Genomic DNA, 95279 nt, shown 5'->3' with positions numbered 1-95279 from the left:
GGGCCGCACAGAGTGGTGCGGCCCGGCGGACCTCCCCGGCTCCAGGAGCGGGGCGAACTCGTGGATCACCGCGTCCGTCGGCTCACCGGCCTTGACGTGTGCGATGCCCCGTCTGCCCGAGCCCGCTCTGCCGGTCTCGGCCATCCCCGACGTTCCGGTACGCCGGTCGCCTCTCGTCCCCCGCGTCCGCGGCTGGGCCGTCCAGCCGATCGAAGGGCTGTGGTCCCTGAAACCCGCCGCGTGCGGCTGAGCTCAGCTGAAGTCCGGGCTGCTGGTGCGCGTACGCTTGATCTCGAAGAAGCCCGGCGTGGAAGCCACGGCGAGCACTCCGTCCCACAGCCGAGCGGCCTCCTCCCCCTTGGGCGCGGGATTCACCACAGGTCCGAAGAACGCGACCGGCTCGCTGCCCGCCTCGGGACCGGGAACGGCGATGATCGGGCTGCCGACGTCCTGGCCGACCAGGGTGATACCCCTGCGGTGAGAGGCCCGCAGCTCGGCGTCGTACCGATCTCCGTCGCCGGCGTCGGCCAGGTCCAAGGGCAATCCGGCGTCCCGCAGAGCAGCTTCCAGCGTCGCCCTGTCCTTGGGCTGCTGCCGCACGTGGTAACGGGTGCCGAGAGCGGTGTACAGAGGTTCGAGCACCTCGGGACCGTGACTGAGGCTCGCCGCGGTCAGAACCCGCACCGGCGCCCATGCCTCGCCCATCAGTACCCGGATGCGCTCAGGCAGTTCGTCCAGGCGGTTCTCGTTCAGGACGGACAGGCTCATGACGTGCCAGGACACCTCGACCGGCCGGCTCTTGGCCACTTCCAGCATCCAGCGAGACGTCAGCCAGGTCCACGGACACACGGGATCGAACCAGAAGTCCACGGTGGTGGGCGATACGGGCGAAGGTGCTGCTGCGCTCACGGGACTCTCCAAGGGTCGTTACGACGCGGTCGTCGACCGAGCTCGGGACGGGGGACTAGGTACCTCACCACCACAACCGATAGACGACCGGTCGCCTTGGCGGGAACGCGTTGCGCCGGGACCGCACCTCGACGCCCCGGCCGTCCGGTGGACCTCCTGACCTCCTCAATGCAGGAAGCCTTCGTAGCGGTGTTGCTCGATCTGGCTGCTGATCTGCTTCACGGTCTCCAGCCCGACGCTCACGATGATCAGGATGCTGGTGCCGGTGAGCTGGTTGGAGCTGCCGAAGTTGCCGAGCGCCACCGTCGGGACCAGCGCGATCAGTCCCAGGTAGATCGATCCGGGCCATGTGAGCCTGTTGAGGACGTACCCCAAGTACTGCGCAGTGGCCCGACCGGCGCGGATTCCCGGTACAAACCCTCCGGCCTGCTTGATGTTGCCCGAGATCTCTTCCGCGTTGAACGTGATCGCCACGTAGAAGAACGCGAAGAAGACGACCAGAAGGAAGTAGGCCACTACATAGTAGGGATGGTTACCTTTGGTGAAGTTGTTCGTGATCCACGTCGACCAGCCCGCACCCGATCCGGCGAACTGCGCGACCAGAGGGGGAATGTAGAGGAGTGACGAAGCGAAGATGACCGGGACCACACCAGCCTGATTGATCTTCAGCGGGATATAAGTGGCCGTACCTCCGTACGCCTTGCGGCCGATCATCCGTTTCGCATATTGAACGGGAATGCGGCGCTGCCCCTGCTCCACAAAGACGACCAGGCCCACCATGACCAACCCGACCAGCAGAACGATGCCGAAAGCCAGCCACCCGTCAGCAATCGTGCTTTCCTGCTTCACCGCCCAGATCGCACCCGGAAGCGTGGAGGCGATGGAGATGAAGATGAGCATGGACATTCCATTGCCGACCCCGTGCTCGGTGATCAGTTCTCCGAACCACATGACGCACGCCGTTCCGGCCGTGATCGTGACGACCATGACCAGGGTGACGAAAACGGAAGCGTCCGGCACGATGCTCGAGGCTTCCCTGCAACTGGGGAACAGGGCACCACTGCGCGCGGTCGCGACGAGTCCCGTCCCCTGCAGAACCGCGAGCACCACCGTGAGATAGCGACTGTACTGCGTGATCTTCGCTTGTCCGGACGACCCTTCCTTCTTCAGCGCCTCCAGCCGCGGGATCACCACCGTAAGCAGCTGAAGAATGATACTCGCCGTGATGTACGGAAGAATTCCCAGTGCAAATACTGTGATCTGTAGGAGCGCTCCGCCACTGAACAGGTTGACCAGCCCAAGAATTCCGCCCCCCTCCGACACGGAGTCCACGCACGTCTGGACCTTCTCGTAGTCCACGCCTGGAAGCGGCACATGTGCACCGAGCCGGTACAGCACGATGATGCCAAGGGTGAAGATCAATTTCTTGCGCAAGTCAGGGGTCGTGAACACATGGGTCAACGCGTTCAGCACGATGCTTCCTCTACAGCGGTGCCAGGCATGGGGTATATGACGGGGCACGGCGGCGCGCGGCACGAAAGGTCACGGCACACGGGCACTCACCGGCGGCCCGACACGTGGGGCCTAACGCCCACTCACGGCCTTCGGCGCCCAGGCTGCACGAGCCTGGCGGCAGTGCGGGGCGACAGGCCCTGGCGAGTCCACCACCAGTAACTCTGCGGCATCCGCGCTGGCCGGTATCTGACTCCCTGGTGTGCCCCGTGCCCTCACGGACTGGGGCTGTGCGCGGTGGGAGAGGCTTCGGGGCGCAAGCGTCTATCCGACCGCTGTGCGGCGGCAAGGTCGTAAGTGGCCACAGCCGCGCATCGGTCGGATCGATCACGCCACGCAACCGACCGCAGAAGTCCATAGGCCCGAACCGTACGGACCACGGTCCTGCCGGAACGACTACACGCCGATCAGGTCCCCCGGAACGAGCAAGGCCCGCGGGGGCATCCGACGGGACAGCACCGCTCGGCAGGATCGGGATCCCGCGCGATCCGGACCGGACGGGCAGAGGCACGGCTACCCGCTCCGGGAACGCCGTTTCGCGTATGGACGCCGTTGCTCACCAACCCCCCAGGTGTGCCGGGTGCCTCCCCTCCACGGATGCCGGGGCGGCCTGGCACTCGTATTCCGGTCGGAAACCTGACATGTCGTCCCCCCGCTGACGTATGTCACTGCGGCGCGCACCAGAACAACGTTTCCGCCATTCAACAAGCGGCTGGTGATCGCGGTGCGACCCTTCGAACACGTGCGGGCCGGCGCTGCGGCCGAGGCGATCGGCGAAGCGGGGGCCGACGGCTCCGCGGCCATACCGCGACGCGTCATGGCTCACTGACGCCCCGCCGCCATCTGTCCTGGGCGCCCCGGCACATCAGAGACACATTTCGACGGCGAGACATGCAGATCGGATCACCGACCCTCCGCTGAAAACGTGTTTCATGGCCGAGAGCACGGCGCATCACCGCCTTGACCGGTGACGCTCGCGTGTGGAACAGTCGGGAGCAATGCAGCGCCCAGGACCCTGGAAGTTTCATCGGGAGCGCCTGCGCCTCAACGGGAAACCGGATGAAGGAGTTTGCACATGATCAACAGGCGTACTTTCAGCAAGGCCGTGGGCCTCGGCACCGGCGCGGCCGCGGTCTCCCTCGCCGGGTTCCAGGCCAACGCGAAGGCTTCGACCGGCCCCTGGAGGAGCGGCGAGGCACCGGCTCCGACGGTGCCCGCGGTGACCCCGGGGACGCACACCTCCTTCGACCGGATCAAGCAGGTCAGGGCCGGAGTGCTGGACGTCGGCTACGCCGAGGCGGGCCCGGTGCACGGCCCTGTCGTCATCTGCCTGCACGGCTGGCCCTACGACATCCACAGCTTCGTCGACGTCGCTCCCCTGCTGGCGGCGCAGGGGTACCGAGTCATCGTGCCGTTCCTGCGTGGTCACGGCACGACTCGCTTCCTGTCCTCCCGCACGGTCCGCAACGCCCAGCAGTCGGCCGTCGCCCTCGACGTCATCGCCCTGATGGACGCTCTCAAGATCGAGCAGGCGCTGCTCGCCGGATTCGACTGGGGCTCGCGCACCGCCGACATCATCGCGGCGCTGTGGCCCGAGCGGGTCAAGGGGCTGGTGTCGGTGGGCGGTTACATCATCACCAATGTCGAGGCCCAGAAGCAGCCCCTCCCGCCCAAGGCGGAATACGCCTGGTGGTACCAGTACTACTTCGCGACCGAGCGGGGCCGGCTCGCGATGGAGAACAAGACGAGCCGGCATGACCTGTGCCGCCTGGTCTGGGACACCGTCTCCCCCACCTGGGACTTCGACGACGCCACCTTCGAGCGCACCGCCGCCGCGTTCGAGAACCCCGACTACGCGGCGATCGTTGTTCACAACTACCGCTGGCGGCTCGGTCTGGCCGACGGCGAGGGACGGTACGAGCGCTACGAGCGGAAGCTCGCCACCCGTCCCGTCATCGAGGTGCCTACCATCACCCTCGACGCTGAGCGCGACCCGTTCACCGCACCCGGCGACGGCGTCTCATATCGCGACCGGTTCACGGGCAAGTACGCCCACCGAACGCTGACCGGCATCGGTCACAACCTGCCGCAGGAAGCTCCCACCGCCTTCGCACAGGCGGTCGTCGACGTTGACCACCTCTGAGGCGTCGCGCATGTGGCTCCCTCCCGCAGTACTCACACGACACAACTGACCGCTGTGAGCCACGCCGCGGACCGGAGCAAGGGTGAGCGGATGCTCGCCTGGCTGCCGGTGCCGGCCGTGGTGATCGACGGCCTTCCGGCCGGCCTGGAGCACGCGCAGTGGGACGGCAGAGGTGCCTACCCGACGGATCCGTCCCGCGTCGCGTTCTCCCCTCCCCCGTACACCACGGACACGGCGGAGTTTCCTCGGCCTCCACCGCACATGTCACGGCTCCGGGTGCTTGGGGCGATCAGCGCCGGCGTGGACAACCTCTCCCCATGTGCGTTCGGGGGCGCTCCTCTGCAACGCGCCGCCCGCGCCTCACAGCAGGACGGTGAGCCGCCGCAGCGTCTGGGCCGTGGGCTCCTGAACGGCCTGGCGGTACGCGGTGCCCGCCCACAGATGCATGAGTGCCTGGTCGCCCGCCGCGGTGGCCGCCTTGCGGAGCGGGGCGGTGAGGTGGTGCACGGCCGGATAGCCGGCCGGCGCCAAGGACTCGTAGCGGTCGATGAAGGCGTTGCGCAGCCCGCGGGCCGGCCGTCCCGTGAAGGCACGGGTCAGCACGGTGGTGTCGAACGCCGGATCCGCCAAGGCCCGCTGGTGAGGGGCGGAGGCACCACTCTCGTCCGTGCGCAGCAGGAGCGTGCCGACCATGGTGGCCTCCGCCCCCGCGTGGAGCGCGGCCGCCACGTCGGCGGGCGTCCCGATGCCTCCGGCGGCGACGAGCGGCAGGGTGACCGTGCTCCGGATGTGTGCGACCAAGTCAGGCAGAGAGACGGAGGCGAGCGGGCGGTCGGGAGTGAGCGTGGCCGAGTGACCGCCGGCCGCCGGCCCTTGCACGACCAACCCGTCCACGCCGGCCTGCGCCGCTTGGCGGGCCTCCTCAGCCGTGGTGACGCTCTGCAGGACCGTGGTGCCCGCTCGCCGAAGGGCCGCGACGACTGCGGGGTCGGGGATTCCGAACGTGAACGAAACCCACGGGACCGGCGATCCGACGAGAACGTCGATCTTGGCAGCCCATTCGTCGTCGTCCTCCCTCGGCGCGCTGTCGGACAGGCCCAGCCCGTAGCGATCGGCCTCGGCCTGCACCGTGCGGGCATACCGACTGTAGGCATCGGCCGAGACGGGAACGGGATTGGGTGCGAACACGTTGACGCCGAAGGGGACGCCCTCCGCCCGAACGGTTCGCATCTGCTCGGCGAGAAGCTGCGCCGGCTTGTATCCGGCGGCCAGGAAACCCATGCTGCCCGCACGCGCGGCCGCTACGACCAGCTCAGGAGTGGTTCCCCCGCCTGCCATGGGTGCCGCGAGAACCGGGAGTTCTACGCCAAGGTCGGACAGCAGTCGGCTCATGCCTGGTATCTCCTCCGCGTGCACGGGCGACAGCGAGTGCTCTCGCCGTCATCTGACGCCGAAGCGACCTCACCGGCGTCACGGACGCCGGATCCCGCTCACGGTGACAGCGTATGACGCTAGGCATGGAAGGCCGGTCTTGTGAAATGCCGACTAGGCTGCGGCTATGCACGACGGGCATGGATGCGCAGAGGAGTGAGGGGCGTGGAGGTCGAGATCCGCCACCTCCGGGCCTTCACCGCAGTGGCGCGGTGCCGGTCCTTCTCCCGTGCCGCCCAGGAACTGTTGATCACTCAGCCGGCCCTGAGCCGCACGGTCGCTCAGCTGGAAGCGGCGCTGGGCGTCCGCCTGCTCGAGCGGACGTCCCGCCGAGTCGAACCGACCGACGCCGGCAAGGAGTTCCTGCAACAGGCGGAACAAGTCCTCGCCTCCTTCGACCACGCCCTCACCACAGCGCGCCAACGGGCCATTCTGCGACTCGGTTTCAGCTGGCTGCTGCCGGCCCCCTGGGCGCAGCGGACCATCAAGAGCTTCGAGGAGACCACCGGCGCTTCCGTCACACTCAGCCGCACCGACGATCCGCTGCAAGCCCTGCACGAGCGCACCGTCGACATCGCCGTGGTCCGCGGTGACGCGGCCAGTCCTCAGCCCCTTCGCACCGTCTGGCTGTACGACGAGACACGCTTCGCCGTCTGCGCCCGGGAGAGTCCGCTGGCCGACCGCGACCACCTGGACTGGGGCGAGGTGCGACACTGGCGCTTGGTCGTGAACTCCGTCAGTGGCACCACCGGCCCCTGGTCCTGGCCCGAGGAATCACGACCGGAAGACATCGTCGAGACCTCGAACTACGACGAGTGGGTGGAAACGGTGGCCGCGAACCGCGGCATCGGCATCGTCCCCGAGACCGCCAGACACCGCTCCCCCCACCCCGCCCTCCGCTTCATCGCGCTCACCAACGCCCCGCCGGTCCCCGTGCGACTGGTCTACCTACCGGACGGCCCCCGCATCCTCATCCGCAGGTTCGTCGACGCTTCCCTGGAGGCGGCCGGCAGTTGAGCACGGGATCCGTGGCCACACCCGGCACTCATGCGCGACCGGCATCCATGCGGATCCCGAGGCATTTCATTTGCCGACCGGAAGTGATTAGCGTGGGCATGAACATCAGTGATCACCAGCTCCAGCGAGGATGGGCATGGCAAAGACAGGACTGCCCCGCCAGGAATGCGCAGTGACGGTGCTCGGAGGCCCGACGGCCGTCATCGACCTGGCGGGCCTGCGTATCGTCAGTGATCCGACCTTCGATGCGCCCGGCCCACAGGGCTACCTCACCAAGACGATCGGACCGGTCTTCGACGAGCAGTCCGTCGGCCCCGTGGACCTGGTGCTCGTCAGCCATGACCTCCACCCGGACAACCTGGACGGGCGCGGGCGCGCGTTCGCGACGTCCGCGCCCTTGCTTCTCACCGGCCCTCTCGCCGCCGCTCGGCTCGGAGCACCTGCCGTAGGCCTGGCACCCTGGACGACCCACACCGTGCGGCGCCGGGACGGCGAGGGCGACCTGACCGTTCTCGCCGTTCCGGCGGTCCACGGCCCGGAGGACGGCGAACGGGACGCGGACGGCAACGTCAACTGCGAGGTCACCGGGTTCGTCCTGTCCGGCGAGGGACTCCCCACCCTCTATGTCAGCGGTGACAACGCGTCCATCCGGACCGTGGCGGAGGTGTCCCGCCGCGTCCCGGACATCGGTGTGGCGCTTCTGCACGCCGGCGCGGCGCGCGTGCCGGCGAAGTTCGAGGGGCGTCCGCTGTCCATGGACAGTGGACGGACCGCGGCGGCGGCGACCGTTCTGGGGGCGGACATCGTGGTCCCCGCCCACTACGACGGTTGGACCCACTTCTCGGAGGGCCGGGCCGAGCTCGAACTGGCCTTCCACGAGGCGGGTCTGTCCTCACTCCTGCACGCGCCGGCGCACGGATCCTGGGTACGTCTGGGCTCCTGACGCAGCTGTGCTGTGGGGAATTCGCCCAGGACATGCAGGCCAACCTATTTGACATGTCAATTATTTTTCTTCTTTACTTTACTCGCGTCAGGATTCGGCCCGTCTTCGCGCTCGGCATGCGTCACCTTTCCGCCCGTCCTCCGAATGAGACCCGCGATGACCTCAAGAAGTTTTTCACCCGCGAGTGAGCAGGTGACACCGCCCGGGCCGAGCATGTTCGCCGGCGTGCCCGGCGGTCCGCACCGGCGCGGGCATCTGGCCCGATGCGGCGAGCGGGCGGACCACGAGGCCGCATGGCTGGACCGACCACGCGGTGGCCCGGGAGACCGTCCTCTCCCGCCGAGGGCCGGCACCGGCCCTTCCCTCCGGGTGTTGTCCGATCAGTGCCGAGGAACGGCGACTGCTCCATGGACGCCGAAGTGCACTACTCGTTCTCGGCACCGTACGGGCCGTGCGCGGGGGCACTGAGCGCAACCTGGGTCCTCCCAAGCGGTTGGCACTGCTCTCGCTACTGGTGCTCCGGGCGCCCGGCCCGGTCTCCTTTCGCGATGCATGGACGTCTCTGGGACGACGAGCCACCGGTCAGCGCCGTCAACATCATCCACTGGCACGGTCCGCCGACGGATATCGTCTCCTCGTCGACACGTCGACGTCCGTCCGGTGGTGGCGGACGGCACATACGTGGCTCAGCATCCGGTGTTCACCTCGGTCGGACACGAATTCGTCGCGACGGCCAAGGAGGCGGCCGATGTCGCCCTGACCTCGGCCCCGGCATCGACGGAGGAGGTGTCGACCGCCCTGCGACGTGCGGTGGAGGGGCACCCTTTCAACGAGGCGCTGCACTCCGCACCGATGCCGCCGACTGGATCGGAGCCGTCAGAACGCGACTGAAGTGCATGCTGGAGATTTCCCCACGCGAGTGAGTGCCAGCCCTGCTGTCCGCAAGCAGCCTCGGTCCGGAATGCGTTGTGCAGCTTGCGCCGCGCGTTGTGATGCCGGGACTTGACGGTCCCCGCGGGGACTCCCAGGATCGCCGGCGTCTCGTTGATCGTACGGTCGCAGAGGTAGATGTGAACCAGGACCGCCCTGTGCTCCGGAGGCAGTCGGCGAAGCGAGGGCTGGGTCACCATGGCATGGTGCACCGGCTCCAGGCACTCGCCCGCTGACGGGTCGTTGTAGGTGGCGCCGATGACTTCCTTGGGGGCATGTGGTGGTCGGCCCGGTGGAAAACCTCCGGGCGGTCCGCGCTCAGGGTCGTCCGGCCAGAGCCTCTGCCGTCAGGCCGGTGACGACGAGGCAATGGCCCCCGGTGACGAGCCGGCGTGCTCACGACCGCGTCCGCACGCAGGCAGCCATCACACCTACAGACCGCATAACCCGCAAAAGGTGCGAAGAGTTATATCTTTGAGCTTGCGGGCTATGGGGAGGGCTCGAATGCACCGGGGTGGGAATACGAAAGCGCGCGGGCATTCGTCATTGGCTTCGCCGGTGTCCAGCCACGAGACGATCCTGCTGACTGCCCGCCTGGCGACCCGCAAACCTACGTCGGGTGAGAGCAGGCTTCTACTCAGACCTGGCGACATGGGTACCATGCGCCACATCATCCATATGAGGGAGTGAACGGTTGTGACCAGCCAATCAACCGCCACGCTCCGAACGCGGTACATCGAGCAGGCCGCGTCGGACCTGGAGACGAACCGACATCAGCAGGAGGAACTGTCCGGGGCCCTCCAGCGGTTGAAGCAGGAGGAGGCACTTCTGGTGGACATCCTGTCCCTCGCCGAGCGCTATGAGGGCCTGCCAGACTCGTCGGACCTGCCCGTGCAAAAACGGGCTGAGCCCACACGCACCCGGAGCGAACAACCTGCGCCACTGACGTCGGAGGTACCGCCGCGGCGCTTGGCACACGCGAGGGGCGGGCGTTCCAGGAAGGCTGTGGCAGAGACCGGCGCGAAGGGGAAGTCGCGTCAGCCTATGCTCGGGGAGATCCTCACGGAGCTGCTGGGCAGCCACGAGGAACCGCGGCTGGCCAAAGAGCTGCGGGATGAGCTCATGTCCAAGCACCCCGATCGGTCACCGACTCCGCAGGTCGTCCGGAACACATTGGAGTCCCTCGTCGCCAAGGGGCGAGTCCAGCGTCACAAGCAACAGCGTTCAGTGATGTACACCCTGGCGGGCGCCGCGGAGAACGTCACCTCCCCCGACGACGCCGGCGGAGCGGACAGCTAGGCGCTGTCCGATGTGACCCGACGACCGGACCGGCTCTGGGGAGCGGCAAAGCGTACGGTGAGCATGGCCACCTGCCCGCTCGCGGCTCGCCGGGTCACATACGCCTCTTGCACGACGGCACACGTATCGACTTCTTCTTAGAACAATGGCCCTCGAAAGCAATGCATGTTTTCCGGTCAATCGATTGGAATTCCCTTTCCTATTTCCAGGCAGACGCGAGCACGGTACAAGAACGCAATCGGCCGTCGTCCGAGAGCGAGCGCGCCGCTTAGACTGTGCCCATGGCGGACGCGACGACGATCGTTCCCCTCAGCCCCGACGAGGAGACGTTCCTCCGGGCTCTGGGCAAAGTGGTCGCCCTCTTGCCCCGAGTTGTCGATGCGGACATGCTCGAGGAGCTTCCGACTTCCGGTACCGAGTACACGGTCCTGGTACATCTCTCCGAGGTCCCGCACAACTAGATGCGTATGAGCGTTGGCCAACATGTGCGGTCTTTCGCTGAGTGGGATGACTCGGGCCGTGAACCGTCTGGAATCGCAGTCGCTCGTCACACGGCATCGCGGCAGCCAGTCGGCCGCTCTCGCGCGTACCCGGCCACGGGGAGAGACCGTCGTCCGACGCGGAGGCGGCGTGGTCGTCGACATCACCTCCGAAGCCGGCCTCATCGCCGGCTCGCCGCCTCATCGTCGCCCACACCGCCGCCAACGCGGCGGCATCGGAATGACCCGCCAACTCGCCCTCGGAGGCGCCCCCCACCACATCCGTGCCGTCACCATCAGCCCCGGCCCCGTCCTCACCCCGGCCAGCGACGGCGACCTCGGCGACAACCAGGCAGCAGGCGACGCCATCACCAGCAATCAAGGCGCTGATCGGCACGGGGGAAGGGGGCCGATGACGCAGCGTCGAGTGATCAGCAGGCGCGAACACACCCCATCCGTCGCCATGCGCCCGAGAGGCGGACCCGCCGAAACGGCGATAGTTTCCCCGTGGGCGCGATGCCTTCCAGATCTGTGGAACCGGTACCCGAGCGCGACCACCTGCGGATCTGGTCCGCCCGTCGTGCCGCTGCCACACGGGCTCCACTGATGCAAGACGACTGGTCGTCTAATTCTCAGACCGGTCGGCTGGACCAGCCGCATCGCTTTCTCGAAGGAGCATCATGACCAACACGGGGCAGAAGGTCGCCATCATCACCGGTGCGTCCCAGGGCATCGGCGCAGGGCTCGTCGAAGCCTACCGTGCACACGGGTGGGCCGTTGTGGCCACTTCGCGAGCCATCGCCGAATCGCAGGACGCCGACGTCCTCACCATTCAGGGCGACATCGCGGACCGGGCCACCGCCGAGCGGGTCGTCGCTGCCGGCGTGGACCGGTTCGGCCGCGTCGACACGCTCGTCAACAACGCGGGCATCTTCATCTCCAAGGGGTTCACCGACTTCACCGAGGACGACTACGACGTGGTGCTCGGCGTCAATGTCGCCGGATTCTTCCGCATCTCGCAGCTCGCGATCGAGCAGATGCTGCGGCAGGGGGGTGGTCACATCGTGCAGATCACAACCAGCCTGGTCGAGCACCCCAACTCCAACGTGCCCTCCGTGCTCGCTTCGCTGTCCAAGGGTGGCCTGCAGGCGGCGACGAAGGCCCTGGCCATCGAGTACGCGTCCAGGAACATCCGCTCGAACGCGGTGGCCCTGGGCACGATCAAGACCCCCATGCACCCGGAGGAGCACCACGAGACGCTCGCGGGACTGCACCCGATGGGTCGTATGGGCGAGATCAGCGACATCACCGACGCGGTGATCTACCTGGAGAACGCCCCCTTCGTCACCGGTGTGATCCTGCCGGTCGACGGTGGCCAGACGGCAGGCCACTGACCACGCGTCCAGCGTCGGACGCGTCTGCTGGTGGTCTCGCGCCAGGCACCCCGGGCGAGCGGCTCGTCCGCGTCGGTGAACGACGGTCGGAGCCCCTCGCCACCTTGCTGAGCGCTGGGGCGGGGCTGCCTTCCCTACGATGCGATGACCGGGTACCGACACTCGCGGCCGTGCGGTCCCACGCCGGCGGCTCCAGCGGCCGTGGCTCCCCCGCCGGACCCCGGGGCCGACACGGACGTCGGCCCCGGGGTCCGGCGGGTAGGACGGATGCCGGGAAGGACGCTCAGATCCGTGGCGTCCTGCACGTCCTGCGCGGTACCGGAGGGATGGCCGCGCACCTCCCGGCCAGGCCGTCGTCAAGATCCATGTCTTGGGGGCGCACCCGGATCGCGGCCTCCGCGCAGCAGCGTCGTACGCCGACTGCGACACCTTGAGCCGCGCCCCCGGTCAGACGCACACGTGCTTGCCTCGTTTTCGGCCGGGCCGGTGGTCACCGTCGGCACTGGAACCCACCAGTGGCCCCCTCGACCGCGGAGGCTGGGCTGCCTGCCGACACGCGTGCGTCACCTGCGCCGACTCGGCGAGGGCCGCCGCTCCGGGGCTGACGGGATCAGGGAAGCAGTGTACGGACGGCCGTCCTGTGGAGGACCTTCTCGGCGCGGTCCCACGTCCAGCCATTCTCCACCACCAGCGCGTGCCAGCCGAGAGGACCGAACCAGTACCAGAGAAGGTCGGCCGTCTCCCCCACCGAGCAGGAGGGCGACGGCTCCAGCGAGTGCAGGTGACGGGCGACGGCACGCAAGGCGTCGCGGTACGCCGCGGTGGCACGCTCCCAAAGAGCCTCGCCGTCCTCGTGGACCGGGAGTGCTTTACGGATGGCTTCGTGCACGACGAACTGGCTCGCGTTGCCCACCCGCGTCCCTCGGGCCAGTGCCCCGAGGACCGCCTCCGGCGTCCGGATGGCGAGCATGTCGTCAGTGGCCTTGCGGTAGCCCGACGCCGACACGCCCTGGTCGACGATCCGGTACAGGATGTCGCTCTTGCTCCCGACACTGGCAAACACGGTCTTGGGTGCCACCCCGGCGGCTGAGGCGATGTCGGCGACGGCCACACGCCCGTAGCCGCGCTCGGCGAACAGTGCCGTCGCGTGGCTGAGGATCAGCTCACGCGTGCGGGCCGCGCCCTCCGCGCGCAGCGGGGACACATAAGGGCGTTTGGGCGACATGAACCGATGCTAACACCATGAATTGATTAGGTATGCTGTTACTCGAATCCAAGCGCGGAAACCCATACCCGGTACCGGGGGGACCACGGGGACCGGCCCGCGCCCTCTCGACGCCCGCAGCGCGGATCGCGTCGCCGACGAAAGGCTTGACCATGGGAATGGACGCTGCAGAGCTGGGTCGTGGCCTCTTCCGCATCCTCGAGACGGGCGACCGCGCGCTCGCCGCGGACGTGGTGCACGGAGACTTCCGCAACCGCGAGGCCGCCGTGTCACCGGATGCCTGCTCGATTCCGGGGCCCGCCGGAGTGCTGGCTTCGGGGGCCTGGATGCGATCCGCCTTCAGTGACCTGCGTTTCGCCGTCACCGACGTCGCCCACGACGGCGACCAGGTCTGGGTGCGACTGCGCATGCAGGGCCGCCACACGGGACCCTTCGTCCGGTTCCGTGACGGCGCCCTCGACCAGGCCGTGCCGCCCACCGGGCGCGAGATCGACTTCGAGCAGATCCATGTGCTCGGTCTCCGCGACGGCAAGGTGATCTCGCACGAAGCGGTCCGCGACGACATCACGATGCTGGGGCAGTTGGGCGTGTTCCCGCCGGAGCCGGCCGGCATGCTGCGCATGGTCGCGTGGCGGTTGACCGGGCGAGCCAAGCGCGCCGCGCAGCTCGTGACGACCCAAGCGGCCGAAGCGGCAGCCCAGGCGTAGACGGCCCCGCCACCACCCGGACCCCGTCACCACCACGCGCCGCCACCGCCCACTGCCCGCCCACCAAGAAAAGTTCGGACCCACACCGAAAGCCGGGACGGACAAATCGACGACACCAACAAGAACTAGGCAGCCATCACCGTCGAGGCCCGGGATACGGGGCTGAGTTGGACGTTCATCGAGGCCGGCCAGGGGCGGCCCGGGCCGGCGCCGTGCCAGGGCACGGCCAGACCGCTGACCTCCGCCAGCACTTCCACGGAGCTCAGCCAATCCCCGTGGTCGACCGCCACGGAAGCGACGATCAGCTCGTCGACCCGCGCGGCAGCCGTGAAGCGGTCCAGGTAATCCCTCACCTCGGCCGGGGTTCCGACGGCGGCGCACCTCATCTCCTGCTCGACCTGCTGAAGCACCTGCTGCCCGGACGGCGTCTCCGGGGCCGTCGCCGCCGTCGGTGGCGGAACGACCACTCCGACACGGCCGAGCAACTGGATCGCCCGGCGGCGCTTCGCGGCCTGGAAGTGCTCCTCGGTCTCCGCCGTGGGTCCGCGGCGACGACGTTCACGCCGGCGATGACATGGGGTCGACCAGCTGAGCGGAAGGCCGGAAGTCACGCCGGTACAGCGCCACGGCGTCCTCGACTCCGACCGCGCACCAGGACGGTCGGTCCGGTGCCGTCCGACGTCATGTAGGCGATGTCTTGACCGGCTGTGCTGACCCGTTCCCTTGTGAGCGCTCTGCCTGCTCGGTACATCGCCCGGAGGCTGGCACATGTTTCTGCCCCGCAACGGTGACGCGCTTGAACCCCGCTTACGTGTATGTGTGATGCGTGACACTTGGTTCAACTATGAACTGACCCACAGGAGCAGTTATATTTGCTTCGCACAGCAATTAAACGTCGCTGAGAACGGCATGCTCCCGTGCGGGCGCTCAGCCTCCCCCTACACCTGGAAGGAAATCCACGTGTCTTCCACCGTGACCGACAGCCAGCCCGCCCACTCCCGGACCGAAAGCGACCTCGATGTGGCGGGCTCCGGTCGGCATCGTGGCCGACGGGCAGAGGGAGACCTGTGGACCCCCGGCATCGAGGCCGTGGGTCGCGGCCGGCACCGCAGGGCCACACACGTCGTGGCGGTCTGGCCGGCCCCGGCACCGGGCAATCCCGACAGCGAGCCGGCCCGACAGCTCGTCTGGAGTTGACACGCGGACCGCCCTCGTGGAACCGCCTCACCCGCCCCGGCATACGCCTCAGGGCCCCCTGCCGACGGCCGCCGCGCCGCGGCACAGCCCGGCCCCGCCGATCAGCAGCCTTCCGACAGCACCGGGAGAGCTGAACGAACGATCCACACAACAGACAGGACGTGCACGATGCAATTCGGGATCTTCGGCGTGGGGGACATCGCACGCGACCCGGTGTCCGGGCGGACGCCCACGGAACGCGCACGGATCAAGGCAGTCGTGGAGTACGCGAAGCTGGCCGAGGACGTGGGCCTGGACGTCTTCGCCATGGGCGAGCACCACAACCCGCCCTTCGTCCCTTCCTCCCCCACCACGCTCCTCGGCTACATCGCGGCTCGCACCGAGCGGATCCTGCTGTCCACCTCGACGACGCTGATCACCACCAACGACCCGGTGAAGATCGCCGAGGACTACGCGACGCTCCAGCACCTCGCCGACGGCCGGGTCGACCTGATGATGGGCCGGGGCAACACCGGACCGGTGTACCCCTGGTTCGGCAAGGACATCCGCGACGGCATCCCGCTCGCGGTGGAGAACTACGCCCTGCTGCGCCGGCTGTGGCGCGAGGAAGTCGTCGACTGGGAGGGCAAGTTCCGTACGCCGCTGCAGGGTTTCACCGCCACCCCGCGCCCGCTGGAGGGTGTTCCCCCGTTCGTCTGGCACGCCTCCATCCGCAGCCCGGAAATCGCCGAGCAGGCCGCCTACTACGGTGACGGCTTCTTCCACAACAACCTGTTCTGGCCGAAGGAGCACGTCCGGCGCCTGGTCGAGCTCTATCGAAGCCGCTTCGAGCACTACGGTCACGGCAGGGCCGACGAGGGCATCGTCGGACTGGCCGCGCACATATTCATCCGGCCGAACTCCCAGGACGCCGTGCGCGAGTTCCGTCCCTATTTCGCCAACTCCCTGTACGGCGGCGGCCCGTCCCTTGAGGACACCATGGCGCAGACCGCGGTGATCGCGGGCAGCCCGCAGGAGCTGGTCGAGCGCGTGCTCACCTACCGCGAGCACGCTGCGGGAGATTACCAACGACAGCTGTTCGTAGTGGACGGTATCGGCGTCCCCCACAAGACCGTACTCGAGCAGATCGAGCTACTGGGCGAGATCGTGCCGGTGCTCCGCAAGGAGTTCGCCCAGCACCGCCCGGCACACGTCCCCGACGCCCCCACGCACGCCTCGCTGAGCGCCGCGAGCCAGCAGCGGGCGGCGTCCGAGGAGGGCCGGCGATGAAGCGCTCCGTCACCGTCGTCTCGGCGGGGCTGCGGCTGCCCTCGTCCACCCGGATGCTGGCCGACCGGCTCGCGGACGCCACACGGCGGGATCTGGAGCGGCAGGGGGCCCAGATCGACGTCGATGTAGTGGAGGTGCGCGACCACGCGCACGACCTGGTCAGCCACCTGACGACGGGCTACCCGTCGGACGGACTCCGGCGAGCGTCCGAGACGGTCGCCAAGGCGGACGGACTGATCGCCGTCACTCCGACCTTCACCGCCTCGTACAGCGGGCTGTTCAAGATGTTCTTCGACTCCCTCGACGACACCGCCCTGGTGGGCAAGCCGGTACTGATCGCCGCCACTGGCGGCACCGGACGGCACTCCCTGGTCCTGGAACACGCGCTGCGCCCGATGTTCGCCTACCTGCGCGCCGTGGTCGTTCCCACCGCCGTGTTCGCCGCCACGCAGGAATGGGGCGGCGGCGACTCCCAGGAGCCGCTCGCGCGGCGGATCGAGCGGGCGGCCGACGAACTCGCCGGTGAGGTGCGGCGCCGTGAGTCCCCGGAAATCCGGGACCCCTACTGCGACCCCGTGCCGTTCGAACAGCTGTTGGAAGGCCGGTGAGGTGCCGCCACGGGTGAGGCCGCCCTGAACCCGCGGACGCGGAGCCCGCTGCGAGATGTCTCACGGTCCGGCACGAGCCACTGTTAGACAGATCTGTCTACGATGAGTGTTCCAAGCCTGCCGACCGGGAAGTGACCGCATGAGCTCCGCATCCCCGACACCTCAGTCCGTCTCGTTGAGCACGTCCGGAAAGCGGTCGCCCGCACATGCGGCCCCGCGACGCGGGCGGCTCGGACCCACCGCCTCCATAGGCGTGCTGGCCTCGATCCTCGTCTCGCTGCTGGCCGCGTCGAGTGCGCCGACCCCGCTCTACGCGATCTACCAGGAGCGTTGGGGCTTCTCCCCCATCACCGTCACCGTCGTCTTCGGCGTCTACGCGGTGGCCGTACTGCTCTCACTCCTGGTCTTCGGGAAGATCTCGGACCATGTGGGCCGACGGCCCGTGCTGCTGGTCGCCCTGCTCGGCCAGGCGCTGGCGATGGTGGTGTTCGTCCAGGCCGGCGGTGTGAACGCGCTGCTCGCCGCCCGCGTCCTCCAGGGGGTCAGCACCGGCGCCGCGGTCGGTGCCCTCGGCGCCGGCATGCTCGACATCGATGCGCGTCGGGGCGGCTTCCTGAACTCCCTCGCGCCAACCTTGGGCACCGCGGGCGGCGCCATGGTCTCCGGACTGCTCGTGCAGTACCTGCCGGCCCCCACCCGTCTGGTCTACCTCGTGCTGCTGGGGGTGTTCGTGCTGCAGGCGCTGGCGGTGCTCACCATGGGGGAGACCGTCTCCCGCAAGTGGGGTGCGCTGGCCAGCATGGCTCCCGAGCTCAAGCTGCCTAAGGCGGCACGTCCGTCGGTGGCCATCGCCGCGCCGGTGATGTTCGCGGTGTGGGCACTGACCGGCCTGTACGCCGCGCTGGGGCCGGCCATCATCCGAACCCTGGTCCACTCCGACTCCGTGGTGTGGGGCGGGCTGCCCCTGTTCGTGCTCGCCACCGCCGCCGGACTGGCCGTGGTGCTGCTGCGCGGGACGGCGACGCGCAAGGTCATGTTCATCGGCATCGGCTCGCTGATCGTCGGCGTGCTGATCACCCTGGCATCCGTGGCCTCGGGCGGTGGGCCCCTCGCCGTGACCACGTTCTTCGTGGGCGCGGCGATCTCGGGCTTCGGCTTCGGCGGCGGCTTCCAGGGCGGAATCAGGCTGGTCGTCCCGCTGGTCGAGCCGCACGAGCGGGCGGGAGTGCTGTCCCTGCTGTACGTCGTCTGCTACGTGGGCCTGGGTGTTCCGGCCGTGATCGGCGGGTTCCTGGTGGTGCACGGCGGCGGCCTGGTGCCGACCGCCCGGGAGTACGGCGGGGCCGTCGTTCTGCTGGCCCTGGTGGCACTGGCCGGGCTGCTGCGCAGCGGTCGCCGCGTCGAGCACGTCGCCGTGGTCCGGCCGGCCGACCTCCCCGCCCAATCGGCACCCGCCGCGGAGACGGCACGGCGATGACCTCTCCGCGAGGCGTTACACTAGACAGTTCTGTCTGACCGAGGTGACGAGATGACGACCAGCAGCAACGGGACCAGGACTCCGGCCCGGGAACGCCTGCTCCAGGCGGCCAATGAGCTCTTCTACGGCGAGGGCGTGCAGACCGTCGGCATCGACCGGGTCATCGAGCACGCCGGGGTGGCCAAGGCGTCCCTGTACAACACCTTCGGAAGCAAGGAAGGCCTCGTCTGCGCCTACCTGGAGTACCGTCACGAGCGCAGCCGCGAGCGGATCACCCGGACCCTGACCCGCTTCCGCTCACCGCGTGAACAACTGCTCGGTGTCTTCGACGCACAGGGCGAGGCGTTCACCGAGCCCGCCTACAACGGCTGCGCATTCGTACGGGCCACCGCCGAGGCGCCCGAGGACAGTTCGGTGCGCCGAGCCGCCGAGAAGTACCGCGCCTGGGTCCTCGGACTGTTCACCGAACTGGCCGCCGCTTCCGGCTACGCCGAGCCGGAGGAACTGGCCCGCCGGCTGCACCTGCTGTACGACGGCGCGGAACAGGCGGCACGGATGGACCGCGACCCGTCGGCCGCCACGACCGCCCGCAGCGCCGCGGCCGACCTCCTCGACGCGGCGCCTCTGGCGGAGACCGCGCGCCAGGTGCATTGATCACGAGCGTGGTTGACGCCGGCCGACACGGTGGGCGGCCCCGAGCACGGTGATGCCGCCGTTCGTACGGTGGCACCGGTCGAGCACGGCGGCGGCAAACGTGCCGGCCGCCAGGGCCGCGCGGCGGGGGCATGTGCCGGGCCATCAGGTCCTGCGGCTCGGAGAAGTCATGAAGGGACATAGGGTAAATACATGGATACTGTGTCCCCTTTCAGCGTGGAACAGCGCTCTGCGTCGTACTGGCGGGTGACCTTCGACTCTCCCCCGATCAATCTCGTGACCTTCGAAACCTTCGCGGCGCTCGGAGAGCTCGTCGATCGGATGGATGCCGACGACGACGTGAAAGTGGTGGTCTTCGACAGCGCGGATCCGGACTTCTTCCTCGCGCACTTCGATCTGCTACCACCGAAGCAGCCCTACACGGGACCCACATGGCTGGACGTCGCCGCGCGCATGGCCCGTTCGCGAGTGCTCACCATCGCCTCGGTTCGGGGACGGGCGCGAGGAGTGGGCAACGAGTTCCTCCTGGCCTGCGACATGCGGTTCGCCAGCAAGGAGAAGGCCGTCCTGGGTCAACCGGAGGTCGGGGCGGGGATCACCCCAGGCGGTGGAGCCACCGAACGGCTCCCGCGGCTGGTAGGACGAGCACGCGCCCTGGAGATCATCACGGGAGCCGACGACTTCGACGCTGAGACGGCCGAGCGGTACGGCTGGATCAACCGGGCGCTGCCCGACACCGAACTGGACGCTCACGTGGAGCGCGTCGCCACGCGCATCGCCTCCTTCGACCGGCAGCCACTGGCCGAGGTGAAGGCCCTCGTCAACCGGTCCACCCTGCCGTCCACGGCCGACCTGACGGCTGGTCAGGACAGCTTTCGCGCCTCACTGGCCTGGCCTCAGGCGCAGGAACGGATCCGTCAGTTGTTCCAGCGGGGCATGCAGCAGCGAGGCGAACTCGAATATCGCCTCGGAGAGCACATCGCCGGAAGGTGGCGGTGAGGATCGCTCGCGGCCGGTAACCGGCGTCTCCGCACGGATCCCTCGTCCGACGCAGAGGCCACGTCATCGGCGACGCGGCCTCCCAGTCGGCCCCGTCGCCGGCGCAACGCACCCGCGTGGCCGCATCTCCACGAAGGTGGACGGCAGACCGACCGGAGTACCGGCCGCCGCGGCGGTCCGTGCCGCCGCGGTCGCGGAGCGCAGTCAGTGGCCATATCCACTCCGCCGTCGACGGGGATGACGGCCCCGGTGAAGCAGGACGCCCCGACGAAGGCGACGGCCACGGCGATCTCCTCCGGCGAAGTCGTCGCCGTCGCGTCGGGCCGCGACGGTCTGCCTGCCCCAGCTCGATGCCTCGCGCCGCAGTGGCCCGCCCGGCGGCGCGGGTTCCCGGGGCAGAACGTGGGGGCCGATGGCCGTGACGACCACCTCACCGCCGAGACGACGGACTGCTTGCGCCATCTCCACGCCCACGGGTCCGGCGCCGAGCACGAGCAGCCGCCGTTGATGCCCTCATGGCGTTCGCCTGGCCGTTGGCCGGCGGGGTCCGGGCGGCCGCACCGGCGTGGGCCCCGCACGTATGCGCACAGCGCGGCGTCCGGAGCACCGCTCAGTCCCGGTCTCTCAGTTCTGGGGAATGGCCAGGTTCAGGGCCACCGTCTTGCCCAGACCGTTGGGATAGCTCGTCCATTCGTCGACCAAGGCCTCCACGATCAGCATGCCGCGGCCGTGTTCGGCTTCGGGAGCCTCCTCCTCGGTCAGCGACAGCGACGAGGGGATGGGCGGGTTCGTGTCGGAGTCCCGCACTTCCATCCGTAGATGGTCTTCGAAGGCCCGCAGACGCAGGTCCACGTCGCTTCCGGCGTGGATGAGCGCATTGGTCACGATCTCGGAAGCCGCCAGCTCCACGACATCCGACATTTCCTGTAGGCCCCATGAGCCGAGCTGGTCGTGCACGAAAGCGCGGGCCGCCTTGACACCCCGCAGGTCGCGTCGCTGGATGTGCAGTCCGGCCACCCGGGGCTCGTCCTGGTGCCGCGCTCCCTCATATCGAGCCAGCAGCAGGGCGGCGTCGTCACGGCGCTGCTGTGGTGTGCTGACCTCGGAGACGATCCTGTCGGCCAGGTCCTCGAGGTCGTCGCCGGATCCGAGCAGCTCCCGAGCGCAGGTCTCCGGGCTCGCCGACCGTGAGGCGACCAGACCATTGGTGTACAGCATCAGGATCGAACCGGACTCGAGAGTGTGTTCCCGGCCCTCATAGGGTTGGATCATGGGCACCCCCAGGGGCACGTTGGCCGGTGCGTCAAGAGCCACGATGGTCCCGTCGCGTCGCCGGACCAGAGGAGCGGGATGGCCGGCCAAGGCCACCTCCGCAGTGCCACCCAGCGTGTCCAGCGCCACGACGCAGCAGGTCACCGTCAGGGCGGTGCCCAGGCATGCGAGTACCCTTCCGGTCCGGTCGATCATCGCCGTGGGGTGATGGCCCTCCATCGCATAGGACGCCATCGCGGTGCGCACCTGTCCCATGACGGCGGCGCTCTCCACCGCGTGACCCTCCACATCGCCGATGACCAGCACCGCGCGGTCATCCGCGATCTTGAACACGTCGTACCAGTCGCCCCCCACCTTGGAGGTGACATCAGCCGGTCGGTAGCGCGCCGTGGTGACCAATCGTGACAGGTCCGGCAGTCGTCGCGGCAACAGGAACCGCTGCAGAAGCTGGGCCGCCTCGCGTTGCTCGGCGCTCAGTTCGACGCGTTCCACGGCCGCCCCCAGCAGCCCTGCCATCATTCCGAGCAGCACCCGCTCCTCGGACGGGAACCGGCGGGGGCCGGAGAAGGCCAGACAGCAGACGGCGACGACCCGACTGCGGTCGGCGAAGGGCAGATCGACGAACTGCCCGTCCCCCCTGAGTGGCAGGTACGCCTCGGTTCGGGTCTCACCGGAGGACACCGTGCCGAGGAGCGAGGTCCGGTCCTCGGTGAGGTACAGCGGTCGCCCGTGGAACGCGGCGGCCGCCGGTGTCTGGTCGTCCACCCCGGCACCATGGAGAGTGCGCGCCAGCTCCATGGAGTCACCGCTGTGCCCCAGCACCCACAGGCGGCCCTCGCGAGCCGCGACCAGCACGAGCGCTTCGGCGCGCAGCGACGACATGACGCAGTACTGGGCCGCCGCCACGACGTCGTCCATCGTCGTGGCTCGGTTGAGCAGTTCCGCCAGACGCCGCAGCGGGAACATCATGCTCGTTCCGGAGGAACCCGGAACGTCGCGCACACCCCAACCGGGTGTGCACACGCTCGTATCCACCTCCTCCTCCGGAGGGACCAGCATCGGCACCGGCCCCGCCGCCACGCTGACGCCGTGCTCCACGAGACCAGCCAGGGCTTCGGCCAGCTGACTCCCGATGCCCTCGAGCGTCAGCATCTCCGCGGGCTGGAAGGCGCCGCCGGTATCCACACGCAACACGGTGAGAGAGCCAAAGCGCCGGTCACCCGCGGCGATGGGCGCCGAGAGGGCGGCGTACGGATAGGGCAGCACGTGCTTTTGGTCCCGGCCGGCGGGATCCGGATCGACCAGCACGGCCGCCTTGCCCGTGGCCCACGCACGTGCCGTGGCGGACGGCACGTCGAGCGCCATCCGACCGGGAAACGTGAAGAACGAGGGCGCACTCCCGTCGGCCAGCGCCAGCCGGAGAGCGCCTTCGTGCTCGTCCACGAGGTAGGCCGCCGCCGCCACGGCGTTCAGCCGCCGCCTCGCTTCACGAGCGGCACAGTGCAGGGCCTCTGCCAGGTTCGAGCCGTGGACGACGCGGGGACCGCTGCTGCGATGCCGATCTCTTCCTGGTGTACTGCTCCTCACGAGAGGGCTCCCTCCAGCGCAGCGTGGTGCTGGGCGTCGCTAGCGGTCGGTCGCATTCACGGTGTGACTATTCTTCGGTGAGGAGGTCTTCGGCGCGAGCCCGGCGGATCGCCTGTCTGGTCATCTCCGGTCCGGGGCTCCGAGGGCCCCGGCAGGACGACCGCGCCGCGAGGCCAAGCGGTTGTGCTGGAGAGTCGTCCTCGATAGGAGTGCGACCCTCCCGAGGTCCAGTAAACACCTTCCTCGACCCGCCAAACGGCGATTCCGCGGTGACGCTCGTGTCTCGCGTCGGAGCTCTTTCCGGCCCGTTACCGGGGTATGGCCGTCATCGTCGGCAGTACCGTGTGCACCCGGTGATCGTCCTACTGGGGCGCCGAGGCGCCGTGGCCGGCTGCGACATGGATCGCCGGCCGCGGCGCCGCACCCGTCGGTTCGTCACCCTTGCCCGGTGTCCTGTCCTGCGTCTCGGCTCACCCGCCTCAAACGACCCGACCATGGTCTACCCACGTATCGACCTTCGGACGATTCGGCCAGTGAGCGGCGTGCCTGGCATCGAGGTCGTCAAGCGGCGTCCTCCGCGTCGTGCCCCGCACGGCAGCACGGGCAGACCCTCCACGGTGGCACGGGCCGGACGGGCGGCCTTGGCCCCGGTGACGGCGGGGTCCATGGCCCATGGAGACCGGAGGGTCACCACGGCCCATTCCGCAGCCTCGAATCGCATGGCTATCTCTCCCGCGAATGTGTGTAGTCGACGGCGTCATCCCGCGGTGGCCGATGCCGCGGACCGCCGGACGCCACGACGGCGGACCTGTTGGACCGCCCTCGGCGGCGTGCCCGGATCCGCAGGACGACGAGGACCGGAACGATCGCGGCGGCGAGAGCCGCGACGCCGACCAGCCCGGCCTTGTGCAGCAGATCGATCGCGGCCGGGCCGGCGAAGTAGCCGACCACGACCGTGCCGACGCCCCAGACCAGGGACGCGGCGGTGCTGTAGAGGACGAAGCGCCGGTACGGCATGCCCGACGAGCCGGCGACGTAGGGCAGGAACGTGCGGGCGAAGCCGATGAACTTGCCCGTGAAGACGGCCGCCCCGCTGTGGTGGGCGAAAAAGGCCCATGTCCGTCCGTCACGGTGCTGACTCGGGATCCTGTGCGTCCAGCGATGGCGGGGGCGCCGCGCGCACCGGCGGCCCAGGGCGTAGCCGAGGTTGTCACCGGTGACGGCGCCCGCGACAACGACGGCCGAGAGCGACGCGGCGTTCAGATCGCCATGGCCGGCGACTGCCGCCGCCAGCAGAACGGCCGTCTCCCCCGGCACCAGCAGTCCGACGAAGGCGCTGGTCTCGGCGGCGGTCAGGGCGAACACCACGGCGTAGGACCACCATCCGGCCGCCTCGATGGCGGCGTCGAGGTGCACGGCCGTCAGCCCGCCTGCCGCGAGGGCACGGGGCGCGGGGCGGGGACTCGGACCGGCGTCCGAGTCCGGGAGGAGACCACCCGCCCCTGCGGATCCCAGGCGTCCAGGAGCTGGCGGCGCCACGCCTGTTGTCCCAGGAGTCGCCCCGCGACCCACCAGGCCAGCAGCGGTACTCCCGCGGCGAACAAGGCGGCGAGCCCGGGACCGTAGGAGGTCAGGACGGATGTCGCGACGGCACCCAGGCCCGTCGTTGCGACGGCGATACGTACGCGGGGCGAGGGTATGGCGGTCGCCATCGCGACGGCCGTCAGCAGATACCAGCCGGTGAGCGCGCCCGGCAGCGCCAAGTACTCGCGGAAGAGGCTGCCTTCGTGCGCGGGGAAGTGTTCGAAGGGCACCCAGCAGACGTAGGCGAGCCCGGTCCCGCTGGTGAGCAGCAACGCGAGTGCGGCACGGGCGTAGAGCGCCGGCCGCTGGTTCGCCAACCACAGCAGGACGACCGCGGTCAGAGGCCAGGGAAGGAGCACGTAGAGGGAGGTCGTCACCTCCGCCGTGCTCATCCAGGCGAGGTCGAGATACGGCTTGTCGCGGAAGGAGACACCGAGGACGGCTGCGTGGAGCATCGCGACCGCCACCGCACCTGTAGCCAGTTGTCGCAGGAATCTGGGCGGGCGCGCCTCGCGCGCAACCTTGGCGCGGTGGCTGCCTTTCGAAGGAACGGACGCCTGGGCTGCAGCGCCCGGCGTCGAGATGGCGTGGGCTTCCACGTCGGTTACCCCCTCATTGATTGACGGAACAAGCGTAGGTAGTACTTGACGCGTCAAGCAAATAATGTGAGGTCGATCTCCATTCGAGGAAGGGCCCCCGCCCAGGGATGCTTCGGCCTCGGTACCGACGACCGCGTCGCGAGCGACCGCCCCGGGCGCGGCTCCATCGGGACTTCCCCGCACCGGATGCTGCCGCGAGCGGCAGAGCCCGGATGCCCGAGAGCGGCATACGGGCGGATTCCGGTCGAGGAGCACCCAACCACAGCCCGCGTCACCGCATTGACTGGTGACGAAAAGGTCTGCCATGCTGTCACCTGCTCAACCGGTGACGCACGGAAGTGCCGTGCCACCATCCGTGGAAGTGAAGGCGAAAATGGATCTGAAACTCGAAGTTGTGGTGCTGCCCGTCGCAGACGTCGACCGGGCCAAGGCCTTCTACGAGAAGGCCGGCTTCCGCCTGGACGTCGACTACGTGGCCGACGAGAGCTACCGCGTGGTGCACCTCACACCCCCCGGCTCGCAGTGCTCGATCCTCTTCGGCACCGGGGTCACCACCGCCACACCAGGTTCCGCGCAGGGCCTGCACCTGATCGTCTCCGACATCGAGGCCGCCCGCGCCGAACTGGTCGACCGAGGCATCGAGATCAGCGGAATCTTCCACGACGAGGGCGGAGTGTTCCACCGCGGCACGGAGGAAGGACGCGTGAGCGGCCTGGCCCCGCAACGCGCCAGCTACGGCTCGTTCGCCGCCTTCACCGACCCGGACGGCAACGGATGGGCGCTCCAGGAAATCACGACCCGACTCCCCGGTCGGTAAGACGGTCAGACCACCGGACCCACAGCTGAGGCCACCCCTGCCCCCCTCCGGTGGGGCCGAAGCACCCTCGAGGACAGGAACAGAGATGAACGAGGCACCCCGCGCCTACGACGTAGTGGTCATCGGCGCGGGCCCGGTCGGGGAGAACGTGGCCGACCGCGCCCGCGCCGCAGGACTCAGCACCGTGATCGTGGAGCGCGAACTGCTGGGCGGCGAGTGCTCGTTCTGGGCGTGCGAACCCAGCAAGGCACTGCTGCGGCCGGTGGTGGCCCGCGCCGACGCACGCCACGTACCCGGCCTCGAAGACGCCGTGCGGGGGCCGCTGGACGTCGACGCGGTCTTCGCGCACCGCGACAGGATGGCCGCTTACTGGAAGGACGCGGACCAGGTCGAGTGGCTCGATTCAGTCGGTGTCGACCTGATCCGCGGTCACGCCAGGCTCACTGGCCCCAAGCAGGTATCGGTCCGGACTTCTGACGGGGGCACCGTCCGGCTGACCGCGCGGCATGCGGTCGCCCTGTGCACCGGCACCGGCACCGCCCTGCCCGGCATACCGGGCATCGACACCGTACGCCCGTGGACCAACCGCGAGGCCACGGGCGCCGCCCTGGTACCCGGGCGCCTCGCCGTGGTGGGCGGCGGGGTGGTCGCCGTCGAGCTGGCCACCACATGGCAGGCGCTGGGCGCCCAGGTGACCCTGTTGGTCCGAGGTGAGGGGCTGCTGCGGACGATGGAACCGTTCGCCGGCGAACTGGTCGCGGAAGCGCTCCAAGAGGCCGGTGTGGACATACGGACGGGCGCCGAGGTCACGTCCGTGGAGCGCGCGAGCGACGCGGACGGTGAAGTACGGATCAGCCTCGCCGACGGTGGAGAGCTGGCCGCGGACGAGATCCTGTTCGCCACCGGCCGTGCACCGCGCACGGCGGACGTGGGCCTGGAGACCGTCGGCCTCACCCCGGGCTCGTGGCTCACGGTGGACGACACCTTCCTGGTGAACGGCGTCGACGGCGGCTGGCTCTACGCCGTCGGCGATGTCAACCGGCGGGCTCTGATGACGCACCAGGGCAAGTACCAGGCCAGGGTCGCCGGCGCGGCCATCGGCGCCCGTGCCAAGGGAACACCGCTCGACGACACCAGGTGGGGCGCGCACGCAGCCACAGCCGACCACGTGGCCGTGCCGCAGGTCGTCTTCACCACTCCGGAGGTGGCCTCCGTGGGTCTCACCACGCACGAGGCACGGCGGACCGGTCGCCGGGTCGAGGTCGTGGACTACGACCTCGCCCGCCTCGCGGGCGCGCAGCAGTACGCCAAGGGGTACCGAGGGCGGGCGCGACTACTGATCGACACCGACCGCGGCACCGTGGCAGGCGTCACCTTCGTCGGGCCCGGAGTCGGTGAGCTGCTCCACTCGGCGACGATCGCCGTCGCGGGTGAGGTGCCCCTGGACCGGCTGTGGCACGCCGTCCCCGCGTTCCCCACCATCAGTGAGGTCTGGCTGCGGTTGCTGGAGACCTACCGGGACAGCACCGGAAGGCAGTCCTGACCGACGAAGTGCTGAGGCGACGCGCCCGCCTCCGCTGCCCTCAGTCCCGGTTCGGCCGCGGCGCTCGCAGCTCCGGCACGCGGACCAGGACGATCCCGAAGTGGTCACGGTAGGCCGCGAGTACAGCGTCATCGGCAAGCTTCGTCGACCACCCCTCCCCGCCTTCCGTGACGATCAGCCTCTGTCCGCTGAGGGTGATGCGGCCGGTGACGCCGCCGGGACCATGCTTCGCGCACGAAGACGCGCGCGCAGACCCGACCTTGGTAGACGATCGGTCGTATACTTGTGGTATGGGGCGAACAAGTGATGCAAAAGCAAAGATCCTCACCGCGGCTCAGACACTGATCGAGCGACGGGGCTACTCAGCCCTGGGCGTCGCCGAGATCTGCAAGGCGGCCGGGGTACCCAAAGGCAGTTTCTACTACTTCTTCGAATCCAAGGAGACCCTCGCGCTTGCGGTGATCGACTTGCACTGGGCCGCCGAGCGGCGCGACTGGGAGCGTATTCTGCACGGCGACGCCGATCCTCTGCTGCGCCTGCGGCAGTTGCTCGAGGCCACGGAGCAGCGTCAGAGGGCCGGCCAGGGCAGCTACGGGGCGGTCCTGGGCTGCATGTTCGGCAACCTCTCCTTGGAAATGAGCAACCAGGCCGACGCCATACGCCTGCGCCTGCAGGAGATCTTCGAAGCCGAGGTGGACATGGTCGACGCGGTCATCACCGAGGCTCAAGGACGTGGCGAGCTGACGCTGACCGACACCCGGGAGGCGGCCCGGTCCGTGGTTGCGCAGCTCGAAGGGCAGGTGCTCTTCGCCAAGTTGTACAACAACCCCTCCCAGCTCCACACCCTCTGGCAGAGCGGCCTCGCGCTGCTGGGCGTCCGCGACCACCAGGTTCTCGCCATGCCTGCCTGAGCCACTGCAGTACCACTCGGGATCACCGTGCACCTTCGCGGTCAGCGCGGGCGTGCTGATCGCGTACCGGATGCGCTGGATACAGGTCACCCGGAGGATCTACGGCTTCGTCCCAGCCTCCGCCACCGGATTCCTCCTGTGATCAGCTCGGACCTTCTGCTCTCCGCGTCATCGGCATCCTCCTCGGCGCGTGCTTCGTGGCTCTGGCCTCACCGCGACGCCGGCGTGGATCTACCGTCACCGCTGCCGTGGGGCCGACCGGCCCCACGGCGAACATGGCTCCTCAGAACCCCTCATCGGGGTGCGGCGGCTACTTCCCGCCGTTCTCCCAGTGCTGCGTCACGGGAGTCGCCGTGACGTCGTTCGCGTAGACCAGTACGACACGGTGGTTGTACTGGATGGTGTACATCTTCTTCCTGCCGAAGACGACCGTTCCGCTGCTCTTGAAGTAGTCGTCGGTGAGGACCGCGGGCTGTGTGGCGACATACGCCTGGCCCGCCGGGACGGTGTACATGCTGAGCGGGGCCTGCCTGGAAGGGCTGAGGCCGGCCGGGTACTCGGACGCGTCCGGGTAGCTCTGACCGTAGACGGCCACCGGGGTGCTGCCGGCAGGCCGGATGATCTTCACGCCGGTCGCGGTCTTGGCGTTCTTGCCGCCGGGATTGTGGAACCAGACCTTCGCCCCGCTGTACCAGATCGCGGTCCAGTCGCCCTGGACGTCGGCGACGACGAACTGCTGTCCGGCCTGGGCGGTGCTGCCCCAGTCGTTGATCCGGTTCGTGCCGGCGCCGGTTCCGTGGATCGCCTGGTCCCCGAAGAGGGGAGCGTTGTCGTCCGGCGCGGTGCGCAGGTAGACGAAGTTCGACGCCTGCTGCTTGTCCGTGCAGGCGGGGGTGGCTCCGGTCGGGTCGTCTGTGGGGCAGATCCTCACCGTCTGCACGTTGTCGGCGAACGTCGGGGCGATCGTGACGACCGAGCCCGCGGTGGGAACCTCGTGCAGCCCGCTGATCGGGCGGTCGAGCAGCCGCATGAAGTGACCCCAGTCCCATCCGTTACCCGGATCCCAGTGCATGCCCGACACGTAGGCGTCGGCCGGTCCGGCAACGTTGTCATGGCCCAGGATGTGCTGACGGTCCAGTGGTATGCCGAACCGTGCGGCCAGGTACTTCACCAGTTCAGCGGTGGCCTCGTACTGCGCCTCGGTGTACCACGTGGCGCCCTGTGCGGCGTAGCCCTCGTGTTCGATGCCGATCGAGTGCATGTTCGTGGAGTAGTTGCCGGCGTGGAAGGCGATGTCCTTCGTGGGCACCATCTGGGTCACCGCACCGTCGGACGACCGCATCACGTGGTGCGTCGCGGCGGAGTTGGTCGGCTGGGCCAGGCCGTTGACCCCGGCCTGGTAGGAGGCTTCCAGGTCGTGGATGACGATGCTGTCGATCCTGATGCCGTTGGCAGGCCGGTCGGAGACCTGCACGCCGGCCGGAGAGCCCGGTACGAACGTGCACTGCACGAGGGACGGGCATTCGGTGACGGCGTCGTCCGACACCTTCAGGTGCAGCCGGTCCACCTGAGAGGCCATGGGGCGGACCGACGGTACGGCCTCCAGCCGGACGCGCTCGCCGTCGTTCGTGACCCCGGTGGCACCCTTGCGGATGGTCTCGAAGACACGGTCGGCGAAGATCACCGCGCCCTGCTTGTGCGTCGACTGACTGTAACGGGCGACAGCGCCGTACCACTTGGACGCGTCCGTAGGCGTGTCACCGGTCAGCTTCGTCTGGTACGAGGCCAGAAGTGCCGCACCGCCACGGATGTTCGCGCCGGGGTCCTCGCGGAGCGTGTCCTCCGACAGTCCGGTCAGCTTCGCGGCGGCCTGGAGGGTGTGCAGGGCCGGATCGGCCGCCAGGGAGGCGAGGTCGCCGCGCCCAGCGGCGCCCGCGTCACCGCCCGCCATCATGGCGGGGGTGACATCGGTGAGGTGCATGGGCCCGAAACCGCCGCCCGTGCTGGGATGCGCGCCATGTGCGCCCCATCCCGACTCCTGATACGCCACGCCGAGCAGGACGCTGACGGGAACGTGGTACTCGGCGGCGGCCGAGGCGAAGTCCTGCTGCCGCGAGGCATCGGCCGTGTCGGCGAGTGCGGTGAAGTGCACCGTGGCGAGGCCGCCTGCGGCCAGCGCGCCCGCCGCGATGATGCCGGGGACTCGCAGCCGCTTCTTTCTTCTGTGCAAAACGCTGGTCCTTACGCGAAATTGGGGGTGAACGGTCGTCGGGTGGGTACTACGCCACGACCACGTCGCCGAGGAGGACAGCGGGCATCAGCGCGCCTGGTCACAGGCGCTCCGCCTCCAAGCCTCGCGATCGGCGAGCGCGCCTTGTGAGGCCGCCGGTCACGAATTCACGCCGTGAGCTCCCATCCCGGCGCCGCGACCGCGACCAGACCCCGAGGCGATCCGCCTCCAGGAACGATCCCGGCACGACCTGCAGCCGCACATCCTGCTGGTAACAGGTGTCGCGAGCCACGGTCGGCTTCCGGTTCACACGTACTTTACGTGGGTCAGTCACGATGACGGTCGCCGGGTATGTGTGACGAGCAGACGACATGTTTCTCAGAGGCGTTGTCGAGGCACCGCCGCACCAGGCTGATAGGGCTATCACCTCGCAACGTATGCCCCAGCTACTCTCACACGTTGCTCAGCGCGGGGCCGTTCGCAAGGCGCGCCACCCACGCGCGACGCGGAAGGCGCGACCGCAGCCCGCCCCGGACTGCCGCATCGAACAGATCGTTCGCAGAGGTCTTGTCGCAGGCCTCAACCGTCCGCTCCACGACAGCGGGAGGCGCTCATGACGGCGCTCCAGCCCGAGGCATTCTTCGAGTTCGACCGCGAAGCCGTGGCCGCGCAGATCCGTGCTCAAGACACCACCGCCGTGCCCCGCAGAGCGCAGGCCGATGCTGCTCGAACCCTGGTCGGTGACTCGCAGGCCGACAGGCTGCTCCCCGACACACTGTCCGATCGAGGCAAGCCCTACGAGGGTCATCCCTCGGGAGCGCTCTTCTTGGTTGGCTCATCGACGGTGCCCGCCGCTGTCTCGCGGGCCATCGCAATCATGGTTTCGGCATGGTGCCGGACGGGATCTCGGCCCTCCGGCACCATACCGCCCGTCTCAGGCCGCCGTGACGTCGAGCACGACGCGGAAGCGGGCCTGACCGGACAACATCCGCTCGTAGGCTTCCGCCGCCTGCGTGAAGCGCATTACTTCGACGGTGGGGCGGATCTCGTTGGCCAGGCTGAAGGCCAGGTTGTCCTCGTTCTCGATCGAGGTACCGGTCAGGCTGCCCACGACCGCGTGGGTGCCGAAGATCAGGTCCGGGGTGGCGATGGTCAGCGGATCGGGTGCCGCCCCGACCACAACCAGCTTGCCGTTCGGGGCGAGGCCGCGGACCAGGGGGTTCATGGAAGCGCCGCTGGAGGCGGTGGCGATGATGACGGACGCTCCGCCCTGGGCGGCCAGCTCGGCTCCGGGGTCGGTGCTGGTGCTGTCGATGTATACGTGGGCGCCCAACTGCCGGGCGTAGTGCTCCTTCTCCTTGCCCCGGGCGATCGCGGCGACGCGGTAGCCGAGGCTGCGCGCGTACTGCAGCGCCAGGTGGCCCAGGCCGCCAATGCCCTGCACCGCGACGAGGGCGCCGGCCCTGGTCCGCCCCTGCTGGAGGGCGGTGAAGGTGGTCAGGCCGGCGCACAGCAAGGGAGCGGCGTCGATTGCGGAAATACCTTCGGGAATCCGCACCAGGCCGCTCGCCCGGGCATAGGCGACCTCGGCGTAACCACCGTCGATCGTCGTACCCGTCTGCTCCTGGTTGAGGCAGTTGACGAAGTCACCTCGGCGGCAGGGCTCGCACTCCCAGCACTGCCCGTTCAGGAAGCCGACACCTACGCGGTCGCCGGCCTGCCAGGTGCTGACCCCGGCGCCCACGGCGTCGATGACGCCGACGATCTCGTGGCCCGGGACGATGGGTCGCGAGGGGTCCGCGCGCAGACCTTCCACGGCCAGGACATCGGTGTGGCAGATTCCGCAGGCCTCTACCCGCAGGCGTACCTGTCCGGGTGCCGGGTCGGTCAACTCGCGCTCGACCAGCTGCAGATTGTGGACGCCGGTGGCCTGAAAGGCCCGGTACGTGGACATGATGGCTCCTGAGTTTCGTTCGGCCAGGGAGGTTGGACGGACCCGGCCCCGCGAGCGATGGCAACTCCGCCCCGGGTGCGGAAGACGAGGCTCCGGTGAGCGGCGCCCTCGCAATATGACCGGTCGTCTCAGACAGCTTAACCCATGCCCCAACGGGTTTCCGGCCCTCTGGACGTTGCCACCCGGGCAGTGGCAGGGCAGAGCCCCTCGCCCCGCCGGACGCCTGGAGCAGGGCCGGGCCCGGCCCCCGACTACCGGCTCCACACCTCCTCCGCCGGTGCACGCCGGTACACGCCGATGAAGCGTCTACGGCATGGTCCGGCGCGGGTTGCCCGCATGGGTGTACGGGTCCATGGACACGGCCGCTTGACTGTTAGGCGACCGGTCGTCTAGCTTAGAAGACCGGTCGCCTAGTGGCGCCGGAAACGACCCGTCGATGGAGGCACTCCATGTCCACTCCCGTCAAGCTCGCTATCGTCTACTACTCTTCCACCGGTACCATCACGGAGATCGCCAAGGAGCTCAACGAGGCCGGCGTGAAGGCCGGGGCCGAAGTCCGCCTCCTGAAGGTCGCCGAACTCGCCCCCCAGGCGGCCATCGATTCCAACCCCGCCTGGGCCGCCAACTACGCGGCCACCGCCGACACCCCCGAGGCCACGCCCGATGACGTCGAGTGGGCCGACGCCGTCATCTTCGGCACACCGACCCGCTTCGGCAACGTTTCGTCCCAGCTGAAGCAGTTCATCGACACGCTGGGCGGCCTGTGGGCCCAGGGCAAGCTCGCCGACAAGGTCTACAGCGGCTTCGTCTCCTCTGCCACGGCTCACGCCGGCCAGGAGTCGACCCTGCTTGCCCTCTACAACTCGATCCACCACTTCGGTGGCCTCACCGTCACGCCGGGCTTCACCGACCCGAACAAGTTCACCGATGGCAACCCCTACGGCACCTCGCACGTGGACGCCCAGGGCTCCAACCCGGTGGACGATGTCACGCGTACCGCCGCCCGCATCCAGGTCGAGCGTGTCATAAGGATCGCCGGTGCGATCAAGGCCGATGCCTGAACCAAGCCGTGCCGACGAAGGCAGTAGCCCGTCCGCTCGGTGAGGCGGGGACGGACCACAGGTTTCTCGGGCCCACAGCGTGGAGGTGGGCCCGGTTCCCAAGGCTTCCGATGTCCCGACGCCTACGCGCTCGCACTCGCCGCCCAGCGGACGACCGGCGGATCATGTGGGTGTCGAATGTTGCTGGCGCAGGCAACGGCCAAGGGGTGTTTCCCGGTGAACGGCCTCGGTCTGCGCCCTCGGTACCACCTGAGAAAGGAAAAGATCATGAAGGAGTTCCTGGTCGAACTGACCACTGTCGTTCCCGAGGGAACCGACCAGGCGGTGGTCGACCAGCGTCGCGCCGCCGAAGCTGTGCGGGCCAAGGAGCTGGCAGCGCAGGGACACCTCTTCAGGCTGTGGCGCCCGGTCGGAGAACTTCGCAGCATCGGCGTCTGGCTTGCCGATGACGAGGCGGAGCTGCGGGCGAAAGTCCTCGGCAGCCTGCCCCTGTGGCCCTGGATGACCGCGGTGGTCACCCCTTTGCAGTCCCACCCCAACGATCCGGGCCGGGTCGGGTGAGCCTTTCCGGCGCAGCCTCGTGGGGCAACGCCGACCTGGGTAGCGGACAGTACCCCTCATACGAGATCAGGAGTATCTGATGGAAAGCACAGGGACACAGCAAGACATTCTGCGCGGCGTCATCGACCGTTGGAAGGCTGCTGTCGACGCGCATGAACCGCAGCAGGTGGCCGCATGCTTCACCGAGGACGCGATCTTCCAGGGCCTGCACCCCTACAGCGTCGGGCGCTCAGGTGTGGCTCAGTACTACGATTCCCAGCCGCTCGGGCTGAAGGCGGACTATGAAGTACTCGAGACCCGGGAGCTCGCCGACGAGGTTCTGCTCGGCTACCTCGGCGTCGACTTCTCCTTCGTCGACCGCCCGACGATCTCCGTCAATATCGGCATCATTCTCAAGCGTGTCGACAGCGAGTGGTTCATCAGCCACTACCAGGTCTCCAGGCTCCCATGACGGTCCTGTCGAGGGAGGTCTCGTGCCTCCCGCCGGCAGGCGAACCGTGCCGGGCTCTGCTGCCAGCGAGTAGGTGAGCGAACCCCCGCCGGACGTACGGGCCGCCCTGCTCCACCGTGACCACGGTGAGGGGCGGCTAATGAGTGACGGAGGCGGGCGCGCTCCTCTTACGAGCGCGGTAGGCGGCCGCCTTGATCTTGTTGCCGCAGGACTCCATCCCGCACCACTGCCGACGCGTGCCGCGGGACCGGTCGATGTAGACGCGGGTGCACTCGGGATTGCCACACTCCTTCAGCAACGGCACATCGGGCCCGGCGAGCAGTTCGACGGCGAGCCGGGCGACGGAGGACAGGGCTTGTTCCGGGGTCGCCTCCGTGCGGCGCCCGGTCGGTGTGAGCTGAGGGGCCGTCGTCGGTCTGCGTGCGGCGCTGTTGAGAACACGCAGCGACTCGGTGTCGTACTTCTGCCCCCGGCGTCGCGCCGTGACCAGCGCGTAAATCGCCTCTCGCACGGACACGGCCTGTTCGACATCGTTCTCGTCGCAGGGCTCGATCCGATCGACGAGTCCGGATTCCACGTACCAGGCATCCAGCCGGTCCGGCGAGGCGAACATCTCGAACCGCACTGAACGCCGTGCGCGCAGCGTTGCAGCGAAGTCGAGCGGGAAACTGCCGCAGACAAAGACGTGGTCAAGATTCACATCACCATGTTGTCAAGTGACTCCCAGGGGCAGCAAGGGACATCGTGCCCGAGAGCGGGTGCCGCGTCGCGGATGTGAAGGTCTCGCCGTTGACACTCGGTGCGGAGTCATGCAACTCTTCCGTCACCACTTAAGCAGGTGACGGAAGGGGTGCGGGCCCGAGTCGTTGCCTTCGCCTGCGGCCCTGCTGCGAGACGTCGCTCCTGGACGTCGAGCTTGCGCGGCGAGAGGGTAAGCGGCCCGAGGTGTCACGGACCGCTTGTCATGGGGCCCGGAGAGGGAGAGCGCCGTGGGTGGACGGTGCTTCCGCTGCTTCGAGCCCCCTACGGCTGTACGAATGCCGCCACCTCCGGCGACGCACGTCGGGAAGACCGGCACCTTGAAGGAGCACACCACATGACGAACCAGCCGAAGCGCGAGACCCGCGGAGCCCCCGTGGGGCGCCGGGCCTTCCTCGGCACACTGGCCGCGGGTGCCACAGCGATCGCCGCCGCCCCCTACCTCCAGCGTGGCTGGGAAGGTGCCCTCGGCGCCGCCTCGCAGGTCGACGCGACAGGACTGACCGGGCTGCTTCCCAACCCCGGAGGCTTCCGGTACTACAGCGTTGTCAGCTCGGTGCCGCGGAAGAACGAGTCGAACTACGCGCTGCGGATCGGCGGTCTGGTCGACCAGCCGAAGACCTACACGCTGTCCGAGCTACGAGCCATGCCCCAGACCCGGGTGGTTCACGATGTTCTCTGCACGGACGGCTGGAGGGTGGACGACACCCCTTTCGCAGGTGTGAAGCTCGCGGACCTCCTGGACGCCGCCGGGGTGCGCTCCCCAGGCACGGCCATCCGTTTCACATGCTTCGACGGTGCTTACACCGAGAGCCTCACTCTGGAGCAGGCGCGTCGCTCGGACGTCCTGGTCGCGCTCAGCATGCAGGACAAGCCCATCACCCACGAGCACGGAGGACCGGTACGCCTCTTCGTGGCTCCGATGTACTTCTACAAGTCGGCCAAGTGGCTGTCCGGCATCGAGGTCACCGACAGAGTCATTCCCGGCTTCTGGGAGGAGCGCGGCTATGCGGTCGACGGCTGGCTCGACGACGCCGACCGGCGCAGCGATGCGACCTGAGCCGGCAGACCGGGTCCGCCGGTTCGGTCCCGTCCAGCGGATGGTGCATCGGGGGACCGCATGGCTCATGCTGCTCTGCCTGGTCACCGCGGCCTGTCTGTACCTAGGTCCGTTGGCCCAACTCGTCGGCCGACGTCATCTGGTCGCCGCCGTCCACGAATGGTCGGGGATCTGCCTGCCCGTGCCCTTCCTGCTCGGGCTGTTCTCCCGGAGTTTCCGCGCGGACCTACAGCGTCTGAACCGGTTCGCGGTGTACGACCGGCAGTGGCTGAGGGCCGTGCGCAAGCGCCGCACCTCACCGGAGGCGCGGCCTGCCGGCAAGTTCAACGCAGGTCAGAAACTCTTCGCGGGCTGGATCGCGGGGGCTGTGCTGGTGATGATGTTCACCGGTTTGCTCATGTGGTTCCTGGGGCTGCTGCCCTTCATCTCCCGTACCAGCGCCATCTTCGTCCACGACTGGCTTGCCTGGCTGATCACCATCGTGATCATCGGGCACATACGCAAGGCATATCAGGACCCCGAGGCCCGGCTCGGCATGCGTACGGGATACGTCAGCACTGCTTGGGCCAAGCGCCACCACTCTCGATGGTTGCGGAATGAGCGGGAGGGAAAGCACCGCCCAGGCGGGAGTGAACGACGACGGAGAGAGTGACCCGTCGAACTTCCAGTGCTCTGTGGCGGGTTGACCGGATTTCTTGCCCCGCCTCCGGAGCGCGCGGAACGGGCCCCGACCTCCTGCGTGGCATCTGGCAGGTTGCCGCTTCCTCGGCCTACCGGGAATCGGTGCAGCCGAGGGCATGGAGTCATGATCCGCGGCGACCCGTTCTGCAAGTGAGAGAGCTCCTGCCGCCAGGGTGTTGATCGGCTGGTCCTGGCGGCAGGAAGGTGGTCGTCCGCACACACTTCCCCGTTGTGCGGACGACCACCGCAGACGTGCGCCGAGCCCACCGGGTCCCACCAGGAGGACCGGCGGGGGCTGCCCTGGAACGGCTGCTGCGGATTCCGCACGGCGACATGAGCCGATGTCGTAGCCCAGCTCACAAGGCCGCCGACGGCCCACTGACCGACCTGCGCCCCCGCGCCCGGCTGCAGGACTGCACGTTTCAGCACCCGCATCGCGTCCGACCACATCGCGTCTGAGGACTTCTTCGGCGACCTGGGTCGGTTTGATGTTGATGTGCTGGGAGACCTCCGTGCGGGGGCGATCGTCAGAGCATCAGCTGGTCGATGGTGAGCGGAAGAGACCGTAGCCGACGGCCGGTGGCGTGGTGGATCGCGTTACCGATGGCCGCCGCCAGACCGACCAGGCCGACCTCGCCGACACCCTTGGTGCCGGCTTTCGATGCGCGGTCGGGTTCGCCGCAGAAGATGACGTCGATCTCGGGGATGTCCGCGTTGACGGGCATCAGATAGTCGCCGAAGGTGGCGTTGGCGACCCGCCCCGTGCCGGGATCGGTGGCGGTCTCCTCGAACATGCCCTGGCTGATGCCTCCGACGGTGCCGCCGATGATCTGGCTCCTGGCGGTCTTCTCGTTGAGGATGCGCCCGCCATCGATGGCCGTGACCACGCGCGCCACCCGTAGCAGTCCCAACTCGGGGTCGATGCGCACCTCGACGAACTTCGCGCCGAAGGCCCCGGCGGGGGCCATGCCGATCTCTTCGGCCACCGGCGGAGTGTTGCGGCCGTCCGCGCTGAGCTCCTCCAGGCCGTGTCGGGCGAGGATGTCGACGAACGCCTCGCCCTGGTCCGGTGAATCGGTGCGGTAGAGCCGGCCTCCGCCGACCGTCACCTCCTCCGCTCCGGCACCGCGCAGCGGGGAGGCCTCGTCGTCGTGCACGATGTCAAGGAACTCCTGGACGAGCTTTGCGCAGGCGATCTTGACCGCGCCCGACAGCGCCCCGGTCAGTCCGGACCCGCCGGCCATGGGCGCGTACGGCATGTCGGAGTCGCCGAGGTCGAAGCGGACCTTTCCGATCTCCAGCCCGAGGAGTTCGGCCGCGAGTTGCGTCATGACCGTGTAGGTGCCGGTGCCGAGGTCGGCGGCGGCGCTGCGCACGTAGGCCGAGCCGTCGCGGCGCAGCGACGCCCGTGCCTGGCAGGGGGCCTGGAAGAAGGGGAACGCCCCGGCCGCCATCCCGTATCCGACGAGCCACCGGCCGTCTCGCATCGAGCCGATCTCCGGCCTGCGCAGGGACCAGCCGAACCGTTCCGCCCCCAGGGTGTAGCACTCGCGCAGCGCGTTGCTCGACCAAGGCAGTCCCAGTACGGGATGGGTCTCGGCGAAGTTGCGCAGACGGAATGCCAGCGGGTCCATGCCGATGGCGTGGGCCGCCTCGTCGATGGCGGATTCCAGAGCCCAGTTGCCCTGCGCCTCGGCAGGCGCTCGCATCGAGCCGGGGCACGGGATGTTCAGCCTGGCCTGACGGTCGCGTGTGCGGGCGTTGGGGCAGGCATAGGCGACTGCCGAGCCGAAGGCCACCGGTTCGTAGTCGTCGTCCTCCATCGTCACCGACGAGATGCTGTGGTGTTCGATGGCGGTGAGGTCACCGGAGCGGGTGACGCCGATCTTGATTTGCTGCACGCTGTCGGGGCGGTGCCCGACCGAGGTGAACATCTGCGGCCGGGTCAGCACGAGCTTCACCGGGTGCCTGACCTCGCGGGCGGCCAGCACGGCGAGGATGGTGTGGGACCACACCCGCAGGCCCGCGCCGAAGCCACCGCCGATGAAGGGGACCAGGACCCGGATCCCGCTCTCCGGGATACCGAAGATGTGCGCGATGGAGGTGCGTACGTTGTGCGGCCACTGCGTGGAGTCGTGGATGGTGACCGAGTCGCCGTGCCAGGCGGCGACCGTGGCGAACAGGCCGAGCGGGTTGTTGGTGTTGTCCGGGGTGGTGTACCGCTCGTCGACCACCACGTCTGCCTGGGCGAAACCTGCCGCCACGTCCCCGCGGTCGTGGTCCATGCCCCACGGGTTCTCCACGATCTGCGCGCGGGGATCCTCGGTGTCGAGCAGGGCCTCGGCCGGCTCGTACTCGACACGCACCAGGGACGCTGCGTGCCGGGCCTGCTCCGGCGTGTCGGCCACGACGACGGCGACGTGCTGGCCGTAGTGCAGGATCCGGTCGTCCTGCATCGGAGCCGGCACGGACGGCCCGAGCAGGGTCATCGGGCCGCGCTCCAGGTGCGGGGCGGTCAGGTGCGTGATGACGGTGAGGACGCCGGGGGCGGACTGTGCGTCGGAGGCGTCGATGGCGCGGATTCGTCCGGCGGCGACGGTGCTGCCGACCAGGGCCGCGTGCACCATGCCGGGGTAGCTGAAGTCGTTGGGGTAGTTCGCCGCCCCGGCGACCTTCAGCGGCGCGTCGACGCGGTCGATGCCTTCGCCGATCACCGGTGTGCGAGTTTCGACGGTGGTCATGACGGTGCTCCCACGACGGTCTCCAGGGTGCGCACCAGGGTGCGCTTGGCGAGTTCCACCTTGAACGCGGTGCCCGGCAGGGTCCGGGCGCCTTCGAGGGCCGCCTCGGCCGCCGCTCGGAAGATGTCGTCGTTCGCCGCGGCCCCCCGCAGCACCTCTTCGGCACCCCAGGCCCGCCACGGAATCGTGCCGACTCCGCCGAGGCCGATCCGGGCCTCGCGGATGGTGTCGCCGTCCATCTCCAGGGCGACGCCCGCCGAGGTCAGGGCGAACTCGTAGGACACCCGGTCACGCACCTTGAGATAGTGCGACCTGGTTCCCTGCGGCAGCAGCGGGATCTCCACCTCGGTGATCAACTCACCGTGGTTCAGGACGTTCTCGATGTCAGGCCTGGTGCCGGGGGGCAGGTAGAACTGCGTCAGCGGAATGGACCGGGGGCCGTCCTGGCCCTGGACGTGGACGATCACGTCGAGCGCCACGAAGGGGACCGCGACGTCCGATGCGTGCAGCGCGATGCAGTGCTCGCTCGTGCCCAGGATGGCGTGCATGCGCTGGATACCGGTGATCGCGGCACAGCCTGACCCGGGGGCGCGCTTGTTGCAGGCGCCCACGGTGGGGTCGCGGAAGTACCGGCACCGCGCGCGCTGGAGGAGGTTGCCGCCGATGGTGGCCATGTTCCGCAGCTGGGTGGAGGCCCCGAGCAGCAGTGCCTCCCGCACGAACGGCAGCCGTTCCTGGAGCACGGTGTCCGCCGCGAGCTCCTCCATCGTCGTGAGGGCGCCGACGCGCACCGACGCCGCGGTGTGCATAATGCCCCGCAGCGGCAGCCTGGTGATGTCGACCAGCCGCTCAGGGTGCAGGACGCCGTCCTTCATCAGATCCAGCTGTGTGGTGCCACCGGCGAGAAAGGATGTCTGCGGATCCGCGGTCACGGCCGCCACCGCCTGGTCGGCCTCGGTCGGCCGGACGTACTCAAAGGGACGCATCGTTGTCCTCCGCCACAACTTCGCGAATGGCGGCACAGATATTTGGATAGGCGCCGCAGCGGCAGATGTTCCCGCTCATGTATTCGCGGATGTCTTCTTCCGTTCCTGCTCGCCCCTCGGCCTGCAGACACACCGCGGACATGATCTGCCCGGGCGTGCAGTATCCGCATTGGAACGCGTCGTGCCGGGCGAACGCCGCTTGCATCGGGTGCGGCTCACCGTCGTCCCCGAGGCCTTCGACCGTGGTGATCTCGCGACCGTCGTACTGGGCCGCCAGCGCGAGACACGACACGATGCGTTTCCCGTCGACGAGGACGGTGCAGGCACCGCAGGCCCCCTGGTCACACCCCTTCTTGGCGCCCGTGAGCCCGAGATGGTCGCGCAGGGCGTCAAGGAGCGTCACCCGTGAGTCGAAGCGCAGACGACAGGAGTCGCCATTGACCTTCAGGGTGACGTCCACACTCGGAAGTTCCGGCGTTGCTTCGCTGGGGCGCGTCGTGGTTTCTACATGCTTCATAGCGCCTCGATCCGCTCGATCCTGCCCAGGGCGATATGGCGGAGCGCCTCGTCGTGCGAAGCGCCATTAGTTGATGCTAAAACCGGCCCGGTCGGCTCGCCATTTGGAGCGTCGAACCATGATCTTGCCGAAGGGCGCCGTTCGTGAGGTGTGGGGAACCAGCCGTGAAAGCGCGTGAAGATCACACATGTGGTTGGCCGGGCTCGAACGGGGCGATGGGACCCACATCTCGTAGGGGGAGTCGCTGCGTTATGCCGATTCAGTGAGCTATGGCGTGACTGTGTTCTACTACGACGGACTCGGGAACAACAACAGGACCGGCGACACGCTGGTCATCATGATGTCCGACATCATTTGCAGGCGGACCTCCGCAAGGACGGCTGTCAGAACCGGGCCAGCTCGTTCGAGCTGAGCTGAGCTGTCATACGGTCGCTCCGATCGCTCCCATGGGCTGTGACCCGGCACCCACGAGTACGCTGCGTCATCGCCTATCCGACGTCGGCGTTCGAGACGTCGGTGATCTTCACTCGTGCGCTGCCGCCAAAGGTGCGCATGACGATGTCGTAGAGATAGGTCTCGTCCGAGCGGGGAGCGATGACCGCGCGGGCACCGGGCAACAGGGCTGGCGTCACCACGTCGTTTCGCTCGCCGGGTCGCGATCCGCTGATCACGACCAGGCGAACGCGAGCGCTCCCCGTGTTCTCGAGCGTGACCGACCGGGTTCTGGGGCACTGTGTGGCAGGTGTCTCGCTGCGGCAGTGGAATCGCACGTCGCCAAAGCCCATCAGGCCGCATGAAACCTCGGGGGAATAGGTGAAGTCGGCCGAGCACGCGGCGCCGACCCGCAGGTCCTGACCGGTCGACGTGCCGCTGTCCTGGTCCATGGTCAGCAACGCCACCGCGTACACGGCAGCCGCACCACATACCGCAGTGGCGGCGAATGCAGCAGTTTTGCTCATATGGATCCTAGAGGGGTGCCTCGTGGCGTGTAGCGGGCGCCGCGGACGGTGCCCGGGTGGACCGCCTCCTTCGGCCGTGAGCGTTCATCGGGGAGATCGAGACCGATCCGCTCGTCCATGTGCCGGCTCAGCCCCGGGTGCCATTCCGCGTAGGCGACGGACGCCCGCTCACTCCGTGACCTGAGCAGCCTCGGCAATCAGGCGCGCGACGTCGCCGGGGCGGGAGACGCTGACAGCATGCGAGGCAGTGACCTCGACGGTCGTGGCTCCGGCGCGCTCGGCCATCCACGTCTGCGTCTGCGGCGGGATGTTCTGGTCCTGCGCGGCAACAAGGAACCAGGATGGGATGTCTTTCCACGCGGGCGCGGACGAAGCCTGCTCAAGGGCGACGTTGGTCACGGGGCGCTGCATGGCGGCCATGACTGTGGCCGTTCCTTCGGGGAGGTCGGCTGCGAACTGGCGGTGAAACATCTCCTGCTTGATGTAGAGGTCCGCCGCTCCGCTGCCGTCGGCCAGGTCCACCGGCACCGGGTGCAAGGTCTCACCCAGTGTGCTGCCGGGGAACTTGCCCGCCAGGTCGAGGGCGCTTTCTCCCTCGTCGGGGACGAACGCGGCGACGTACACAAGGGCCTTGACGTTGTTCAGGCCGGTGGCGGCATTGGTGATGACCGCACCGCCGTAGGAGTGCCCGGCAAGGACAACGGGGCCCTCGATGCTCGCCACGAGCTGCCGAACGTAGGCGGCGTCATCGTGGAGCCCGCGAAGCGGGTTGCTGGCGGCGACCACGGTGTACCCGTCGGCCTGCAGCTTCTCGACGACGCCGCTCCAGCTGGACGAGTCCGCGAATGCACCGTGCACCAGAACAACGGTGGGTTTCTGCTTCATCGTGGGTCCTTCTCTCTTATCGGTGAACGCATCGGGCCGCCTCGGCAGGCGGTGGTGAGCCTCAGTGCGAGGACGGCACACGCTGACCACCCTCATGGACATTCATTCGCTGAGTAGGACAGGAGTGGGACCGCGCTTGTGACACACCTCGAAGGTGCTGTGATTCTTCCTTCCCGAGCCAGGTGGCACCGTCGGTGACCGATCACCGGGCAGTTTGAAGGTCCCAAGATCACTGACTGATCGCCTCGAACGCCGTAGCGGCGTTCCCCTCCCCTGCCGAACTTGACAGCGAAGGGATCACCCCGAGAGTCTTCTACTAGTTCACTAGTAGAAGGCTGGTTCACTGGTGCGATACCGCATCGATCGACACAGCGGCGTGACCGCCTACATGCAAATCGTCCAGCAGACCAAGCAGGCGATGCGGTTGGGCCTGCTCGTGCCGGGCGATCGACTGCCGACGGCCCGGGAGGTGGTGGGGATGACGGCCATCAACCCCAACACCGTGCACAAGGCCTATCGGGAACTGGAGCACGAAGGGCTGGTCGAATCACGCCGAGGCGCAGGGACGTTCGTCACCCGGTCGCTGTCCCGTCCCGAGACGTCCGGCGACTCGGCCCTGCGCGCCGGCCTGTTGCAGTGGCTGCGGCAGGCCCGCGCTGCCGGGGTCGGGCGCGACGACGTGACCGCCCTGTTCACCGACCTCGTCGGGGGCTACGACGCTCTGCCCCAGGAGGCCCCGCAACCGGCTCCGGCGGACCCGCACGCGACATGTCAGACAGAGATCGAGGAAACGTGATGAAAGAATCCGCAGCCGAGTGTTCCGTCGGCGATCCGGCCACTGATCCCGATGTGGGGGACCCTGACCGGACGGCGCTGGAAGCACGGGGACTGAGCCGGCGGTTCGGCCGGTCCTGGGCACTGCGCGACTGCAGCTTCCGCTTGCCCGCCGGCCGGATCTGCGCCCTGGTGGGCCCCAACGGCGCGGGCAAGACGACACTGCTGTCAATGGCGGCCGACGTGCTGGAGCCGACCTGCGGCACGCTCAGCGTGTTCGGGGAAGACCCGAAAGCGCCGGCGAGTCGCGGCCGTGTGGCGTTCGTCGGGCAGAGCAAGCCGCTCTACCCGGGCTTCAGCGTCGCGGACATGCTGCGGGCAGGGCGTGAGATGAACCCTGGTTGGGACCAGGGCACCGCGGAACGGCTCGTACGGCAGGGCGACATACCACTGAGCGCGAAAGTGGGCCATCTCTCCGGCGGGCAACGCACCCGCGTGGCGCTGGCCCTCGCGCTGGGCAAACGGCCCCGTCTGCTGCTGCTGGACGAGCCGATGTCGGACTTGGACCCTCGCGTGCGTCACGAGATGACCGCGTTCCTGATGAGCGAGGTGGCCGAACACGGGACCACCGTGCTGATGTCCACCCACCTGGTCTCCGAGATGGACGCCGTGTGCGACTACCTCGTCACCATCACGGGGGGCCGAGTGCAGCTCGCCGGGGAGATCGACACCCTTCTCGCCGCCCACACCACGCTGGTGGGCCGTGATCGGGGGCAGCTGCCGCCGGCCGAACTCGCCTCCCACACCGTTGTCTCGGCGGAGCGCTCCGGCGGCCAGGTCACCGCTCTGATCCGTCCCGAGGGACCGGTGGCAGGCACGTGGATGCGGCACCAGCCGCACCTGGAGGAGCTGCTCATCGCCTACCTCGGCGTCTCCGACGTACCTCCCCTGATCACTCCCAGCGCGCGCACCTGCGCCGGCAAGGACGCCGCATGAGCGACAGCCACGCCCCTGCACTCCCGGCCACCCGGGCCCGGCTCCCCCACCTGTCCGGGCCGGTGTGGCTCGTCTGGCGCCAGCACCGCGCCGCGTTCTGGACCGGCGCCGGCCTGCTCGCCGCGCTCGCCGTGTTCGTCGTCGTCCAGCGCGCCGAGATGGTGGCCTACATCGAGACCCATGACCTGGTCGGCTGCGTCTACGACTCCCCCGATCCACGCTGCGAGGGCGTGAACGCGTTCCGGGGGCGGTTCTACGACCTTCTCCACTACACCGGCCTGGTGACCTCCTTCGCTCCGCTGATCATCGGCGTCTTCCTGGGCGCGCCGTTGCTCTCCCGCGAGATCGAGAACGGCACGTATCTGCTGTCGCGGTCGCAGTCCGTCAGCCGTGCGCGCTGGTTCGCCTACAAGCTCGGGGTGCCCGCCCTGGTCACACTCGTCGGCACAGGCGTGCTGTCAGCTCTTTACACGTGGTGGTGGAAGCCCGCGGACAACATGCTGAAGGGCATGCACTGGTACGACTCACCGCCGTTCGACAACGTCGGCGTGGTGCCGGTCGCCATGGCCCTGCTCGCCCTGGTCACCGGAGCGGTGGTCGGCATGGTCGTGCGTCGCACGGTGGCGGCCATGGTCGTCACGTGCGCCCTGTGCATCGCCGGCTGGGTGGGCCTGAATTTCCTGCGGCCCCTGCTGTGGCCCGTCCAGGTGGCAACAGCCCGGCAGTTCACCGCCGACCTCTGGGGCTCACCCACCCCCCTGGGTCTTCTGCAGCCGCACGCATGGCCGCTCGAACTTCCCAGCAAGCCCTATTCCTCCTGGACGGTCGACTCCGGCTACCTCACCTCGTCGGGAGACAGGTTCACCTCCACCGCCTGCGGCGGCCCCACCGACGCCTCCGCCGCGTGCCTGAAGGCGCACGACGTGGCGGGCGTGTGGGTCGAGTACCACCCGGCCTCCCACTTCCTGCCCATGCAGTGGGCCACGGCCGGGGTACTCCTCGCCGTGGCAGCGGCCGTCACCGCGTTCAGCTTCTGGTGGGTGCACCGCCGGTCCTGACGTCCGCTCCGTCCGCAGGAGGCGTCCCAGCGGCTTCCGCGGCCCGAACGGCGGCCGGCCCGGCCGGTCCGCCGGGGTCGCGGACCAGGGTGACGCGACCCAGAGGCAGGAGAGGGTGCCGGGCTGCGCACCGGACGTCACGTCCGCCGCGGCAACGTGCCCGGCGGTGCGGTCGACCGGCACGCCGGCGTGCCGCACACCCACCATGGCAAGTGAGTTGACATCCAACGAGATCATGATCGCGGAAGCTGCTTGGCCCCACTGCCGCCTCCGGGCCAGAGCTCCTCTGGCATGCCCTGGTCCGAGGCGCAGGCCGGTTGATGGTGGCGGCGGACCAGCCGACGACCGCGTGACATGGGTGAAGTCGGCCACCGACCCCTTGTACGTCCGGTGTTTCGCCCCCTCCGTTCAGTTGCCCTTCATCCGCCCATCGTCCTGGTTGCGGAAGCTCCGTTGGTCGCCCCCCAGAAGCACCTTGCAGACACGCCTCGCACCCGAGAAAGACGAACACCGTGCCCCTTCCTTCCCTGGACAGACGGAAGTTCCTGACGCTGACGGGTGGCACCCTCGGTGCCGCCATGACGTCCCAGCTGCTCGGAGCCCCGACCGCGGCCGAGGCGGCGGAGCTCGATCCGGCGCCCTTCACCCTGGGCGTCGCCTCCGGCGAACCCGACCACGAGAGTGTCGTGCTGTGGACCCGGCTCTGCGCCGACCCCTTCGACGTGGAGGCGGGCGGCATACCGGCCCAGCCCGTCACCGTGCAATGGGAACTCGCCCGCGACGAGGACTTCCGGCACGTCGAGCGCTCCGGCGAGGTCACCGCCGTCCCCGGGTCCGCGCACACCGTGCATGTCCTCGCCGAGGGTCTGAAGGCGGACCGCTGGTACTGGTACCGCTTCCGGGCCGACGGCGTGCACAGCCGTACCGGACGTACCCGCACCCTGCCCGCGCCGGGCAAGCACGCCGACCGGATGCGGTTCGCCTTCGCCTCCTGCCAGTCCTGGGCCGGGGGGCCGTACCCCGCCTACCGGGATCTGGCAACGCAGGACGTCGACTTCGTCGTCCACCTCGGCGACTACATCTACGAGACCAGCAAGGGCTCCCTGGAGGAGTTCCGACGGCTGTACGCCCTCTACAAGACTTCCCCGGACCTGCGGGAGGCCCACGCCCGGTTCCCGTTCTTCCATACCTGGGACGACCACGAGGTCCAGAACAACTACGCCGCGGACGTCCCCGGCGGCGCGGGCGACGGCCGCCCGTTCCTGGAGCGGCGCGCCAACGGCTACCAGGCGTTCTACGAACACCTGCCGATGCGCGAGGCCCAGCGCGCCGACGGTCCCGACGCGCTGATGTACCGCACGCTCAAGTACGGCCGTCTCGCCCAGTTCAACATCCTGGACACCCGTCAGTACCGCAGCGACCAGGCACTCGGCGACGGGCGCAAGGAGCCGACCGGCGAGGTCTACGACCCCGCCCGCACCATGACCGGTCCCGAGCAGGAGCGCTGGCTGCTCGACCAGCTCGACCGGTCCCCCGCCCGCTGGAACGTCATCGCCCAGCAGACGATCATGGCCGCTTTCGACTACGACCTGGGCCCCGGCCAGGTCGTCAACCTCGACCAGTGGGACGGTTATCCGGCCGCCCGCTCCCGCATCCTCGACTTCATCGAGAAGCACAAGCCGTCCAACCCGGTCGTCCTCAGCGGCGACTGGCACACCCACTGGGTCAACGACCTCAAGACCGACTTCACCGACCCGGACTCCCCTGTCGTCGCCACGGAGTTCGTCGGTACGTCGATCTCCTCCGGCGCGGGCTGGGACAACGATGTCCGGCAGGGCCTCGCGGCGAATCCGCACGTGAAGTTCTACAACGGCAGCTACCGCGGCTACGTCCTGTGCGACGTCACCAAGGACCGGTGGCGCAGCGACCTGCGGATCGTGCTGAACCCCCGGGACGCGGCCTCTCCGGCGTACACGATTGCCTCCTTCGACGTACGGGACGGAGTCCCGGGCGCGCGGCGGCGCCGGGACGACGGCGACGGATTGGTGGGCCGGATCATGGACCGGTCCGGACGGCCGCTGCGGAACGTCGCGGTCACGGTCACCGACCAGGCGGGCACCCGCATCTCAGACACCACGACGGACCCCTCCGGCGAGTTCATCGCCTTCGCTCCCGAGGGCACTTACGAGGTCACCGCCAACGGTGTCGGTTACGAACCCGCGAGCCGAGAGGTGACGGTCCGCCTGCCAGGGGCCACTGACGTCGAACTGCGGCTGGACCGGACCACGGCGGCCTACGCCGTGACCGGGCGCACCGTGCCAGGCCCGCAGTCCGAGGGCACCACCTCCGACATCGTCCTCGGCAACGACCTGATAGCCCTCGCCGTGTCCGCCGGTTCCGACGACCCCCAGCTGCCGAACGTGACCGCCGGCAAGCCCCGCGACCTGGCCGCCGTCGGTCACCTCGACCAGCTGGACTGGCTCAACCTCCCCTACGCCTCGACGGCCCGCCCCCGTGGCGGCAACGCATGGCAGCAGCTCACCGTCAGGTCCAGCTCCGTGGTCATCGTCAGCGCGGGCGGCCACAGCGCAGTGGTGCGTGCGGTCGGCGCCGGTACGCAGATACCCGACCTGGACGTCGTGACGACGTACACCGTCACACGCGGCGAGCCCTGGGTCCTCGCGGAGAGCGTCTTCACCAATCGCGGGTCGGCGCAGCAGACCTTCTGGACCGGCGACGTCATCGACCACGACGGACTGGGCCAACGGACCGGCGTGCCGGGAACCGGCATCGTCACCGCCGGAACACCCGCCGACTTCACCCCGACCGCGCCGTGGATCGGGATGACCGGGCTGGACGGGCAGACCTACGGACTCGTCTACGACGACACCGCGTTCACCGCCTACGCCTGCGGCATCTGGGTCATGAGCCAGCGCCAGGTCACCCTGTCGCCCGGTGCGGCCTTCTCCCTGCGGCGGCGTATCGTCACCGCCGACAACCGGGACTCGGCGGATCCCTTCGCCGTGCTCGACCGGCACTGACAACGCGTCATCCCCCGGGCGGCACCGGACTCCGGTGCCGCCCCGCCCCTTTGTCTGCGGCACCGGCGCCTCCACCCGGTTCGTGGCCCTCAACAGCCAGTCGTCCCCCCTTGTACCGCACTTGCTCGGGTTTCAAGAACGAACGGCGAGTTGCCCGACGTCAAGCGGTGCCGTCTCGTCGAGTTGGCGCAGGCCGGTGCGTATGTGATCGGCTTCGGGGTGGCCCATCTCGTCCAGTGCGGCAAGGGCACGCTGCCAGCTGTCGCGGGCCTTCTGCCTCTCGTCCGCGGCGAGATGGGCATGCCCGAGGTGGGTGAGTACCTCGGCTTCGTGGAAGCGGTGGCCCAGTTGCTCGTAGAGCCGTAACGCCTGCCGATAGCACCGGATGGCCTCCACCGGTCGGCCCAGGTGGTGGTGGGTGTAGCCGAAGGTGTCCCAAACAGCTGCCTGTCCCTCACGGTCCGCGCTGTCCCTCAGCAGGTCCAACGCCTGCCGGCACAAACTCAGGGCTCGGCGGTCGCCTTGTTCGGCGTGATACCAAGCGAAGTTGTTCAGCACCCTGGCTTGTCCGGAGCGGTCGCCGCCCATCTGGAACTGCACCAGTGCGGCCCTGAGGTGATCTCCGGCTTCGTCGTGACGACCCTGCCGGGACAGCGCCCACACGACACCGAGGTGGCAGTGCGCCTGACCGACAGGGTCGGCGAGCTCGCGGAACAGGTCGAGGGCCGTAAGCAGAGAGGCGGCGGAGTCGTCAGGACGGTCCAGACAGCGATAGGCGATGCCGAGTCCGCGGTGGGCGTGCGCCTCTCCGACGGCGTTGGGAAGGCACCGCGCCGCCTGCAACGCGGTGTGCTGGACGGCGAGCAACTCGTGTCCGCGACCACGCCGCTGGAGGTATGTCGTCAGTCCCCACGCGAGGTGCCAGGCATGGTGGTGCATCGCTGTGTCGGCGGCCCGGCGCACCAGTGCGAGCAGCACCCGATGCTCGGTCGTGAACCACGTGGCAGCCTCCTCGTGATCAGCGCTTTGCTCGGCGACGGTCTGCGGACTCGGCGGTGAGAGGACGATCGGGTCGCGGTGCGGGGCGAGCTGGTGGTCGGCGGCGTGAGCGCTGTGCACGTAGTGGTCGAGCATCCGGTGCAGGGCGGGATCCTGTTCGGTGCGGGGATCCAGGCAGTGGAACTTCTCCGTGGCGTAGGAGCGCAGCAGGTCGTGCAGGGTGTATCTGCCGGGGGTGTGTGACGTGATCAGGTGGGCGCGGGACAGTTCGGCCAGCAGATGCCTCGCACGAGTCGCCGTGTGGCCCGTCAGGCTGGCGGTGGCATGCAAGGAGACATCTGGACCGGGGTGGAGTCCGAGCAGGGCGAAAGCGCGTGCGGCGCCGGGACTGAGGGCATCGTAGGACCAGGAAAACACCGCGCGCACGTCGGTCGGCGGGTCGTCGGCATCACCGGTGAACGCGTCCAGACCGCCGTCTGCGGCGCGCAGTTCACCGGCCAGCCAGGCCAGACGCAGGCGAGGCTCCATGGCGGCGCGGGCGGCCACGACGGCCAGGGCCAGCGGCAGCCGAGCGCACCGGTCGACGATCTCCCGTACCGCCTCCGGCTCGGCGGCCAGGCGCTCCGCGCCCAGACGGTGGGTCAGGAGCGTGCGTGCTTCGCCATGGGACAGCAGATCCAGCGTCAGGGTGTGAGCGCCCTCCACGGCAACCAGGCCGAACAGCTGGTTACGGCTGGTCACCACGGTCAGGCAGCCGGGTGAGCCGGGCAGCAGCGGCCGTACCTGTCGCACATCACGGGCATTGTCCAGCACCACCAGCACGCGCCGTCCGGCCAGCCGACTGCGGTAGAGGTTCACCTGGGCGTCGAAGTCGGCCGGGACACGTTCGCCGGGTACGCCCAGCGCCTCGAGAAGGCCCTGGATCGCCTGCCGGGGGGACACCGCCTCTCCGGACATGTCGAAGCCCTGCATGTTGACGAACAGCTGGCCGTCCGGGAAGTGATGGGCCACCCGGTGCGCCCAGCTCACAGCCAGGGCAGTCTTGCCGACGCCTGCCGTCCCCGACAGCACTGAAACGGCCGCCGAGTTCGGCCGGTCGACGTGGTCGGCCAGCACTTCGTCCAGGGCTGCGATCTCTGTTGTTCGGCCAGTGAACCGCTGTGTGGGAAGCGGAAGTTGTGCGGGCGCGGCCCAGGCAGACTCAGCAGTACCGCACGGTGGCCTGCTGGCCGTCGGACCGGTGGCTCGGCGGCGCAGGATCTCCTCGTGCACCTGCTGAAGTTCCGCGCTCGGATCGGTTCCGAGATCATCGGACAGCCGCTGCCGCAGGGTGGCGTAGCAGGCGAGGGCCTCCGCTCGTCGCCCGGCGGCGTTCAGAGCCCGCATGAGCAGGCCGGCGAGCGGTTCCACCAGAGGATGCTCTCCCAGCAGACGGGGCAGTGCCGCGATCACGGCCGCCGAACCGCCCATCGCCAGTTCCGCCTGCGCCCAGGTGATCGCCACGTCGACCCGCTGTTGCCGCAACATCTCCCGGGTGTGCGCTGCCCACTGGCCCGGCAGCCCGGCCAGCGGTTCGCCGCGCCACAGCGAGAACGCCTCACGCAACAGCGCCAGCCGCTCGTCGCGGTCCTTCCCGCGGGCTGCTTCGACCAGACGCCGGCACCGGTGCATGTCGACCAGGGCTGGCGCCACCGCGAGCCGGTAGCCGGCCGCAGTGCGCAGCAGCCGCGGACGCCCGGCTCGTTCGTCCGGGCCGTGGACGGCGGCATGCTCGAGTGTTCGGCGGATCCGGGCGGCGTGCGAGTAGAGCGAGGCTCGCGCCTGCGCCGGCACCTCTTCGCCCCACACCCGGTCGATCAGCGTCTCCAGCGTCACCGCACGGTCCGCGTCGACGAGCAGGGCCGCGAGGAGGAGATGCCTTTGCGGAGGGCCCAGGCCCACCACCTGGCCGGCTGAGCGCAGCTCCACCTGGCCCAGGAGCCGGAACTCGGTCGAGTCGCCGTCGCGTCTGTCTGGCCCGTCCATGACGGACAGCACAACATGCGCATGCCAGGCCGACAAGGTCGCGACAAGGTTTTCGCCAGGCGGGCGGTCCATTGTCGGCACGTGCCCGGCCGGGATCGCCTCGCACCGCCCCTCGGCGCGGCATGAGGGACACGGCGGCTGGCACGAACGCCGAAGAGGGCACGACCACCCGACATCGATCAATGGAGGTCCTATGCGGGTTCGCACACACGGACTGGTGGCCGGCGCCGCCATCTCGCTTCTTCTCGGCGCCGCTGTGACACCCAGCGCCCAGGCCGCCGCCGACAAGGCCGGTTCGGCGGCTCCCGCGGCGGCACCGGCTGCCGTGGCCGCGGTGGGCTGCACGGGCGGCTTCACGCGGGGTCCGTACTGGTACGCGGGCGTCGACGCCAGCGTGCGAGCGGGAACGCGGATGGTCGCGGACGTCCAGGGCCCATGGACCTCGGACGGCGTCCAGGCCCACATGTGGCACTGGTACAACGGCCAGAGTCAGAAGTGGTGTCTGGACCCTACGGAGAACGGTAGTTCGGGGGGCACCTTCTACCAGGTGCGCAACTACTACACCGGCAAGTGCCTGGACTCGGGCGCCACCGGGTACGGCACGCTGGTGAAGCAGCAGACCTGCAACTCGGGCACCGATCAGCGCTGGTACATCACGTCCAAGGGGTCGTACAGCACCCCGGACGGCACGCAGCCCGCCTACGAGTTCCGCAGCGTCGCCAACGGCGCCGGGTACTGCCTCGACGTGCGGGAGTTCGGTTACGCGGACGGTGCGCTCCTGCAGACGTGGAGCTGCTCCAACGGCCGCAACCAGCGCTTCTACTGATCGCGGCTCGCGCAGGCGGCGCTCTGTACGATTCCGTTCCCGGTGGGTACGGCCGTGCCCACCGGGGCGGCTCGCAGTCAGTCGGCACGGTGCGGTCGTCGAGGAGCCGGTGTGCGCGGGGGGTCACCGCATCGGCCGCGGGCGAAGTGATCAAGTCCGCGATCTCGGGGCAGGCGACTTGGTGATCTTCGTCGACCAGGGGAGGCGTCTCACCACCGTGACCACACCCACACGCCTACGACGCGGCGACCGCCGACGGACCTTCGATCTGCGCGCGACGGCCGTCTTCTTCGGCCTTCTCGCGCTCCTGTTGAGCAGCGCGGGCCTCGTCGTCCGTTCGGCGGCCGGGGCCCTTCAGCACCGCCCGGTATGGGTGGTCGTGCTCTGCCTCGTCGTGACGGCGATCGTCCTGGTCTTGCGCAGGCGCGGGACCAGGCGCAGGTTCTCAGCGAAGCGGACCGCGCAGCGGGCCGCCGCAGCACTGGAGGAGGCCACGCACACAGCTCTCGACTCGATGGACACACCGGCGGCCTCCGCCACGGCGGCTCGGACCAGGGCCGACTTGCCGGCGACCGGCTGTCGGGTTGCGTTCGAGCGCCCCGCCGCCGACAACGGGACGGAGCTGACGGCTCCGCTTGAGGAAAGCGTGGCGTCGGCCGGTCCAGTGGCCGGCACCGGAGCAGTGGACGACGAAGCCGGCACCACTGTGGCCCTAGATACATTCACAGACGGGGACACGCTCGACTGCGACGCATTGGACGCCGACGAGTTCGAGCGGGCGATCGCGGAGCTGTGCGAACGGGACGGATGCGTTCAGGTGGACGTGGTCGGGGGCGCCGGGGACCTCGGCGCCGATGTCCTCGCCGTCGCACCGGACGGGCGGCGCGTCGTCATCCAGTGCAAGCGCTACTGCGACAGCAACCGCTGCGGCTCACAGGAGATGCAGCGCTTCGGGGGCACCTGTTACGCCGTCCACGAGGCCGACGTAGCAGTCGTCGTCACGACGAGCGACTTCACGGCTCCGGCCATCGAGTACGCCGAACAGTGCGGGATCGTCTGCCTCAACGGCGAGGCCCTGCGGGCCTGGAAAGACGGCACGGAACCGGCTCCCTGGAACACGTAGCCCCCGGCTGCCCCGGCACAGCTTCCCCCACCGCCTCAGGACAACGACTCGATCAGCCTCGACGTCGAAGCCGAGCACCGGATGGCCGGAGTCGCCCTCCGGGTCCATCAGCACCGGCTCGCCCAACCGCCGCCCGATGTCCCGAAGGAAGCCGCAGAACACATCAAGTCGATCCTGGCCCATCAACTCCCGCAGGTCCACGTCGAAGTCGACTTGATCGTCGGCGTGGACTCTGAAGATCGCCAACACGTCGGCACTCGGCCAGACCCCCAGCGCCGGGCACTCGGCATCCGCCGGAGGGGACAGCACGGCCTCCGCCCGGGGCACCGGAAGCGCCATCTCTCCCTCGGAGTACTGGCACTTCCAGCCCTTCTGCGCAACGAGGTCGAACCCCCGTTTCTCGTGACCAACAGATAGAGGCACTGAGGCGCGGGGCCCCTGTCAGTTCACTGACGGCCCATTCGTGGGCGGCCAGACTGCTCGCGGCGATGGGCGCGGCGATGCTCTCCCTGCGGTCCACCACGGCCAGCGCCTGGAACTGATCCGGTTGGCGCGGCCGACCATGCTGCCGAGCGCCCTGGCGCTGCCCTCGCCGCCCGCGACTGACCGAGAGGCACAGGCCGGACCGGGAAGCAGCAGACGCGGCGTCAACACAGGTCCGCGCAAATGCCGAGAAAGGTGGATGCGGGCCGGTGCGGGCTAGCCCGCCGACCGTGAGGCGACGGTCGCGGTCTGGCCGGTAACCGCTTGAGCGTGCCGAAGCTGGGCTGCGTGCAGGAGGTGGCGCCAAGAGGTGACAGAGGGGCGCCGGCGCAGCAGGGCCCGGCGTTCGCGTTCGGTCATCCCGCCCCAGATGCCATGCCCGATCCGCTCATCGAGGGCATAGGCCAGGCACTCGGTGCGTACTGGGCATCCCGAGCAAAGGGCTTTGGCCCGGTTCTGGGCGGCGCCTTGGACGAAGAGTTCGTCGGGAGGAGCGGTCCTGCACAGGCCCCGCCTGCCCCAGTCGGCGTCCCTCATCACCCTCGTCCCCTGTTCCCAAGTGCCCTTGTCTGCGTGCGCCACGCACGTGTTCCCGGGTGTTGGGCGGTGAAGCTGTTCACGGCCTGTGACGTGCGTCGCACCTGCGAGCCGGAGCGCCGATCAGACCGCGACGTTTTCGTGCTACAAATGCCCCCTCGGCTCACGTAGCCGGTAACAGGTCGGCTGTTGGGAAGAAGCAGCCTCATCCAATGCTTCACCACGTCATTGCGTGCCGGCCTCAGCAGCCTGCGCTTCACGATCCACGCCCGAAGCGGGGTGCTGGTGCGGCGTGAGGATCTCCAGGGCCCGATGCCACCGGTGTCCGATGCCTCACCGATGCCGCTGTCGAGAGCGCTGCGTGGTGTCGCCTCCAACCTGGCCGGCCCGGAGACCTACCAGGGGTCCCCCGACACGGGCATCGCCGTGGAGCAACACAGACTCTTCAAAGCCACTGGCATCAAGACAGCGGCCATCGCCCCCATCCGCGGCCCCCGTGAAGTACTGGGAGCTTTGACACTGGGACGCTCCGACCCGAATGACCAGGCCTTCACCACGCACGACCTCGCTCTGCTGGAGGACATAGCCGGGCGCATCGGCCTCGCTCTGGAAAACGCACGCCACTACCGGCGCCAGGCCCAGGTCGCGGAGACCATGCAGCGCTACCTTTTGCCCCAGCTCCCTGCTCTGCCGGGCGTCGCGATGACCGCCCGCTACCTGGCCGCATCGGACGCCTCACACGTCGGCGGGGACTGGTACGACGCCTTCCCGCTGCCCTGCGGGGACACCGCGCTGGTCATCGGAGACGTCCTGGGACACGACCTGGAGGCAGCAGCCGGCATGGCCCAGCTACGCAACATGCTGCGCGCCCTCGCCTGGTCACAGAACCAGCCGCCGCACCGCATCGTCGAAGAGCTGGACCAGGCCATGAGCCACATCAGCGACGTCCGCATGGCCACCATGGTCCTGGCCCGGCTGAGCACGGAACCGCACGGCTCCTGGCGCCTACGCTGGACCGGCGCCGGTCACCCACCCCCACTCCTCGTCGACCACAACGGCCTGACCCGCTACCTGAACGAGGCGAACGGCATGCTCCTTGGCACGGCGACACACCACCCCCGGCCCGACACCCAGATCGCTCTGCCTCCCGGCTCGACGGTGGTCTTCTACACGGACGGCCTCATCGAAACCCGCACCCACCCCCTCGACGCCGGGATGGAAACTCTGCGCCGTCACGCCGCAGCCCTGGTCCACCACCCACTGGATGCCTTCGCCGACCATCTGCTGCAGCGGGTACGGCCCGCCGACAACGACGACGACGTCGCTCTGCTCGCCATCCGCATCCCGCCGCACACCACGACCAGCTGACCTCAACCACACGCAGACATTGCGTCGTCTCTACGGACGACGGCCGATCACCACTTGATCGCCGCGGTCACATCTCACGAGACGTGCGCCGTGGCCGCGGCGTTCCGCCTCGGCAAAAAAGTCGGCCAGCGGGGAACGGAAGACGGTGTAGTCGTCGTAGTGGACGGGCAGCGCGCGTTCAGGGCGGATCATATCGAGGAGGCCGGCGCCCTGGTCGGCGTCCATGGTGACCAAGAAACCTCCCGGCAGGGTGGTGCCGCCGAGGTGCACGACGGCCAGGGAGATGTCGGGGCACCGTCGGGGGATCTCGCGCAGCCCGTCGTAAAGGAGCGTGTCGCCCGTCAGGTAGACGACCAGGCGCGTACGCCCGGAGCGGTCCCCGAGTTCCAGGAGGCTTCCCATCACCGGCGGGAGCAACATCCGCAGCGACCCGCGCGCGTGCCGACCCGGTAGGGCGGTGACGCGGACCAGACTGTCGCCGCACAGCAGAGTGTGGGTCTGCCACGTGCGCAGACCCGTAGCCCGATGGAACCCGTACAGCCCCTGCATGACGCGTGCGGCGTGTGGCGTGGTGACGAACGGCACGCCTCGGTCGAGGCCGCGGCGGGCCTCCCTGTCACAGTGATCCCCGTGCAGATGGGACAGCACCACGGCATCGATCTCGAGCCCGGCAAGGTCTTTGGCGTCGAGCGCGGGTTCGGTGAGGCGCCGTGACACCAGCCCGTATCCAAGGTGAGCGAACTGTCCGCGATGCAGAAAGTTGGGGTCGGTGAGCAACGTCAGCTCGCCGTAGCGGATCAGCAGCGTCGCGTTGCCCACGAACAGGATCTCAGCGGTGCCTTCTGGTGGCAGGTCCCGCATGGCCGCCTCCCGTGGTCCCTCCACGGACATCTCCGCCGATCGAGTGCCCAGCAGCGCTCTTCCGACACCTCGGAACCGATCGTGCGGTACGGCATCCCCCGTCACACCAGCCTGGCCGAAGCCGGCCCTGCAGCCCAGAGGGGGCAACCAAGTGAGCCTTTGGTCAGGTGGGTCTGCGCGGGGTCGTGGCGGGAGGCGACGATGGCGGATGATCGGATCGGGCCGGCCGAGCTCTTGGCCGCAGCCGGGGACGCGGCGCCGGTGGCGCCCGGAGATGGTCGCGCACAAGCTCCGGGACCGGTTGGGTGCGCGATACGTCGCCTTCCCCATCTTCGACGGCGTCGGCCGTCATGCGGCGGGGCGGGGCGAGGCGGGGACCTGATGCGCGGGCGCGAGGGCCCCGAACGGCGCTGAGCCGGTGCCCGCCTGCTGCCGTGGTGTGCCAGTACTCATGGCCCGTCCAGGGGACATGCGCATGCATCTCGTCTGTGGCCGGGGCGCATGGGTAAGCGGTAGCAGTGACCATCCCCTCCTCACCGGCGCCCCACGACCCGCACCAGGGCCAGACCTCTGGCCTTAAGAAGGCGTTGACGACACCTCTGCTCTACTTCTTCATCCTGGGCGACGTGCTGGGCGCCGGCGTCTACGTCCTGGTCGGCCAGATCGCCGCGGAATCGGGCGGTGCCGTGTGGGTGCCTCTGCTCGTCGCCTTGCTGCTGTCGCTCCTGACGGCCGCCTCCTACGCCGAACTCGCCACGAAGTATCCGAGGGCCGGAGGCGCTTCCCACTACGCGACCCTCGCCTACGGACCGTTCACGGGCTTCGTCGCCGGATTCTGCATGCTCGCGGCAGGCATCGTGTCCGTCGCGGCACTGGCGCGGGGTTTCGCCGGCGACTATCTCACCGCATTCGTCAGCCTGCCCGTCGTATGCGTGGCGGCGGTCTTCCTGTGCGCGCTGGCCCTCCTCAACGCCCGGGGCATCAGCGAATCCACCCGCCTCAACGTAGCCGCAACGGTCGTCGAGGTGGGTGGTCTCCTGCTCGTCGTAGGTCTAGGGGTCTGGCTGTTCCTGCGAGGCGACGGCGACTTCGGCAGGCTCGTCCACCTCGGCACTGCCGAGACGGGAGCCGCCGCCGCGGTCCTGGGAGGGACGGTTCTCGCGTACTACTCGTTCGTCGGCTTCGAGACCTCCGTCAACGTCGCCGAGGAGACCCGTGACCCACGTCGCTCGTATCCGCGCGCCCTTTTCGGTGCCTTGGTGACGGCGGGGGCCGTGTACGTCCTTGTCGGGATCGTCGCCTCGGCGTCCGTCCCCACCGAAACCTTGGCCGGCTCCAGCGGTCCGCTGCTCGAAGTGGTGAAGGAGGCGGGCGGCGTCCCTCCCAAGCTGTTCAGCTTCATCGCCCTCGTCGCCGTGGCCAACGGCGCGCTGCTCACCGGCATCATGAGTTCCCGCCTGGCCTACGGCATGGCGCGGGACGGCCTCCTCCCCCACTTCCTTACTTCCCTGCTGCCCCGGCGCCGTACCCCGTGGGCCTCGATCACGGCCACGACCGCCCTGTCCTTCCTGCTGGCGCTCACAGGAGATGTGGCAACCCTCGCATCCACCCTCGTACTGCTGCTTCTTGTGGTGTTCTTCCTCGTCAACACCGCCGTCCTCGTCCAACGACGCGACCGCCCGGCCCGGCCCCACTTCCGGGCGTACACCGCTGTACCCGTCCTGGGCGCGCTGTCCTGTGTGCTGCTCGCCACGCAGACCGACGGCGAGGTGTGGATCCGTGGGCTGATCGTCATCGCGGTCGGCGTGGCCTTGGGCGCCGTCGCCGCAGTACACCGCCGCAAGGCCTCGCCCTGAGCGGCAATGACGGCGACAGCCGAGCCCTTGTTCATGTGGAGACTGTCGCGCCCCATAGGGTATCGACGCTCTTGCGGCGGCATCGACGCCACAGACCGAGGCATGAGTTCACGGCTGTCTCCCTCAACTGCCTTCGAGCCGACGCCCACGGTGCCGCCCTGCAGCACTGAACCGAAGCCAGTCTACGTGGCTGCATCGTGGGGAGAGTGGTTCGGCCGGCCAGATGGCTTTTCAGGCTCTACAGGATGCGCGGACTGCAGAGGTGTTGCAGGAGCTTCGGGCCCGGCATCCAGACCCACCTCCTGAACCTCCTGCTGCCCCTCGCGTAGTCCGCCAACCGCGACGCGCCAGCACCGCACCATTGGATCTCCGAACAGCTCATAAACGCTCACCTTGGAAGGTCTCGCACTAGGACGGACACGACAGCGGTGATCACGGTGGACACCGCGGTGGCGACCATCACCGTCCGTCCAGGCCAGAACGCCTGGCGCCCTCTCCTGCGGTCGCATTCAGCGACATCCACATGATCATCGGAACCCCGTGTGAGCCCGGAAGTGTCGGACAAGGCCGCAAGGGGTTCCGCGTCATCACCGCGAGCATCCATGCGCTTCCCAACGAATGATCAAGAAAATGGAAACTGCCACTCGTCAGCCCTCTCGACTTTGGCCCAAGCCCCAGCGTCGGCTTCCAGTGGGTGGAAGTTCTTGTGTGCGCCTCGGCGGACCATCTGGTGGGCGAGGTAGCCGAATTACCGCTCGACCTGGTAGATCCACGGTGTTTTGTGGTGCTGTGATTATCCACGATCAGATGGATCCACAGGTGAACGGACACCTCCGTGTCGATCCGGATCCGGAACTTTTTGAACTCCATGGCTGGGTGCCTGCGGCGCCGGCTTGGCCCGTGGGGATATCAAACGCGGCGAATCGCGTGGTCAAGCCGTTGCGCACGTAGTCGTGGGTACACCGCCAGGGTCCCCCGGCGCCGTCGTGTCAGTAATGTGTGACGGTAGGCAGCAAGGTGATCCGGCCTTCCTCCGCTCCTTCGCCGGCCGCTCCTGCTTGCTCCTCGTGGGATTCGCAGGCACGCGGTGATCTTCTTGCATTCACTTCGTTTGCACCGTCCGGGGGGGCACCGGGAGCGCCGGTAGTTCGTGGGCTGCTGCCGTTCTGGGAACACGTGGCCTATGCGCGCACCCGTCATCAACTGCACTCTCAAACCGTCCCCCCAGACCTCGAACACGGAGGCCCTCGCTGCCACTGTCATCGCCGCGCTGAGAGGCCACGGGGTGGAGGTGGACGTCGTACGGGCCGTCGACCTGAACATCAAGCCCGGCGTCGAAACCGACATGGGTGAAGGTGACGACTGGCCGGACGTGCACCAGAAAGTGCTGTCGTCCCACATTCTGATCGTGGCTTCGCCGACCTGGCTTGGTCGCCCTTCGTCAGTCGCCCAGCGAGTCCTGGAACGGCTGGACGCTTTGCTCAGTGAGACCGACGACGAGGAACGGCCCGTCGCGTACAACCGGGTTGCCGGAGTCCTGGTGACCGGCAACGAAGACGGTGCTCATCACGTCATCAGCGAAATCAGCGGCGCTCTTTGCGATATCGGCTTCACGATCCCCGGCCAGTCCTGGACCTACTGGCACCTAGGGCCCGGCCCTGGTCCCGACTACCTGGACGACGAGCGTGGTCACGACTGGGCGGTATCCACCGGCAGGGCCATGGCTTCCAACCTCTTCCATGCGGCGCGAGCCCTCAACGCAATGCCTCTGCCTGCTCCGCCGTCCTGACTCACGAGGGCACTGGCCAACCGCCCAGGTGGCGCGTCAGTGCACCGTGCCGAGCTTTCCACCGGCTGGTGCGATGACGAGCGGCACCATGCCGGCGTCCAGCACGGCCTGGCGGAGTGTGCGCACCCCCTCGGTGTCGGTGGTGCCGTCGGTGACGATGCCGACCATCCGGCCGTCGGACGGCCACTCCTGTCCGACCTGGGACAGGGCCGGGCTGGGCTGCACGTCGACGGGCGGCTGGGTGGCGTCCGGGGCGGGCAGGCCCAGTCCCTCGGCGACCCGGGCGCACAGCTCGGGGGCGATGTCGGCGAGCGCGCGCAGCTGCCGTTCCTTGATGGCGTTGCTCCAGCACGCGCCGAGCTCAAAGGTGTAGGCGGCGACGATGTGCTCGCGTTCCACCGAGGACATGCTCAGCCAGAACATGCGGGGCAGCACGAGCATTGCCAGGCCGGACCAGGCGGTTGACGGTCGAGTGGCGGTCGCCCTTCGAGGAGGCCGGAAGGCGCACGCCGGACGACTCTCATGAGAGTCACCAGTTGCGCAGGGCGGCGTCGGCCAGCTCCTGGAGTTCGTCACGGCCGACACCGCTCGCGGCTTGTACGGCGATGCCATAGGCGAAGGTGGTGAGGTAGCGGGCCGGCAGCCCCGGATCGGTCTGCGGAGTCAGTCGCCGTCGTCGACGGCTCGTTGGAACCGCTCTTGGACGCAGGAGTAGCCGTTGTTGCCCCAGTCGACGAGGAGGTCGCGGACGGCGCTTCCCGTGCTGCGCAAGTCCTCCGACCCCACCGTGGTCACGATTCGAGCAGCGCCGGGTCGTCGTTCGTCTCGCAACTCTCGACGCGGACGGTCCGACAGGAACTTCGCAGGACGAAAGCGGGAAGTGCCCAGTTAGCCGTGCCGGTGCGGTCGGCCGCCCCGTCTACTCGGTGCCGTGGAAGCTGATCGGCCGCAAGGTCGACGTCCGCTCCACTGGAACCATGGTCCAGGTCTTCCACGAGGACCAGCTCGTCAAGACGCCGGGCGAGGCGCTTCGCAGGCCGATTGGCTCCTTCCCCGCCCTCGGGTGCCGCGCCATCTGCTGCGGCGGTGGACCCGGCGCCCCCCTTGAAGATGGTCGGCGGCCTGCCGTAGCGGTCAGCGCGGGAGAGGTACGAGCCGATGCGGGATGAGTGGATGCGGGCCGTGAACTGGGCCGCCAGCCAAGCCATGACCCAGCCACTGAACAGGCCGCCGCCGTGCAGGAGCGGGGGGCGCAGTTTGCGAAGGAGACCGGGCTCGACCCTGCACACGGTGGAGATGGGGCACGGCGCGTGGCGCCGCCCTCGGCGATGGTGCGACACAGTGGATGCCGAGGACGGCGGAGGGCTGGGTACTGGTAGCCCTCACTGCCCCTTCCGTGGCGGCCGGTCCTGCGGATGCAGTCTGCCCCGGTGCATCATGCCTGGGCGGCGCAACGACAGGTCGTACTCGCCGGGGCGCGCCACGTCCGGGCTGCCGGACCTGGAGAAGGCGTCTCGGGACTCGTGGGCATCCAGTGCAGCAGGGCGTCGCGCTACTCGCCGTACTGCCCGGTGCGCTCCAACGGCGGCCGACAGGCGTGGGCCGTGACGGGGCTGCCGCGTCGGGCCCCGGCGCATACGGTGGACGAACGTGTCGTCGAAGCAGAAACCCAACCCCGCTTGTACCTGAGTGGCCGCGGGTCGGTGGCCGCAGATGCGCGTGACGAATCGCGCCGCGGTCCACGTGCACGGCCGCCTGACCAGCGGCCATGCCGTGATGGCCGGTGTCGTGGTCGCCGCCCGTCCACTGCAGCACCCGCGCACCCACTCGGGCATCGAGCAAGATCTCCGCACAGCGGCGGTGGTCGGACAGTGCTGCGGAAGTCACCCCAGAGGTTCCGTCTCGGCGCCCCTGCGACCTTTAGGTGCTCCTGCCCACCCAGCAGCCCCCCGCCCGGCAGGAAGGAAGCCGGCCGCGGATCGGCACGCCCCTGCCACCCGTCACGTTGAACACATGCGTGCGACAGAAGCATGGCTGACGGCCTTGGCGCTGGAGTCGTACCGAGGAGCTGCGACACGTCACGCGGCAGGTCCGCGGGCCAGGACCGGTCGGCAGGCAGCGGCATAGGCGGAGAAAACAGGGGTGCACCACCGAACCAACAGCGCAGGCACGCGTGAGGGCGGGGGCCGTCACACTCCCCGTCCTCACCTGTTCGACGCTACGCCCGTCGGGGGCGTCTCGTCGATCAGCCGGCGCCAGGAGGCGGCGTTCAGGCCGATGTGTATTCCATGACCGGGGCTGAGTGCGGTGTCGCGGCTTGCGACGTGGCTCGGTAGCCGGCCATGGCGGACGCACTGTTGATCTCTTAAGCGCCGCAGGGTCTGCGTGTCGGTCTCGGTGTCGGCGCAGATGTCCGGCGTTTCACCGGGCCGTCAGCTACGCCTTCCGCCCACCGTGCACCGCGGGCGACCGGACATCCTCGCCGGTGATGCCAGTTGCGGCGGCGCCACCGACCCACGCCAGCCGCAGTGGGGCCGTCCCACAGGCGAGACCGCCGGCTACGCCTCGCCCGCAACGCGCACATGGACATGCGCACGTTGCGGGCCACGGCACCGGGCGCACGCGTGGACAGCGCGCAGAGTGCCGGTAAAGCGGCCGGACCGCGGGACTGATCGACTCAGCCGCCGCTCTTACGCCTGAACGACCGCTGGCTCGCAGCCGGGCCGTGCGCCGCACGCACCTTCGACGCATTCGGGTTGGCGGCAACATCGGCAGCGTCCGCCTGAGCACGGCGCTTGCGTGCCAGGGCTTCACGGAACTTGCGCTTGAGGTCGTAGTTGCCGTCGCTGTCCGGCGCCAGAGGGGACGCCTCGGGGACAGCCGGCTCCGAACCTTCCGTAGTTACGGGCTCTTCGGCCATGGTGACCTCCTGGGTTCGGGGGTGGACCAGCACAGCTTGTCATGCCGGACGCAGTGCGGGGCGCCGGCAACATCATCCTGCACTGTTTCGGCGGGTGTCCCTCCCGCAGTCGAGGGCGTGCGGATCTTAGTTTAGAATTCCTAACGAATGATCTTCGAGGTGGTGGATCGCTCCGGGACTCGAGCTGCTGTTGCCCAAGGTCGAGCGCCGATCTCGGCACCCGGGGCGCAAGCGGCATCCGGACCGACTGGTGTGCCAGCGCATCATGTTCGGGCTGCTCACCAGATCTCTTGAACACCTGCCGCAGGAACTCGGCTTCGGCTCGGGCATGACATGCTGACGCCGCCTGGCCGAGTGGACCAAAGCCGGGGTGTGGTCCCGGTGGCACGAGGTCCTCCTCGCCGAACTCCGCGGCGCGAACACCCTGGACTTCTCCCGGGCGGCCCAGTCAGCGGCGCCTCAGTCCCGTTCGGTCGTTTCGGAGCGGGCCCGAGGCCAGACCTGTGAGCCCCACACCGACGAGCATGACGGCACAGGTGACAATGGTGACGGTTGCGCCCTGAAGGTCGACGAGCGCGCCGAGCATGTTGTTCATCAGCAACAGGGCCAAGCTCTGCACGAGTACCAGCACCGCCTGGATTCGCGACAAGTGGGAGTCAGGCGATGACGCGAGAACCAGCGGCGCGATGTGCGCGGAGAAAGTCCCGTTACCGATTCCGATGACCAGGCCGGCGGCGATGGCCACGGTCGCACTGGGGGAGAGACCGAGCGCGAGCACGCCCACACCCGCCAGGATCAGCGCGCTCGCCGCCATCAGACCAGGCCGCCCCAGCGGGCCGCGCTTCACCACCACCAGGGTGACCGCCACCATGCCCACGCCCTGCGCTCCGAGCACTAGCCCGGCAGCTGCCGCGCCCCACTCCTCCTCCCGTGCGAGCAGGGGTACCAGCAGGGACAGCACGGGCAGCAGGAAACCGGCCGCTGCCCCAGTGAGCCACAGTCCCGGGCGCAGCACCGGATGGGAGAAGGCCACGTTCACCCCGCTCAAGGCTTCCTTCAGGAGACCGTCCGTCTTCGGAGCCGGAGGCACGTCGTGCTGGGGGCGGACGGCAATCAGGACAACCAGAGTGAAGGCGAAGGTGACCGCGTTGACGAAAGCGGCGCCCGCGAACCCGGCCAGGCCGACCAGCACGCCGGCCAGCGGACCGCCTCCCATGTTGATCACCTGGCCGCCGACCTGCCTGAGAGACAACGCCCGAGGCAGCTGGGCCTTGGCCACCAGCCGGCGGGGCATGGAACCCGAGGCCGGCAGATAGAATGCGTCGACGACGCCGACCGCAACGCCCGCGGCGATGAGCAACAAGGGCGTGGCCCCCAGGGAGTAGGCGACGGTCGCGAGAGCGAGCGAGAAGATCAGCATCGCCGCGTCGCCGGTGATCAGCACGCGGCGTGTGCTGACGCGGTCGCTGACCGCTCCTCCGACGAGGAGGAGCAGGACGCGGGGCAGCGTGATCGCGCTCAGGGCCAGCGCCGCGATGCTCCCGCCGTACTCGCTGGCTGCCCAGCCGAGGGCGAAGTAGAAGACCTCATTGCCCACGAGCGACACCAGGATGCCGACGAGCCACAGCGCATACGCCCGAGTCAGCCGGTCCTGGCCATGCCTCTCGTCACACACCTCCGGGACCGGGACGACACCGGCGTCCACAGTCTCCTCGGCCGCCTCATCACTGGCCGCCATTGGGCCCCCCGATCGATCCGACGATGACAACGATCACGGGCCCGACAGTGCCAGACGGCACTGACATCGGGCCCACCGTCGTGGTGCCCGCCCCGGGGGGAACTGCTGTAACACCGCTGGAGATTTACTCGCTCTGGCCAACCACCAGGTCTATTTCGGTAGGAGTTCCTAGTGGGGACCACGGGGACAGACTTCGGGTCGGGCGGAGGGCAGTCAGGCGCGTGGCCAGGAGGTTCGTGACAGGCAACGACTCTCAGCCGTTGCGACGCACGAGGGCGGCCTTGCGGGCCTCGGCGAGCTTGCGGGCCTCGCCGGCCTTTCGGGACTTGCCGCCGGCGCCGCGGGAGGTGTCCTTGCTGGTGCCGAGGCCCCGGAAGGGAGCGTTGATGTTCTTGGGTCGAGGGACAGCGGGCCCCCCGTCGAGCGGCGTGCCGGAGGGAGCCTTGGCGCCGGTGATCCGGCTCAGTTCCGCCTCGCCCGAGCGCACCTTGGTGACGGTCGGCTCGATGCCGGCTCCGGCCATCACGCGGCTCGTCTCGCGGCGCTGGCCCGCCAGCACGAGCGTGACCACGCTGCCGGACTGGCCGGCGCGGGCCGTGCGGCCGGCCCGGTGCACGTAGTCCTTGGGGTCGGCGGGCGGGTCGACGTTGACCACGAGATCGAGGTCGTCGACGTGCAGGCCACGGGCCGCGACGTCGGTCGCCACCAGAACGGTGATCCGGCCGTTCTTGAACTGCTCCAGGGTCCGGGTGCGCTGTGGCTGGGACTTGCCGCTGTGCAGGGCTCCGGCGTGCACGCCGTTGGCCCGCAGATGCCGGGTGAGCTGGTCGACGGCGTGCTTGGTGTCGAGGAACAGCAGTACGCGGCCGTCCCGGGCGGCGATCTCCGTGATGACTGCGTAGCGGTCAGGGCCGTGGACGACCAGAACGTGGTGCTCCATCGTCGAGACAGTGCCCGCGGACGGGTCGACCGAGTGGACGACGGGGTCGTGGAGGTAGCGGCGGACCAGCTGATCGACGTCGTGATCCAGAGTGGCCGAGAAGAGCATCCGCTGACCGTCAGGGTGCACCTGGTCGAGCACGTCGGTAACCTGCGGCAGGAATCCCAAGTCGCACATCTGGTCGGCCTCGTCCAGCACGGTGATCCTCACGCGTCCCAGACGGCAGGCGTTGCGCTCGATCAGGTCATGCAGGCGTCCGGGGGTGGCGACGACCACCTCGGCTCCCTGGCGCAGCGCGGCGACCTGCCGGCCGATCGACATGCCGCCGACGACCGTGGCCGTCCGCAGCCGCAATGCCTCGGCGTACGGCGCCAGCACCTGGGCGACCTGTTGGGCCAGCTCTCGGGTGGGTACAAGGACCAGAGCGAGGGGCTGCTTCGGTTCGGCGCGCCGCCCGGCCGTACGTGTCAGCAGGGGCAGGCCGAAGGCGAGCGTCTTGCCCGATCCGGTGCGCCCGCGCCCCAGGACGTCGCGCCCCTCCAGTGCATCGGGCAGTGTGGCGGCCTGGATCGGAAAGGGTTCGCGCACCCCGAGTCCGCTCAGTGTCCGCAGCACCTCCACGGGCAGTTTCAGGCCGGCGAAGGAGACGGCCGGGGGCAGCGCCGGAGTCTTGGCCTCGGACTGGGCGGGACCGCCGTGCGCAATGCCGGGGTCGTCGGGATGCTTCATGAACAGCCTTCCGCAGGGGGACGTACCGAGGAAGGCCCGGCAGGATTGAACAGCCCACGCACAAACGGAACCGAACAGGCAGAATCGCCCACCGCGACGACCACGCAAACGCATGACAGTAACACAATGCCGACAGCCTTCCGGCATCCGTGGGCCGGGCCCTCAGCTCACCGAGATCCGCCGATACATCACCTGAAGTCGATCACCACACACGCTTGCTCGCAGATCGAGCTCACGCACGGCGAGATCGTTGCGGCCTGAGGCTGTATCGCGAACGGCAGGAGTTGAGGTCCTCGGTTCCGCGGAACGCAAGCGCGCCCGTCCAGTCGACCACGGCGGCCGGCTTGTCGTTGAAAGGGCAGGCCGGGGGGTGCGGGGGCGGGGCCCCGGGAAGGCACCCTCTCAGCAACTCAGATGGTGCGGAAGCAGAGTGCCCCTCCAGGCAGGACCGGGGTGACCGGAGCGCGTAGGGAATGCACTCACGGGCGATGACTTTCGCCGCGTGCCAAGGTCTTCCCTACGCACACCCTGCCGGACGGACCCCCTCCGGTGGCAGCGTCACGCAGAGCACGACCTGTGACAGGAGACCTCCCGCATGACCGAACCGGAAGTGACCGCAGACCGCAGCCGCACGACGGGCGTCTGGCCTCTGATCCGCGCTGAGCGAATGGCACTGGCTACTGATCTCGAAGGCCTCACTCACGAGCAGTGGGCGACGACGTCGTTGTGCACGGGATTTACGGTGCGCGAGGTGCTGGCGCATCTCACTGCGGCAGCCAGCCTCAACTCCGTACGATGGCTGGCGGGTGTACTGCGCTGCCGGTTCGACTTCGACAAGCAGGTGGCCATGCGCCTGGCCGAGCACCTGGGCAACACCCCGACCGAGACGCTGGAGAGATTCCGCCGCGTGGTCCCCAGTACAACCAAGCCTCCCCTCCCTGCCCTGGCCATGCTCGGCGAGACGGTCGTGCACGGCCAGGACATCCGGCGCCCATTGGGCATCCGCCGCGACTTCCCGATCGAGACGATCACTCACGTCGCCGAGTACTACCGAGGCTCGGACCTGGTAGTGGTTGCCAAGGGACGCATCGGCGGCCTGAAGCTCGTCGCGAATGACGGCCCTTTCACGGCCGGTTCCGGCCCGCTCGTCTCCGGTACGACCTTGGCCTTGGTGATGGCGATGACTGGTCGCTCGGCGTACTGCGACGACCTCGAAGGCGAGGGGGTCGGCCTCCTTCGCAGGCGCTGCGGGACGGTATGAAGATGTCAGCAGGGCCTGGTTGCTGAGGGCATACAGGTCAACCCATTCGGCATGTTCGACAGCTGCACGTGCGAGGGTCGTCAGCGGCTGGTACCGGAGGCGCCGTTCCGTCCGCAGGACGGAGGCTGGTGACGACACGGCGACCGGAGGATGCGAAATCGTGTTCATCGCGAGTCCAGCGCCACTCGGCGTGCGCGTTTCCATACCCCGGTCGCCTTGCGCCGCGGTCTTCTTTGGTGGCCGCCGCGTCCAGGCAGCACCGTTTCACCGGTCTGAGCAACATGGCGGGCGGCAAGAAGCGCGTGGCACGCCGATTCGCAGTCCTGGAGTCCGAGGGCGATGACTTTTGCCGGAGCGGCCAGTCTGTATCCCCAACACGCGATCAACCGGACTCAGGAGAGCATCATGACCGCCACCTACACCTTCGACGTCTTTTCCAGCCTCGACGGATTCGGCGCCGCCGGCGGCGACTGGACGGGCTACTGGGGAAAGCAAGGCCCCGAACTGCTCGACCACCGCCTCGCCCTGTACGGCGAGGAGCAGCGGATGGTCTTCGGGGCCAACACGTATCGGGCGTTCGCGCAGATGCTGGCTTCGAGCACCGAGGAGTCCGAGGTGCGTGACCCATGGGTCACACGGATGAGGAGCCTGCCGGCAACGGTCGTGTCGACGACACTGGAAGGACCCCTCGACTGGCCGGATGCGAACGTCGTGAGCGGTGACGCCGTCGACGTCGTCGCTCGGCTCAAGGAGGAGTCCGGAGTGCCGTTGCGCTCGCACGGCAGCCTGTCGATGAACCGGGCGCTGATGGCCGCCGGTCTGGTCGACCGCGTTCACGTGACGCTCTTCCCTGTGATCACCGGTCGGACCGGGCTGGACCCGATCTTCCGGGGTGCGGCCGACTTCGACCTTGAGCTGATCGAGAGCCGGACGCTCGACGGCCACATCCAAGAGCTCATCTACCGGCCTACCCTGCACGTCTGAGCGCCCTGCTCGCACGGCACCTCCCGGTCACGCCGGGTCAGGGATGGGGCAATGCACAGCTAAGCGGAACAGAGGCTGCCGACCGGATGCGCAGCCCTCTGCGCCGTGCCGGTTCGTCGTCGGGATTGACCTCTGCAGGGGTACACGAAACCTGTATATCGCGGGGGAGGCTTGCCAATTCCGGTCGGGCTGAACGATCGTGAGCCGGTGACCGATCCGAGTCCCGCTCAGCGACGCATTGTGGCCGGAGCCCGCAACGCGGCACGCCTTCTGGCCCTCGGCGGTCTCCTGGCCGTCGCCGTCGTGCTCACCCGCCTCCTGGCGGGTGGCCATCCCCTCCAGGTGGCTTCGGTCTCCGTGCCGGTCGACCGGATGTGGCTCGTCTTCGCCGCACTGACGGTCGCTCATGTGTTCACGGCCCGGTTCCTCGCGGCCCACATCGAGGAATATCTGGCCGAATGCCGTCGCCCGAACGTGCGCAACCTCGAGACCCTGCAAGCGCGACTTCTCCCCGTCCGCCCCCCTCCCGCGCGGATACCTGGAGGACAGGGTCAACACCTTCCGTCGGTTGGCCAAGCGCCCCTTGCCGATCAACGACGGGTTCGTGACGGACGCCGACCACTCGCGGTACCAGTCCGATTGGGCGAACGACCGTTTCCATGTAGGCCAGGAAGATCGGCCCCATTGGACCGAGATCTCGAACTGACCACCAGTCAACTGAGCGGCAGGGAAGCCTGTCTCCCATGGCCCCGATCTCGGGCTGAGACCTGTCACTTTCCCGTTCGGCCGAAGGCGGGCGATGGGCGGGACAGGCGGTGGACTGCAACGGGGAACAGCCCCGGCCGGTGGGTCGTGTGCCCGGTCCGCGCCGTGGGCGGCGCGAAGTCACGCCCCACGTAACCTCTTCCTGTGCCAGCCTCCCGCCTGCATCGCGTCGCCGTCCTTGTGCTCGAGGGTGCGAAGCCGCTCGACGTCGGCATTCCCGCGCAGGTTTTCACGACCCGCGCGAGCATGCCGTACGAGGTGCGGGTGTGCGGGGCGGCACCCGGCCTCGTGACCGGTGGCGATGGCCTCGCGTACTCCGTCGCCCACGGCCTCGACGCGCTGGCGTGGGCGGACATCGTCTTCGTCCCCGGCTACCGGTTCCCGGACCGCGACGACCCGCCGCAGGCCGTCGTCGACGCACTGATCGCCGCCCACGACCGGGGCGCGCGGCTCGCCGCCATCTCGACGGGAGCCTTCGCGCTCGCCGCCACGGGCCTGCTCGACGGCAGGCGCGCCACGACGCACTGGCACTACACGCGGGCGCTCGCGGCCAGGTATCCGCTCGTCCAGGTCGACGAGAACGTGCTGTTCGTCGACGAGGGCAGCGTGCTCACCTCGGCCGGCGCCGCCTCCGGCATCGACCTGTGCCTGCACATCCTGCGCGGCGACCTCGGCGTGGCCGCGTCCAACCACGCGGCCCGGCGTCTGGTCGCCGCCCCCTACCGCAGCGGCGGCCAGGCCCAGTACGTGCCGCGCAGCGTCCCCGAGCCGCTCGGCGAGCGGTTCGCCGCCACCCGCGAGTGGGCGCTGCACCGGCTCGGCGAGCCCCTCACCCTCGACATCCTGGCGCGGCAGGCCGGCGTCTCGCCGCGCACGTTCTCCCGGCGCTTCGTCGAGGAGACCGGCTACACGCCGATGCAGTGGGTGATGCGCGCCCGCATCGACCTGGCCCGCGAACTGCTCGAGCGTTCGCAGCGCAGCGTCGAACAGATCGCCGCCGACGTCGGGCTCGGCACCGGCGCGAACCTGCGCCTGCACTTCCAGCGCATCCTCGGCACCTCACCGAGCGAGTACCGGCGCACCTTCACCCGAGGCGAGTGATCCGCTCGGCGCCGCGTGGCGGGATCCTTTTGAACCATGGCGATCCCGCCACTGTCAGCGTCGCGTGCCGCAGGCGAGCCTGGTGGCGAAGGGAAGGGACATCACTCATGACTCGTATCGCCATCAACGGATTCGGCCGCATCGGACGCAACGTGCTGCGCGCACTGCTGGAGCGCGACAGCGCCCTCGATGTCGTCGCTGTCAACGACCTGACGGAGCCTGCCACTCTCGCCCGGCTGCTCGCCTACGACAGCACGGCCGGCCGGCTCGGGCGCCCGGTGACCGTCGACGGGGACGCCCTCGTCGTCGACGGCCGTCGGATCACGGTGCTGGCGGAGCGCGAGCCGGCGGAGCTGCCGTGGGCCGATCTCGGCGTCGACATCGTCCTGGAAGCCACCGGCCGCTTCACCTCGGCCAAGGCCGCCCGCGCCCACCTCGACGCGGGGGCGAAGAAGGTACTCGTCAGCGCGCCGTCGGACGGCGCCGACGTCACGCTCGCGTTCGGGGTCAACACCGATGCCTACGACCCGGCCGTGCACACGATCGTCTCGAACGCCTCCTGCACCACCAACGCGCTCGCGCCGCTGGCCAAGGTGCTCGACGACCTCGCTGGTATCGAGCACGGGTTCATGACGACGGTGCACGCGTACACACAGGAGCAGAACCTGCAGGACGGTCCGCACCGGGACGCCCGTCGCGCCCGGGCCGCCGGCGTCAACATCGTGCCGACCACGACCGGCGCCGCCAAGGCGATCGGCGTGGTGCTGCCGAACCTCGACGGCAAGCTGTCGGGCGACTCGATCCGCGTACCGGTGCCGGTGGGCTCGATCGTCGAACTCAACACGACCGTCGCCCGCGACGTGACACGCGACGACGTGCTCGCGGCCTACCGCGCCGCGGCCGAGGGGTCACTCGCCGGCATCCTCGAGTACTCCGACGACCCGCTCGTCTCCTCCGACATCGTGGGCAATCCCGCCTCGTCGATCTTCGACTCGGCCCTCACCCGCGTCGACGGCCGCCACGTCAAGGTGGTCGCGTGGTACGACAACGAGTGGGGCTTCTCGAACCGCGTGATCGACACGCTCGAGTTCCTCGCCACCCGCTGAACGGACGCCGGGAGCGGTACCCCGCCTTCGGTGACCGCGCCGCCAGCACATCCCTCGGGCGCTCCGGTTGACCCGTCGGGCCAACCGGAGCGCCCAGTCAGAAGCGGTTCCGCCCGGCCGCCCTTCGGAGGCTCGGGAGCACGCCGGCTGCTCAAGGGGCTCTTCGAGCGTCGCCTTGCGATGGCCTACGCCACGCCTGCGCCGTCTCTTTCGGATCTTGCATGACGCCGGCACCGCTCCTCGGTTCAGGCGGACGCCCCGGAACCCCATGCCTCGCCCCAGGGCCACAAGGATGTCCAGGGCGCTGGCGTCGTCGACGTACGGCTCCCGACTCCATCCACCGGGGCCCGACAGCCCGCCCGGCCGGTTCGGTGACGACGGATCAGCCGCATCGGATGTCCCCGGTGCTGAGGCGGTAGGTCACCCCGCCGCGGACCAGCGAACCGCTCAAGTGGATGCAGTGACCGGTCGCGTCGAACCAGGTGTAGAGCGGCCCGGCGTAGTAGTGGTAGTTCTCCGGGTGCTCCGGGGGCGGGTCGGCGGTGTAGTCACCGCTCTCGTCGTGGAGGTACAGCGTGATCTTCGACGCCAGGCCGTCGTAGGGGCTGGACCAGAACTTCGCGCAGTTGCGCTTGGTCGAGGCGTTCCAGTAGGTGCGCGCGTATCCGCCCCCATTGCGCCCTGCGGGGCTCTTGGCCCAGTAGGTTTTGCCGTCCCAGCTGCCGCTGCACTCGACGGCGCTGGGGGCAGCGGCTGTTGCCTCGGCCGGTGTGGCCTGCGCGGTGGGGGCGGCGACCAGACCGAGCATCAGCGCCATGACACCGAGGCCCAGCAACTGTGTTCTCCGTAAGCGCTTCATCCGCGACTCCTGTCGTGAGATGTCGTCAATCCGGTACATGACACTTCGCACTCGGAATGCTCCGCTTGTCGCGAAGTCGGCACCCGGCTTTTCACGAAATCTCCGCCGTGTTGCACCGATGAACCGTCTCGACCATCCGCATGCCCCCGCCCTGCTGGACCGCCCCACGGCCGCCGCCCTCGGTACGGGCATAAAGGAACTGGATACCCGCTTCGCCCGGATATGATGCACTTTGTGATCACGCCCAGACAGCTGCAGCGCCGTCGTCCTCCCTACGACGGCCACTGGGAAGCTGCTCTGCTGTCACCGATGGTCCTTACCGTCCTCATCGCCGGCCTGGCGTTCTCCACACCGCGGGAGATCGCCATCAGCCGCCTCCTGCCCGCCGCACCCGCCCTCGCCGCGGCAATGTGGCCCGTGATCCCCACGATCCTGTTGGGCACGTTCTGCCTGCTGGTCATGATCGGCCTCAGCTTCGCCTACACCGACCTGGGGACGCCGTACACGGCAGCCGCGATCGTCGCGGTCACCTTGGCAGCCGCCTATGCAAGCCATGTCCGGCTCCAGCGCGAGGAGGCACTCCTCCGCGTCCGGCTCGTCGCCGACGCAGCCCAGAAGGTGCTCCTGCGTCCCCTGCCGCGCCGCATCGAGGGCTTCGAGATCGAGTCGCTGTACCTGGCGGCCCAGGAGGAGGCCCGGATCGGCGGCGACTTCTATGAGGCAGCCGGCACACCGTACGGGATCCGGTTGCTCATCGGCGACGTACGCGGCAAGGGCCTGTCCGCCGTAGGAGCGGCCTCAGCGGTGATCAGCTGCTTCAGGGAGGCCGCGTACGACGAGCCCGACCTGAGCGGCGTCATGCATCGCCTGGAGATCAGCAGCACACGCCACAGCGCCGGGTTCCCCACCCAGGACCTGCCGGAGCGCTTCGCCACCGCGCTCATCGCCGAGATCCCGCACGGCGGCGGCCAGGTAAGACTTCTCAACTGCGGGCACCCCCCACCCTTGCTCTTGCACCACGGGGAGACCCACGTCCTGGAGCCCACCACGCCCTCGCCGCCCTTGCACTTCTCGGCGCTCATCGGGGACGACTACTACGTCGACACCGTCGCCTTCGCCCCAGGCGACCAGCTGCTGCTCTACACCGACGGCGTGACGGAGACCCGCGACCGCACCGGCGAGTTCTTCCCTCTGCCGGACTGGATGCGGCGGCAAGGCCCGCGGCCACCCCGCGACCTGCTCGACCGGCTTCACCGCGACCTGCTCCACTTCAGCGACGGAAAGCTCGACGACGACATCGCGGCCCTTGCCGTGCGGTGCCCGAGCGCGACGAAAGTCGCCGGCGAAGCGGCGAGGTGAGACAGGTGAGGGCCCGCCGGTCGGCGGGGGCCGGTCCGGCCACCTGCCGGATGGTTGTACCGGCACGATTCCTGAAGTCTTGACCCATGCTGCCGTTGGTCTCCCGGCGGCCCCCGTGGTCCACATCGCGGCGAACCGCCTGCTGTGCCTGTCACGGCGCGCCGCCAAGTCCCCCGGTTGATCGAAAGGCGGGGCCGGCGGCGTCACCGTCCCGATCGGAGAAGGAGGTCACAGGATGACTCTCCGAGTGACGATGCTCTGTGCAACCGGTGCGGAAGTCAGCGATGACCTGGTCATCGGGGACGGTGCCCTGAGTGACCGCGGACGGCGGCAGGTCAAGGCGACGGAGCATCTCCTTCCGCCGTATTCCCTGGCCCTCAGAGCGCCCTCCGCACGCTGCGCACGGGCCGCCAGGGCTCTGGCGGTCCCAGCCACGCCGGAGAAGGCGCTGCGTGACCTGGACTACGGCGGCTGGTACGGCCGCCCGCGGAAGGACATCGTGGCCGAAGACCCCTACGGCTTCTCGGCTTGGCTGACGGATCCCGGCGCCGCTCCGCACGGGGGTGAGTCCGTCGCTCGGCTCTGCCGGCGGACAGCGGAATGGCTGAGTTCTCTGCCCGCCGACGCGGCGCGCATCCTCACGATCACCGAGGCCGCCGTCATCCAGGCCGCACTGGTCCATGTCCTGTCGGCATCCGCCCGCGACTTCTGGCATCTAGGTGTCCCGCCCCCCGCGGTCACGCTCACGATGCGCGACGGCTGCTGGAACGCCCGGCTCGGCCTCATGGCCATCCCGCAGCAACAGCAGTCGGCCGACGGCTCCGCATCCCTCATGGCGCTGACCAGGCAGGCAACGACCGGACGGTATCCACCCCTCCTCTTCCGGCCAGGATGCTGAGCGAGCCACGGCGACGATCTCCTACCTGTGTGGTCCAGCCCCCGGACCGGCTGCCGTGGCGGGCCGACGGCCTTTCCACGGACGGCGTCCAGCGGCGGAGCAGCCCTCGGCGTGGTACGAATCGGACAGTGGTCCGACAGCGGCTGGAGCACAGGTGATCCGGGTACTGGTGGTCGACGACGAAGCCCTGATCCGCACGGGCTTCCAGCGCATCCTTGACGCCGCCGACGGCATCGAGGTCGTTGGGGCGGTGTCCGGCGGGCAGGCACTGCGGACGGTGCGCGAGACGCGCCCCGACGTCGTCCTGCTGGACATCCGGATGCCGGACGTGGACGGGCTCACGGTGCTGGGTGACATTCGCCGACTGCCGGAACCTCCCGTAGTGGCGATGCTGACCACGTTCGACATGGACGAGTACGTGGAGACGGCACTGCGCTCGGGCGCTGCCGGTTTCCTTCTCAAGGACACCGATCCCGAGGCCCTGCCGCTCGCGGTGCGCAGCCTGGCCCGCGGCGGCACGGTGCTGTCGTCCAAGGTGACTCGCGTGGTGGTGGACGGCTACCTGAGCGCAGGAGCGCAGGAGCACCCACCGCAGGTTCTCAAGCGCCTGACCGAACGTGAACGCGAAGTGCTCGTCCTCATCGCCGAGGGCCTGTCGAACGCCGACATCGCGACCCGGATGCACCTGAGCACCGGCACGGTCAAGGATCACGTCAGCGCGATCCTCACCAAGCTGGAGGTGAGCGGCCGGGTGCAGGCCGCCCTCTTCGCCCAGCGAGCCGGACTCCTCACCAGGGGCCCAGGATGAACCGCCGCCTGCAACCGCTGCTACTGGACGGCATGGCGATGAGCCTGGCCCTCCTCGACGTCTGGGTCCACTGGGATGCCGAAGAGCTGTGGCGGACGGCCTGTGGCCTGGTGGCCGCCGTCGCTCTGCTGCTGCGCCGGCGGCGACCACTGCTCACCTTCATGCTCACCCTTCCTGCCGTCCTGCTGTCCGATGCGGTCTTCGCGTGCCTGGCCGCGCTGTACACACTCGCCTCCCTCAATCGCGCCCGAGCGCTGTTGGTCGTGTGCGCCCTGGCCTTCGCGCTGAGCGACGCGACGCTCCTGCCGTCGTTGGAACTCGATCTGACCGACCCCTCGACACTGATCACGCTCGGTTACACCTCGGCGACGGCGGCAGCCGCCGTGTTTCTGGGGCAGCTCGTGCACACACGCCGCGACCTCTCGCTGAAACTGACCGAGATCTCGGAGGCACGTGACCATCAGCAGCTGCTGACCACCCAGGCCGTCCTGGCCAAGGAACGCGCCCAGCTCGCGCGGGAGATGCACGATGTCGTCTCCCACCAGGTCAGTCTGATCGCCGTCCGTGCCGGAGCCCTGCAGGTCGGCACGACAGATCCCGACGTCAAGGAGGCCGCTGCGACGATCAGGCGACTGAGCGCGCAGACGCTCGACGAGCTGCGCCACATGGTCACCGTCCTCCGCGCCTCCGGGGGCCGCCCCACGGAACTCACGCCGCAGCCGGTCCTCACCGACCTCCAGAAGCTGGCAGACAACTGCGGGATCGAGACGGAGCTCAAGACAGACCTGCCCGAGGATCTCTCGCCCACCGTCCAGCGCGCGATCTACCGCACCGTTCAGGAAGCCCTGACCAACACACGCAAACACGCTCCCGGTGCTACCGCACGCATCGACCTGTGCCGCACCAATGGCCGCGTCCGCGTCCGGGTCACCAACACCGCGCCGACCCGGCCGGCCCTTCCTCTCCCCAGCGCACACCATGGCTTGATCGGTCTTCGCCAGCGCACCGAGCTCCTCGGGGGCACCATGACCTCGGGCCCCACGAGCGACGGCGGTTACGAGATCTGCGTGGTGCTCCCGAGAGAAGCCACAACGTGAGGAAGACCCAGGAGGGCTGCTCAGCCGTGTGCCTCCGCGTCCTGACAGCCAGGTGCGGAGGCGCCCAGGTGTATTGACCCGGGAGGCGGGGGACGCGGCTGGTGGGCGACTGACCCTTGAGCGCGGTGCGTCCGCGGTGGTGGTGGTAGGTGTGCAACCAGCCGGGGAGAACGAACACGATCGCACTGGACCCAGCGTGAGAACGGCCGGGTGATCATGAACGAGTCGACAGGCAGCAGCAGCCGCGGGAGCGGAGCCGTGGAGAGCGGGACGCGCACGGCGTCGTTCGAGGTCGATGACCAGGGCATCGTGATCGCCTGGAGTCCGGCCGCCGAGGAGCTCTTCGGCTACCCCGCGCAGCAGGTCCTCGGCCGGGCGGCCAAGGACCTGGTCACCGACGGGGCGCCCAACGAGGGAAACGCCGATGTCGTACTGCGGCACCAGGACGGGCACCACGTCGGCTGCCGGGTGCGGGTGAGCGCTGAACACGCGGTGGGACCCGAGCCGCACTGGAAGGTCGATGTGTCATCGGGCGGGCCAAGCGAGACGCGGCCCGGGGAAGGGACGGCGGCCGCCGTCGACCGGGCGCTTCTGGAGGCACTGTTCACCCGCTCCCCCGTCGGCCTGTTCCTCCTTGACCCTGACCTACGCCTGACGCGGTACAACGCCGCGGCGGAGGGCATGCAGGGGACCCGGGTGACCGAGGGGCTGGGGCTGCGGCCCACCGAGGCGTGGCCCGACTTCAGCGCGGAGGTCGCCGAGCGGGTCATGGCCGAGGTCCTGGAGACCGGACAGCCGGCCCTGGCCTTCGAGAAGCGCGGTTGTCCCCCTGGCGATCCCGACCGTGAGCACGTGTATTCGGCATCCGTGTTCCGCCTGGAGGACCCCGACGGCCGCGTCCTCGGAATCGCCGACCTCGTCGTCGACGTGACCGAGCAGCACCGTGCCCGAAAACGCCTCGCCCTGATCGCGGACGCCGGTTCCCGGATCGGAACCGGCCTCGATGTGATAGGCACCGCGGCGGAGTTGGCCGACGTGGTGGTGCCACGGCTGGCCGACAGCGTGGCCGTGGACCTTCTCGAACCGGTGCTGGCCGGAGAAGAGCCGCCGACCAGGCCGGGCGAGGCCGGCTGGACGCTGCGGCGGGCCGCCTCCCGGTCGATCCGCCGCCACACCCAGCCGGGTGCGTACACGGTCGGCGACGTGAGCAACTTCCCTGACGCCGCGCCCGCCGTCCAGTTGCTCGCCGACCGCAGGCCGCGTCTCGTGCGCTCGGTCGGAGCGGACAGCAGGTGGGTACGCGGCGACGCGGTCCGGGGCCGGCGCATGCGGCAAGAGGGGGTCCATTCGCTGATGGCGGTCCCCCTGCTGACCCGGGACTGTGTGCTGGGACTGGTCACCCTGTACCGGTGGACCGCCCGCGGCGCCTTCGAGGACGACGACCTCACCTTGGCACAGGACCTTGCCGCCCGTACCGCCGTCGCGCTGGACAACGCACGCCGCTACGTGCGCGAGCGCAACACCGTGCTCACGTTGCAGCGCGGTCTGGTGCCCGAGCACCTTGAGGTGCCCCAGGCGGTTCAGGCGGCACACCACTGGGTCCAGTCAGGCGCGGGCGGCGACTGGACCGACGTCATCGCCCTGCCCGGAGCCCGTGTGGCCCTGGTGGCGGGCAGCACCCCCGGCCGCGGTGTGCGTACCGCCGCCACCATGGGACGACTGCGCACAGCCGTCCACACCATGGCAGCCCTCGGTCTTGCACCCGACGAGCTGATGGCCCGCCTCGACGACCTGGTCCGCCAGATGGACGCCGAGGAGTCGGTCAAGCAGCCGACCGGGAGCCCCGTCGGTGCCACCTGCCTCTACCTGGTCTTCGACCCGGTCACCTGTCAGTGCACCGCGGCCGCGGCCGGACGCCCGGGGCTGGCCGCGGCCGGAGCGGACGGCTCCGTGACCTTCGCCGACATCCCGGCCGGGCCGCCGCTCGGCCGGCCCGGGCCGCCCTTCACCAAGTCCACCATCCCGTTGCCCGGCGAATGCCGGCTGATCCTGTTCACACCGGGGCTGCTGCAGGCCTTCACCGGCGACGAAGGGTACGACGAGCTGGTCCGCCTGCTGTCCATGTCACACGAGTCCCCGCAGGACCTCTGCCTGCGACTGACGGAGACGATGGTCCCCGCCGACCCCCACGACGACGCTGCGGTTCTCGTCGCGGGCACCCGGCCCCTCGATCCCGGGCGCGTCGCCACCTGGATGCTCCCCACCGACCTGGAGGCTGTCGCCACCGCCCGTTCCCTCACAGCTCGCCAGCTGAGTACCTGGGCCATGGACGACGAGGCGTTCTCCACCGAACTCATCGTCAGTGAGCTCGTCACCAATGCCATCCGGTACGCCGAACCGCCCATACAGCTACGACTGATCCGCGACCGCACGCTGAGCGTGGAGGTCTCCGACGGCAGCAGCGCCGCACCACACCTGCGACACGCTCGTACGACCGACGAGGGCGGCCGCGGTCTGCTGCTGGTGTCGCAGTTCGCCCAACGGTGGGGAACGCGTTACGAAGACCGGGGCAAGACCATCTGGGCCGAGGAACCCCTCACGGAAGCGGCCTGACCGCCCTGGGACCCGGTGGTCTACTTGGCCTCGCCGAGGTGGGCCGCGAAGAACTCTGCCAGCTTCGCAACTGAGGGGCCGACGTACTGCTCCTTGTCGTAGAGATCGACATGGCTGGCGCCGTTGATCCAGTGCAGCTCCTTCCGGCCCCGGGCATGCTGGAACGCCTCCACCCCCATCCAGGAGGTCTCCGCCTCGCGTCCCACAACCATCAGCAGCGGGCGGGGCGCGATCATGTCGACGAAGCGGAAGGCGTCGAAGGTAGCCAGGTGGTCGATGCTGGACCAGGGGAGGAACTTGGTCGAGCACGGGTGCTGGGCGCGGTCGGTGCAGCAGTACTCGTACCCCTCGTAGCCGTGCTGCCCGGCCAGGGCACGGGCCTGCTCCGCGGTGTCGGGGAAGAGCTGGAAGGTCTGGACACCCTCGCCGCGGGCCTCGGCGGTTCGGGCGGCTGCGGCCGCGTCGAGCATGCCCTGAAAGACGGCGGGATCCTGGGTGCCGTCGGCGCCCAGGCGGAACTGGCGGGCGATGTCCACGCCGCTGACGGTGCCGACGGCCTTGATGCGGTGGTCGGACGCGGCGGCGGTGAGCAGGTAACCGCCGGAGGCGCAGATGCCCAGCCCTCCGATGTGTTCGGGGTCGACTTCGTCGCGGGCGGTGAGGAAGGAGACCGCTGCCTTCATGTCCTCCACCCGGTGAGCCGGGTCCTCCAGGCCGCGCGGCTCACCCTCGCTCTGCCCCTGGTAAGCGGCGTCGAACGCCAGGGTGACGAAGCCCACAAAGGGGGCAGCAGTCGCGAAGGGGCGAGTGCCGGTGACCGCTGCGTCCGCCGGCCACATCCCCACAGTCGAGCCGCCCGGAACGAGGCACCAGGGAACGTCCCGCCTATGCAGACCAGTACCAGGCACGCGGGAGGCCGTGCACGGCTGACGGTCTCGGAGCCACTCAGCGTCGTCCTCCCGGAACGGGGCTGAGCCGGACGATCGAGGCGGTGCCGAACCGGCCGATGCTTGCCGCACGGCCACCGGACGGTGGGCGGCCACGGCAGGAGGACCACATGAGCATCACAACTCACCGCATCGGCAGCCAGGGCATGACGGCGTCGGTCGAAGGACTGGGCACCATGGGGATGACCGCGATGTACGGCACCCGGGACGACGCCGGCTCGGTGGAGACGATCCACCGGGCGGTCGAGCTCGGGGTCACGTTGTTCGACACGGCCGACATGTACGGCCCGTTCACGGGTGAGGAACTGGTCGGACGCGCGGTGGCGCCGTATCGGGACGGGGTCCTTCTGGCGACGAAGTTCGGCGGACTGACACTGGACGAGTCGGGGAACGTCGTCGGCGGTCCGAACGGCCGGCCGGAGTACCTGCGTCGCTCGGTGGAGGGCTCCCTGCGCCGGCTCGGCACGGACCTTGTCGATCTGTACTACCTGCACCGCGTCGACCCCGACGTACCGGTGGCAGAGACGTTCGGCGCGCTCGGCGAGCTGGTCGCGGAGGGCAAGGTGCGGTACCTGGGCATCAGCGAGGCATCCGCCGACACGATCCGCGCCGCCCACGCGGCCGCCCCCCTGTCGGCCGTGCAGACCGAGTACTCCCTGTTCACGCGGACGGTGGAGACCAACGGCGTACTCGACACGGTGCGCGAGCTGGGTATCGGCTTCGTGGCCTACGCACCGCTGGGCCGCGGGTTCCTGACCGGTCGGCTTCGCTCGCTCGACGAGCTTTCGGAGCAGGACTGGCGGCGCACCGCCCCCCGTTTCAGTGATGAGAACTTCGCGCACAACCTCGCGCTCGCCGACCGTGTGCGGAAGATCGCCGAGCGGGTCGGCGTCACGCCCGGGCAGCTGGCTCTGGCGTGGGTGCTGGCCCAGGGCGCCACCGCCATTCCCGGCACCAAGCGGCGCTCCTATCTGGAGGAGAATGTCGCCGCCGCGGCGCTCACCTTGGACGCGGATACGCTGAGCGAGCTCGAGGAGGCGATTCCCGCCGTCGAGGTGGCGGGTGAGCGGTACTACTCGGAGGCCATGACGTCGATCCAGGAATGAGCATCGAGATGAACCACAACGACCTAGGAGAGTTTCTGCGGGCCAGGCGTGAGGCGCTGCGGCCGGCCGACGTCGGGCTGGTCGCGGGCGGCCGCCGCCGGACCCCCGGTCTGCGACGCTCCGAGGTCGCGCTCCTGGCCGACATCTCCGTCGACTACTACGAGCGGCTGGAGCAGGCCCGCAACGCGCACCCGTCGCAGGCGGTGCTGGCAAGCCTGGCCGGGGCACTGCGCCTGTCCGTGGCCGAGCGCGATCATCTCTACCGGCTCGCCGGCTACGCGCCGCCGCCCGCAGGCGCGGCCGGCCGCTACGTCGACCCCGCGATGCTGTTCCTGCTCGACGCCCTGACCACGGTGCCGGCGCATGTCATGGACGACCTGTCCACGATGCTCGACCAGAACCGGCTCAGCCGGGCGCTGTTCGGCTCGTGGGAGCTGGGCGACGAGCGGACCGGCAATGTGACTTGGCGATGGTTCACCGATCCGGAGTCGCGGGCGCTCAACGCCAGCGAGGAACACGAGGCGATCGGGCGCGGCTACGCCGCCGACCTGCGGTCCGCCGCCGCACGGCGTGGCAAGGACGCCGTGGCGGACCGCCTGATCGCCGACCTGCTTCAGGCCAGCGAGGAGTTCGCCCGGTACTGGGACGAGATGGCGGTCAGCCCTCTGGGCTCCACGCGCAAGCGACTGGTCCATCCGCATGTGGGGCCGCTCGATGTGCAGTGCGATGTCGTTCTCGGCTCGGCCACTGGGCACCGCATGGTGCTCTTCCGGCCGCAGCCGGGGTCGAGCACTGCCGAGCAGTTCGAGTTCCTCGAGGTGCTGGGGGAACACCCTCTCGGCAGCTGAGTACTCCCCGAGGGACAGCGAGCAGGGTCAACAAGCCTCTACGAAAAAACTCGCCGAACTATATGGACGTGGCGTACACATCCGTGCTTATATGAACTCAGCGTTCATATTCAACGGAGCAGGAGGAAGACCATGACCACCACCCCCACCACCCCGCGTGTCGCCCTCGTCACCGGCGGTTCCGGCGGCATCGGCAGGGCAGTCGTCGAGCGGCTCGCCGCAGACGGGTTCGCCGTCGCGGTGCACTACTCCGGCAACAAGGTCAAGGCCGAATCCCTCGTCTCCGAGATCACCGCATCCGGCGGGCAGGCCGTCGCCGTCGGCGGTGACGTGGCCGACGAGCACGCCATGGGAGTGGCCTTCGACGCCGTCGAGACCGCATTCGGCGGGATCGACGTGGTGATCAACACCGCCGGAATCATGGTGCTCGCGCCCATCGCCGAACTGAATCTGGACGACCTGGACCGGATGCACCGCACGAACATCCGCGGCACCTTCGTCGTCGCCCAGCAGGCCGCTCGTCGCGTCCGCTCCGGTGGCGCGATCATCAACGTGTCCACATCGGTCACTCGCACCCAGCTCCCGACCTACGGCGCGTACGTCGCGAGCAAGGCCGCCGCGCAGAGCATCACGCTGATCCTCGCCCGCGAACTGCGCGGCAGGGACATCACCGTCAACACCGTCGCGCCGGGCCCGATCGCCACCCCGCTCTTCCTCGAGGGCAAGGACGAGGCCACGGTCGCCAACTTCGCCAAGGCCACCCCGCTGGAGCGGCTCGGTGCCCCGCAGGACGTCGCCGAATCGGTCGCCTTCCTCGCCGGACCCGCCCGCTGGGTCAACGGCCAGGTTCTCTACACCAACGGCGGTCTCGCCTGACGTCGTCGTCACGGCACCGGAACCACCGCCCCAGCATCTCGAAGAACCGTTCTCCGAAAGGGGAGACCACCCGTGTCATCCGTCGTTCTCATCACCGGCGCCGCCACCGGTATCGGCAACCTCACCGCCCGCGCGCTCGCCGCTGCCGGCCACACCGTCTACGCCAGCATGCGCGACGTCCGGGGCCGCAACGCCGACCGCGCCGAGGAACTCCTGGAGTTCGGCCGCCACGAAGGACAGGACATCCGCGTCGTGGAACTCGACGTGCAGTCCGAAGCCTCGGCCGAAGCGGCAGTGGCGACCGTCATCGGCGAGGCCGGCCGGCTCGACACCGTCGTCCACAACGCCGGACACCTCTACGTCGGTTACGTGGAGGCGTTCACGCCCGAGGACATCCACCGCCTCCTGGACATCAACATGGTCGGCATCCAGCGCGTCAACCGGGCAGCCCTGCCTCACATGCGGTCACGTCGCTCCGGCACCCTCCTCTACGTCGGCAGCACCACCTCGGTGGTGGTGCCGCCCTTCATGGGCCCCTACGTGGCGTCGAAGTCCGCCGCCGACGCGCTCGCCCAGGTCACGGCGTACGAGGTGAGCCAGTTCGGCATCGAGACCACCATCGTGATGCCAGGCCCCTTCACCCAGGGAACCGAGCACTTCCCCAACGCGGGCCGCACCGATGACGCCGTGCGCGCCGACGCCTACGCCCCGCTGGATGCGATGGTGGCCCGCAACGAGGCGGCCACGGAGGCCCTGTTCCCGCCCGGCGTGGACGCCCACCCGCGTGCCGTCGCCGAGGAGATCACCCGCGTTCTCGCCCTTCCGGCCGGCACCCGCCCCTTCCGGACCGTGGTCGACTTCAGTCAGGCCGGCGTGGAGGAGGTCAACGAGGTCCTGCGCCGTGCCCAGGAGCAGTTCGTCACCCGCCTCGGTTTCGGCGAACTCCTCCACGTCCGGGGAGCGCGGCCCTCGGCCGCGGAACACGATCGCATCGTGCCGGCGTGAGCCGGTTCCTGACGTCCGGCTTCCTAGACTGGTCGGATCAGGGAACGCTGCGAGGGAGAGACAACGTGACGAAGCAGGCCGAGGGCGCCGACGGGCGCCCGGCCCGCGGGCGGGGGCGTCGCCCGGCCGACGAGGTCCGTGCGGACGTCTTCCGCGTGGTCGGGGAGGTGCTCCTCAACGAGGGAATCGCCGACCTGACCTTCGAGCGGGTGGCCCGCCTGTCCGGTGTCAGCAAGACGACGCTCTACAAGTGGTGGCCCTCCAAGGGCGCCCTCGCCCTGGAGGGCTACTTCCACGCCGTCGAGGAGTCCCTCGCTTTCGAGGACACCGGCGACATCCGCGCCGACCTCACGAAGCAACTGCGCGCGTTCGCGCGGATACTGACCCGGACACCGGCCGGACGGGTGGTGACCGAATTGATCGGCCAGTCCCAGACCGACGAGGACCTGGCCTCAGCCTTCCGCTCGATGTACTCCTCCGAGCGGCGACGGCTGGCCGGCGAGCGGCTGCTACGTGCCAAGCAGCAGGGCCAGATCCGGGACGACGTGAACGTCCAGGTCCTCGTCGACCAACTCTGGGGCGCCGTCTACCACCGGATGCTGGTCCCTGACGAGCCCGTTACCGACGACTTCGTCGTCGCCTTGGTCACCAACCTGATCGACGGCGTCACACCGTCCTCCGCCTCTCCCCCGTCACCGACGCCTCCTCCGGAGAACGACACACCCTGATGCCGACAGTCCCCTGGCCTTCCGAGGTCGAGGACCAGGGGACTGTGGTCCGCCACGGCCGACCGACGTAACGCGGCCCTGGTCAGGGCCGGTGCGGGCCGGTGATCTGCCGGTCCTCGTCCGCCGTCGGCTTGGGGATCTGCGTGCCCGGACCGTAGAGGACGCGGCTGAGCCCGGCTCGCAGCCGCGCGGATGCGGTCGGCCTGGGATCCGCCCCGTGGCCGGCTGCGACAGGGGCGGCCGTCAGGGGTGCGTACTGTTGGTGTGCCGTGAGGGTGTACAGGTCCGCCCGGGCGAGCGGTTGGTGAACCTCGACGAACTCGCCATGTGGCAGTCGGCGGATGACGCCCGTCTCCCGGCCGTGCAGCACCATGTCGCGGTCCCGACGCTGGAGACCGAGAGCCCACCGCTTCGCCACGACGTAGGCGATCGGCGGGGCCGCGACGAGCCCGACGCGGACCGCCCACGTCACCGCGTTCACGGACACGTGCAGTTGAGTGGCGATCAGGTCGTTGGCCGCTCCGATCAGGGCCACGCCGTAGGCGGTCAGCCAAGCCGCGCCGAAGCCGGTACGCACCGGGCGGTTGCGTGGTCTGTCGAGAAGATGGTGTTCGCGATCGTCACCCGTCGCCCAGGACTCGATGAAGGGATAGACACCGAGGGCCAGGAAGAGGCCGGCGCTTGCCATCAGCGGGATGAGGTTGTCGAGAGCCAAGGTGTGACCCCACGCGTTGATCTCCCAGCCGGGCATGACACGGAGCAGGCCGTCGGCGACGCCCATGTACCAGTCGGGCTGGGACCCCGCCGAGACCTGGTCCGCACGGTAGGGCCCGTAGCGCCATATGGGGTTGATCTGCGCGATCGACGCGATGGTGAAGATCATTCCAGTGACCAGGAAGAAGTAGCCCCCGGATTTTGCGGCGTACACGCGAAAGGGCAGACCGACGACATTGCGGTTGGTTCGACCTGGTCCGGGGAACTGCGCGTTGCCCTGCCGCCGGAACAGCACGATCTGCACGACGATGAGGGTGACCATGACGGCGGGTATGAGGACGACGTGGATCGTGTTGAAGCGCCCTATCACGTCGTCGCCCGGGAAGCTTCCCCCGAACAGGAACATTGACAGGTAGGTGCCGACCACGGGTATGGACAGGAGCGTCCCGTTCACGACCGCCAGCCCGGTTCCGGAAAGCAGATCGTCCGGCAGGTCGTATCCCGTCAGTCCGCCGAACATTCCCAGGACCAGCAGGAGCAGGCCAATTACCCAACTGATCTCACGCGGCATCCGGTAGGCACCGGTGAAGAAGACGCGCATCACATGCGTCAACATGGCGGCGACGAAGATGAGCGCCGCCCAGTGGTGGGCCTGCCTGATCAGGAGGCCACCGCGCACGTCGAAGGAGATGTGCATGGTCGAGTTGAAGGCCTCCGACACCAGCTGGCCCCGCAGAGGGGCGTAGCTGCCCTGATACACCATGGGCGCGGAGGAGGGGTGGAAGTAGAAGGACAGGTAAATACCTGTCACCAGGAGGACGAGAAAACTGTAGAGACAGATCTGCGCCAGGAGAAAGGACCAGTGGTCGGGGAAGACCCTGCTCATGACGGTCCCTTTGAGGTGGCGGGTCCCGAGCCGGCGGTCGACCCATTGGGCGACCTTCTCCCCCATCCCCGCCCCACCCAGCCGCGCACGGGTCGACGTGCTCTCGTTTTCCATACGTCACCACTCAACTTTCACCGGTGAAGGCACTGCGCACCGGCACCGCGGGGTCCGGGTGTGCTAGTTCCTGTCACCTTTATGACCGGGTGGCCCGATTGTTTGTGACATGGGTGGGGGCCGCGTCAGCGCAGCGAGCCGAGAATCACAGCGACGATCAGCACCATGGTCAGGCTGATCAGGATCATCGACGTCCTGGTCCCCCGCAGCCATCGTCCCAAGCGCAGCTCATGCTCTTCCTGCGCCGCTTCGAGGGCGTTGGTGATGTGTCCCGTCACCATGCGCGCGACGTGTCGCTGCTCTTCGACGTACCAGCGCTCGATACGGACTCTCTGCTCCATCGTCAGTTCCGGCACATAGGCGAGGAAGGCTGCGACACGTCGTCTCGCCGCGGCCATGTGGGCCTGCCTGTACAAGAAGTGCTCCATGTCGATCAAGCCGCGTGCGGCCTCCTCACGCGCGTCCATACTGTGCCTCCAAGGAAGGAATGAGAGTGTGAGCGGCCCGCCGCCGGCTCACGCCGGCACCTGGTCGCTCCTGTGCCCCTCGCCGGGGCGCTGCGGATCGCCACCGGCAACGAACGCGTCCCGTGGGTGCTGGACGGAGGCCAGGGAGACGAGGTCCCGGCCGAACAGGGCCGCAGTGAGCCAGACACTGAGAACACGGACCTTGCGCTCCCACGTGGGCACGGCCAGAACGTGGTAGCCGCGGTGCATCAGCCAGGCGGGAACACCCTTGATGACGATGCTCTTGTACTGGAAGATGCCTCGCCCCAACCCGAGCGTCGCCACGACTCCCAGGCTCTTGTGGCGATAGTGACGGATCCTGCCTCCGTGCAGGCTCGCCACGATGTTCTTCGCGAGCAGCTTGCCCTGTCGTACGGCGTGCTGGGCGTTCGGCACCGTGTGTGCCCCCGGAACGGGTGACGCCAGGTCCGGCACCGCGGCGTCGTCCCCGGCGGCCCAGACGTCCGGCACCGGGTCGCTGTCGGTGCCCGCGCGAAGATCCGGGCGGACCACGAGCAGGCCTCGCTGATCGACCGGCAGGTCCGTGTGGTTGTGCACGACCGGGTTCGAGGCATTGCCCGCTGTCCAGACGATCAGTGCGGAGTCGAACTTCTCACCGCTGGAGAGCACGACGTGTCCGTCCACGGCCGAGACGAGCTGCGTGTTCAGATGGACGCGCGCACCTCGCCGCTGCAGTGAGCGCACCACCCAGGCGCCGGGCCCGTCCGAGACTTCGGGCAGAATGCGGTCACGGGCCTCGACCAGGTGGAAGGACAGCTCGTCGAAGCTCAGTTCCGGATAGGACTCGAGCATGGCGGTCGCCAGCGACAGCAGTTCACCGAAACCTTCGACGCCGGAAAAGCCGCCCCCCACGAAGGTCACGGTGAGCAGCTTCCGGCGCTCCGCGCCCGGCGGCAGCGAAGCTGCCTGGTCGAAGGCGGTCATCAGCTGGTCACGAACGGCCACCGCCTCTTCCACGTGCTTCAGACCGATCGCCTGCTGGGCGAGCCCCGGAATCGGGAAGGTACGAGTGACCGCGCCGGCGGTGACCACGAGGATGTCGTATCCGAGCTCGTAGTCGGCTCCGCTCGCGGGCCGGACGACGACCGTTCTGTCCGCATGGCGGATCTGCGTGACGCTGCCCGCGATGATTCGGGTGCTGCTCAGGTGTCGCCGCAACGACACCGCGGCGTGGCGTGCTTCGACCGATCCCGCCGTGACCTCCGGCAGGAACGGCTGGTAGGTCATGTAGGGGCGCGGGTCCACGATCGTTACCCTGGCCTCGCCCTTGCGCAGCCTCTTCTCGAGCCCCCAAGCCGTGTAGAAGCCCGAGTAGCCCCCGCCGACGATCAGAATCTCACGCATGGTTCCCTCTGTTGGTTGTGCTCACCAAACAGACAAGGTGGGGCGGAGCGGTGTGACAGCCGTTCTTAAGCGGGCTCCGGGCACGGGAGGCCGTCTTCCCGGAGCTGGCCACCTGCCGGGGCCGGACGACCCGGCTGCACCGACGAGATCCGCAGCACACGGGCGGCGTGGGTGTGGCCGCGGAGCCCGCCGTGGCCCGGCGCCGGAACGCCTGGGCAGGACGGACCGGTCCGTGGCCCGACCCACTCGGCTCCGCTTCGGCCGGCATGCCGACCTGCACGTTTTCACCTGTCCGGCCGACCCCGGACTCGGCCGACACCGTCCCGCCTCGCGCATCGAGGTGGACCTGCGCGATCTGGGCGGCGTGGTCCTTGCGGTCGGTGCTCACCAGGCGGGCGCCCGGAGCAGTCGGCACTGCCGGGCTGCCCGCTCGGTCTCGCGGTGCACATGTGAGACAACGACCCGGCGCTGCCGGCAACTTGCGCCGCAGAGCCGGGTCGGATCGCGTAGCACGGGCTGGATCGCGATGAGCGCGTGCCGCGTGCGTCAGGCCGCCTGGGTGAGTTCGGCACGGCCGAACAGCAGGGCGTAGCCGGAGGGGAGTTGGGCGAGGATGCGACTCAGGAGTTCCTCGCCGGCGAGTTGTGCCACGATGCGCAGGACGGTACCGGTGTCCCATCGGGCGGTGGCTGCCGTGCCGCCGGTGTGGGACGCCACGTCTTTGACGAAGCCCCAGCCGGTGAGGCGTTCGGTGGCGGGGATCTGGGCTGTGAAGGCGACGGCGGCCTCGTGGGGCAATCTGGCCGCGAGCTCCACTCGCTCGTCGCCGGTGATCTGGCGTCCGAGGGCGGCCAGCACGGCGCCCACGGACTCCTCGGCCTGTGCGCAGGTGGCGTATGCGCCTTCGTGACGCACTCTTTCCAGCATCTGCTCGAACGTCATACCCGCGGTGGACCGGCGCGGCTCCTGCAGGGGAATCATCGGTGACGCGGTTGCCTTTCTCGTCTCAGGTGATCGCGAAGCGGTGGCCGGGACTCGCCCGCCGACCACCGGCCTCGCTCGGGTGGGGGAAGAGGTGCCGCTGCCGGGGCTATGCGGGCTGGGGGTGGCCGAACAGCAGGTCGTATCCCGCTGGGAGCTGGAGCAGGATGCGGCGGGTGAGTTCGTCGCCCGCCGCGTCGGCGGCCACGCTGAGCACAGCGCTCACGTCCCACGTCGCGGTCTGTTCCGTGGCTCCCTCGATCCATGCCGCGGTGGCCCGTACGAATCGCTCAGGGGAGAGCGGTTCGTGTGCCTGGAGCGGATTGAGCAGGATGAGTGCCAAGTGTTCCGGCAGCCGGGCGGCCAGTTCCGCCCGTACCCGTCCCACCAGGTGCGCGCCCAGCAGGGCCAGCACGGTGCGGGCCGCCCGCTCGGCTTCCTCAGTGGTCTTGTACTCGCCGCGTTCCCGGACCTGGTTGAGGAACGCCTCCCATCGCATGGTCATCGCTGCTCCCTTGGCATGTGCGGCGGAGAGCGGAGGCCGGGGGGCGACCGCGGGGAAGGCCGCCCCCGGCCTCCGGCGCGCGGCTGGGGCGGAGACTCAGCCGCTGATCTCCTTGTGCGCGGAGCCGCCGCCGATGGCGATCTTGCGCGGCTTTGCGCGCTCGGCGATCGGGATACGCAGGGTCAGCACACCCGCGTCGTAGTCCGCCTTGATCCGCTCGGTATCCAGGGTGTCGGCCAGCATGACCTGGCGGGAGAAGACGCCCAGAGGCCGCTCGGAGAGCTCCATCTGCACGTCGTCCGCCTTGGTGACAGGCCGCCGCTCGGCCTTGACGGTCAGCATGTTCCGCTCGACGTCGATGTCGATCGCGTCCGCGGACACACCGGGCAGGTCAAGGGCGATCACGTACTCCTCGCCCTCCCGATAGGCGTCCATGGGCATCGCCGACGGCCGCGACCAAGTCCCGGTCGTGTTCAAAAGCTGCTGGGTGAGGCGGTCGAGCTCCCTGAAGGGATCGGTGCGCATCAACATCGTGAAACACCTCCAGCGGTCAGTCAGGCACTTGCTGCCAATGCGTTCACCTGCCATCGTTGTAACACGTCATCCAGACGATGACAAGTGAATGCGTCATCCAGATGACGACGCCAGAATCAGGAGGCTTCATGACCGTTGACGATCAGCCCACCGCCCATGGCCGCGGCATCACCCCGGCATCTTTCGTCGCCGCCGCCGCGGCGCTGCACCAGATCAACGAGGTCATGCGCGCCGCCCGGACCTCGCCGGACGGTAAGCACCCCGAGCCGGGCCAGGACAGCTCGGAGCAGGCACTCGCCGCACTCCTGCTGCTGCGCGAAGTGCGCGACCAGCTGGCCGAGTGGGAACCGAGCCTGATCGAAGTGGCCCGGGAGGCGGGCGCCAGTTGGGCCGAGCTCGCCCACCCCCTCGGCGTCTCCAGCCGCCAGGCCGCCGAGCGCCGCTATCTGCGCGTACGCCCAGGCAGCCCGGGGTCGACGGGCGAACAGCGGGTTCGGGCCGCCCGCGACCGCCGCGCCGCCGACCGCACCGTCACCGCCTGGGCCCGCGTCAACGCCGCGGACCTTCGCCGGCTCGCCGGCCAGATCACCGCGCTCACCGACCTCTCCAGCGCCGCGCGCACCCCGCTCGCCGAGCTCAGTGCCGCCCTCGCCGACAACGACGCCGCCGCCCTCGTCGGCCCCCTGACAGCTACACACGCGCATCTGGAGTCCGACCACCCCGACCTCGCCGCGCGTGTCGACGACATCGTGCGCCACACACACCGGCTCCGCCGACACAGCGGCGACCAGCGTCACAGCCAAGCGTGACGCGGTGGCGACGTACGGCGCCGCGGGAGTAGCACCCCGATCAGGGCCAGGACGGGGTCCTCCTGCGGTCCGTCCGCGCCCGCATCCGCCGTCCCGGGAGGCGACGGCCGTTTGGCAGCGGTGAGTCGACGCACCGGATAAGACCGACCTGTACAGCCGGAGAACGCACCTCGTTTCAAAGGCAAAGAAGCGGCAATTCGTCATAGAAAGGCACATAAAGGCGTAAGTGAGGAGGTCTGCCCGATGTCGACAGGGACACTTCTGGCAATCATCGTTCCCATCGTGGTGGTGATCGCCGTGGCGGCCGTGGCGGCCTCGCTGCTCATGCGCCGCCGGAAGCTACGTGAGCGCTTCGGCCCGGAGTACGAACGAACGATGGGGGACGCCGACAACCGCATGGCCGGCGAGCGTGAGCTCAGGGCCCGCGAGAAACGGCATGACGCGCTGGACATCAAGCCACTGGACAGCGGCGTGAGGGATCGGTACTCCAGGGACTGGACCAGCGTTCAGGAAGAGTTCGTGGACCGTCCCGAGGATGCCGTCCACGACGCGGATCGCCTCGTGACCTCCTTGATGCACGAGCGCGGCTACCCGACCCAGGACTTCGAGCAGCAGCTCAAAGACCTCTCGGTCGAGCACAGCCGCACACTCGAGCACTACCGGGCCGCGCACGATGTCGACGAGCTCAGCACCCGGCACGAGGCGACAACGGAGCAATTGCGGGGGGCGATGGTGCACTACCGGGCCTTGTTCGACGAGCTGCTCTCCGACGGCGGCGGTCCACGCCGCCACGCCCCGGCCTGAACAGATCGGCGAATCGCCCGTAGCCCCGATCCGGGAGGGAATGCCCCCCCCCGGAATGGAGGAGACATGGAGCGCAGAGACATACCGGATACCGCCACCACGAGCGGCCTGTCCACCGACGACCTCGCCCACCCACGAGAAGGGTCCACGCAGGAGGGCGCGACCAGGACACCGACCGACGTACCGACCTTCCCTGGTGAAAGCACCGACACGACAGGCAAGCCCGCGGAAGACGAGACCACGGGGGTCGGCGGAGCCACTCAGGACGCGGCGGCGGGAACGGACTCCAGCACGCAGGACGAGGTCCCGCAGCTCCTCACCCCGGAGGACGAGGAAGGCTTCCGCACACGCTGGCAGGAGGTGCAGAACAAGTTCGTGGACGACCCGCGCGACGCCGTACACACCGCCGATGCACTCGTCGCCGACGTCATGCAGAGGCTGGCCACGACGTTCGCCGACCACAAACAAGAACTGGAAGGGCAGTGGAACCGGGGCGAACAGGCGAACACCGAGGACCTGCGGCAGGCCCTACGCCACTACCGCTCGTTCTTCAACCGCCTGTTGGTCACCTGACGCCAGCGGCAGCAGAGACTCAAGACGGCGGTAGCGTCGGCTTACGCGCAGGTCGGTAGTCATGTCGCCGTGTCCGTCCGCTCGTCGGGAGCTGGCTGGGCTTCTGGCAGGCCGACCAGGGCGGCTGCTGCTCCCGTGCCGCTCGGGCTCGGCCCGAGCCATTCGCACAGCAGCACGGTGGCGTCGTCCTGAAGCTTGCCCTCGTGGTAGTCGAGGACGGCGTGGACCAGGCGGCGCAAGGTTTCCGGGACGGGCAGGCCATCGGCGTGGTGGCGGATGATGAAGTCGGTGAATCGGTCCACGCCGAATTCGTTTCCGGCCGGGCCGCGGGCCTCGGTGATGCCGTCGGTGTACAGCACGATGCGGTCTCCCGGTTCGAGCTGTTCGTGGCAGACGGTGCTGTCCAGGCCCAGACCGGTGCCCATGGGATGGGCGGGCGGGCATTTCAGGTGGGTGGTCCAGCGGCTGCCGCGGATGACGATGGGCGGCAAGTGGCCGCGGTTGACCCAGCTGAGCATGCCGGTGCGGGTGTCGAGGGTGGCGAGGACGCCGGTGACGTAGCGGTGGTGGTCGTACTGTTCAACCAGCGCTGCTTCTACGCCCTCGGCCTTGGCAACCAGGTCGGCCCCTGCCCGGCGGGCGTTGCGGCAGGCTCCCAAAGCGAGGGCCGCGCTCAGGCCGGCGGCGGTGTCGTGACCCATCGCGTCGAAGATGGTCAGATGCACCAGGGGTCCGTCGGTGGCGTACTCGTAGGCATCGCCACTGATCTGGTAGGCCGGTTCCATCGATGCGGAGATGATCACCCGCCCGTCGGCGTAGGTGCCCGGCGGCATCAGATTCCACTGCATCTCGGCAGCGATGTTCAGCGGCTCGGTGCGACACAGTTTCGCCAGCGTGTCGCTGGAGGTCCGCTTGCTGACGAGGATCAGAGCGATAAGGGCGGCCAGCCGGTCCAGGTCCTCCTGTGTGCGGGCGTCGTCATGCTCCGCTGCCGCATACAGCAGCCCGAGCCGCTCGGTGCCGTCCAGGATCGGAACCCACCACGCCGAACCCTCGCCCTCTGACGGATCAGCGGACACCATGTGGCCGTACTGGTACGCCCGCCCCGGCGCGGTGCCATCGATCCGGATCTCCGTCTGGTGACCACCGTCGGGCGGCTTCGGCCCCTCCAGCAGGCGCACCACCCGCCGCTGCAGATCCCCCAGGTAGATCAGCACGTCGGTGAAGCCCGCGGCCCGGGCATGTTCGGCCGCCGCCTCCGCCAGGCGGTCGATGGGCAACAGATGGCTGGCATCCAGCAGGCCGGCGAGCATCCGCCGCCCACCGGCCTCGCGCTCCTGGTCCACGCGTCCTCACCTCGCCTCACCGACGGCATCGACCGTTGCTGCGCTCGCCGGACGTCCCGCCGCTCCGGGCTTCGTCCGTGACCGCGGCACCGTATACCACCAGGAGTGCCCCGCCAGCCGCTCCCCTACCGCCAACACCATCCTCAGCCGTGGCCTCGATCCGCCAGGTGCGGCAGGACAGCGGCCCAAGGTCAGTCGTGGTGCAGGGGGTCCGCGTGTGCCTCGCAAGGGCTGAAGATCGCCAAATTCGGCGGCCATAAGGATAAAATAGCCACAAAAGCGTTTTGGCTGCAGCTTGATCCTGGTAGCCGACGCGCCTTCTCCCGCATGCCGCACCTGGGAGGGGTGTCGATGGATCCATGGCTCA

At 68.9% G+C, this 95279-nt stretch carries 79 protein-coding genes and 6 pseudogenes; 47 read left to right on the top strand and 38 right to left on the bottom strand.

Annotated features, from left to right (window positions below):
- Window positions 1–252: 252 nt before the first annotated feature.
- Together AB0O67_RS05255 and secY are read right to left on the bottom strand one after the other, a co-directional pair.
- Complete coding sequence (locus tag AB0O67_RS05255) at window positions 253–909, bottom strand: DsbA family protein (protein WP_365446365.1); 657 nt, start codon at window positions 907–909, stop codon at window positions 253–255.
- 165 nt (window positions 910–1074) lie between these two features.
- Entirely contained in the window at window positions 1075–2382 is a 1308-nt protein-coding gene (gene secY / locus AB0O67_RS05250) for a preprotein translocase subunit SecY (RefSeq protein ID WP_365446362.1), read from the bottom strand.
- A gap of 1114 nt (window positions 2383–3496) precedes the next feature.
- Here secY and AB0O67_RS05245 point away from each other — a divergent pair.
- The gene (locus AB0O67_RS05245) at window positions 3497–4564 is read left to right on the top strand and encodes an alpha/beta hydrolase (protein WP_365446359.1); all 1068 of its coding nucleotides are present in this window, start codon (window positions 3497–3499) and stop codon (window positions 4562–4564) included.
- A gap of 360 nt (window positions 4565–4924) precedes the next feature.
- On the opposite strand, the gene AB0O67_RS05240 is transcribed toward AB0O67_RS05245, so the two are convergent.
- Window positions 4925–5980, bottom strand: a complete 1056-nt coding sequence (locus tag AB0O67_RS05240) for a nitronate monooxygenase (protein WP_365446356.1) — start codon at window positions 5978–5980, stop codon at window positions 4925–4927.
- Between the two features lie 180 nt (window positions 5981–6160).
- Between AB0O67_RS05240 and AB0O67_RS05235 the strand changes: the two genes are divergently transcribed.
- Window positions 6161–7012 carry a LysR family transcriptional regulator gene (locus AB0O67_RS05235; protein WP_365446353.1) on the top strand — a complete coding sequence of 284 codons (852 nt, stop codon included), beginning with the start codon at window positions 6161–6163 and terminating at the stop codon, window positions 7010–7012.
- Window positions 7013–7148: 136 nt separating this feature from the next.
- On the top strand, window positions 7149–7955 hold the full coding sequence (locus AB0O67_RS05230) for an MBL fold metallo-hydrolase (RefSeq protein ID WP_365446350.1): 807 nt from the start codon (window positions 7149–7151) through the stop codon (window positions 7953–7955).
- Between the two features lie 686 nt (window positions 7956–8641).
- Here AB0O67_RS05230 and AB0O67_RS05225 read toward each other — a convergent pair.
- Complete coding sequence (locus AB0O67_RS05225; protein ID WP_365446347.1) at window positions 8642–9085, bottom strand: sigma factor-like helix-turn-helix DNA-binding protein; 444 nt, start codon at window positions 9083–9085, stop codon at window positions 8642–8644.
- Between the two features lie 496 nt (window positions 9086–9581).
- On the opposite strand from AB0O67_RS05225, the gene AB0O67_RS05220 reads away from it, so the two are divergent.
- From AB0O67_RS05220 to AB0O67_RS05210, 3 genes are all read left to right on the top strand, one after another.
- Window positions 9582–10184, top strand: coding sequence for a hypothetical protein (locus AB0O67_RS05220; protein ID WP_365446344.1), 603 nt, complete (start codon window positions 9582–9584; stop codon window positions 10182–10184).
- Between the two features lie 281 nt (window positions 10185–10465).
- Complete coding sequence (locus tag AB0O67_RS05215) at window positions 10466–10645, top strand: hypothetical protein (RefSeq protein WP_365446341.1); 180 nt, start codon at window positions 10466–10468, stop codon at window positions 10643–10645.
- Between the two features lie 698 nt (window positions 10646–11343).
- Window positions 11344–12057 carry an SDR family oxidoreductase gene (locus AB0O67_RS05210; protein WP_365446338.1) on the top strand — a complete coding sequence of 238 codons (714 nt, stop codon included), beginning with the start codon at window positions 11344–11346 and terminating at the stop codon, window positions 12055–12057.
- A gap of 610 nt (window positions 12058–12667) precedes the next feature.
- Here the strand turns inward: AB0O67_RS05210 and AB0O67_RS05205 are convergent.
- Window positions 12668–13282: a helix-turn-helix domain-containing protein gene (locus AB0O67_RS05205; RefSeq protein WP_365446335.1), complete on the bottom strand. Its 615-nt coding sequence runs from the start codon at window positions 13280–13282 to the stop codon at window positions 12668–12670.
- 158 nt (window positions 13283–13440) lie between these two features.
- Between AB0O67_RS05205 and AB0O67_RS05200 the strand changes: the two genes are divergently transcribed.
- On the top strand, window positions 13441–13989 hold the full coding sequence (locus AB0O67_RS05200) for an ester cyclase (protein WP_365446332.1): 549 nt from the start codon (window positions 13441–13443) through the stop codon (window positions 13987–13989).
- Between the two features lie 125 nt (window positions 13990–14114).
- On the opposite strand, the gene AB0O67_RS05195 is transcribed toward AB0O67_RS05200, so the two are convergent.
- A complete protein-coding gene (locus tag AB0O67_RS05195; RefSeq protein ID WP_365446329.1) occupies window positions 14115–14600 on the bottom strand; it encodes a hypothetical protein in 486 nt (161 codons plus the stop codon).
- A 754-nt stretch (window positions 14601–15354) separates the two neighbouring features.
- On the opposite strand from AB0O67_RS05195, the gene AB0O67_RS05190 reads away from it, so the two are divergent.
- The 5 genes from AB0O67_RS05190 (at window position 15355) to AB0O67_RS05170 (ending at window position 20193) form a co-directional block, all read left to right on the top strand.
- Window positions 15355–16455, top strand: a complete 1101-nt coding sequence (locus tag AB0O67_RS05190; RefSeq protein ID WP_365446325.1) for a CE1758 family FMN-dependent luciferase-like monooxygenase — start codon at window positions 15355–15357, stop codon at window positions 16453–16455.
- Window positions 16452–17063 (top strand): FMN reductase, encoded by a 612-nt coding sequence (locus AB0O67_RS05185; RefSeq protein ID WP_365446322.1) that lies wholly within the window; start codon window positions 16452–16454, stop codon window positions 17061–17063. Before AB0O67_RS05190 ends, AB0O67_RS05185 begins: the two co-directional genes overlap by 4 nt.
- Before the next feature lie 139 nt (window positions 17064–17202).
- Window positions 17203–18540 (top strand): MFS transporter, encoded by a 1338-nt coding sequence (locus tag AB0O67_RS05180; RefSeq protein ID WP_365446319.1) that lies wholly within the window; start codon window positions 17203–17205, stop codon window positions 18538–18540.
- Between the two features lie 51 nt (window positions 18541–18591).
- Window positions 18592–19194: a TetR/AcrR family transcriptional regulator gene (locus tag AB0O67_RS05175; protein WP_365446316.1), complete on the top strand. Its 603-nt coding sequence runs from the start codon at window positions 18592–18594 to the stop codon at window positions 19192–19194.
- A 216-nt stretch (window positions 19195–19410) separates the two neighbouring features.
- On the top strand, window positions 19411–20193 hold the full coding sequence (locus AB0O67_RS05170; RefSeq protein WP_365446313.1) for an enoyl-CoA hydratase/isomerase family protein: 783 nt from the start codon (window positions 19411–19413) through the stop codon (window positions 20191–20193).
- A gap of 204 nt (window positions 20194–20397) precedes the next feature.
- Here AB0O67_RS05170 and AB0O67_RS05165 read toward each other — a convergent pair whose 3' ends face one another.
- From AB0O67_RS05165 to AB0O67_RS05150, 4 genes are all read right to left on the bottom strand, one after another.
- Entirely contained in the window at window positions 20398–20685 is a 288-nt protein-coding gene (locus AB0O67_RS05165) for an NAD-binding protein (RefSeq protein WP_365446310.1), read from the bottom strand.
- Window positions 20686–20817: 132 nt separating this feature from the next.
- On the bottom strand, window positions 20818–23052 hold the full coding sequence (locus AB0O67_RS05160) for a SpoIIE family protein phosphatase (RefSeq protein ID WP_365446307.1): 2235 nt from the start codon (window positions 23050–23052) through the stop codon (window positions 20818–20820).
- Between the two features lie 723 nt (window positions 23053–23775).
- Window positions 23776–24468, bottom strand: coding sequence for a DedA family protein (locus AB0O67_RS05155; protein WP_365446304.1), 693 nt, complete (start codon window positions 24466–24468; stop codon window positions 23776–23778).
- 5 nt (window positions 24469–24473) lie between these two features.
- Window positions 24474–25091 (bottom strand): hypothetical protein, encoded by a 618-nt coding sequence (locus tag AB0O67_RS05150; protein WP_365446301.1) that lies wholly within the window; start codon window positions 25089–25091, stop codon window positions 24474–24476.
- Between the two features lie 517 nt (window positions 25092–25608).
- Here AB0O67_RS05150 and AB0O67_RS05145 point away from each other — a divergent pair.
- Together AB0O67_RS05145 and AB0O67_RS05140 are read left to right on the top strand one after the other, a co-directional pair.
- Window positions 25609–26052 carry a VOC family protein gene (locus AB0O67_RS05145; RefSeq protein ID WP_365446298.1) on the top strand — a complete coding sequence of 148 codons (444 nt, stop codon included), beginning with the start codon at window positions 25609–25611 and terminating at the stop codon, window positions 26050–26052.
- Between the two features lie 85 nt (window positions 26053–26137).
- Complete coding sequence (locus tag AB0O67_RS05140) at window positions 26138–27595, top strand: NAD(P)/FAD-dependent oxidoreductase (protein ID WP_365446295.1); 1458 nt, start codon at window positions 26138–26140, stop codon at window positions 27593–27595.
- A 40-nt stretch (window positions 27596–27635) separates the two neighbouring features.
- Here the strand turns inward: AB0O67_RS05140 and AB0O67_RS05135 are convergent.
- A pseudogene (locus tag AB0O67_RS05135) lies at window positions 27636–27800 on the bottom strand (arylamine N-acetyltransferase); the annotation flags it as partial.
- An 85-nt stretch (window positions 27801–27885) separates the two neighbouring features.
- Between AB0O67_RS05135 and AB0O67_RS05130 the strand changes: the two are divergent.
- The gene (locus tag AB0O67_RS05130) at window positions 27886–28506 is read left to right on the top strand and encodes a TetR/AcrR family transcriptional regulator (protein ID WP_365446292.1); all 621 of its coding nucleotides are present in this window, start codon (window positions 27886–27888) and stop codon (window positions 28504–28506) included.
- A 310-nt stretch (window positions 28507–28816) separates the two neighbouring features.
- On the opposite strand, the gene AB0O67_RS05125 is transcribed toward AB0O67_RS05130, so the two are convergent.
- Together AB0O67_RS05125 and AB0O67_RS05120 are read right to left on the bottom strand one after the other, a co-directional pair.
- Window positions 28817–30736: an N-acetylmuramoyl-L-alanine amidase gene (locus tag AB0O67_RS05125; protein WP_365446289.1), complete on the bottom strand. Its 1920-nt coding sequence runs from the start codon at window positions 30734–30736 to the stop codon at window positions 28817–28819.
- A gap of 934 nt (window positions 30737–31670) precedes the next feature.
- A complete protein-coding gene (locus AB0O67_RS05120) occupies window positions 31671–32690 on the bottom strand; it encodes an alcohol dehydrogenase catalytic domain-containing protein (RefSeq protein WP_365446286.1) in 1020 nt (339 codons plus the stop codon).
- Between the two features lie 449 nt (window positions 32691–33139).
- On the opposite strand from AB0O67_RS05120, the gene wrbA reads away from it, so the two are divergent.
- The 3 genes from wrbA to AB0O67_RS05105 all read left to right on the top strand — a co-directional run bounded on the left by wrbA (window position 33140) and on the right by AB0O67_RS05105 (window position 34763).
- On the top strand, window positions 33140–33751 hold the full coding sequence (gene wrbA / locus AB0O67_RS05115; RefSeq protein WP_365446283.1) for an NAD(P)H:quinone oxidoreductase: 612 nt from the start codon (window positions 33140–33142) through the stop codon (window positions 33749–33751).
- Between the two features lie 267 nt (window positions 33752–34018).
- Window positions 34019–34312, top strand: a complete 294-nt coding sequence (locus tag AB0O67_RS05110) for a muconolactone Delta-isomerase family protein (RefSeq protein ID WP_365446280.1) — start codon at window positions 34019–34021, stop codon at window positions 34310–34312.
- A gap of 79 nt (window positions 34313–34391) precedes the next feature.
- Window positions 34392–34763: a hypothetical protein gene (locus tag AB0O67_RS05105; protein ID WP_365446278.1), complete on the top strand. Its 372-nt coding sequence runs from the start codon at window positions 34392–34394 to the stop codon at window positions 34761–34763.
- 136 nt (window positions 34764–34899) lie between these two features.
- Here the strand turns inward: AB0O67_RS05105 and AB0O67_RS05100 are convergent, their stop codons facing one another.
- Window positions 34900–35463: an ABATE domain-containing protein gene (locus AB0O67_RS05100; RefSeq protein ID WP_365446275.1), complete on the bottom strand. Its 564-nt coding sequence runs from the start codon at window positions 35461–35463 to the stop codon at window positions 34900–34902.
- 396 nt (window positions 35464–35859) lie between these two features.
- Here AB0O67_RS05100 and AB0O67_RS05095 point away from each other — a divergent pair, with 396 nt between their 5' ends.
- Window positions 35860–36582: a molybdopterin-dependent oxidoreductase gene (locus tag AB0O67_RS05095; RefSeq protein WP_365446272.1), complete on the top strand. Its 723-nt coding sequence runs from the start codon at window positions 35860–35862 to the stop codon at window positions 36580–36582.
- On the top strand, window positions 36530–37234 hold the full coding sequence (locus tag AB0O67_RS05090) for a cytochrome b/b6 domain-containing protein (RefSeq protein ID WP_365446269.1): 705 nt from the start codon (window positions 36530–36532) through the stop codon (window positions 37232–37234). The genes AB0O67_RS05095 and AB0O67_RS05090 overlap by 53 nt, the downstream gene beginning before the upstream one ends.
- 556 nt (window positions 37235–37790) lie before the next feature.
- Here AB0O67_RS05090 and AB0O67_RS05085 read toward each other — a convergent pair.
- The 5 genes from AB0O67_RS05085 to AB0O67_RS05065 all read right to left on the bottom strand — a co-directional run bounded on the left by AB0O67_RS05085 (window position 37791) and on the right by AB0O67_RS05065 (window position 43351).
- The gene (locus AB0O67_RS05085) at window positions 37791–40004 is read right to left on the bottom strand and encodes a xanthine dehydrogenase family protein molybdopterin-binding subunit (protein ID WP_365446266.1); all 2214 of its coding nucleotides are present in this window, start codon (window positions 40002–40004) and stop codon (window positions 37791–37793) included.
- Entirely contained in the window at window positions 40001–40990 is a 990-nt protein-coding gene (locus AB0O67_RS05080) for a xanthine dehydrogenase family protein subunit M (RefSeq protein ID WP_365446263.1), read from the bottom strand. The genes AB0O67_RS05085 and AB0O67_RS05080 overlap by 4 nt, the downstream gene beginning before the upstream one ends.
- Window positions 40977–41507, bottom strand: a complete 531-nt coding sequence (locus tag AB0O67_RS05075; RefSeq protein WP_365446260.1) for a (2Fe-2S)-binding protein — start codon at window positions 41505–41507, stop codon at window positions 40977–40979. The genes AB0O67_RS05080 and AB0O67_RS05075 overlap by 14 nt, the downstream gene beginning before the upstream one ends.
- A 488-nt stretch (window positions 41508–41995) precedes the next feature.
- Entirely contained in the window at window positions 41996–42406 is a 411-nt protein-coding gene (locus AB0O67_RS05070) for a hypothetical protein (protein ID WP_365446257.1), read from the bottom strand.
- Between the two features lie 228 nt (window positions 42407–42634).
- Window positions 42635–43351, bottom strand: coding sequence for an alpha/beta hydrolase (locus tag AB0O67_RS05065; protein ID WP_365446254.1), 717 nt, complete (start codon window positions 43349–43351; stop codon window positions 42635–42637).
- A 343-nt stretch (window positions 43352–43694) separates the two neighbouring features.
- On the opposite strand from AB0O67_RS05065, the gene AB0O67_RS05060 reads away from it, so the two are divergent.
- The 4 genes from AB0O67_RS05060 to AB0O67_RS05045 all read left to right on the top strand — a co-directional run bounded on the left by AB0O67_RS05060 (window position 43695) and on the right by AB0O67_RS05045 (window position 49220).
- Window positions 43695–44147, top strand: a complete 453-nt coding sequence (locus AB0O67_RS05060; protein ID WP_365446374.1) for a GntR family transcriptional regulator — start codon at window positions 43695–43697, stop codon at window positions 44145–44147.
- Window positions 44147–45121, top strand: coding sequence for an ABC transporter ATP-binding protein (locus AB0O67_RS05055; RefSeq protein ID WP_365446251.1), 975 nt, complete (start codon window positions 44147–44149; stop codon window positions 45119–45121). Before AB0O67_RS05060 ends, AB0O67_RS05055 begins: the two co-directional genes overlap by 1 nt.
- Window positions 45118–46179 (top strand): hypothetical protein, encoded by a 1062-nt coding sequence (locus AB0O67_RS05050; RefSeq protein ID WP_365446248.1) that lies wholly within the window; start codon window positions 45118–45120, stop codon window positions 46177–46179. Before AB0O67_RS05055 ends, AB0O67_RS05050 begins: the two co-directional genes overlap by 4 nt.
- Window positions 46180–46691: 512 nt before the next feature.
- Complete coding sequence (locus AB0O67_RS05045; RefSeq protein ID WP_365446245.1) at window positions 46692–49220, top strand: alkaline phosphatase D family protein; 2529 nt, start codon at window positions 46692–46694, stop codon at window positions 49218–49220.
- Window positions 49221–49352: 132 nt separating this feature from the next.
- Here the strand turns inward: AB0O67_RS05045 and AB0O67_RS05040 are convergent, their stop codons facing one another.
- A complete protein-coding gene (locus AB0O67_RS05040) occupies window positions 49353–52244 on the bottom strand; it encodes a BTAD domain-containing putative transcriptional regulator (RefSeq protein WP_365446243.1) in 2892 nt (963 codons plus the stop codon).
- A 193-nt stretch (window positions 52245–52437) separates the two neighbouring features.
- Here AB0O67_RS05040 and AB0O67_RS05035 point away from each other — a divergent pair, with 193 nt between their 5' ends.
- Window positions 52438–53070 (top strand): RICIN domain-containing protein, encoded by a 633-nt coding sequence (locus AB0O67_RS05035; protein ID WP_365446240.1) that lies wholly within the window; start codon window positions 52438–52440, stop codon window positions 53068–53070.
- A gap of 217 nt (window positions 53071–53287) precedes the next feature.
- A complete protein-coding gene (locus tag AB0O67_RS05030) occupies window positions 53288–54193 on the top strand; it encodes a restriction endonuclease (RefSeq protein WP_365446237.1) in 906 nt (301 codons plus the stop codon).
- 36 nt (window positions 54194–54229) lie between these two features.
- Here the strand turns inward: AB0O67_RS05030 and AB0O67_RS05025 are convergent.
- Window positions 54230–54580 (bottom strand): annotated as a pseudogene (locus AB0O67_RS05025) (hypothetical protein); the annotation flags it as partial.
- 312 nt (window positions 54581–54892) lie between these two features.
- Window positions 54893–55213: a WhiB family transcriptional regulator gene (locus AB0O67_RS05020; protein WP_365446234.1), complete on the bottom strand. Its 321-nt coding sequence runs from the start codon at window positions 55211–55213 to the stop codon at window positions 54893–54895.
- Between the two features lie 276 nt (window positions 55214–55489).
- Here AB0O67_RS05020 and AB0O67_RS05015 point away from each other — a divergent pair.
- Window positions 55490–56581: pseudogene (locus tag AB0O67_RS05015) on the top strand (GAF domain-containing SpoIIE family protein phosphatase); the annotation flags it as partial.
- 30 nt (window positions 56582–56611) lie between these two features.
- On the opposite strand, the gene AB0O67_RS05010 reads toward AB0O67_RS05015, so the two are convergent.
- The gene (locus AB0O67_RS05010) at window positions 56612–57442 is read right to left on the bottom strand and encodes an MBL fold metallo-hydrolase (protein ID WP_365446231.1); all 831 of its coding nucleotides are present in this window, start codon (window positions 57440–57442) and stop codon (window positions 56612–56614) included.
- 587 nt (window positions 57443–58029) lie between these two features.
- On the opposite strand from AB0O67_RS05010, the gene AB0O67_RS05005 reads away from it, so the two are divergent.
- Complete coding sequence (locus tag AB0O67_RS05005; RefSeq protein ID WP_365446228.1) at window positions 58030–59298, top strand: APC family permease; 1269 nt, start codon at window positions 58030–58032, stop codon at window positions 59296–59298.
- A 1183-nt stretch (window positions 59299–60481) separates the two neighbouring features.
- A complete protein-coding gene (locus AB0O67_RS05000) occupies window positions 60482–61087 on the top strand; it encodes a flavodoxin family protein (protein ID WP_365446226.1) in 606 nt (201 codons plus the stop codon).
- 48 nt (window positions 61088–61135) lie between these two features.
- Here AB0O67_RS05000 and AB0O67_RS04995 read toward each other — a convergent pair.
- The 3 genes and pseudogenes from AB0O67_RS04995 to AB0O67_RS04985 all read right to left on the bottom strand — a co-directional run.
- Window positions 61136–61516 (bottom strand): annotated as a pseudogene (locus AB0O67_RS04995) (catalase-related domain-containing protein); the annotation flags it as partial.
- Window positions 61517–61878: 362 nt separating this feature from the next.
- Complete coding sequence (locus tag AB0O67_RS04990) at window positions 61879–62376, bottom strand: hypothetical protein (protein WP_365446223.1); 498 nt, start codon at window positions 62374–62376, stop codon at window positions 61879–61881.
- Window positions 62377–63764: 1388 nt separating this feature from the next.
- Window positions 63765–64007, bottom strand: coding sequence for a DUF5302 domain-containing protein (locus tag AB0O67_RS04985; protein WP_365446220.1), 243 nt, complete (start codon window positions 64005–64007; stop codon window positions 63765–63767).
- Window positions 64008–64173: 166 nt separating this feature from the next.
- Between AB0O67_RS04985 and AB0O67_RS04980 the strand changes: the two are divergent.
- Window positions 64174–64452: pseudogene (locus AB0O67_RS04980) on the top strand (transposase); the annotation flags it as partial.
- A gap of 3 nt (window positions 64453–64455) precedes the next feature.
- On the opposite strand, the gene AB0O67_RS04975 reads toward AB0O67_RS04980, so the two are convergent.
- Window positions 64456–65712: an MFS transporter gene (locus AB0O67_RS04975; protein ID WP_365446217.1), complete on the bottom strand. Its 1257-nt coding sequence runs from the start codon at window positions 65710–65712 to the stop codon at window positions 64456–64458.
- Window positions 65713–65998: 286 nt separating this feature from the next.
- On the bottom strand, window positions 65999–67414 hold the full coding sequence (locus tag AB0O67_RS04970; RefSeq protein WP_365446214.1) for a DEAD/DEAH box helicase: 1416 nt from the start codon (window positions 67412–67414) through the stop codon (window positions 65999–66001).
- Window positions 67415–68009: 595 nt separating this feature from the next.
- Between AB0O67_RS04970 and AB0O67_RS04965 the strand changes: the two genes are divergently transcribed.
- The 4 genes from AB0O67_RS04965 (at window position 68010) to gap (ending at window position 72631) form a co-directional block, all read left to right on the top strand.
- Window positions 68010–68675 carry a maleylpyruvate isomerase family mycothiol-dependent enzyme gene (locus tag AB0O67_RS04965; protein WP_365446211.1) on the top strand — a complete coding sequence of 222 codons (666 nt, stop codon included), beginning with the start codon at window positions 68010–68012 and terminating at the stop codon, window positions 68673–68675.
- Window positions 68676–69080: 405 nt separating this feature from the next.
- A complete protein-coding gene (locus tag AB0O67_RS04960) occupies window positions 69081–69659 on the top strand; it encodes a dihydrofolate reductase family protein (RefSeq protein WP_365446208.1) in 579 nt (192 codons plus the stop codon).
- A 909-nt stretch (window positions 69660–70568) separates the two neighbouring features.
- A complete protein-coding gene (locus tag AB0O67_RS04955) occupies window positions 70569–71525 on the top strand; it encodes a helix-turn-helix domain-containing protein (protein ID WP_365446205.1) in 957 nt (318 codons plus the stop codon).
- Between the two features lie 107 nt (window positions 71526–71632).
- Window positions 71633–72631, top strand: coding sequence for a type I glyceraldehyde-3-phosphate dehydrogenase (gap, locus tag AB0O67_RS04950; RefSeq protein WP_365446202.1), 999 nt, complete (start codon window positions 71633–71635; stop codon window positions 72629–72631).
- A 382-nt stretch (window positions 72632–73013) separates the two neighbouring features.
- Here the strand turns inward: gap and AB0O67_RS04945 are convergent, their stop codons facing one another.
- Window positions 73014–73490, bottom strand: coding sequence for a hypothetical protein (locus tag AB0O67_RS04945; RefSeq protein ID WP_365446199.1), 477 nt, complete (start codon window positions 73488–73490; stop codon window positions 73014–73016).
- A gap of 309 nt (window positions 73491–73799) precedes the next feature.
- Between AB0O67_RS04945 and AB0O67_RS04940 the strand changes: the two genes are divergently transcribed.
- The 4 genes from AB0O67_RS04940 (at window position 73800) to AB0O67_RS04925 (ending at window position 77652) form a co-directional block, all read left to right on the top strand.
- Window positions 73800–74849 carry a PP2C family protein-serine/threonine phosphatase gene (locus AB0O67_RS04940; protein ID WP_365446371.1) on the top strand — a complete coding sequence of 350 codons (1050 nt, stop codon included), beginning with the start codon at window positions 73800–73802 and terminating at the stop codon, window positions 74847–74849.
- A 235-nt stretch (window positions 74850–75084) separates the two neighbouring features.
- Window positions 75085–75747, top strand: coding sequence for a histidine phosphatase family protein (locus AB0O67_RS04935; RefSeq protein WP_365446196.1), 663 nt, complete (start codon window positions 75085–75087; stop codon window positions 75745–75747).
- Window positions 75748–75901: 154 nt separating this feature from the next.
- Window positions 75902–76555 carry a response regulator transcription factor gene (locus tag AB0O67_RS04930; RefSeq protein ID WP_365446193.1) on the top strand — a complete coding sequence of 218 codons (654 nt, stop codon included), beginning with the start codon at window positions 75902–75904 and terminating at the stop codon, window positions 76553–76555.
- Complete coding sequence (locus AB0O67_RS04925; protein WP_365446190.1) at window positions 76552–77652, top strand: histidine kinase; 1101 nt, start codon at window positions 76552–76554, stop codon at window positions 77650–77652. The genes AB0O67_RS04930 and AB0O67_RS04925 overlap by 4 nt, the downstream gene beginning before the upstream one ends.
- A 67-nt stretch (window positions 77653–77719) precedes the next feature.
- Here AB0O67_RS04925 and AB0O67_RS04920 read toward each other — a convergent pair.
- A pseudogene (locus AB0O67_RS04920) lies at window positions 77720–77818 on the bottom strand (IS481 family transposase); the annotation flags it as partial.
- A 50-nt stretch (window positions 77819–77868) separates the two neighbouring features.
- On the opposite strand from AB0O67_RS04920, the gene AB0O67_RS04915 reads away from it, so the two are divergent.
- Window positions 77869–80265, top strand: coding sequence for a SpoIIE family protein phosphatase (locus AB0O67_RS04915; protein ID WP_365446187.1), 2397 nt, complete (start codon window positions 77869–77871; stop codon window positions 80263–80265).
- A gap of 20 nt (window positions 80266–80285) precedes the next feature.
- Here the strand turns inward: AB0O67_RS04915 and AB0O67_RS04910 are convergent, their stop codons facing one another.
- Window positions 80286–81104, bottom strand: coding sequence for an alpha/beta hydrolase (locus AB0O67_RS04910; protein ID WP_365446184.1), 819 nt, complete (start codon window positions 81102–81104; stop codon window positions 80286–80288).
- A gap of 218 nt (window positions 81105–81322) precedes the next feature.
- On the opposite strand from AB0O67_RS04910, the gene AB0O67_RS04905 reads away from it, so the two are divergent.
- The 5 genes from AB0O67_RS04905 to AB0O67_RS04885 all read left to right on the top strand — a co-directional run bounded on the left by AB0O67_RS04905 (window position 81323) and on the right by AB0O67_RS04885 (window position 85775).
- Window positions 81323–82318 (top strand): aldo/keto reductase, encoded by a 996-nt coding sequence (locus AB0O67_RS04905; RefSeq protein WP_365446181.1) that lies wholly within the window; start codon window positions 81323–81325, stop codon window positions 82316–82318.
- Window positions 82315–83166: a helix-turn-helix transcriptional regulator gene (locus AB0O67_RS04900; RefSeq protein ID WP_365446178.1), complete on the top strand. Its 852-nt coding sequence runs from the start codon at window positions 82315–82317 to the stop codon at window positions 83164–83166. Before AB0O67_RS04905 ends, AB0O67_RS04900 begins: the two co-directional genes overlap by 4 nt.
- Before the next feature lie 132 nt (window positions 83167–83298).
- On the top strand, window positions 83299–84042 hold the full coding sequence (locus AB0O67_RS04895; RefSeq protein WP_365446175.1) for an SDR family oxidoreductase: 744 nt from the start codon (window positions 83299–83301) through the stop codon (window positions 84040–84042).
- 72 nt (window positions 84043–84114) lie between these two features.
- Window positions 84115–85047 carry an SDR family NAD(P)-dependent oxidoreductase gene (locus AB0O67_RS04890; RefSeq protein ID WP_365446172.1) on the top strand — a complete coding sequence of 311 codons (933 nt, stop codon included), beginning with the start codon at window positions 84115–84117 and terminating at the stop codon, window positions 85045–85047.
- Window positions 85048–85112: 65 nt separating this feature from the next.
- Window positions 85113–85775 (top strand): TetR/AcrR family transcriptional regulator, encoded by a 663-nt coding sequence (locus AB0O67_RS04885; RefSeq protein WP_365446170.1) that lies wholly within the window; start codon window positions 85113–85115, stop codon window positions 85773–85775.
- A gap of 82 nt (window positions 85776–85857) precedes the next feature.
- Here the strand turns inward: AB0O67_RS04885 and AB0O67_RS04880 are convergent, their stop codons facing one another.
- From AB0O67_RS04880 to AB0O67_RS04855, 6 genes are all read right to left on the bottom strand, one after another.
- On the bottom strand, window positions 85858–87489 hold the full coding sequence (locus tag AB0O67_RS04880) for a cytochrome bc complex cytochrome b subunit (protein ID WP_365446167.1): 1632 nt from the start codon (window positions 87487–87489) through the stop codon (window positions 85858–85860).
- A 125-nt stretch (window positions 87490–87614) separates the two neighbouring features.
- On the bottom strand, window positions 87615–87956 hold the full coding sequence (locus AB0O67_RS04875) for a hypothetical protein (RefSeq protein ID WP_365446164.1): 342 nt from the start codon (window positions 87954–87956) through the stop codon (window positions 87615–87617).
- Window positions 87957–88004: 48 nt separating this feature from the next.
- Window positions 88005–89360, bottom strand: a complete 1356-nt coding sequence (locus AB0O67_RS04870) for an FAD-dependent oxidoreductase (protein WP_365446161.1) — start codon at window positions 89358–89360, stop codon at window positions 88005–88007.
- Between the two features lie 546 nt (window positions 89361–89906).
- Window positions 89907–90341 (bottom strand): DUF2267 domain-containing protein, encoded by a 435-nt coding sequence (locus AB0O67_RS04865; protein WP_365446158.1) that lies wholly within the window; start codon window positions 90339–90341, stop codon window positions 89907–89909.
- Between the two features lie 109 nt (window positions 90342–90450).
- Complete coding sequence (locus AB0O67_RS04860) at window positions 90451–90846, bottom strand: DUF2267 domain-containing protein (protein ID WP_365446155.1); 396 nt, start codon at window positions 90844–90846, stop codon at window positions 90451–90453.
- A gap of 96 nt (window positions 90847–90942) precedes the next feature.
- Window positions 90943–91377: an Hsp20/alpha crystallin family protein gene (locus tag AB0O67_RS04855; protein ID WP_365446152.1), complete on the bottom strand. Its 435-nt coding sequence runs from the start codon at window positions 91375–91377 to the stop codon at window positions 90943–90945.
- A gap of 131 nt (window positions 91378–91508) precedes the next feature.
- Here AB0O67_RS04855 and AB0O67_RS04850 point away from each other — a divergent pair, with 131 nt between their 5' ends.
- The 3 genes from AB0O67_RS04850 (at window position 91509) to AB0O67_RS04840 (ending at window position 93566) form a co-directional block, all read left to right on the top strand.
- Window positions 91509–92189, top strand: a complete 681-nt coding sequence (locus AB0O67_RS04850) for a type III effector protein (RefSeq protein WP_365446149.1) — start codon at window positions 91509–91511, stop codon at window positions 92187–92189.
- 243 nt (window positions 92190–92432) lie between these two features.
- A complete protein-coding gene (locus tag AB0O67_RS04845) occupies window positions 92433–92993 on the top strand; it encodes a hypothetical protein (protein ID WP_365446146.1) in 561 nt (186 codons plus the stop codon).
- Window positions 92994–93059: 66 nt separating this feature from the next.
- The gene (locus tag AB0O67_RS04840; protein WP_365446143.1) at window positions 93060–93566 is read left to right on the top strand and encodes a hypothetical protein; all 507 of its coding nucleotides are present in this window, start codon (window positions 93060–93062) and stop codon (window positions 93564–93566) included.
- 59 nt (window positions 93567–93625) lie between these two features.
- Here the strand turns inward: AB0O67_RS04840 and AB0O67_RS04835 are convergent, their stop codons facing one another.
- Window positions 93626–94879: a PP2C family protein-serine/threonine phosphatase gene (locus AB0O67_RS04835; protein WP_365446368.1), complete on the bottom strand. Its 1254-nt coding sequence runs from the start codon at window positions 94877–94879 to the stop codon at window positions 93626–93628.
- Window positions 94880–95279: the final 400 nt, after the last annotated feature.

The sequence above is a fragment of the Streptomyces sp. NPDC086077 genome (assembly GCF_040686175.1).
Classification (GTDB): domain Bacteria; phylum Actinomycetota; class Actinomycetes; order Streptomycetales; family Streptomycetaceae; genus Streptomyces.
The sequence above is the reverse complement of the archived record's forward strand: the minus strand, read 5'-3'. Positions and strand labels throughout refer to the sequence as shown.

Coding starts and splice junctions, on each gene's coding strand:
- AB0O67_RS05245 (WP_365446359.1), top strand. CDS start 3,497: ATGATCAACAGGCGTACTTTCAGCAAGGCCGTGGGCCTCGGCACCGGC.
- AB0O67_RS05230 (WP_365446350.1), top strand. CDS start 7,149: ATGGCAAAGACAGGACTGCCCCGCCAGGAATGCGCAGTGACGGTGCTC.
- AB0O67_RS05225 (WP_365446347.1), bottom strand. CDS start 9,085: ATGGTGACCCAGCCCTCGCTTCGCCGACTGCCTCCGGAGCACAGGGCG.
- AB0O67_RS05215 (WP_365446341.1), top strand. CDS start 10,466: ATGGCGGACGCGACGACGATCGTTCCCCTCAGCCCCGACGAGGAGACG.
- AB0O67_RS05210 (WP_365446338.1), top strand. CDS start 11,344: ATGACCAACACGGGGCAGAAGGTCGCCATCATCACCGGTGCGTCCCAG.
- AB0O67_RS05205 (WP_365446335.1), bottom strand. CDS start 13,282: ATGTCGCCCAAACGCCCTTATGTGTCCCCGCTGCGCGCGGAGGGCGCG.
- AB0O67_RS05200 (WP_365446332.1), top strand. CDS start 13,441: ATGGACGCTGCAGAGCTGGGTCGTGGCCTCTTCCGCATCCTCGAGACG.
- AB0O67_RS05190 (WP_365446325.1), top strand. CDS start 15,355: ATGCAATTCGGGATCTTCGGCGTGGGGGACATCGCACGCGACCCGGTG.
- AB0O67_RS05185 (WP_365446322.1), top strand. CDS start 16,452: ATGAAGCGCTCCGTCACCGTCGTCTCGGCGGGGCTGCGGCTGCCCTCG.
- AB0O67_RS05180 (WP_365446319.1), top strand. CDS start 17,203: ATGAGCTCCGCATCCCCGACACCTCAGTCCGTCTCGTTGAGCACGTCC.
- AB0O67_RS05175 (WP_365446316.1), top strand. CDS start 18,592: ATGACGACCAGCAGCAACGGGACCAGGACTCCGGCCCGGGAACGCCTG.
- AB0O67_RS05150 (WP_365446301.1), bottom strand. CDS start 25,091: ATGCTCCACGCAGCCGTCCTCGGTGTCTCCTTCCGCGACAAGCCGTAT.
- AB0O67_RS05145 (WP_365446298.1), top strand. CDS start 25,609: ATGGATCTGAAACTCGAAGTTGTGGTGCTGCCCGTCGCAGACGTCGAC.
- AB0O67_RS05140 (WP_365446295.1), top strand. CDS start 26,138: ATGAACGAGGCACCCCGCGCCTACGACGTAGTGGTCATCGGCGCGGGC.
- AB0O67_RS05130 (WP_365446292.1), top strand. CDS start 27,886: ATGGGGCGAACAAGTGATGCAAAAGCAAAGATCCTCACCGCGGCTCAG.
- AB0O67_RS05120 (WP_365446286.1), bottom strand. CDS start 32,690: ATGTCCACGTACCGGGCCTTTCAGGCCACCGGCGTCCACAATCTGCAG.
- wrbA (WP_365446283.1), top strand. CDS start 33,140: ATGTCCACTCCCGTCAAGCTCGCTATCGTCTACTACTCTTCCACCGGT.
- AB0O67_RS05110 (WP_365446280.1), top strand. CDS start 34,019: ATGAAGGAGTTCCTGGTCGAACTGACCACTGTCGTTCCCGAGGGAACC.
- AB0O67_RS05105 (WP_365446278.1), top strand. CDS start 34,392: ATGGAAAGCACAGGGACACAGCAAGACATTCTGCGCGGCGTCATCGAC.
- AB0O67_RS05095 (WP_365446272.1), top strand. CDS start 35,860: ATGACGAACCAGCCGAAGCGCGAGACCCGCGGAGCCCCCGTGGGGCGC.
- AB0O67_RS05090 (WP_365446269.1), top strand. CDS start 36,530: ATGCGGTCGACGGCTGGCTCGACGACGCCGACCGGCGCAGCGATGCGA.
- AB0O67_RS05085 (WP_365446266.1), bottom strand. CDS start 40,004: ATGACCACCGTCGAAACTCGCACACCGGTGATCGGCGAAGGCATCGAC.
- AB0O67_RS05080 (WP_365446263.1), bottom strand. CDS start 40,990: ATGCGTCCCTTTGAGTACGTCCGGCCGACCGAGGCCGACCAGGCGGTG.
- AB0O67_RS05075 (WP_365446260.1), bottom strand. CDS start 41,507: ATGAAGCATGTAGAAACCACGACGCGCCCCAGCGAAGCAACGCCGGAA.
- AB0O67_RS05065 (WP_365446254.1), bottom strand. CDS start 43,351: ATGAAGCAGAAACCCACCGTTGTTCTGGTGCACGGTGCATTCGCGGAC.
- AB0O67_RS05055 (WP_365446251.1), top strand. CDS start 44,147: ATGAAAGAATCCGCAGCCGAGTGTTCCGTCGGCGATCCGGCCACTGAT.
- AB0O67_RS05050 (WP_365446248.1), top strand. CDS start 45,118: ATGAGCGACAGCCACGCCCCTGCACTCCCGGCCACCCGGGCCCGGCTC.
- AB0O67_RS05040 (WP_365446243.1), bottom strand. CDS start 52,244: ATGGACGGGCCAGACAGACGCGACGGCGACTCGACCGAGTTCCGGCTC.
- AB0O67_RS05035 (WP_365446240.1), top strand. CDS start 52,438: ATGCGGGTTCGCACACACGGACTGGTGGCCGGCGCCGCCATCTCGCTT.
- AB0O67_RS05020 (WP_365446234.1), bottom strand. CDS start 55,213: ATGAGGGACGCCGACTGGGGCAGGCGGGGCCTGTGCAGGACCGCTCCT.
- AB0O67_RS05010 (WP_365446231.1), bottom strand. CDS start 57,442: ATGCGGGACCTGCCACCAGAAGGCACCGCTGAGATCCTGTTCGTGGGC.
- AB0O67_RS05000 (WP_365446226.1), top strand. CDS start 60,482: ATGCGCGCACCCGTCATCAACTGCACTCTCAAACCGTCCCCCCAGACC.
- AB0O67_RS04985 (WP_365446220.1), bottom strand. CDS start 64,007: ATGGCCGAAGAGCCCGTAACTACGGAAGGTTCGGAGCCGGCTGTCCCC.
- AB0O67_RS04970 (WP_365446214.1), bottom strand. CDS start 67,414: ATGAAGCATCCCGACGACCCCGGCATTGCGCACGGCGGTCCCGCCCAG.
- AB0O67_RS04965 (WP_365446211.1), top strand. CDS start 68,010: ATGACCGAACCGGAAGTGACCGCAGACCGCAGCCGCACGACGGGCGTC.
- AB0O67_RS04960 (WP_365446208.1), top strand. CDS start 69,081: ATGACCGCCACCTACACCTTCGACGTCTTTTCCAGCCTCGACGGATTC.
- gap (WP_365446202.1), top strand. CDS start 71,633: ATGACTCGTATCGCCATCAACGGATTCGGCCGCATCGGACGCAACGTG.
- AB0O67_RS04945 (WP_365446199.1), bottom strand. CDS start 73,490: ATGAAGCGCTTACGGAGAACACAGTTGCTGGGCCTCGGTGTCATGGCG.
- AB0O67_RS04940 (WP_365446371.1), top strand. CDS start 73,800: ATGGTCCTTACCGTCCTCATCGCCGGCCTGGCGTTCTCCACACCGCGG.
- AB0O67_RS04935 (WP_365446196.1), top strand. CDS start 75,085: ATGACTCTCCGAGTGACGATGCTCTGTGCAACCGGTGCGGAAGTCAGC.
- AB0O67_RS04925 (WP_365446190.1), top strand. CDS start 76,552: ATGAACCGCCGCCTGCAACCGCTGCTACTGGACGGCATGGCGATGAGC.
- AB0O67_RS04915 (WP_365446187.1), top strand. CDS start 77,869: ATGAACGAGTCGACAGGCAGCAGCAGCCGCGGGAGCGGAGCCGTGGAG.
- AB0O67_RS04910 (WP_365446184.1), bottom strand. CDS start 81,104: ATGTGGCCGGCGGACGCAGCGGTCACCGGCACTCGCCCCTTCGCGACT.
- AB0O67_RS04905 (WP_365446181.1), top strand. CDS start 81,323: ATGAGCATCACAACTCACCGCATCGGCAGCCAGGGCATGACGGCGTCG.
- AB0O67_RS04900 (WP_365446178.1), top strand. CDS start 82,315: ATGAGCATCGAGATGAACCACAACGACCTAGGAGAGTTTCTGCGGGCC.
- AB0O67_RS04895 (WP_365446175.1), top strand. CDS start 83,299: ATGACCACCACCCCCACCACCCCGCGTGTCGCCCTCGTCACCGGCGGT.
- AB0O67_RS04880 (WP_365446167.1), bottom strand. CDS start 87,489: ATGGAAAACGAGAGCACGTCGACCCGTGCGCGGCTGGGTGGGGCGGGG.
- AB0O67_RS04875 (WP_365446164.1), bottom strand. CDS start 87,956: ATGGACGCGCGTGAGGAGGCCGCACGCGGCTTGATCGACATGGAGCAC.
- AB0O67_RS04870 (WP_365446161.1), bottom strand. CDS start 89,360: ATGCGTGAGATTCTGATCGTCGGCGGGGGCTACTCGGGCTTCTACACG.
- AB0O67_RS04865 (WP_365446158.1), bottom strand. CDS start 90,341: ATGATTCCCCTGCAGGAGCCGCGCCGGTCCACCGCGGGTATGACGTTC.
- AB0O67_RS04860 (WP_365446155.1), bottom strand. CDS start 90,846: ATGACCATGCGATGGGAGGCGTTCCTCAACCAGGTCCGGGAACGCGGC.
- AB0O67_RS04855 (WP_365446152.1), bottom strand. CDS start 91,377: ATGTTGATGCGCACCGATCCCTTCAGGGAGCTCGACCGCCTCACCCAG.
- AB0O67_RS04850 (WP_365446149.1), top strand. CDS start 91,509: ATGACCGTTGACGATCAGCCCACCGCCCATGGCCGCGGCATCACCCCG.
- AB0O67_RS04845 (WP_365446146.1), top strand. CDS start 92,433: ATGTCGACAGGGACACTTCTGGCAATCATCGTTCCCATCGTGGTGGTG.
- AB0O67_RS04840 (WP_365446143.1), top strand. CDS start 93,060: ATGGAGCGCAGAGACATACCGGATACCGCCACCACGAGCGGCCTGTCC.
- AB0O67_RS04835 (WP_365446368.1), bottom strand. CDS start 94,879: ATGCTCGCCGGCCTGCTGGATGCCAGCCATCTGTTGCCCATCGACCGC.